This is a genomic window from Bilophila sp., assembly GCF_057864385.1.
This window is the reverse complement of record NZ_DBMAFI010000002.1, coordinates 1-115,343: the sequence shown is the minus strand read 5'-3', so window position 1 is coordinate 115,343 and position 115,343 is coordinate 1. Positions and strand designations below refer to the sequence as shown.

Below are 115,343 nucleotides of genomic sequence, written 5' to 3'. Positions count from 1 at the left end.
CATTTATATGATTTGTTTGATGATCCATACTGTCATACCTCTTATGATGAAACGGAGTGACTGATTTTATACCTCTCAGAATGAGCGTATTGAAGCTCACAACCTCTGTATATGCCTGCCGAAAGCATTGACACTCTCTTGGGAAACGTGTTCTTTTGTTCCCATAAGAACAAGGTCCTTTGAGACACAGGCATCCATAGTCCCCATACAGCCCAACCGTTCAGGCGTCTTCTGAACAAGGGAATGAGGTATGCGATACGCTTCCGAAAGACTCTCGCTTTTCCGCACGGTGTTCGTGCAGGTCGCCGCGTTGCTCCTGTTCGCGGCGGGCGGGGTGTTGTTTGCGGCAGCGGAAAAGGAACTGGATGTACGTTCCGCCCCCCATGCGGAAATGGCCCCCTCCGCCGGGTTGCAGGACATCCGGCTGCCCGCTGTGCTCAAAGACCCGCCGGGCGAGCTCCCCGCGCCTGCCGAGAAATCGCTCCATAAAAAGGCTCGCGGTTCACAGCCGCCCTTTGCCCTGAGCGGACTTTCCCCCATGCTTCAGCCGGAACGTCCTGTCCGGCTCAGTGAAGCCGTCTCGGCCCTTCTCCCCTCATGGCGCGGCCTCGTCGCCTTTCCCCCGCGTCCGCCTAGCGGATCGGGAACGGCCTTTCGTCTCCTCTTGGGGGCCGTTCCCTCCACGCGCCTTGCTTTCCTATGTCGATTCCGGTTCGGATGTACCGCTCCTCCCGACGGGCTTTCCCGCAAAGCCTCCGTCCCTTGGCCTTCGCCCTCGCCTCATCTGGCCTCCTGGCGGAAGGGCCCGGTACGTCCCGGATGCCCCGCATCCACACTGCGACACATTGCGACAGGAAACAGCCATGAAGATAACGTCTCTCCTCGGAACGCTCGCGCTCTCCCTCGGCCTGCTCGCCTCCCCCGCCGCGGCGGAAAAGTTCGTCGTCGGCTTCCAGCCCTACGACACCATCTCCTATCAGGCCATCGTCAACGCCGAACTGGGGCTCTGGAAGAAGTACACCCCCGCCGGTACGGAAATCGAATTCCAGCCCGCCCTGCAAGGCACCGTCGTCGCCAACAACATGCTGGCGAACAAGGCGCTGGTCGGCTACATGAGCGTCATGCCCGCCACCATCCTCTGCTCCAAGCCGAAGCAGGCGGAAATCAAGATGGTCGCCGCCCTCGGCGTAATCAAGGGCGACAAGTTGGCCGACTCCCCCTTCAAGAACTAACCGGTCCCAGCAGTTCCGTTCCCCGCCGGGGCGGAACCGCAACGAAAACCGTGTGCGACGGGCCCTCCCCTAAGGGGCGCGTCTCGGCCCCTGCGCCTCAAACGGGCTTTTCCCAAAGCTGAACCCCACACCAAAGGGGAAACACATGAGCCAAGCCATCATGCAACGCCAGACGACCAAGGGCCCAAGCACCTAGGAAGTGACACTGACGAATACGAAACTCTAGCTGAAGAATCCGACCCCGTACCTGAACGCGCTCGGCCTGGTGGCCTTCGTGCTTTTCTGGTACCTGGCGCTGATACAATCCCCCGTGATCATTATCGCCATGATTACGCTCGGCGCCATCGGCTCGTTGAGCAACTTGCCCATCCGTATGATAGGCAACCGCCTCATGCAGTGGAAGGTAAGGGAGGAAGTACGATGAACAGCGCCGAAATGCCCATGTGTACACATATAAATAATTTCAGTAAAATATATAATACATACAGCACCAAAGTCCTTGCCGTGGACCGCTACACCATGGACATCGCCCCCGGCGAGTTCTGCGTGGTCGTCGGCCCTTCGGGGTGCGGCAAAACAACCCTCCTCAACGCCATAGCGGGCTTCCACAGCATCAGCAACGGGGAAATCCTCCTCGACGGTGAAGAGCTCTGCTCCGCCGACAAGTAGGCGCAGCCCGGCTCCGACCGCATCGTGGGCTTCCAGAGCAGCGCACTGTTCCCGTGGTTCACCGTGCTTGAAGAATCTTTAGGTGTTTTAACTATAAAATTAGTGTGTTGTGATTGGATAGTATGACACCCTTAGACATATATCTGTTGCCAGATTTACAAAAAATCGAACGAAATATTTGAAACAGCAATTTTTTCAATAAAAAATTGAGCGTATTAGCAATATAATGTAGCTATGGTATATCCTCGCAAGAGGAGGACGCCATGGAAGCAAAGCCCACCTGTCCCAAGTGTCATACCGGTACGGTATATCTGAACGGAAAGGTTCTGGAGAAACAAAGGCATCGCTGCAAGCGAGTGTAGATTTCAATTTGCTCGTACCCCCCAAGAGGCCGCCCGGCACATGAAAAAGCTCCGGCTGTTACGCTTTGCACAATAGGACTGTCCCTGCCTGCTATTGCCCGGCTGTTTCATGTCTCACCCCCCGCTGTTTTACGTTGGGTACGAAACGTTGCGGAAAGTACTTATGAAAAGCCTGGGCCCAGTAAAGCGGTCATTGTTGAACTTGATGAAATATGGCATTTTCTCAAGTCAAAAAAACAAACTTTGGATCTGGAAGGCCTGTTGTCGTGATGTCGGTCAACTCATCGACTGAGAATGTAGCGGGCGTACTCAGACTACTCTCCACTGAGTGATGGAGCGTTTGAGGAAGTGGAAAATTTGTTTTTACTGTACGGATAAAAGGAACATTTATCGTCAGTGTCACTGTTTTGCCAAGTTTCGACGAAAAACAGTAGCTATTTCACGGAGTCTGCATATGGTTGATTTAACTATGGCACTTTTTGCCAAGTTCTATGTGAATCGGACACTGGAACACATTAAAACATTATTTAGTTAATACTCTCTGAATGTTGAATACCGCAGGGAAAGGATCACTGCTATCCATACCAGACCACGCTGGCGCTTCTTTGCAAATCTTCTACGCGTACGCGTTCAAAACTATACTGTGGAACTCGTCAAGGCAGAGTACATCGCCGTCAAAAAGGACAAAAAAACAGGTAGGAACATTTATTACCTCCTACCCTCTCCGCCTACGTGTCTTACTCAGGAAGCCGTCATTCCCACCTATGAAACACAGATTTTCGATACCGCTTCCGAGAGTGAAGGCTCACAGGAAACACACGAAACTTTTTTGCCTTATATAAGGGATCAAGATATCCTCTTTCCCCCTTCCGCTCCCAGCAGCGATTTCCCCTCTCCAATCCTCCCGCCGCACTGGATTCTCCTCGTCAGCTCCTACTACCCAGAGGGTACAAGGGAAGAGGGATTTTCATCTTTGTCTCAAACGAATGTGACGATACACGCACCCTGCGTACTACACCGCCCAGTCGTGTCATATAAGTTCGAGCAACTGTGGCTGGCATGACCCCAAACCGCGACCTAGGCCATGCCCCGCAATCGGCAGATTGCTCTACGCATCTCATCCGACGATAGACGCGCAGGGCAACTGCCCCCAATCGAAAAACTGCTCACTACAGTCAAGATCTATAAAGCGTACCGATAGCCGTTGGCTCAACGTCTATCCTCCTAAGTTCTCGAACAGGCTCTACACCCGCCAGTTTGAAAAGGCTCCGCTTGTGCGCCAGAAAAAAACTTCCAAAGTTTCGATAAACCCGCCCTGGACAATCGCTAGATGCCCAAAAGAAAATACATCTAATGTGTACTGCCGCCAGAAACAAGGCTATATTTTTGCATATCGCGTTGCAATGTCACGCCATTGTTTCAATATTTTCCACCAAGCAGTGCGCCTTATAGAGTTCCTTGTCGTATGCCCGTTGCTTTCTACGATTCTTTTTAGGCGAAATAACCGCCGTCATCCCTTATCCTTGTGCCTGATCCGGAATTGCATTGGAATCATTTCCCTGGTCCGCCAACAGGCATTGCGCTGCAAAACCATCAATCAGAGCAGCTTCCTTTTGCAGTCAGCACCTTGTGCAGCAATTGCCCTGAGCGGCATACCATGCGGATCACGGTCAAATGCAGTTTTATGTTGAACCCCATTTTGTGCAGCCCATATCCTGATTGCCGCCTCGTGCTCCCGCCGCATGTGGATGGACCTTACAATGGCTTGCGTCAATCATCAGCTACTCGTAATCAGGTTCATCAATCAAAATTTCGAGGAATTTTTCCCAAATGCCCTTGTCTCGCCGACGGATAAGACGCCGATGTGATTGCCCCATCCGCCGAAGCCAGGCAGGTTGTCATATTTCACCTCTGTATAGAGCAACACGACATAAAATTGGATTCTACACAATCTCGTGACTACACTGTCTAGCATCATCGTGCTCATGGACGAGGATCGGAACAAGATTAAAAAGAATGCCATCCGGATCCAGAAGGCGATCTTCCATCTCTACTTCACGGCTAGGATCGAAACAATCAACTGTATGAATGCCTTTTTCGGTTCCCTGTCTAGGCACGGCTTCGAGAACGTCCACCGTCCTCTCGTGACCACGCAGTCTCTTGCAGACATCATCCCCCAAGCATCACCAGAACCGACTCCAGTGAATCGCCCTGTCCGCACCTGATGAAGCCTCCAACGGCGTTCCCCCCACAGTATCCATTTCTTTAGGGCCACTCTGACCTTTCACTTAGGCGTGCGGCGTCTTCCGAAACTGGGACAACGCAACCACCCCTACGTGTTTCCACAGGCTTACTGCCTTCTTTATACAGGGAGTTGTGGAAACACAGGCCGAACCAATTGCGTGCCATACCTGGACTCTACAGAATAAGAACGCTCTGTAACGCCGTACGGGAGACAAGAGAATGCACCCAATTCCCATTCCGCCCACTTCCTCCCCCGTAAAATCATACCAATTTGGAAACACCACCAGCTTTTTAAGCATATGTATCTTATGGATTATACTCAAAAACACATCAAAAAAATGACGATTAATCTGCCAAATGGTCTTATTTGACATACCATTGTAAGACCATCCATATCTTACGGAGACGAAAAGTGGGAACTTTATTTGGATACTTCCTTACAGATTTTAGGTAACTATAAAACAAAGTATATTGTTTTTCTTATATTATAAAAGAATCAAAAAGTGGTTACGATTGGTGCAAAAATGGTTGACAAGAAAAATACAAACAGACATATTGGACTTACCAATTTATTTTAAAAGGAATGCCTCATGGTCAAGACCGGAGCCGCCACAACCACCGCACGCCCCCTCCGGAGTTACCAGAAGCTCTCGGAGCGCCTCCGGCAGTTCATGGCCGACGGGCACTTCCACGACGGCGATAGGCTCCCCCCGGAGCGCTCACTCGCCGAGTCCTTCGGCGTTTCCCGTAGCAGTGTCCGCGAAGCCATCCGCACACTAGCGGAAAAAGGGCTCCTCGAAAGCCGCCACGGCGACGGCACCTACGTCAGGGTGCCGGATATGGAGCCGCTGCGCAAAGCCATCATCGAAGCCGTGCATTCCGAGGGTGTGCTGTTCGACGAAGTGACTGAATACCGCCGTATCGTGGAACCCGCCATCGCCGAACTCGCCGCCCTGCGGCGTACCCTTAACCAACTCGATCAGCTCAAGATCATCACCTGCGACCAGCAGCGGTGTCTCCTCCTCGGCGAGGATGACGGTGCTCTCGACGCCCGATTCCACCAGCAACTCGCAGAATGCGCGGGCAACCGACTCCTCGCCGAAACCATCACCCAGCTCAACGCCCTGTATGCCGGAGGACGTATGCCCGAACTACGCGATGCGACATGGCGGCAGTTCTCCGTTTCCTCCCACCTACAGATCATTGATGCGCTCGAACGCCAATCCCCTGAAGAGGCCCGCAAGGCCGCCGAAGCCCACATCGATCACGTCGTTTCAAAACACCTTTTCGCCACTGCGAGAGATTAACATGTTGCTTTCCATTCTCGTCTACTGCGTTCTCGGAGCCGTCGCCGGTGCCTTCGCCGGCCTGCTCAGCGTGGTCGGCGTCCGGATGCTCGTCAACGCCCTGTAGGCGGAAACCAAATCAGAGAGGAACGTGTCATGAAGAGCCTTACCGACGTCATCAGTGGAATCATCCTGCTCATCCTATGCGGAATCGGGGCCTGGAGCGTGAGCACCCTTCCCGAATCCGGGATGGAACAGCTCGGCCCCGGCGCTTTTCCCAAAATGATCCTTGTGCCTCTGGTCATTCTGAGCTTCATCCTGATCGTGCAGGGATTCCGCAAGGCCCCGGCGAAGTCCTACTGGCCCGAGGCCAAGGTCTTTAAAAAGATACTCCTCTTCATCGGGCTGTTCTACTTCTATCTCATCACGTTCACCGAACTAGGAGACCTGTTCCTCAACATGGAAAATCCGCCCTTCAACGCCAATGGCGCGTTCAGCATCAGCACCGCGCTCTTCCTGCTCATCGCGCTGCCACTGCTCGGACGGCGCAAGCTCGTGGAAATTGTCGCCGTGGCGGGCATCACCACGGGCGTGCTGGTGGGCGTCTTCGCCGGATTCTTCCAAGTCCTCCTGCCCTGACGCACCGTCCCGCAGGGCGGATTTCCCAACTGGTTACAGCGACACGGCAACGGGTCGCAAGCAGATACAAAAGCCATCTGTTTCGGAGGGGATATGTTCGCGAATATTTTTGACGGCATCATGAACGCCATTTCGATGGGTTCCCTGTTCGCCAACCTCATGGGTGTGGTTCTCGGAATCATCTTTGGCGCGCTGCCCGGCCTGACCGCCGCGATGGGCGTGGCCCTGCTCATCCCGCTAACCTTCGGCATGCCCCCGGTTGAGGCGTTCTCGGCTCTGCTCGGCATGTACGTGGGCGCCATCTACGGCGGGTGCATCACCGCCATCCTCGTCGGCACGCCCGGCACTGTCTCTGCCGCCGCCACCATGCTCGAAGGCCCGGCCCTGACCGCACGCGGCGAGTCCCGGCGAGCGCTGGACATGGCAACGTGGGCGTCCTTCATCGGCGGTTCCGTCAGCGCTCTGGCGCTGGTAAGCGTGGCCCCGCTGCTCGCCAAGGCCGCCATGTCGTTCGGCGCCGCAGAATATTTCGCGGTCGCCGTGTTCGGCCTCACCGTGGTGGCCTCCCTTTCCTCCGGCAAGCTCGTGAAAGGCCTCATCTCTGCACTGGTCGGCCTGTTCCTCGCCACCATCGGCATCGACCCCGTGACCGGCGACATGCGCAATACCTTCGACAACCCCAATTTGTTCAACGGCCTGTCGCTGGTGCCCGTGCTGGTGGGCCTTTTCGCCATGTCTCAGGTACTCGTGACCGTCGAGGACGTCATCCGGGGCGTATCGCTCAAGGAAGGCACCGTATCCAAGCGCGGCCTCTCGCTCAGGGATCTCACCTCCAACACCGTCAACTTCATCCGTTCCTCCGTGATCGGCACACTCATCGGGATCATCCCGGCGACGGGCGTATCGGCGGCTACCTTCCTCGCTTACTCAGAAGCCAAGCGTTTCTCCAAGACCCCGGAAAAGTACGGCAAGGGCTGTCTTGAAGGCATTGCCGCCACCGAATCCTCCAACAACGCGGTGTGTGGCGGTGCGTTGATCCCCTTGCTCACCCTCGGCGTGCCCGGTGACATCATCACTGCCATCATGCTCGGTGCGCTCATGATTCAGGGCCTCACCCCCGGCCCCCTGCTGTTCGTGGAGCATCCGGTGACGGTGTACGGCATTTTTGCCGCCTTCATCATCGCCAACGTCCTGATGCTGGTTTGCGGCCTCATCGCAGTCCGCGGCGCGGGCAAGATCATCGCCATCCCCGGCGCGGTCCTCATGCCCATCGTGATCACCCTGTGTGTGGTCGGCGGCTACGCGGTAAACAGCTCCACCTTTGACCTGCTCGTCGTCGCCATCTTCGGCACGGTTGGTTACCTTATGATTAAGTGCGACTTCCCGCAGCCGCCCTTGCTGCTCGCCATGATCCTCGAACCCATCGCGGAGTCCAATTTCCGCCGCGCCCTGAGCATTTCCCAGAACGACTACAGCATCTTCTACACGAGCCCGGTGGCCTGCATCATCCTCGGCGTCAGCCTGCTCGTACTACTCAAGCCCATCTACGACGACTTCCGCGCCAGCCGCAAGGCCGCCGCGTAACCCAAAGGAGCCCGAAAATGGAACTCGCGCTGTGGAAAGAACGGATTGACGGCTGGTTCGCTGACAAAGAACCAGAAATGCTCGCCCTGCTGGAGCGGCTGGTGAACATGGATTCCTTCACCAGCGACGGCGACGACGTGAACCGCGTCGGTGAAGTGATCAGTGAGTGGATGCGGAATGCCGGATTCCATACGGCGAAGATCGCCAAGGCGCCTATCCCCGCCGACGAACCGTGGATGGCCGCGCTCGGCAACGTGTTCACGGCCCGCACCCATCCCATTGAGGCCGGGCCCGGCATTGCCTTTCTCTCGCACATGGACACCGTGTTCCCCGCCGGGACAGCGGCGGCCCGTCCCTTCCGCCTCGACCGCGCCGCCGACCGTGCCACCGGCCCCGGCGTCACCGACATGAAGGCTGGGCTGGTCCAGAACATGTTCGTAGCCCGCGCCCTCAAGGAACTTGACCTGATCCGCGTGCCCATGACCTTGACCTTCTCGCCGGATGAAGAGCTCGGCTCCCCTTCCACCACGCCTGTCCTCGGCGAACAGCTCAACGGGGCCGTTGCGGCGATCTGTTCCGAACCCGGCTACGCCAACGGCGGCGTGACCCTCGAACGCAAGGGATCGGGGCATATGCTCCTTGAAATCAAAGGCAAGGCCGCCCATGCGGGCCGCTGCTACGAGGATGGCGCGTCCGCCATCCTCGAACTCGCCCATAAGGTGCTCGCCTTCGACCGCTATGTGGATCTACCGAACGAAACCACGGTCAACACCGGCCTCGTCAGCGGCGGCACCTCCGCGAACTCTGTGGCTCCGTGGGCCTCGGCCCGCATCCACATCACCTTCAAGACGCTGGAAACCGGGCGTAGGCTCGCAGACGCCCTACGCACTGAAACGGCAAAGGCCGTCATCCCCGGCACCTCATCGCACCTGAGCGGCGGCGTGCGCTTGCCCCCGCTGGTCCCCACCGCCGATGTGCTGCGCTTCTATGAACTCATCAAGCGCGCGGGCGACCTCATCGGTTACCCTGTCCGCTCCGAACGCTCCAAGGGCACGGCGGAATCCGGCTACACCTCCAGCGTGCTCGGCGTCCCATCCGTATGCAGCATGGGCCCCGAAGGTTCCAACCTGCACTCCGCCGACGAATACATGATTCCCTCCACCTTCGTCCCGCGCTGCAAGCTCGCGGCCCTTGCCGCGCTTCAGGCTGCCGAAACCTTCAGCCCCGCCCCGCGGGTTGAACTCTAGAAGGATGGCGGAAGCCCTTTCCAAAGGCTCATCCTCCGAAGGCCACTCCGCCGTTCCACGCTGGCCCGTTTTCCCGGCCATCCGGGTCAATCGTCAACCCATTACGCTTCAAGGAAACCGTCATGAAGAAGATTCTGACCTGTGCCCTGCTTGCCTGTGCCCTGCTCTTCTCCGGCACGCCCAACGCCTCCGCAGCCTATCCTGACCGTCCTGTCACCATCATCATCCCGTTTGGCCCCGGCGGAGCGGTGGACATCGCCGCGCGTATCCTCGCCGAATACTTCCAGACCAAGCACAACATCACGTTAAACATCGTGTGCAAGGCTGGCGGAGCGGGCGCCCCCGCCATGCTCGATGTAGCCAAGGCCCGCCCGGACGGTTACACCTTCGGCTTTCCGGCCATCGCCACCTTCTCCACCACCCCGCAAATCAAGAACACCGGCTACACCCTGAAGGACTTCCGCGCCGTAGCGCAGGTCACCGTCATGTGGCTGAGCCTCGCCGTCAACGGCGACTCCGGCATCAAGGACATCAAGGGCCTCATGGAAGCCGCCAAGGCCAACCCCGGCAAGGTCAACTTCGCCACCCACGGCGCGCTCTCCACGCAGCGCCTGTTCATGACCCGGCTGCTCAAGGCTTTCCCGGACGTGAGCCTGCCCCACGTCGGCTACACCAGCGGACATGAAGTCTCCACCGCCCTGCTGGGCCGCCACATCACCAGCGCCTTCGGCGTGACCACCAACCAGAAGCCCTATGTGGAATCCGGCGACTTCACCATGATCGGCGTATCCAGCCCGCAGCGTCTGCCCGACTTCCCCGACGTGCCCACCTTCGCGGAACAGATCGGCGATGAATACACCTTCGCTTCCTCCCACGGCCTTGTCGCCCCCAAGCGCGTGCCCAACGACCGCATCGAAACCATGCAGAACCTGCTCAAGGAAGCCCTCGCCGATCCCGACGTGCAGGCCAAGTTCGCCAAGGCCGGGCTGACCACCGACTACCTGCCCGCCGACCAGTTCCAGACCGCCGTCAACGACATGTGGAAGATCATCGGCGACATCATGAAGGAAAACAAGTTCAACTAAACGCGGCGGCCCCCACAAGGGGGCCACGCACCCCGGAGAATCTATGGGATTCACAAGAACTCTCGCAGGCGTCTGTATGGCGGCTCTGCTTTGCGCCTCCGCAGCCGGGGCGGAACCCGTCCCCATGAAGACCGCATGGCTCGGTGAACATGAAACCTTCGCCGTCTGGTACGCAAAGGAAAAGGGCTGGGACAAGGAAGCCGGGCTGGATATCTCCATGCTCCGCTTCGATTCGGGAAAGGCCATCGTTGAGGGCATCCTCGCCTACGACTGGGCCGTGGCCGGATGTGGGGCCGTCCCCACCCTGACCGCCGCCCTGAGCGACCGCATCGACATCATCGCCGTTGCCAACGACGAGTCCGCCGCCAACGCCCTGTACGTGCGTGCCGACAGTCCGATCCTCGCCACGGAGGGGGCCAACCCGGCCTATCCCGCCGTGCACGGCGGCAAGGAAAGCGTCAGGGGCAAGGAAATCCTCTGTCCAAAGGGAACCTCCGCGCACTACATGACCGCCATGTGGCTCAATGCCCTCGGCCTCACCGAACAGGATGTCCACCTCAAAGATATGACAGCCACACAAGCACTCGGCGCATTCGCCGGGGGCCTCGGCGACGCCGTGGCCCTATGGGCCCCGCTCACCTACGACGCCGACGCCAAGGGCTTCAAGCCCGCCGCCCTGTCCCGCGACTGCGGCGTCTCCCAGCCTGTGCTTATTGTCGCCAACCATGACTACGCCGTGAAGCACCCCAACCAGATTGAGGCCTTCCTCAAAATGTACTTGCGTGCCGTTGCCACCCTGCGCGAAACCCCACCGGAAACCCTCGCCCCGGACTACATCCGCTTCTATGAAAGCTGGACAGGCCGCAAGCTCACCCCAGAACTCGCCGTACAAGACCTCCGCAACCATCCCGTATTCACCCTTGATGAACAGCTCGCCCTGTTCGACGACGCGGATGGGAAAGGACAGCTCCGCACATGGCTCGCCGACATTGCCGCCTTCTTTGACGGCATCGGCATGGTGCGGCAGGAAGACCGTCCCCGCCTTGAACGCATGAACGCCGTTACTGACGTCTATCTCAAGGCCCTGCGCTGACCGCCTCCGGGCACATGCCGCCCGCCGACGCCTCAAACACGACGGCTACCGTCCCCTGCGGCCCGTTCCGCAGGGGACGCCGGGCGTCACCGGGAGTTTTCCCCCATTCACCGGCTCCGCGCCGGCTCAAGGAGCATCCCCATGCCGCTGACGGAATGGAAACGCGAACTGGATACGCTGCTGGACGGACAGGAAGCCGACATGCTGGCCTTGCTGGAAACGCTGGTGGGCATCGACTCCCCCACCGCCGACGCAGCGGGCGTAAACCGCGTCGGCGAAACACTCACGGGCTGGCTGGCCCAAGAGGGCTTCGCCACGTTCCGATTACCCAAACCGGCGATCCCCAAAGATGAACCGTGGCAGGCCGACCTCGGCGACGTTTTTATGGCCCGCACCCACGACGCCGCCCATGGGCCGGGCATCGGCTTCATCGGGCACATGGATACGGTCTTCCCCACAGGCACGGCGGCCTCCCGCCCCTTCCGCCTCGACCGAACGGCCGACCGCGTCACCGGGCCGGGCGTTGCGGACATGAAGGCCGGGCTCGTCGCCAGCCTCTTCGCTGCCCGCGCGCTCAAGCGCATGGGCTTCGACTGCCCCATGACCCTGATGTTCTCCGCCGACGAGGAGCTTGGCTCCCCCACTTCCTCCAAGGCCCTCGCTGCGCAGCTTCCGGGGGCACGGGCAGTCATCTGTGCCGAACCCGGCGGGGTTGGGCAAGTCGTCACCGTCTCCCGAAAAGGTTCCGGGCACATGCACCTCAAGATCACGGGCAAGGCCGCCCATGCCGGGCGCTGCTACGCGGACGGCGCTTCCGCCATCCTCGAACTCGCCCACAAGACCCTCGCGATCAACGATTTCCTCGATCTCTCCAGAGGCATAACCGTCAATACCGGGCTGGTCGGCGGCGGCACCTCCGCAAACTCTGTGGCTCCATGGGCCGAATCCCGCATCCACCTGACCTACCGCTCCCTTGAGGACGGCAAACGTGTAGTCACGGGTATCCGGGATCTGGCGGCCCGTTCCTTCGTCCCCGGTACCACGGCGACGGTCAGCGGTGGCCTGCGCCTCTACCCGCTGGAACGCACCCCTGAAGGCGACCGACTATTCGAGCTCGTGCGCGAAGGGGGGCGCGCCCTCGGCATGGACATCACCGGGCAGCACTACGAAAGCGCCGCTGAATCCGGCTTCTGTTCCAGCGAACTCGGCATTCCTACCATCTGCTGCATGGGCCCGGAAGGCGACAACATCCATTCCGTAGACGAATTCATGATCCCCTCTACCCTCGTCCCACGCTGTAAGCTCATTGCCCTGACCGCCCTTCAGGCGGCGCGGGCCTTTGCCCGATAACCATTTCTCCATAGGGATTCCCTTCCGGCACACGCCGGAAGGGGCCTGTTGCGATCCCGCGCCTCCCTTGTGATATTCTCAACATATCCCTCTGAAAGAATAAGATATCTTCCTAAAACAGTTGCGGAAGGAGCGCCCTTCAGCGGACCACCCACGAAACCTCGGCTCTGTGAAGGGAGCATCCCAAGTCCAGAAAGCAGAAATGCATCTGCTGCCTACCCCAGAACACACAGTTCCCCCCCCTGAGCTTCGGGGAACAGGGGGCGGTTCCATCGTCATATCGACCGATGTGCGGTAGTCTCCACCAACGATTTCCTGCTTTGAAAGCCCGAAGCCAAGGCCGATCTCCACGCCGCCGACATAGTGAGCCCTCACTAGACGGCGGGAATGCACCCCTGCTTGACAAGGTAAACCGACCGGAGTCACCTCTCTTCTTTGAAAATATCGTCAACGATATAATATTACGGAACAAACTCCTCGGCCAACTTTGACTTGGGTGATGCACCTCAGATGTTAGCGACGACACCTCAATGGATGTTATTGCATGCATAGCGGAACACATTCACCCGGACAAGGTGCAGGGTAACAGTGTCTGCCGTCCTCCGACAAAATCGTGAGCGCTGCCAGTATCAATATCCCATCTGCTATGCCGTATCGTCAATCAGATACAATATATTAAAATTAATTAATTATTTTCAAATCACAAAAAGATTATTTAAAATAGGGTCTGTCCTAGCTAAGGCTAATGTTTAGATTCTTTTACCCAATACTTTAAATGGGTTAAGAACTCTTTATGGTTGCCGCCGTTGAATCGCCATTCACACTCTTTCAGGAACCAGTAGAAATGTTCTGGCTTGATGCCGTTAAAGCGACGCAAATGCCGTTTTGCCTGGTTCCAAAGATTATCTATCCCATTGATATAATTCCCTCGTTTAGCAAACAGCCTGTTATGATTGATTCGGTGATGATGAAAACAGCTTACGTCCAGCGTATTATACGCCTTGAAAGTGTCTGTGTAGACGATGCTGTCCGGCTCAACCTGCTCCTCAATGATAGGCATCAGCGTTTCTGTACGGGCGTCAGGGATTATGGCCGTGTAAACCTTGCCACTGCGTTTTAACAAGCCAAAAACCGTTATTTTTCCCGCTGCCCCGCGCCCGCGTTTTCCTTTCCTGACCCCGCCCAAATAGCTTTCATCGGCTTCAACCTCTCCTGACAGGCGATAACTGGGCAAATGAGCGGCAACCAGGTGCCTGAGACGCATAAAGTAGGAAACCGCTGTGTTACGGTGAACGCCCGCAAGTTCCCCGGCAGTGCGGGCTGTTGCCCCTGCCACTAATAGTTTTATCAATCCAGACTGTTGACGCAAACTTAATCTGCTTTGCCGTTCACACATGAGCTATCCTAACTATTTTCCCTTAGCTAGGACATCCCCTTAAAATATTTTCAAATAGTTGCATACAAAATGACAACACGACCTAGAACCAATTAACTTTAAAATTTTACATCGTTTAAAGTTAAGACACGCTCGATCCGGCATTAAATGGCACAAATATATTGTGCTTATGCCTTCGCAGCGACCACCTGCTCCCCGCAACCGGAAGAGTATTTTCAACGTGAAAACGCTCTAACGGGAAGGTTTCTTTCCATACAGCCGAAAAAGGCGGGGCATCCCCCGCCTTTTCCATTTCCTGGGGCCGGATACGACAAAACCCGTCCCGCCTATCGGGAACGGGCTGTTCCATTTCCGGCGCACGCCATGCGGCGCTACGCGTCTTTCGGCTGAATGGGGTATTTGGTCATAAACCCGGTGACGGTGGCGACGGCGACCAGCGTCCCGTCCGAATCGGTGATGCGGACGTCATAGGTCCCCAGATTCCTGCCCGAACGGATCTTGCGGGCTTCGCCGCGCAGGGGGCCGATGCGCCCCGGTTCGAGATAGGAAATGTTCGTCTGGGCGTTGACGCAGTAAAGCCCGGCGGCGTTGGAAACCGTGGCGAACGTCATGTCCACCAGCGCAAAAATGGCCCCGCCGTGCGCGTGGCCCATGCCGTTGCGGTGGCGCTCGTCCAGCGGCATGATCGCCACGCCATGCTCAGGCCCGACTTCGAGGAGCTCAATCCCCATGTGCCGGGCGAACGGATCATAATGGTTGAAATGGTAACGGACTTCTTCGTAAGACGGCATCCTGCCCTCCTGATGCGTGTGCGGCGGCCTTCGCGGGGCGCCGGAAAGCGTTGTTCGCAGGGCTGCGGCTCGCCTCTCCGGGCGCATCCGCAACCGTCAGCATACGAACATTTTTTCTTTGAAAACGCCAGCCCCGCGCGCCCCCTTCATTTGCTTCCTGCCCCGCCCCAGGGACGGCGCGCCCCTCCCCAAAGGGGAAAACGCCACGCAAAAAGGCCTCCCGCCAGCATCGGAGGGAAGCCTTCTTGTGCGGCTATTCCGGCCAGCAATGCCTCGCCGGGAGGAATCAGGAATTCCGCACGGTTGGCCGCCTTTCCCCTCATTCCCGGATGAAAAGGGATGTGGGTGCTGCAAACGCCGCGTTGGAAGCCCCCGCAGGGGCCTCCACGCCTTGCCGCGAAACATTCGCGCTTTCAATAAAGTTTGTATTCAACCATATGAAATTTAAAATGATTTTTTATAAAACCATCGAAAAGGCAAATATCCTCTTGCCGCCTACTTGAGCGACCTGAGGAAACTGCCCGTAACGGCCTCAGGCGTGGCGTGGTGGTGCGCCGTGTCCGGGTTCATCTTCTCGGAAAAGGCAGCGATCTCGGCCAGCCATGCCTTCAACGGGCTTTTCCCATCTTCCCCGAACAGAACAAGTTGTTCTTCCAGCGAAAATACGGGGTGATCCCGCAGTTCGGCAACGGCGTCGGCCTCGGAAAACTTTTTGCCCATCCATGCCTCCGCAAAGCGGACATAGGCGGGAGCCAACGTTTCCGGGCCCTGTGCCTTGATCTCATCCACAACCCGCAGGTACACTTTCAAAAACGCACGCACGGCATCCGGGTTCTTTTCCGTGAACGCGCGATCCGCCACGAGGAGCACGGGCTGCGTCGCGCCGCAATCCTGTGAACGCGCCGCAGCCTTGAACCCAAGCGCCTCGGCTTCGCGGGTGAACGGCGACCAGACGGCGAGGATGTCGCCATACCCGCTCTTGAACGCGCCGAGGGCGGGCGTCGGTTCCAGTTCCTCGATCTTGACGTCCTTCTCCTCAAGCCCAAGCGCGGCGAGCCATTTGTCGAGCAGGTAGCGGGCCGATGTTTTTTTGGGGCACAGGATGAGCTTGCCCTTGACGGATTCGGGCGTCCCGAAGACATTCGGAAAATCGGGATTGAATCCCTTCTCCACAAGGATGGGGCTTTCGGGGCGGGTCAGAATCATGTTGGCCGAAGATTCGTCGTTGGCGATGGCAATCACTTCCACCTGATCGCTCATGGTGGCCTGCATGGCGGGGACGGCCCCGCAACCGGCAATGGCCCAGTCATAGGCCCTGACGTTTTCGATGAGGCTCTTGCCGGAATCGAACCGAAGCATGACGATGTCCAATCCGGCTTCCTTGTCCCAGCCTTTTTCCTTTGCGTACCATGTCAGAAACGCCTCGTGCTCGCCGAGCCATGCCGTACGGAGGGTTTCGGACAAGGAGGGCGACGACTGAAACAGGCTGCCGAAAAGCGCGCATACTGCAAACAGTGTCTTGAATCGCATAATAGGTTCCTTTGGGTTGAATGTTGTAAACCGGGCCCCGGCCCGGATGCTGCCCGTCCGTAAGCAAAAAGCGTTCCTGTTCCTTCATTCCCCGACGCCGGGGAACAGCGGCAGGCCGCACGGGGAAAGTACATGCTCCCACAGTATGAATTCCAAATGACGGTTATCGCGCCCTACAAGGGCCTTGATGCACGGGTTTTCAGACAGGTCGCCAAGGATCTGCGCTGCCGCATCAAATTCATCGATCTGGCCTTCGACGATGCCATCGAAGCGGCGGAACGCCTCTCCCCGGATACCTGCGACGTCGTCCTCAGCCGCGGCGTGACCGTGGACGTCGCCAAACAACATTCCTCCATCCCCGTCGTGCCCATCGACTTCTCCGCATGGGATCTCCTGCAGGCGCTCCAGCCCTATGCGGGGCATGTCCGCAACGTCGCGTTCTTCCGCTATTCCACCCCGCTGCCCGGCCTTTCCAGCGTGGAAAAAGCCCTTGGGATGCGCATTACGGAACACCTCTACGGCTCCAAAAACGAGATGCACCTCAGGCTCATCCAGTTGAACCCCGCCGACGTGGAGCTTTTCGTCGCGCGCGGGACGCTCGTGTGCCAATGGGCCACCGCAGCGGGGTTCCCCACGCTTGAGATCATCGACGGAGAAATATCCGCCAGGCGGACGCTCCTCGAAGCGGTCAACGTCGCCCGCGCACACCGGGCCGAGCGCAAGCGCACCGCACGCTTCGGCGCCATCCTCGACGCCATTGACGAGGGGATCGTGGTGTACGATGCGCAGGGCGAGGTGAACCTGATCACCCCATCGGCGGAATCCCTCCTCAACTGTGCGAAAAAAGAAGCCCTCGGCAAACATATCCGAACCGTCATGCCCGGCGTCTTTTCCCCTGATACGCTGGCGGGCGACAAGGCGGAGCACGGGCGCGTCCATGACATCCGGGGGAACACCCTCGTCATCAACCGCGTGCCCATCCTTTTCCAAGGGCAGAACGTGGGGACGGTCTGCTCCATCTCCGACGCTCGGCGCATCTACAAAGCGGAGGCGAAGCTCCGCAACAAACTCAAATCAAAAGGGTTTACCACGCGCTACTCGTTTGGGGACATCCGTACCCGCTCCCCGCACGTGCGGCATCTCAAAGAACTTGGCGTACTCTACGCCTCCACGGACGCCAACCTGCTCATCTGCGGGGAATCCGGCACGGGCAAGGAGCTGTTCGCCCAGAGCATCCACGCCGCCAGCCTGCGCAAGGACAAGCCTTTCGTGGCCGTGAACTGTGCCGCCATCCCCGAAGGGCTGCTGGAAAGCGAGCTTTTCGGCTATGAGGAAGGCGCGTTTACCGGCGCGAGGCGGCAGGGCAAGGCGGGCATGTTCGAGCTCGCCCACACCGGAACCCTGTTCCTCGACGAAATCGGGGATTTGCCGCTCACCCTTCAGGGGCGGCTGCTGCGCGTGCTTCAGGAGCGGGAGCTTGTCCGCGTGGGCGGGACGCAGGTGATCCCCCTCGACGTGCGCGTCCTGTGCGCCACCCATCAGGATCTCCGCCAGCTCGTGGCTCAGGAACGGTTCCGGGCAGACCTCTTTTACCGCCTCAACGTCCTTTCCCTGCGCCTCCCGCCGCTACGGGAACGCCTTGAAGACATTGTGGATCTCGCCGTTTCCCATCTGAGGGGACTCCTCGACGAGCCTCCGGCGGAAAGCCTGCTCGTTTCCCAGCTTGAGCGGCCCCTGCTGCGCCATCCTTGGCCCGGCAACATCCGCGAGCTGCTCAGCCTCATGGAGCGCATGGCCATCGTCGCCAACCACATGGCCGAAGTAACCGACTGGGAACAATTGCTTTTGTCCCTATGGGAAGATCCGCCCCTTGAGGATCGCCCCATGACGCCGGGCCCCGCCGAAGAGCCCGATTCGCCGCCCCCCACCCTCAGGAGCCATATGGCGCGGGAAGAGGCCCGGTTCATCCGTCAGGCCGTCGCCCGGTGCGGGGGGGATATGGCCATAGATTCTCTTGCGGCAGAATTTGATAAGGCCGTCGCCCGGTGCGGGGGGGATATGGGCAAGGCGGCCCATATCCTCGGCATCAGCCGGATGACGTTGTGGCGCAAGCTCCAAGGCATTGCGGAAGCGAATACGGAGGAACGCACCGAGTAACAATATTGATACAAAAAAGACAACAAGGGTGGTATCGCGTAACGCTTTTGTTACGGATGATGCCGCCCTTTTTCCTTTGGCTGTGTTATGGAAAATGGTCGATGCTTTTTTCCCGGAAGCTCCAAAGGGATAACCGGCAAAATGCCTTAGCCGTGGCTCACGCCGACGCCGAGGAGCCCGGAAAGAAGCCCCACAAGCAAAATGCCTTATCCATGGATCCCGCCAAGGGGAAAACATGAGAAAAAGGCTGTATTTTCATAGTATTGCGGATATAAAACAACCGCAAACCATAACAGAGCCTTTCCTTTCCGTCTACCTTTAAACGGCGATTCCCCTTCAAATGGGCTGGCATATTTCTTGATATAATCATCCTAAAAGCCTTTCGGCACGATGCCGTCGGCGCGCTGGAAGGGGCAGCCCGCTGCCCATGCCCCCCTACACAATCAGAAGGATGGAGTTGCCATGAAGAAAAGCATCATCGCCTCGTTGCTCATCGCCTGTTCCCTGTTCATCGGCGGCAACACGGATGCCCGGGCCGAATACCCGTACGACAAGCCCATCAACATCATCGTGCCCTTCGGCCCCGGAGGGGGCGTGGACATCGCGGCCCGCATCCTCGCCGACTACTTCCAGCAGCACTACAACATCACCATCAACGTCGTGAACAAGCCCGGCGGCGCACAGGCCATCGGCATCAACGAAATGCTCCGCGCCCGTCCCGACGGCTACACCCTCGCCTTCCCCGGCTTCAGCGCCCTCGCCACCACCCCCAAGCTGACCAACGTGGGCTATACCCTCAAGAACATCAAGCCCGTCGCCCACATCGCCAGCATGGAATGCGTGCTGAGCACCCACAAGAGCTCCGGCATCGACACGTGGGAAAAATTCCTCCAGACCGCCGAAAAGGATCCTGACGGAACCGTCTACGGAACCACCGGTTCCATCTCCACGCAGCGTCTGTACATGACCAAGCTGACCGACCGCTTCCACGGCGACTTCAAGATCCGCCACACCGCCTATACCAGCGGCCATGAAGTGAGCACCGCCCTGCTCGGCAAGCACATCACCGCCGGTTTCCAGGTTCCGGCCAACATCCTGCCTTATGCCAACTCCGGCGACTTCAACGTCATCGCCATCTCCCGCAAGGAACGCCGCGCCGATCTCCCCAATACGCCCACCTTCCGCGAGCTGTACGCCGACAAGATGACCCCCGCGGACGAAAAGTGGATCGATCTCGGCGCGTGGCATGGCCTCATCGTGTCCAGCAAGGTCAAGGACGATCGCATCGCCGCGCTCGAACCCCTCATCGAAAAGGCCATGAAGGACCCCGACGTCATCGAAAAGTTCAACAAGATCGGCCTTGATGCCGGGTATCTCCCCGCCAAGGAATTCGGAGAGCTCATCCAGTCGTCCTCGGATCTCGCCGACGAAGTGCTGGCCGGGCGCAAGTCGCTTGACTAACGGATACCGGGGCGGAGCGCGGGTGCGCCCCGCCCTTCCTTTTCACGACGAGGGGTCGCTTCATGAAAAACAAGACGGATTTCTTTATCGGCTTGGCGCTGCTCGCCTTCTGCTGCGTCATGGGATACCAGATACACTTGATCCCGGAACCTGCGGCGCTCGACTTCTTTTCGGCGGGTTCGTTCCCGACGGGCGTCACGATCGCCCTGGCCCTGCTCTCGCTTGTCCTCGTGGCAAGGGCGGTCTTGGGCAAGGATGAAAGCGCGGCCTGTTGGCCTGAAAGGAAGCTCGCCGTCAAAATCGGAATGATGGCCGCGTGGATCCTCATCTATGTCATCGGGTTCATTTTCCTTGGGGAATACGCCTACGACGCCGAGTGGCCCGAAGGCACGGGCTTCGTCATCTCCACGCTGGTTTTCCTCTCCGGGGCGCAGGTGCTGACCGGATACCGCAATCCCTTCTACATCCTTCTTATCTCCGCAGGGATATCAGCCTTCCTGTATGCCGTGTTCGCCATCTTCTTTAAAGTCCCCCTTCCCTAAAAAAGGCGGTACCCTATGGATATGTTCATGACAGCCCTCAGTTCGGCCTGTAGTCTGGAAGCCCTCGTCGCCAACTTCATCGGCGTGGCGCTCGGCATCGTCTTCGGCGCGCTGCCCGGCCTCACCGCCGTCATGGGCGTGGCCCTGCTCATCCCCCTGACCTTCGGCTTCTCCCCCGTCATCGCCTTTTCCTCCCTGCTCGGCATGTACTGCGGCGCGATCTACGCGGGCAGCATCACCGCCATCCTCGTCGGCACGCCGGGCACGGCGGCCGCCGCCGCGACCATGCTCGAAGGGCCGCAGTTCACCGCCCGCGGGGAATCGCTCAAGGCGCTCGAAATGACCACCATCGCCTCCTTCATCGGCGGCGTTTTCTCCTGCCTTGTGCTGGCCACGGTCGCCCCCCAGCTCGCCCACTTCGCCCTCGACTTCAGCGCCCCGGAATATTTCTCCCTCGGCATCTTCGGCCTGACCATCGTGGCGACGCTGTCCGAAGGCGCGCTGCTCAAGGGCTGCATCGCGGCGCTGCTCGGCATGCTCATTTCCATGATCGGCATGGATCCGCTTTCCGGCAACCTGCGCATGACCTTCGACTCGCCCGACCTCATCAACGGCGTATCCCTCGTCCCGGCGCTCGTGGGCCTGTACGCCCTGTCGCAGGTGCTGATCACGGTTGAAGACGTGTTTATGGGCCGCAAGCTCTCCACTGCCGAAATCTCGCGCAAGCGCATGCCCCTTTCCGAAATCTGGACAAACCGGGCCGCCCTGCTCCGCGGCTCGATCATCGGCACGTTCATCGGCATCGTCCCGGCCACGGGTTCAGGCACGGCCTCATTCGCGGCCTACAGCGAAACCAAGCGCCATTCAAAGCACCCCGAACTTTTCGGCAAGGGCTCCATTGAGGGCATCGCGGCCACGGAATCCGCCAACAACGCCGTCACCGGCGGCGCGCTCATCCCCCTGCTGACCCTCGGCGTGCCCGGCGACGTGGTCACGGCGATCATGCTCGGCGCGCTCATGATCCAGGGCATGACCCCCGGCCCGCTGCTCTTCCAGGAGCAAGGCACGCTCGTCTACAGCATTTTCATCGCCCTGTTCGTCTCCAACGTCTTCATGCTGCTTCTGGGATATTATGCGGTACGCCTGTTCGCCAAGATCGTGCTCATCCCCGGCGGCATCCTGATGCCCCTCGTCACCACCCTGTGCGTGGTGGGCGGCTACGCCCTGAACAACTCCAACTTCGACCTCGCCGTCATGGCCGGTTTCGGGCTGCTCGGCTACATCATGACCAAGGCGCGCTTCCCGCTCGCCCCCCTGCTCCTCGCCATGATCCTCTCCGGCATCATCGAAACCAACTTCCGCAGGGCGCTCAGCATCTCCAATCAGGATTTCTCCGTGTTCTTCACCCGTCCGGTCTGCGCGGCGTTCCTCGCCATCAGCCTCTTCATCCTGTGTAATCTGCTCTGGAAGGAATGGAAGAAGCACCGCGCCGCCGGCGCAGCCTGATCCCGCAACCCCTCATGAGGCCAGCCATGCAACAAGCGACCCACATCTACAAAAACGGCGCCATCCTGACGATGGATTCCCGCTGCTCCATCGTTTCCTGCCTTGCCGTATCCGGCGAAACCATCCTTGCCGTGGGATCGGAAACTGAAATGGCCCCGTTCCAAGGCCCGGAAACCCGCATCACCGATCTCGGCGGGCGGTTCATGATGCCGGGCTTCTACGACTGCCACAGCCACTTTATGCGCGCGGGCATGTACAACAAATACTATCTTGACGTGAATTCCCACCCCATCGGGGACGTCAGGACGCACGGCGACATCCGCCGCAAGGTGCGGGAGGCCCTTTCCGCAATGCCCGCCGGGGAATGGCTGCTCTGCGCGGGGTATGACGACACCGCCGTTGCCGAAGCGCGGCATTTCACGCTTGCCGAACTGGACGCGATGGCCCCGGATCACCCGCTGTTCCTGCGCCACATCTCCGGGCATCTGGCCCTGTGCAACAGCAAGGCGTTCGAGGCGGCCGGGATCACGGATGAAACGCTGAACCCGTCGGGCGGCGTGTTCCGGCATGACGGGAACGGACACCTCACCGGGCTGGTGGAGGAACCCGCCGCGATGGAGATGGTTCTGGCGGCCTCCCCGCAGATGACCGAGGAAAAATGGCTCGGCGCCGTGGAACGGGCTACCAACGACTACGTCGCCAAGGGCGTGACGACGGCCCACGACGGCGGCGTCACCACGGATATGTGGAAGAACTACATGACCGCCCACAAGCGCGGGATGCTCAAAAACCGCGTCCAACTGCTGCCCAAGCACGGCTGGTTCGACTTCTCGCTGGCCCCCACCGTGAAATGCGGCACGCCCCTGACCAAGGACGGCCTGCTCAGCATGGGCGCGGTGAAACTGTTTCAGGATGGGAGCCTCCAAGGGTACACCGGCTATCTGAGCAACCCCTACCATTCGCTGCCGGACGCCATCTCCGACGGCTCATGGCGCGGATACCCCATCTACAACCCCCGTGAACTCGCCAACATCGTCACCCGCTATCACGAAAAGGGCTGGCAGGTCGCCATCCACGGCAACGGCGACGCGGGCATCGAAGACATCCTCAACGCCTTTGAGGAAGCGCAGAAGGCGTATCCCCGTGCCAACGCGCGGCACATCATCATCCATTGCCAGACAGTCCGCGAGGATCAGCTCGACCGCATCGAACGGCTCGGCGTGGTTCCGTCCTTCTTCACCGTGCACACCTATTACTGGGGCGACCGCCACCGGGACATCTTCCTTGGGGAAGCCCGCGCATCCCGCATCGATCCGCTGCGGAGCGCCTTGAAACGCGGCATCCCCTTCACTTCCCACAACGACACCGCCGTCACGCCTATGGACCCGCTGCTCTCCGTCTGGTCGGCGGTCAACCGGCTCACCGGCAGCGGCAAGGTGCTCGGCGGGGATCAGGCCGTTTCCGTGCTGGACGCCCTGAAAAGCGTCACCATCTGGGGCGCCTACCAGTTCCATGAGGAACGCATGAAGGGAAGCCTCGAACCCGGCAAGCTCGCCGATATGGTCATCCTCGGCGAAAACCCGCTTGAAATCGCGCCCGAACGCATCAGGGACATCCCGGTTCTGGCGACCCTCGTGGGCAACCGGCTCGTCTACGGTTCCCTGTAATTTCCCCATTTCCGGCGCGCCGGGCAAAGGGTGCTCCCTCTTCCCTGCCCGGCGTGCGGTTCCCAAGGCACCCCCCGTTCGCCCATTCCTCCGGGCGACAGCCGAAGGAACCGACCTCCACAGAAGAACGCCCGCTCAGCCAATCCGAGCGGGCGTTCTTCAATCAGATATAATCTCAGGTCGCCATCCACGGCAACGGCGACGCGGGCATTGAAGGCATCCTCAACACCTTTGAGGAAGCGCAGATTGAAACTATTAAACTCTTTTTCAAGCTCAAAATATTATTTTTAATTATTTCAAATACTTACATATCAAGCGACGACACAACCTAGGGCACAGCCTTCTGAAAATACGGCAGGAAAAAATTCAGGCCCTGTCATAGTATTTGGTTGTCTTATCACTACAGTACGGCAAAAATACGGCTTTTTTATCTGGTTTTCCATTGGCGGAATCTATGGCTAAGGCTTTTGTTGGCTATTCCTTTGGAACTTTAAGGAAAAAGCATCAACCATTTTCTATGACACAGCCAACAATTCAGGCCCTGTCGAAAAAGCCGGAAAGCGTTTCCACCCTGACCACGCGGGGAGGCGGAAGCTGTGGAGCAGCTTCGGCAATACGGTGGGCCAGCTCGACGCACAGGCCGGGGGCAAGGGCGGGATCAGGCAGGACATGCAATTCCAGCCGCCCAGCATCGATGAGGCGCAGGCGGAAATCCGGCTCAGGCAATCCCGCTTTCTATGACACAACCAAAAATTCAGGCTCTGTCGAAAACCCCGGAAAGCGTTTCCACCCTGACCACGCGGGGAGGCGGAAGCTGTGGAGCGGCTTCGGCAATGCGGCGGGCCAGCTCGACGCACAAGCCGGGGGCAAGGGCGGGATCTGGCAGGACATGCAATTCCAGCCGCCCCGCATCAACGAGGCGCAGGCGGAAATCCGGCTCAGGCAATCCCACTTTCTATGACACAGCCAACAATTCAGGCCCTGTCGAAAAAGCCGGAAAGCGTTTCCACCCTGACCACGCGGGGAGGCGGAAGCTGTGGAGCGGCTTCGGCAATGCGGCGGGCCAGTTCGACGCACAGGCCGGGGGCAAGGGCGGGATCAGGCAGGACATGCAATTCCAGCCGCCCTGCATCGACGAGGCGCAGGCGGAAATCCGGCTCAGGCAATCCCGCTGAGGTGAACGCCCCATGGACGGCCCGCTCGCCGGCGGCAAGCCCCGCGAGCAGGGGGCGATCCGGCTTCATGCCGTACGGGAGCCGCGTCAGCAGGCAAGGCCGGGCTTTCTGCGCCGGATCTTCCATCCCCGTCAGCGCGGCGCACCGATGGATGTCAGCCTTGGCCAGGCCAGCGGAAGCCAGCGGGGACAAGATGCCGAGCTCCTCGACGGCCCGTATGCCGGGGCGGTACTGCCCCGCATCGGAAGCGTTCGTACCGTCGCACAGAGGAAGATCGGTTCGAGCTTTCAGCAAGGAAAACAAGTTACGCTTGCACGCGTAACAACGGCGGCGATCCCCGGAGGCCACCAGAGGCAAATCCAATGGATCGGCGGGAAGCTCCTCATAGGGGAGGTTCCGGGAGGCCGCCCACCGCCGCGCATAGGCCGTTTCCTCCGGCGGGATGTGCGGCCCGACGATGTGCAGCAGCACGGGCTCGAAGCCGAACCGCCGGGCCGCATGGGCAAGAAAACGGCTGTCCAGCCCCCCTGAGTAGGCCAAGGCAAAACGGTTCCCTGCCGCGAGAGCGCCGAGGACGCTTTCAAGGCGCGACAGGAGCGCGCCTTCATCCGGGGGCACGGCGGCCATACGTGAATCCATCACGGCAATCCCTCATGCAAGACAAAAATACCGAAAACCCCGTCACCGATACGGCGCATCAGCCGTCAAGTTCCGTGCCGCAGGCGAAGATCGCCCCGTTGGGCGCATTGGCGAAGACACGCGAACCGTAAACCAGCGCCCGCTTTTCCACCAGCATGGCGGGCCACGGCCCGAACGCCGCCCCAAGGCTGCGAAGGAGGGCGATGGCGGTGGGCGTCACGGTTTCGCCTTCGCCGGAGAACGGGCGGACGGGAATGCCTTCAAGCAGTTCCAGCACCGCAGGAGCCGGAACGGGGATGACGCCGTGGGCGCAAACGACCTCCCCGTCCGCAATGGGAAGGGGGCTGACCACAAACCGCGCGGGCGAAAGCCGCGTGAACAGGGTACAGGCCATGCAAATGTCCAGAATGCTGTCCAGCGCGCCGACCTCATGGAAATGGACGGCCTCCGGCTTCATGCCGTGTACGGCGGCTTCGGCCTCCGCCAGCAGCGTGAACGTATCCGAGGCCAAGCGCTTTGGCCCTTCGTCCATGCCGCTCCCGGCGATGATTCCGAGAATGTCCTCAAGCGTGCGGTGCTCGTGCTGGCGGGGAAGCGACACTTCCGCGAACCAGCCGCCGATGCGGTTCACCTGACGCCGCTTCAGGCGCACGGTTCCGGCCAGATCGGGGAGCACGGCGGCAAGCAGCCTGTCCGTTTCCGCCTCGTCGGGTTCCGTCATGCGCAACAGCCCGGCAAGGAGCATGTCCCCGGACAGGCCGGAATGTGACCGGATGGTCAGGATGCGGCCTCCCAGCCCTGTATCCCGCCCCTCCCCGTGGGCCGTTTCATGCGTATGGCCGTGCCCATGATGGTGTTCATGGCGGCGGGCATGATCCCCGTGTGCGTGCGCTTCGCTCATAATCCGTTTACCACCCTTGCGGCGGCGCAGGCCGCGCCGTACCCGTTGTCGATATTCATGATCCCCACGCCGGGAGCGCAGCTTGAGAGCATGCTCGCCAGCGCGGCCCGTCCGCCCTGCGCCGCACCGTACCCAACGGACGTCGGCACGCCGAAGATCGGCTTGGGCGTAAGCCCGCCCATCACGCTGACCAGTGCGGCGTCGAGCCCGGCAACCACAATGACGGCATCGAAGGTGTTGATCTCCTCCAGCCGCTCCGCGAGCCGCCACAGCCCGGCAACGCCGCAGTCCTCAAACAGTTTGTGCCCGATGCCCAGATACGCCAGCGTCCGCGCCGCCTCCCATGCCGCAAAGCCGTCCGACGTGCCTGCGGAGATGACCGCAACCCTGCCCTTGCCTTTCGGAGGGAGCGCGTCCCCGAACGCGGTACACGACAGGGGATGGTAGTCATACCCCGCGCGGATCTCGGCGGGAACCCGATCGAATACGTCCGGGGAAAGCCGCGTGAACAGAACAGGATGCCCCGACCCCCTGCCAAAACTGGAGAGCAGCTCCACGAGCGCCTCGAAGGGCTTCCCTTCGCAAAATACCGCTTCCGGCAGCCCGATCCGGGCAGTCCGGGCGTGATCAAACAGAATGCCGTGATCCATATCTTTGCCCATCTTTTGGAAAATCCGAAACGCCATGCAAGAGGCTTTTGCAATGAACGGTGTATCTTAACTATCTGAAATTCAAAATACGTTTTTAGAAAGGCTGTGTTATGAAAATGGTTGATGCTTTTTCCTTGAAACTCCAAAGGGATAACTGGTAAAATGCCTTAGCCGTGGATCCCGCCAAGGGGAAAACTAGAAAGGCTGTGCCCTAGAAAATGGTTGATGCTTTTTTCCTTGAAGCTCCAAAGGATTAACCGATAAAAGGCCTTAGCCCTGTATTCCGCCGAGAGGAAAACCGGAGAAAAAGGCTGTATTTTTCACCGCACTGTGGAGATGAAACAACCACATGCTATAACAGAACCTTGAGAAAGATCACCGAAAAGGCGAATGTCTCCCGCCAGAGTGAAGGCCGGGAAAGCCCCGCCAGCGCGGGCGGCCATGCGCCCGGACGTATCCGCGCCCTGACCGCCCGCAAACGGCGCCTTACACCGTGATCAGTTGATAATCCCGCGAACCCATGCCGATGGATTCGGCATACTCGATCTGGTGCCAGCCCCGCGTATTCGGGTGCAGCGCCGAGAACTTGTCGTAGCCGCAGGAATGCGCGCCGTGCCCGCCCAGCGGAATGAGGCTATGCGCTTCCTTCACCAGATCGAAACAGGCCGTGTCCAGCGCCACGGGGTCCTCCGAAGCAAGGATACCCAGATCCGGGACAATCGCCGGTTCCGACCATCCGGCACAGTCACACTGCGGCGTTACGTTAAGCAGGAAGTTCAGGTAACAAATGCGGCCTTCCTTCCCCTTCACCGCGCCATAGGCGTATTCCGCCATGCGCTCGGCGAAATCGGCATACTCGTTGGGCGTGTCGACGCCGATAGCCCCTTGCTTGCATGCCGTTACGCATTCGTAACAACCGATGCAGCGCTCCTTGTCGATGACGGCATGGCGGCCTTTCTCGGCTTTTTCCAATGAGAGCGCGTTTCTGGGGCACAGCGGCACGCACTGCCCGCAGCCGATGCATTTCGGGTAGATCACGACGTTTCTGCCGTGCTGATCGATTTTCCCGGCCTGCGGGGCGCAGCCCATGGCGAGGTTCTTGATCGCGCCGCCGAAACCGCCCATCGCGTGCCCCTTGAAGTGGGACAGCACGACCATCGCGTTGGCGGAAAGGAACGCCTGCGCGATCTTGACCGAAGCGAAATGTTTCAGGTTGACGGGAACTTCCTCGTAGCATTTGCTGGTCACGCCGTCGGCCATGATCACCGGGGCGTCCACGACATAGGGCGTAAAGCCGTGGCGATACGCGGTTTCCAGATGATCCACGGCGTTGTGGCGGGTGGACTTGTAGAGCGTACAGGTATCCGTCAGGAACGGGCGGGCCCCCGCCGCCTTCACGCAGTCCACGACCTGCCGCACGAACGTCGGATGCAGGTAGGTATCGTTGCCCGCTTCGCCGAAGTGCAGCTTGATGGCAACGACCTCATCCTCGCCGACCGTGCCGAGCGGCTTCACCTTGTCCGCAAGCCCCACGGCGTCGCAGAGCCGCTTGATCTTGGCGAGCCGGTGATCGGAAGGATTTTTTACAGCAAGTTTTGCCAGATAAACGGGTACAGACATACTTTCTCCTTGTTTTCAAACTGGCCCCGCCGGGTACGGCGGAACCCAAAACGCCCGGTGCGCGGCTCACGGATGAGCCCCACGCACACCGGGACATTCCCAGTAAGGAAACCACGCCTCCCGGATGGGAACGCGGGCTGGCCCCGCTACTTTTCCGGGATGACCGCGTTGACGCACCCGAGCGCGTTCAGGGTCCGGGGGAACCCGATATACGGCAGGCAGCACGTCAGCGCGTCGATCAGGTTTTCTTTCGTGTTCCCCACATTCACGTTGCCCTGCACATGGCTCTTGACCTGGCTCTCGCACCCGCCCAAGGAACTGATGATGCAGAAGGTCAGGAGCTCACGGGCCCGCAGATCCAGCCCCTTCCGCGTATATACGTCCCCAAAGCAGAATGCCGAGAGCATGTCGCGGAGGAGGTGGCGCTGATTCTGCGGCGCGCCCTTGTGCATGGCGTCTATCGCCGCTCCGAAAATGGACTTCTGCACCCTGACGCCCTGCGTGAAGCGGTCGTCTTCCGTTACCGTCTTCTGCGAGGCCACGGGCAGCGGGATGCGCTTTTCCCTGAAGACCTCATTGACCAGCCGAAGCGCTTTTTCGGTCTTGGGGAACCCGATATACGGAGCGCACTGGTACATCGCTTCCTTGATTTCCTCAGGCTTCGCCCCGGCCTGCAAGGCCGCGCCCACATGCGGGGCGAAGCCGTCCAAGGTCTGGCTCGCCGTCAGGACGACCAGCGTGATCAGCTCCTGCATTTTGGCGTCGAGCGATCCGTGCCACGCGACTTCGCCCCAGATGAGGCGATCCCGCATCTCGGCAAAATCCGGATCGGTCGCCTCCAAAGGGGATCGGACGTTTCCGAAGCGCTCCAACTGTTTCCTTTCGGCTAAAGCGGCCCTGCTCATGTTCTTGCCTCCGTTTGGGACTTGCTGCATAGGGGAAGGGGCCGCGGTTGCCGCACCGGACAATAGCAGACAAAACAATGCGGCGAAAAGCCCCAAAAAGGTTTTCCTTTTTTCGTGTGCGGGCATATGCGGCCTCCCTCATGGAAATACGGTGAAAGCGGCCCGAATCCGAAGCCGGAAACGCTGCGGGCATGGCCTGCTTTCCCTATGGATGCACCATACGCTCCCTAACGGAGAACAGAAGATACGATCCTCTCTTATTCTTGCCTGATTCTCTCGCCGTGCTACCCAAAAAGGCCGGAGTATGATATCAAAAAACGAAAGCCTGAAAAGGGGCTTCCTTTATTCCATGCAAAACCAGAGGATTATGCCATATGATGGAAACAGGAAATGGAGAGGCGGCGAGAACAGCCGGCCTGTTGAAAGAGAAATTGCTCCAGTGGGCACCCGAACATGGGAAATATCCGATGGACATCGAAGGGCTGGTCATCAAGCGGCAGCATGAGGCCAACAGGATTGAAACCTGCTTCTCCAAGCCTTCCGTCAGCGTGATCATTCAGGGCTCCAAGCGGACTATGCTGGGTTCCGAGGAGTACTGCTACGGCGAAAACCAATGCCTCGTGACCGGGGTGGACATGCCGAGCTCCTTTTACGTCACGGATGCCAGCCCGGAACGGCCTTTTCTGGCACTGTGCCTTGATCTGGACAAGTACCTGATCACCCGGCTCGCGGCGGAAGTCCCGCCGCCCTGCCCGGCCGGAACCTGTTCCTATAAGGGGCTCTCTGTTGCGGACGTCGATCCCGACATCCTGAATGCGTTCCTGCGCCTCATCGCCCTCCTCGAAAAGCCGGAGCAGATCCCCATACTGGGGCCGCTCATCATCCGCGAAATCCATTATCGCCTGCTCATCGGCCCCCAAGGAGAATTTCTGCGGCGGCTGAACACCCTCGGCACCCAGAGCAATCAGATCGCCCAAGCCATCACATGGTTGCGCGACAACTATAGGGAACCGTTGCAAGTCGACAAGCTGGCTCAGAAGGTAAACATGGCCACCTCCACGTTCCACCGCCATTTTAAAGAGGTGACGACGCTCAGCCCGCTGCAGTTCCACAAACGGCTGCGCCTGTACGAAGCCAAGCGCCTCATGCTCACGGAAAACAAGGATGCCGCCGGCGCGGGCTTGGCTGTCGGCTATGAGAGCCCTACGCAGTTCAGCCGGGAGTATAAACGGCTGTTTGGCGAACCGCCGCACAGGGATGTGATGAGGATGCGCTGAGCATGGCGGCACAGGCCCCCCCTTCCCCCTGAATAGCCAAGGGGTGGATCGCTCAAAAAGTAAGGCTTCGTTCAAGGTTACGGTTGATAAAGAGAAGTATGCTCCTTTAACCGCCGGAGGCACGGACGCCAGCGAGCTTTGAGGACATCCCCCGCCGCATGGCAATGCGGCATGGAGGGGCGAGGAGCGGCCAAATGTCCCGCGAAGCGCAATCGAGAGCGGCGAAGCCGCGCGAGACGAAGCGCCGTCAGCCGTTGCCGGAGGGTGCCTTTCACCGCGCTGGAAGTGCGTCCGCCTTCACGGCAGCGAATGTTCCGCTGAAACAGGGGCAGATGAACGACCTCTGATTGCTGTATCAGCCGGAAACCTTAACACAGCCAAAAGGAAAAGGCTCTGTCAGAATGAGGTTGTTTCATCTTCACAATACGGTAAAAATACAGACTTTTTATCCAGTTTTCCCCTTGGCGGAATCCTTGGCTAAAACATTTTGCTGGTTATTCCTTTGGAACTTCAAGGAAAAAGCATCAACCATTTTCTATGACAGGCCAAGTAAAAAGCCCCTTCCGAAACGCCCGGAAGGGGCTTTTTTACGGGTATGGCGCCTCCCCCTCGCCCTGAGGGGATCTGCATTGGCTGCGCAGAGGCGTTTCTTTCCGGCGGCAGGCGGCCCTCCCGGTTCACTGACGGCTTATGCCACGGTGCTTGACCTTTCCGGCGGCGGCCTCCCGGTTCAATCCGCATGGGGCATAGGGGGATAACTTCTTTATTATACATATGGATACATACTTTTTAGGGAAATATTTCCTTCCGTTATTGCTTTTATAGACAGAACAGTCTAAAAATCATCCATGCAAAACCACATGCAAGACGCCAAAGGCCGTGGCCGCCCGCCCAAACAGCGCGGCGACAAACTGCTGACCCGGGAAATGCTGGTTCACGTCGGGACGGAAGTGCTGACGGAAAAAGGCTATTCCGCAGTGGGGGTCGACGAGATATTGCAGCGCACGGGCATTTCAAGGTGTTCTTTCTACTATTATTTTAAGACAAAGGAAGGGTTCGGCGCGGAACTCATAGACCGCTACAGGCTCTCCATCACACAAAAGCTGGAACGCTGCCTCTGCGACCCGTCCCTATCCCCGCTGGACGGCCTCCGGGCTTTCGTCGGCGGAGTGCGGGACGAGATGGCGCGGACCGGCTGCCGTTCCGGCTGCCTGATCGGAAAGCTGGCGCAGGAGGTCAACACGCTGCCGGAAAACTTCCGCGAGCAGCTTTCCGCCGCCTTCGCGGAGTGGCAGGATGTTTTCGCGCGCGGCCTCAGTCGCGCCCAAGAGGACGGAGAAATCTCCCCGGAACTCGACTGTTTCTCTACGGCGGCCTTCTTCTGGTACGGCTGGGAAGGGGCCTTGCAGAGGGCCAATCTGGAATTGGACATCAAACCCGTCGACATCTTTATCGACAATTTCTTTTCCCGGCTAACGGGATAAGCCTACCGCCCCCATGAATCGGCAAGCGGCCGAACAGTTTCCGGCGTCCGTCAAAAACGCCGGGGTCTTCGTCTTTTGCCTGTATCCGGCCGCTCGCACAGCCCGGCGCCCCGCCGCCGGCAACGCTTCAAAGGAGATGCCTCATGGATCACGCGGACACCGCCGGCGAACTGGCGACAAAGCCCCTCGGCAGGCTTCTTTTACGCTTCGCCATACCGAGCATTTTGGCGCAGATCGTCAACCTCTGCTACAACATCGTTGACCGCATTTTCGTCGGCAGGATACCTGAGGTCGGCCCGCTGGCGCTTGCCGGGCTCGGCGTCGCCTTCCCCATCATCCTGATCATCTCGTCCTTCTCCTTCCTCGCGGGCATGGGCGGCGCGCCGCTCGCCTCCATCGCCATGGGACGCGGCGACAACGCAAAAGCCGAGCGCATCCTCGGCAGCGCCTGCGTATTCCTCCTCGTCATGTCGCTCGTGCTCACCGTGTTGTGCTTTTGGGCCATGCGCCCGATGCTGCTCATGTTCGGGGCGAGCGAACAGACCATCGGGTACGCGGTCGACTATTTTTCGCTCTACCTGCTCGGTACTCCGGCTGTACAGCTCTCGCTGGGCCTGAACTACTATATTTCCTGCCAAGGCTTTGCCAAGACGAGCATGATGACCGTCCTCATCGGGGCGATCCTCAACATTATCCTTGATCCCATTTTTATTTACGGCCTCGATATGGGCTGCAAGGGCGCGGCCCTCGCCACGATTTGCAGCCAAGCCGTCAGCGCCGTCTGGATCTTCGCCTTCTTCTTCGGCAAGCGCACGATTTTGCGTTTCCGCAGGCAATACCTGCGGCTGAACTTCAAGGAGCTTGTGCCCGTCATCCTGCTCGGCCTTTCCCCGTTCTTCGTCCAAGTGACGGACTGCTTCGTCCCCTTGGTCATGAACGCCGGGATGCAGCAGTACGGCAACGACTATTATGTCGGCACCTTGACCGTCATGTTCAGCATCGAGCAGCTTCTGCGCCTCCCTGTGGACGGCTTGTGCCAAGGCGCCGTGCCCATCATGAGCTATAACTTCGGCGCGGGCAAACCCGAACGCGTAAAAAAGGTCTTCTTCCTCATTCTGGCCTTTTCTTTCGGCTTTACCACCATTGCAAGCTGGCTCATCATGCTCTTCCCCAAGACCTTCATCATGCCGTTCACCGATTCCCAGCGGCTCATCGAAATCACCATCCCCGCCATACGCATATACTTCGGGGGCATGATGTTCATCGGCATCCTCTATGCCTGCCAGCGGACGTTCATGGCGCTGGGGCGCACCAAGCTCTCCCTCATCGGAGCCATGATGCGCAAACTCGTCATCCTGCTTCCGCTCTGCTTCATCCTCCCCCGGTTCGGCTACGGGACTGACGGCCTGCTCTATGCGGAATGCATTGCCGACGTTTTGGGCTCTGCCATCGTCTTTACGATTTTTATTTGGAATTTCAAATCCATGCTCAAAACCGCCTGACGGTACATCCTTATACATAAGAAACGCATGTGGGAGGGGCTTTCGGGCATCACGCTTAAGGCATGGAAAAAACGAATTGATGCCGTTCATTCGTTTCATGACGCCCCCTGCCCCGCCGCAACGCCTCGCCTCCCATAGGTTATAAAAAAGGAAACGCTGCCGACTCAGTCCGCCCTCAGAGAGGACAGGACTGTCTGGACACACCCGGCTTTCACATATCACCATGTACGCCTCCACCTGATTGGGCTTCCAAATCATCCAACCACAGAGAATAGTGGAGCCTGCCCGCCGGTGGTTCAGATTCCGAAGAAGGCTGGCCCCGATAAAAGGAAAGGCTGTGCCATAGAAAATGGCTGATGCCTTTTTCCTTGAAATTCCAATGGAATAACCGGAAAAATGCCTCAGCCATAAAGTCCGCCAAGGGGAAAGCCGGAGAAAAAGGCCGTATTTTCACCATGCTGTGGAGATGAAGCAACCACACACTCGAACAGGGCCAAAGGAAACAACGGAGAAACAACAGGCGGCATCCTGAAGATCAGCCTGTGCAGATGGTGCCCGGCAGGTTCTTTTGCCGTGCCCCATCAGGCCGCTTATCTTGAGCGCCGGTGCCCGATACCATAGGATTCATGAAAACCAGGCTTGAAGAAGGAGGCTGTTTGGATGGAAACCCGAAAAACGAAAGTCATATTCACTAAAGCCGGAGGCAACGCCAACGGAAGCCCTTCCGCCTGTAGAATATCCCTTCCCAAAGCATGGGTGAATCGTATGGGGCTGACTCCTGAGCGGCGGGAAGTGGAACTGACCTTTGACGGAGACAAAGTCTCAATACAAAATTTGAAAGAATCCCCCGCAAAACGCCGGATGTTGGCAGATAAAAAGAAAATCCGCCGCTTTGCCCTGGTTTGGGGACAGATGTATAAAAACCATGCCGCGGTTCCGCAAAGATATTTTGAACTTGCTGAACTTGTTGGTGATGGAATGGCAGATCTGGGGTTTGAAATGGACGCCGGAGAATCCATGCGGCGAGCTTTTCCCGAAGCAGATGCTTTCCATGACAATGAAGCCCTGAAGGGCATCAGCAGCAAGGTTGACCTGCAAACCTTGGGCAATGCCATTTTCTCACGATGGCGCTATTGGAATCATTGGGCTATGGGACCCATGCAGGAAGCAGACTTTGAATGGTTTGTGATTGCCTTTTCCCGACTGGCAGAACTTGCCGAGGATTTGTAATGGAGGCCGCCTGCGCAAACAAACCCCATACCGGTATGCTTCCCCTTTTTGAGGAATTCCTCGGAAAATTTTTGCTGAAACCGGCAGACCAAAGGCAAAGATTCCTCTCACATATCCGCATGACACTTCCTGTCTGTGCAGCCAACTTCCAGAAAGGCAATAAAAAAAGCTGGGCCATAGGAAAGGGCTGATGCTTTTTTCCTTGAAGTTCCAAAGGAATAACCGACAAAATGCCTTAGCCAGAAATTCCGCCAAGAGGAAAGCTGGAGAAACAGGCTGTATGTCCGGGGAAAACTGAAAAAAAGCTGTATATCCACTGTGCTGTGGATATGAAACAACCACATGCCACGACAGAGCCTAAAAAAAGTGTTTCGCGCACATATCAGCGGCCTGCAAGAGGAAACGCCCACCTTCACATCCGCATTGCTCCATACCGCCCAGACCGCCCCGCACGAAATGCTGCCCGCTTTTTGAATAGGCTGTGTCATAGAAAATGGTTGATGCCTTTTTCCTTGAAGTTGCAAGGGAATAACCAATAAAATGCCTCAGCCATGAACTCCACCAAGGGGAAAGCTGGGGAAAAAGGCTGTATGTTCACAGTGCTGTGGAGATGAAAATACAGATTGTTATCCGTTTTTCCCATTGACGGAATCCACAGCTAAAATATTTTGTCGCTTATCCCTTTGGAACTTCAAGGGAAAAAGCATCAGCCATTTTCTATGACGCAGCCTTGAATAAAAATTGGCCCCTCGAAGGCAACACTTCAAAAAGCATGAAATATTGCATGGATACCTTTATCCTCCACGCCGTTGCAAGCGGTACTTCCAGCCGCCCACACCGCCGTTCTTCAGACATCCCTTTGTTGACAACCCATACCCCTATAGGCTTAATATCCCCATACAGGTATCGGCTATAAACAAAGGAGGAATCCGACATGGACATCATCCACAGGCTGGAAACGCTGCTTGCGTGGGGCGGCACGCGGCGGGACATCGCATTTCTCGGCATTTCCGGCGTCTTTTTGGCCGTCAGCTTTTTTGGCCTGCACCCTTTTCCTTTTGATGCCGCATGGATAACCATCGTTCTCTGCGGCCTGCCCATTATTCTGGAGGCAATCATCGGCCTAGTGACGGACTTTGACATCAAGGCCGACGTATTGGTGTCGCTGGCGCTCGTTGCCTCGGTCATCATCGGGGAAGACTTCGCCGCCGGGGAGGTGGCCTTCATCATGCAGATTGGCGCACTGCTCGAAGACCTCACCGTAGCCAAGGCGCGGGCCGGCATAGAAAAACTGGTGCGCCTCACCCCCCAGACGGCCCGTGTCGTGCGGGGACAGGCTGAAAGCATCATCCCCGCGGAACAGGTGGCCGTAGGCGACACGCTGCGCGTTCTGCCGGGCGAGGCCGTGCCCGTGGACGGCATCATCCGCACGGGCCAGACCTCCATCAATCAGGCCGTCATGACGGGCGAATCCCTGCCCGTGGATAAGACCGTGGGCGACGAGGTCGCCTCAGGCACGGTCAACCAGTTCGGCGCCTTTGACATGGAAGCCACACGCGTGGGGGAAGACAGCTCCATCCAGCGTATGGTGCGGCTCGTCCGTTCGGCTGATGCCGGAAAGGCGAAAATTGTGCGCATGGCTGACCGCTGGGCCACATGGATTGTGGTCATCGCCCTGACCTCTGCCGCTCTGACATGGTTCGTGACGGGCGAAGCCATCCGCGCCGTCACCATCCTCGTGGTCTTCTGCCCCTGCGCTCTGGTACTCGCCACCCCCACGGCCATCATGGCCGCCATCGGCAACGCCACACGGCACGGTTTTCTTGTGCGCGAGGGCGATGCCTTGGAACGGCTGGCCCAAGTGGACAGATGCGCCTTTGACAAGACAGGCACGTTGACCTTGGGTACGCCGCGCGTAGTGGCTGTAAAAAGCATCATGGACAGCCTTGAGGATGATGAGCTATACCGCCTCGCCGCCGGAGCCGAACAGCTCTCGGAACATCCCCTCGGCAAAGCCGTCGTCATGTCCCTCAGGGAAAGCGGAAAAGCCGCGCCTAAGGACATTGAGGATTTCCGCATGCTCCCCGGCAGGGGCGTCACCGCGCGCGTGGAAGGGCATACGGTCATGGCCGGAAATCTGGAATTATTACGGGAACAGGGTATCCTAGACACAGGGGGTCTGGCTGACGCCGCCGCGTCATACCTTGAAGGCGGGCGCACCGTGATTTGCTGCGCCGTGGACGGCAGGCCTGCCGGATGCATCGCCCTGGCGGATACGCTGCGGGAGGACGCCCCGTGCATGGTCGGGCGTCTGCGCCGACTGGCGGTAACGCCCGTACTGCTCACCGGCGATCACGAAACCGCTGCCGGCCAGATTGCAGGACAGGCAGGGATTGACCTTGTACGCGCCGGCTGCCTGCCTGAAGACAAGCTCGACTACATTGACGCAAGCCAGAAAGACGGTGCCAAGGTCTGCATGATTGGTGACGGCATCAACGACGCCCCCGCATTGAAAAAAGCCCACGTAGGCATCGCGATGGGCGGCGTGGGCAGCGACATCGCCGTGGACGCCGCCGACATCGCCCTTGTGCATGACGAAATTCGTGAGATTCCCCATCTTGTCGCGCTGGCGCGGCGCACCATGCTTACCATTAAATGCAACCTGGCGTTTTCCATGGGGCTGAATTTTATCGCCATCATTCTTGCCATGACCGGGGTGCTCAATCCCGTGGTCGGCGCGTTGGTGCATAATGCCGGATCCGTGTTTGTCATCATCAATTCGGCTCTGCTGCTCCACTGGCATAAACAGGGCATCACCGTAAGAACACCTGCCGCAAAATAACCAGCGCATGGGGATGCGTCATAAAAATCATATCGCTCCTTGATGCTTTCCAAATTCTGGAGGCTGGCGGCAACACATCCCGAAACCGACGGCAAAGCACGCTGCCCCTTTCCGGCAGGGGCCTCCCCTTGCCGGATATTTGCGCTCATGCCCATTCGGCTGTAGAAAACCAAAGAAATACACCAGAGAGAGGAAACCATGCGCCAATGTACGAACGCCAATGCCGCCAGCATGCACGCACGTCTGAAAAAAATCATCGGTCAAGTACAGGCTGTGGATCGCATGATTGATGAGGACATTCCCTGTGAGGACGTACTCGCACAAATCAACGCCTGCAAGTCGGCCCTGCACCGCGTGGGCCAGATGGTGCTGGAAGGACACATCCAGCACTGCGTGCGCGACGGCATCCAGCACGGGGACGCCGATGCCACCATCAAAAAGTTCACCAAGGCCGTTGAGCGCTTCGCCAACATGAAATAACAGGACGGCGGACAGCGCCATGACGCCTGCTCCAGTAAGTCATTTCAGTAGGCTACGGTTCCCCTATGCTCCTCCGAAGGAAATCCGGGATGCCGCCAACAACTGAAACCAGTTCCATAAACAGGAATATTAAAAAGTCCATCGGAATGTAAATCTATTCCGATGGACTTTCATCTTATGCGTAGAAAAGAGTGCTGGGTTGTGAGACTTTTTTGATGTGCGGCACTGTTTCAGGCAGGGATTTTTCCAATCACCCATACGTTTTTGTGTTTAATGCTTTACAGCACCAGAAAATACATTGATTATAATGACTCCCGCAACAATAAAACCAAGGCCAATATACGCTGGCAAATCAAGATGCTGCTTGAAATATACAACACCTATAATTGATATGAGCACAATGCCCAATGCACACCAAATGGCATAGGCAATCCCTACAGGCATGGATTTTAATACATGAGAAAGAGTATAAAACGATACCAAATAGCCGGCAATCGCCCCCAGAGTGGGCAGAAGCCGAGTAAATTGCTTTGAAGCATTGAGGCTGGATGTGGCAAGCGTTTCAGCTATAATGGCCACGAGAAGAAGGGCATAGGTTTTTACGAAGCTGTTCATTTGTCTTTCCCGCAAAGAAAACGGATTTCTGAGATAAATTCAAAGGCAAGGAAAAAACATCAACCATTTTCTATAACACAGCCAATTCAAAAAGTAAAAAGGGATAACGGCTTTTAAGAAATACATGGCTTCAGCCTGATTGTCAAAAATCAGGATAACCTGTTTGAATGACAAAATAACCGTAAATTTCAGACTTGTGTAGTGAAAAAGAAAGGCTCTGTCATGGCATGTGGTTGTTTCATCTCCACGGCACGGTGGACATACAGCTTTTTCTCCAGCTTTCCCCTTGGCGGAATTTCTGGCTAAGGCATTTTTTCGGTTATTCCTTTGGAACTTCAAGGAAAAATCTTCAGCCGTTTTCTATGATACAGCCAAAAGCAAAATATATCTTTAGGCCGTGTCGTCATTTTGCATATAACTATTTTAAATTATTAAAAACAATCTTTTGCAATTTGAAAAATAGTTACATAGTTTCAATAGATTATATCTAATTGGCGACACGACCTAGATATAAAAAACATAAAGAGAGCTTTGACTATACAAATTCTCTGGGCCCTCATAAAGCCATCATCTGAGCGAAAAATTAAACGGAATCAACACCACAGTATTGACGGGACGCCCCTGTATTTTCCCCGGAATGAACCGCATGCCGCGGGCGGCGGAGAGCGCGGCCTCCTCAAAGTGGCCGGTGGGCTCCGCGCTCCTGATCTTGCAGGACTGGGGCTTTCCCTCCGTATCGACGACAAGCTGGACGACGACCCTTCCTGAAAGGCCAAGCCGCCTTGCTTTCCGCGGGTATTCGACCCGTGCGTTTTTGACCACGGACGGACGTTGATCGACGTCATCCGTTTCGTAGGCCATGAGCCCACCTATGCGGCTGGGACGGGGCGTTCCCGATGCGTGTCCTGAAGCCGGGGCCTCCGAGACGGCCTGCGGCAGGGCGGCTGGCCTCGGTGCGGCGGGGGGAGGCGGGGGCGTTTTGGCCTTCCGGGGCGCAGCCGTTTCCTTTTTCTTGCGCGGGCTGATCTTGGGCGTTTTGGGCGGTTCCTTTTTGGGCTCCGGCTTTACCTCCGGTTCGGGGGTGGGCGGCACGGGTTCCGGCTCGGAGGCTGGGGGCGGCACCGGCTCGGCGGCGGGAGCAGGCGGGGCGGCAGGGGCGGGAGCGGGAACAGCCAGTTCCGCCAACGCGACATGGTAGACCTGTTCTTCCGGCACCGTGTCCCCTTGAGCCGAAAAGCAGTACAGCCCTCCGAAAAGCGCGGCGTGAAAACCTACCGAAAACAAGAAGGTGGAGGTACGGACGGCATGCCGCATGATCACTCGCCCTTCCCCGCCGCCAGTGGGAGAGGCGCCCCTCCGGGCTCCGGCTGCCCTTCGGCGGAGAGCGTCACCAACCCCACGTCCTTGATGCCCGCCTTGCGTATCTTGCCCATGACGCTCATCACGATGCCGTAAGGGACGTTCTGATCCGCGCGGACGAACAGTTGCCGCTGCGGGAGGCGCACGTTGGTTTCAAGGACCGAAGGCAAGTCCGGCAGGGTCGTTTCGTACTCGTCCAAGAACACGGCCCCGTTATCCTTGATGGTCAGCATGACGTGATCATTTTCCGTGGGCAGCGTCTCCGAGGCTTCGACCTTGGGCAGTTCGACGTCCAGACCCTCGGTCATCATGGGGGCCGTCACCATGAAAATGATCAGCAGGACGAGCATCACGTCCACGAACGGCGTGACGTTGATTTCGGAAACAAAATCGTCGGATGTCGAGACGCCCGCCATGCTACTTCCCTCCGGCGAACGGCAGGCCGTCCGGGTGGCTGCCCGCCTCGTGCTGCATCCTGTTGAGAAGCTGCCCCGCGAACGTGATGCACTGGCTTTCAATGGCCGTCAGCTTCGCGCGGAAGACGTTGTAGCCGCATGTTGCAGGAATGGCCACGAACAGGCCCACGGCCGTGGCGATGAGCGCCTCGGCTATGCCGGGGGCCACCGTCGCCAGCGAGACGCTTTTCATCCTGGCGATGGCCTGGAACGAATACATGATCCCCCACACCGTACCGAACAAGCCGATGAACGGGGCCGTGTTGGCGGCGGTCGCAAGCAGGGCGAGGGACGACTTCAGGCTGCCCATCTCCTCGGCTATGCCGAAATGCAGGGCGCGGCGCACATTGTCGTTGAGGAGCTTCTCGGCGTCTCCCGTCCTGTTAATGCGGTTGAACTCCCGCACGCCTCTCCGGGTAATCCCGAACAGGGGGGAACGGGCGTTCCGCTCCAGCGCGGGGAGGGCCGACATAAGATCGTCGGCGTCAATCGTCTCTAGGCCGTGCGCGACATCCTTCTGCGCCGTCCGCAGGCAAACCCATTTGCCCAACATATAGGCCCAACTGACCACAGACATGAGCAGCAGCAGGGCGAGAACAGCCTTAGAAACAATGGATGCCTGCAAAATGGCGTGGATTATCGTGTCCACAACAAGACTCCCTTTCTGGAAATGCCGTTTGGGGCCGGGGCGATTCCGAACGACTGCGGAATCCGGCGGAAACAATGGAGAGAAAAAGGCAGCACGCCTTCCGGCACGCCGCCTTTTCTCTGGAATCACATGGGAAATCAGAACCGGTAGGTTACGCCGCCGCCGAAGCCGATGCCCTCGGTCGCGACCCAATAGGCCCCGCCGAAGCTCCCGACGTAATCGTACCGCTTGTCAAACATATTGTTGACGTATCCATAGATGTCGAAGTCGCCGATTTCATAGCCGATACGGGCGTTCACCAGCGTATGGGACGGGATGTGCCCGCTGTTGTCCGTGTTCAGATAGGCCTTGGTCGCGCCGGTCACGTCCCAGCGGGTATAGAAACCGGACTCGTGGCGATAGGAAAGGCCCGCGCTGTACGTCCATTCGGGGACGTACGGAACGTGGTTGTTGTTGAGATCGCCGTAGAATTCATCGACGATGTTGTCGAAGCGCAGATGGGTGTAGCCGGCGGAAGCGAAAAGTTCCAGATTCGGCAGGAGGGCGTACGTGGCTTCGACTTCGGCGCCAAGAGCCCACGGGTTGCCGGCGTTCTGGATGAAGCCGCTCATTCCGGCAGTGTACATTTCAACCTGCATCCCGTTGTACTTGTTCGCGAACAAGGCTGCATTCAGGCGAAGGCGATCTTGCAGGAAAAGGTTCTTGGAGCCGATTTCAAAGGCATAGACGTGTTCTTCGTCATACTTCTCGTGCCCCGCCGTGGCGTAGGCCGCGTCAAAGCCGCCGGCTTTGTAGCCTTCGGAGAAGCTGGCGTAGACCATGTTCTTGTCAGTGAGCGCGTATTCAAGGGCCACCTTGGGGGAGAAGTTCGTCCACGAATCGCTGCCGCGGTAGCTCGTGGCGCCGCCCATGTTTACCAGATCGGAATGGGTGGTCGTGTTGTAGTAGTCGAAGCGCCCGCCGAGCGTCAACGCCCAGCGTTCCGCGAAGGGCAGCTTCACTTGGCCGAACAGGGCGTAGGAATTGGTGATGTCACGCGCATCAACCTTCGGGAATCCCGCCATATAATAGTCGTACCGGATGCGGCGATCCGTATTGGCATAGGCCAGACCCATTACCGCATTCATGCCGTCCTTGTCATAGGCGAGCCGGAATTCCTGCCCGAAATCGTAGAACCCGCTCTTGTTGTGGTCTTCCATCCCGTAGGAGTCGCCTATGAGATTCGGCGTGAAGTCGTAGTCGATGTCAAAGTCGATGTCGTATTCGCTGCGCGTCGTGACGGAGGTAAACGTCCAGTTGGGGGAAATGTCGTATTTGACGCTCAGGGCCTGCTCGTTGTGGGCCGACTTGTTGAAGCCGGGATCGTTGGAATTGACGTGCCGTTTCTGCGTCGTGCCGCCGGCAGCCTCAAACATGCCCTGCGTCATGCCGGGCATCATCGCCTCGTACTGCGAGAACGAATTGGGCGAGTACATGCCGAACGTGCCCTCATCGTACTTCGTCATGCCCACCTGAAAATTGATGTCCAGATCGTCCGTGGGCGTCAGGCGGAAACCCAACCGCCCGGTGTAGTTCTTCTTGTCGTCGATGTACTGCCCGTTATAGTCGTTCATGACCTCGCCGCGCTGCGAGAAGAACTGGAAGGAACCGTTCGCGAACAGAACGTCCTTCACAACCGGGCCGGACAGGGCCACCGTCGTCTTGACGTGCTGTTTGTTGCCGTACTCAAACCCAATCTCGCCGTGCGGATCATTGGAGGGCTTCTTGGTCGTGATCTTGATGACGCCGCCGCTGGCGTTGCGGCCGTACAGCGTCCCCTGCGGCCCGCGCAGCACTTCGATGGACTCGATGTTGTAGAGCTGCGCGTCGTACCCGGAGGTGTTCGTCAGCGGGACGTCATCAATATAGGTGATGACGGACGGAACATAGCTGTGGGCGATGGACGCCGACCCCCGAAGCGTGGGGAACTGCATGATGGAAAGGCCGCCGGTGGGGATCGTCAGGTTCGGGATGCGCGAGGAAAGATCGCCGAGCGTGCTCACCCCCGACTCGCGCACTTCGTCCTCGTTCATGACGGAAACGCTGGAAGGAACCTTTTGCAGATCCTCCCTGACCTTGTTCGCCGTAACGGTAACCTCAGGCAGCACGAGCTCATCGTCAGCCTGCGCCCCGCCTGCCCAGCACCCCGCCGCCATGCACAGGCCGCACAGGGCGGTTGCAACCACTTTCCTCTTCTTTCTTGCCATGATGTCAACTCCTCAAACGAAAATATACAAGCACAGTAGGGTAGGATTCCACGCAATACAGTACCTGAACGGGCCAAAAACAGACCCTATCGGGCCATTCCTTTCCAGAGAGCCCGGCCCCGGTATGGACGCATCAAAAGAACACCTCACAGGGCCGCGGTTTTCAGCCGTCGCGCCGGAGGCGTTTCACGCCGCGCGGCGGCCCTCCCGGTGGAAGAAGTGGGGCGGGATCACGGCCGGGCGTTTCATGCCGCGCGGCGGCCTTCCCCTAGCGGCACTCCTTGGGAGGAACGCCGAAATAGCGCGAGAAGGCCCGGCTGAAATGGCTGGGATTCGCATAGCCGACCCGGTAGGCCACTTCGGCCACGTTGTACTTGCTTTCCTCAAGCAGTTTGCGGGCCTCGCTCATCCGGTGCCGTTGGAACGACGAAAAGATCGAAGCCCCATACATGGATCGGAACGTCCTCTTGAGGCTGCTCTCGCTCATGCCGACGGACTTGGCGAGCTGGCTGATGGAGAAAGGCTGCTCAAGGTTGTCGCGCATCATCTGCCACGCGCGGGCGACCTTGCTGTGAAGGGCGCACGCCTCGCAGCAGCATTCGTTCTGGACGAAATACAGGGACAGGTATTCGAGGGTCAGCTCCATCCCCTTCAGCTCCAGATACGTCTGGCGCATGGGCCCCTTGAACGGGCAGCTCAGGATCTGTCCCGAAAGCAATTGGGCCGTCACGCTGGCCGGGGCCGCATACAGGAAGGGTTCGGGCTTTTTCCTCAGCAGGCACTTGGCCTTGCGGTTGAGCGTGATCTTCTCGTTGTCGAGCAGGCCGAGCACATTCATGTGCGAAACGGTCAGGCCGAGAAAGCATGTGGGGCAATGGCGGCACCCTCTGACGCAATACCCCATCTCTCCTCCGAAAACGCAGGTCGTATGCTGCGGAAACCGTTCGGAACGCGACTCCGTATCGGCGGACAGCTCCCCTTCGATCACATAGCCGAACCCGACATGCTCATTGAGCTTTTCGGGCTCGTACAACGTCAGCGGTTCGAGGCTCGGTTTTACGATTGCGATGTTGATGCCAAAACGATTGTTCCCATCCAGAATCGTCGTAACAGTGGACATAGTTCGCCTAATTTGAAAAAGAATTTTATTATCAATATTGATGAATTCGTTACCTCGAATATCCGTTTTCTCCGGCCGGCCCGGCATCCCTCCCCAGATGCCGGGCCGCAGTCGCCCGGTTATGCCTTTTGGCGCCTACGCCGTCAGCTTCCACGACTTGACGGAGGATTCCCTTTCCCAAAGCTGCCTGTACAGGCCGCCCTTCGCCAGCAGCGCGTCGTGCGTCCCCCGCTCGACGGGCTTGCCCGCATCCATGACAAGGATCTGATCGGCATGGCGGATATGGTTCAGCGTATGCGCCACCATGATGACCGTCTTGCGGCGGGTCAGCACGGAAAGCCCCTGCTGGATGGCCCATGCGTTTTCAGGGTCGACGCTCGAAAACGCCTCGTCGAGCAGGACGACCGAGGCATCCTTCAAAATGGCCCGCGCGATGGACACGCGCTGCCGTTCCCCCCCGGACAGCGTGCACCCGCCCTCGCCCACAAGGGTGTCGTACCCTTCCGGCAAGGCCATGATGAAGTCATGGCATCCGGCGGCCTTCGCCGCTTCGGTGATCGCTTCGGGCGACGCGTCCGGCCTCCCCATGCGGATGTTTTCCCTGATGGTGCCCGCGAACAGGTACACGTCCTGAAACACCACGGAAAACGCGGCCATCAAATCCTTCTGCGGGATGTCCCGGACGTCGATCCCGCCCAGCGACACCGCGCCGCCCTGCACGTCCCAGAACCGGGCCAGCAGCATGAGAAGCGTGGTCTTGCCGCTCCCTGAGTGGCCCACCACCGCCGTCAGCGTGCCGGGGCGGAACTCGGCGGTCACGCCATCGACGGCGGGAGCCTGCCCGTCTTTGTAGGCGAAGGTGGCCAGCTCCATGCCGGGGCCGCCTTCTCCGGGCTTGGAGCGGCCCTCGTCCGCCATCACCGGCAGGGAATGCAGGCTTTCGATATGGTCGAGGCTCAGCGAGATGATGTTCAAGATGCCGAACTCGCCGAGAAGGGCCTCCACCGGCTGGTAATAGGTGCCGCTGATGATGGCGAAGAACAGGAAGACCGGCAGCGAGATCAGCCCGTTCAGGTAGAAGATCAGGCCGCACAGGAAGATCAGCCCCATCCCGATTCGGATAAAGAGCTGATACAGCACCATCGGCCGCATGGCCTTGAGTTCGTACGCTGCGGCAGCATCCCGGTACCGTTCCAGATGGCCCGATATCTCCTTGAAGACATGCTCGCCCATCCGGTAGGAGCGGATCGTCTCCATGCCCGAAACGTATTCCAAAACCGCACCGATGAGGCCCTGCTCCATTTCCTGCCGCTTTTCCCCGGCGGTTTTGAAGGCCCGCTTCGTCGAGTTGTACACGAACCACGCCGGGACAAACCCGACCATCGCGATGATCGCCAGCCGGAAATCCATGAAGAGCATGATGATGGAAAGGCAGGCCACGGACGTCATGCCCGCGATGAAGTTCGCGGCGGTGGCCATGCAGCGCATCTCCACGAAGCTCATGTCGTTCGTGAAAATCGAGGTCAGGCCCCCCAGCCGTTCCGCCTGAAAAGCGCCCAGCGGCAGCTTGACCAGCCGCCCGCTCTCCCTGATCCGCACGTCCCGCATGATTTCGTACCCGGCGGCGGCCTGAAGCCTGGTCACCTGATATTCAAGGGCGTAGCGCAGCACGAGGAGCCCCGCCATGCACAGGCTGCATTGCAGCAGCGTGCCCATGCCGAAGGTTCCGTCCACAAGGCTGACGATCGCCGCCATGACGAACAGGTACATGCCGCCCGTGCAGCAGTTCTGAAGGATATTCAGCACCACCGCGGTGAGCAGCGTCTTCCGCCTGTCCCCCGCCAGCACGAAGATACGGCGAATCATCTCAATCATGTTCCGCGCCTCCTGCAAGCCAATTTTCGGAACGCTCAAAGGCTTCCCACATCTTCCGATAGACGGGAGACGCGGCGAGCAGCCCGGCATGGCTGCCGGAAGCCGCCAGTTCGCCGTCCCGGATCACCAGAATCGCATCCGCGTCCGCAATGCTCCGCAGCCGATGGGCGATCACCACCACGGTCTTGCCCCGCGCCAGTGCGGAAAGCGCCTTTTGCAGCTCGTCCTCATTGTCGGGATCGCAATACGCCGTGGCCTCGTCCAAAATGAGCACGGGGGCGTTCTTCAGCAGCGCCCGCGCAATGGCGATGCGCTGGCGTTCGCCGCCCGAAAGGGAGCACCCGCAACCGAGCATGGTTTCATAGCCCTGCGGGAGCGACATGATGAAGTCGTGGCAGCGCGCGGCCTTCGCCGCCTCCGTCACTTCCTCGAAGGTGGCGTCCGGCTTGCCCAGACGGATGTTGTCGAGCACGCTCTGCTCAAAGACCGTATTGTTCTGGGTCACAAAGGCGATGGTCGAGGCGAGCTGTTCCGCCGTCATGGAACGGATGTCCACGCCGCCGATGCGGATGCTGCCGCCCTGCACGTCCCAGAACCGGGCGATCAGCTTGGCTATGGTGCTCTTGCCGCCGCCTGAAGGCCCGACCAGCGCGGTCACCTTGCCCGCCTCGGCGGTGAAGGAAAGCCCTTCAAAGACCTTCTTGTCGCCGTAACCGAACGAAACGCCGTCGAAAACGACGTCAAACCGATCGGGCACGGCGGGGGCGCCTTCCTGCGGCAGTTCGTCCATGTCGAGCAATGAGGCGATGCGCCCGGCGATCTGCATGCAGATGTTCATCTCGTCGCCGTAACGCCCGATCTTGGTCAGCGGGGCGGCGTAGCACAGGGACGCGAACACGTAAAACAGCATCGAAGGCGCATCAATGCTCCCGGCGGCGTACAAGTAGCCCACCGCCGGAAAGACGAAGACGACCCCGGAACCCATGATCACGGAGTTGACCGTCATCGAATGGCGGCATTCCGCGAACCATTGGGTCATGAAGCCGCAATAGCTTTCGGCGGACTCCTCGAAGCGCGACCACGACTTCCCTTCGGCAGCGAAGATGCGGATTTCCTTCATCCCGTGGACGTACTCCACAAGGCTGCTGTTCAGCTTCTGCGTGGCGGCCTCCATGATGGGAAAGTTCTTCATGGCCAGCTTGCCCATGATGCCGAGGCACATCATATAGATGACGATGGGCAGCAGCATGACGAGGCCCACGCGCCAGTCCATGCATAGGACGATTATGATCATGCTGAGCGGGACGATGAGGTTGCCGATGATTTCCGGGTAATGGTGCCCGTAAAACATTTCGAGCTTTTCCACATCGTCGAAAATCCGGCTTTTCAGCTTGCCCGCCGAGTTTTCGTCAAGGAACCCCTGCGGGACGCGGGAGAGCTTCCGCAGCAGGTCGCTGCGGATCGCGTGGAGCGTCTCGAAGGCCGTCAAATGCGAGAGCCGCGTCGACAGGAAATGGAACACCACCTGAAGGAAAATCCCCATGACGGCCAGCCCGGCCCCGGCATAAGCCCGGGAAACATTCCGGGGAGCGGAAAGCAGCGCGTCCAAAATCACATACAGCCCCAGCATCGGCAGCAGGCTGCACAGGGCCGAAAGGACGGCAAGCCCCCCGGCGACCAGCAGCCGCCTGCGGTTCGCCTTGTTGGGGAGCCCGCACAGTGTCCGCATTCCATTACTCATGGGAACCTCCAAGCCGCGCGGCCATCGGGGCCACGGCGTTATAACGGGCCCTCGCGGCGAGAAGATAGACGGCGGCCGATGCCGACGCCGAAAAAAGCCGCTTCTCCTCAAGGCTCCGCTCTACGTAGTCCTGCAGGTCGCGGACAGTCCGCAGGGCATCGACGCTCCTGTCGTCGAGCATGATGTCGAACGCCTCTTCCACTTCCATCGCCAGTTCGGGCATATCGAGCGCATCCGCCTCCAGATCGGAATGAAAATCGGTGTCCGGCCGAATGGATTCAACCGGAACCTTGAATTGGGCCGCGACGATTTCGTTCAACCGCCTTGCAATAGACATGCTTCCGCCTCCTTTGCCGATCCGTGCGGACGCCGCGCCCGCACGGATGCGGCGTCCTCACTGCTTCTCTTCGCCGAACACCTTCAGGCGAACGATCAGGTTGGGGGTGATGAAATAGTCGCACAGGACCGCGACGATGACGCCTATGGCCACCAGAACGCCCATATGCACGAAGATGACCATCTTGGAGAAGATGTAAGCCACAAAGCTGAGGCTCAGGATGCACGAGGTCAGCAGCATGGCCTTCCCGGTGCTCAGGAAGGTGCGCCGCACGCTCTCGCGGTAGTTGCCCGTGCGGATGAACTCAAGCTGGCAATGGTTGATGAAATGGATGGTGTCGTCCACCGCCAGCCCGAGCAGCATGGGAATGACCGTCACCGTCATCATGTCGAGCGGGATGTTGAAGAACCCCATGATGGCGCATACGAAGAACGCCGGGAGCAGGTTGGGGATCATGGCGATCAGCCCGATCCGCAGGCTGGCGAAAGCCAGGGCCATGATCAGGGAGATGGTGAGCATCGACGTAAAGACCGACTGCACCTGCCCCCAGCTGACGTAGTCCTGAATCTGCGTGAACTGGCACAGCGTGCCGGTCAGGATAACCTTGGCGTCGGGGAACAGCTCGGCCCCCCACTCCTTGATGGCGTTGAGCTCCCGCACGGCCTCGCCCGAATTGTAGTCGTCGATTTCGATCATGATGCGCAGCCGCTTGTACTCGTAGTCTACCCAGCGTTCGGCTTCCGTGCCTCCGGCGTTCTCATACAGCAGCAAAATCTGCGCTATCTGCTCCCGGCTGTCGGGGATGGCGTAGTACGCGGGCTCATTGGCGTTGAGCACCAGATTGAGATCCTTGACCACGTCGAGGACGCTGTGCACCTTCTTGGTCAGCGGGAACTCCTTGATGCGTTCGGTCAGCGTCTCAAGCTTCTTGAGGTTTTCCGGCAGACGGGCCTCATCCTCGTTCGGGAACTCTATCCCGACGCCGAAAGAGTACAGCGAGCCGAGGGGCGTTTCGCTGATGCGGCAGATGCGGTCGACGTAGGGCACCTCCGTGCCGAAGGAACGGCGCAGGTCGAAGGCCACCTCGACCCTAAACAGGCCGATGACGGACGCGATGACCGCCAGCGCGGCGACGGCGAAGATGCTCTTCGGATAGTCCAGCACCCGGTTGCCCATGCGCTTCATGAGCGCGTCCAGCCAGCCGTCCTTCCTCTCCCGCTCCACGGCGGGCTTGTCCTTGCCGTAGGAAAGAAGAACCGGCAGCAGCACGATGGTCAGCACATACAGCAGCATGGTCAGGATGGCTGACGTGGCCCCCACCCAGCGGATGGGCCGGAGGTTCACGAAGCAGAACGACAGCAGCGAAACCGCCGTGGTAAACGCGCTGAAGAAGATGGGCCAGCCCGTTTCGCCGGTCGCATGTTCCAGCGACCAGCGCCGCAGCCCCGTCCGCTGGAACTCCCATCTGAAAAAGTTGATGAAGTACAGCGAGTAGCATATCGCCATGGACAGGCTGAGGAAGATGGGCATCAACATGACCATCGGGTCGGTGCTGATGCCGAGCAGCCCCTGCATGCCGAGGACGATGGTCAGCCCAGCCCCTCCCAGAAACAGCGGGAAAACGACGCCGCGCACGCTGCGCAGGACGATGGTGAGCACAACCGCGACGAAGAGCAGCGACAGCCCGATCAGGCGCGGCATCTCCTTGGCCATGAAGTTGCGCTTCTCCAGATTGATGACCGGCCAGCCGGTCGTCTGGGGATGCATGTAGGCGTATTTTTCCTGTCCGGCGATTTCATTCACCTTCCGGCCGATGACCATTTCGATGAACTCGCCGTGCTCGTCCACCGTCCCGTCGGGGATGTTTTTCAGGCGCAGCATGATCCACGCGTAGCGCCCGTCTTCCGAGACGAGGCGATCCTTCAGGGAAGGCTTGGCCATGATGGCGCTGCGGATTTTTTCCAGCGCCTCCGGCGATTCGGGGATCACGGAGGGAACGATGTCGGAAACGTCGAGCCCCTCTTCCGTGCCCTGCGTGAATTCCATGTCGGTGACGGAAACCACGTCGTCGGCATAGGGCACGCCGTCAAGCAGCTCCTTGCCCATTTCCCGGATGCCTTTCAGCACCTTGGGGGTAAAGACATTGTCCGTCTCCACCAATACGGCGCAGAAGTTGTCGTTCCCGAAAATGGACGCCATATAGTCCTTGGCGACCAGCAGGGCGTCACCCTCGTCAAAGTAGTGGGAGTCGTCCGTGTCTGTCTTCAACTGCTTCAGGCCGTACACGGAGAACGCCAGAACCAGAACCATGAGCACGAGAAACAGGTTTCTGCGTTTCAGGATGGCCTTGCTCAGGCCCACAAAACGCTCGTTGATTGCCTCAATGTTCAGCATAGAATCCTCGCTGCGGTCGCATCGCCACGCGGAGCGGCCTCTTTAGAAACTGTAGCGTATCTTTCCCCACACTTGGGAATTGCGCTTGTAGACGCCGTATGAGCCGTCGTCCCCCTGAAACTTGTCCCAGCCCACGGTCAGTTCCAGCCCTTCCCCCAGCTCATAGGAAAACTGGAGGCGGTTGAAGTATTCCCCATCGTTCATCGAGTAGTAGATCATGTCGGAAACGGTCAGCAGCTCGTTGAAGAATGTCTTGGACACGTTCAGCGTCGCCTGCGGGGTGTGTTCCTCGCAGGTGAGGTTCCGCCTGTAGTCCACGACCCAGTCGTCGAGCACCTGCGCCGTGATCGTCCAGTTCCCGCCGGGTGACCAGTCCACCCCAAGCAGGGACTTGAGGACGTCGTGCTTCGCGGGCTGCCCGTCGTCCACGGAAAGGCGGCGCCCCTGAAAGTACGCCGCCTCGCCCCGGAACACGAAGTCCGACCACGGCTTGGCGAAATCAAGGCCGTAAATCATGATCCGGTGGTACTCAGGCTCCAAAACCATCTCCATGCCCGTATCCCCCGCCCGCATCGAATAATAATTGGCGGCGTTGTCGTCCCACGTGTAAAAGGCGGAAAGGGATACGTCGAACCCCGCCATGTAGGAAGACACCTTAGCGGCGAACTCGCTGTCCTTCAGCGAATAGGAAGACGGCTCCTTGGCCCCCCTCCAGCGCACGGGCATGGGAAATGCGGCGGTGTAGTCCACGGCCCACGGATTGTCCCCCGATGCCAGCTTGGCGGGCTTGAATTCGGGGATCCAGATCAGCTCCGTGATCAGCGTATCGCTCATGATGCGCAGCTTCGCCGCCGTAACCGGGATGCGCATTTCATCAATTTCCCGGTTCAGGTACTCGGTGAAGTCCGTGGGGCAGATGTTGTCGGTGATGCGCACGCCGTCGGCCTTGCCCCAGATGATGAGCTGCCTGCCCAGCCGGAGATCCCAGCCGTCGCCCACATGCTCAAGCCATGCCTCGCGCACGGAGAAACCGTCCTCTGACGGGATCGTCCAGTTCTTTTCGGCGTCCATGGAAAGGAAGCCGTACAGCCAGTTGAAATCCCCCTTCATTTCCAGACGCCCATGCGCCCGGGACGTCACCTCATCGTGCGGAGCATGGGTGCGCACGGACTGCAACAGTTCGATCCAGCCCGTCACGTCGATGCGTTCGCTCCAAAAGCCCACGACCTTATCCGCCGCCGTGGGCTCGGCCTCCCGCTCTTCGAGACGGCTCCACGCCTCCATTCCGGCGCCCTGCCCGCCCGCATGGGCGCGGCAGGGCAGGCAGAAGGCCGCCAGCAGCAGCCAGACGAAAAAGCGTTTGCCGGACATGGAACTAACGCGATCCTCGCTGCAGAACCGCCACTTGGAAGAGCGAATCCTCCAGCCCCTGATCATAGGTGAACGGGCCAAATTCCATGAGCGTCTTGTGCTCGTCGGCGATATTGTTCATCTGCGCGCTCTGCACCGACCAGAACCCCTGCTGCTCCTGCAGCTTCAGCACATCGTACACGCGGGTAAGCCCCTTCTTTTCATAGTATTCCAGATGCACCACAAGGAGGGTCTTCTTGTCGATCCACACGACCCTGCGAACCACCGGATCGTCCTTGTCCACGGGAATGGACTCGACCTTCCAGCAATCGTACTCCCCGTGCTTCTCCTCGCCCAGCAGGGTATGGGTATCCTTGCTGATGTTGCGTCGGCCCATGTCGATGTCGTCGTATGTGAAGTCGCTGCCCATGAAGAAATCGTTGTTCGCCGCCCCGCTGATCCGGCGCACCTTCTTCATGGAGGGCACGTACAGCCATTTGTCGTCGTCCTTGCCGGGCTCGTCGTAAGTCCATGAAAGGAAGCGCGTTCCCTCCACGTCCGCGGGGCTGCGGAACGTGATGAGGGATTTCCGATCCATCCCGTAATCCTTCGCAACCTGCTCGAGGACGCGGACGCGCTGGGAGCCGCGCCTGTTGACCAGGGTCATGGTCAGCGTCCCCTGCCGGTCGTTGCCGTCAGGCCGCTCGCGCATCATGCTGATGACCTGCGTTCCGGTCAGCTCTTCAGCCACGGCGGGAACGGCGGACAAGACGCCGCACATGGCCAGCAGGGCCAACAGGCCCCTCAAAATACGATCCATGTCTACTCCTTTGCGTTTGCTCTGTGACATGGGGCCCACTCTGGGGCCCTCCGACAGCGACAAAATGTACTCTTGTTGAATTTAAATTTCAATATCAAATATAGGCCAAAAAGAATTTCATATCAGGCGGTTTTCCGTTCCTGCCGGAACATATTGATCCGTGATTCGCCAAGGCGTTCCCGCAGCGCGTAGTCGCGGATCCCCATGTTCTCCTCCGGTGCGATGTTCAGGAAGCCGAGCTTCCCCACATGCGTGCCCTGATGGAGCATGTGGAAGGCCTCAGCCCCGTCCCGCAGCGGGAACACCCGCGAAAGCGTGGGATACAGGAAGCCCTTGCAGATGAGCCGCGCCGTCTGCACGGCCTCGTAGTAGTTCGCGGCGTGCGATCCGATGATGTGCTTGACGGTCTGCCACAGGTAGCGATTGTCGAACACATGGTCATAGCCGGACGTGGAGCCGCAGGTGACGACCTTGCCCCCGGCGCGGGCGATGGCCACGCTCGCCGCGAACGTCGAACGCCCCGTATGCTCGAAGACGATGTCGGGGTCTTCGCCGCCCGTGAGCTTCCGTATCTGCGCCTTCAGCCGCAGTATCTGCCGATTCTTAGTCCGCCCGCGCTCGTCGAGGAAGCGTTCCTCGCCGGGCGTCCGCGGAAGCACGATCACGCGTTCGCACCCCATTTTCCGTACCATTTCGGCCTTCTCCTCATTGGAGACGATGCCGATGGGGATGCCGCCGCCGTTCAGCACGAACTGGATGGCGAACGTTCCGAGCCCGCCGGACGCGCCCCAGATCAGCACGTTGTCCCCCTGCATCATCTGGGCTCCGTTCTTGGAAACGAGCATGCGGTAGGTCGTGGTCGCCACAAGGGTCATGGACGCGGCCTCAACCCATGTCAGGTGTTCCGGCTTGGGGAGAAGCTGATGCTCGCGCACCAGCGTGAAGTCCGCGAACGATCCGAAATTCGTCTCGAAGCCGTAGGCCATCAGATGGGGGTCCCGGATCTCGTCGTCGAAGACTTCCGGCGAAGCCACGTCGCATGTGGGGCCGAAGATCATGACCCTGTCTCCGGGTTTCCAGCGCGTGACGGCCGACCCCGTCCGCACGATCACCCCCGCCCCATCCGTGCCGAGGACATGGTGATCCAAATTGTGCTTGGCGTTGTCCGGGGAATATTTGGCGTATTCCCCAATATAGTTGAAGCCGGGGGAAGGCTCGAACAGGGACGACCATACGTTGTTGAAATTCAGGGCGGAGGCCATGACGGCCACAAGCACCTCGTGGGGGCCGACTTCCGGGAGAGGCACCTCTTCAAAATGCAGCGAGCGGCGCGGATCCTTCTCCGTAAAGCTCAGGCCCTGAAACAAGCCCGTTTCATCGCGATGGACGGTCAGCGCCCGCATCGCATCGGGCAGGGGGGCATTGGCGAAGTCGTCTGGAACGCTGCGCTCCGACTCCGCAAGGTCGAGGATGTGCTTCAATTCTGGTTTCATCGTCAAATCCTGTTGAAGGGTCATATCGCCTCAAAACAAAGGGGGGACGCCCCTATCAAAGGGCGTACATCAGAAGGGACTGGGCAATTTGCCCGATCACCTCTCCGCGCCACTTCCGCAGATAAAAATGCCCGCCGGGATAGGTCGCCATGCTGCACACGCCCGTCGTGAACAGCCTCCAGAGCCGGACGCGATCGAGGGGGACGAGGATGTCCTTCTCCCCCGCGAACACGGAAATGGGAATGTCCAGCGCCTCCCGCGTACCGTCGATCATGGTGAGCAGCAAAGCGTGATCCTGAAGGAGCGTCCGCTTCACCACCTCCAGGCTGTCCGCGTCGAGGAGGATCGATTCGGGAACGGCGTTCGACTGGAGCACCCTGTTGAGGAAGGCCTCGTCACCGACGGCCTCCGGGGGCAGCTCCTCCGGCGGGATGGGCGTCGGAGCCGCCGAGATGAACAGATGCACCGGAGCCGCCATCCCTTCCCGCACGAGATGCAGCGCCAGCCGGAAGGCCAAAAGCCCTCCCATGCTGTGCCCGAAGAACGCCGTCTTCGGCGTGAAATAGGGGCACAGAGCCTCGGCGAGCCGTTTGCACAGCTCATCTATGTCCGTCACGGCCTGTTCCCCGTAGCGTTCCTCATGGCCGGGGAGCTGCACGGGGAACAGGCTTATGTAATCGGGGAGCAGGGGCTTCCACGGAAGGAATGAGGAAGCCCCGCCTCCCGCGTACGGAAAGCAGAAGAGGCGCACCTGTTCATCCGCCGCGACGTTTTCAAAACGAATCCAGCGGGACTGCCGCCGCACGTTGTCCGACACGTTTCGTTCCTCCGCTCCCGCCTACTTCACCGATCCGATGGCGTCCGCGATGTTGCGGGCGTTGTCCCCCAGAATGCAATCGAAATGGTTTCCGGGAACATCAAAGATCGTCACTTCCGAAGCGGGCATGGTTCTCCAGAAGGGCCGGGGATCGGGGATTCCCTGCAGGAGATCGGTTGCGAAGAAGTACTTGAGCGTTCCCTTGTACGGGGACGGCCTGTACGTCTTCGCCGAGCCCACGGTGGCCTCGAACAGTTTGTATTGGTGCGCGAAGTCCTCCAGCGTCACATCTTCAAGGAGCTTTTTCGCGGTCACGTAGCGGTAGATCGTCTCCACGCACTCATCCAGGCTCATCGCCATCAGATCGGCCAGCGGAATGGCGTCCGGCACGACGTCGGGCTGCTTCAGGACGTGGAGGATGGGATCGTCCTCCAGCCCCGAATAGATGTTCATCGGCAGGAAGTAGGTGCCGAGATACATGAACAGAAGGCTGAGCTTATGCGAGAAGGCCGCGCCGGGCGCGCCGGTATCGACGGCCGCGAGGTGCTTCACCTCCACGCCGCGCCGCTGGAGCTGGACGGCCATTTCATAGCCGATCATGCCGCCCACGCAGAAGCCGACGATGGTCAGCTTCGCCTTCGGACGCACGCGCAGGATTTCCTCGACGAAATACGCCGCGATGTCCTCCACGGTACGCAGGGGCTCCTCCTTGCCGTCCTTGCCGCGCAGGATGCAGCCGTAAAAATCGGCTTCATCCTTGTAGAGCCGGGCGAAGTCCGCGAACAGTTCAACACGGCTGCGGCCTTCGGCGATGCCGATGATCACGCTGTCCTTGCCCGATTCCTGAAGCGGCAGCAGGATCTTGTTCTGGTGGCGGGGCCTGTCGATGTATTCGGCCATCTCCAACAGGGTGTTGAGCGTATAGAGCTCCTGCACGCCAAGTTCCACCTTGAACGCTTCGTGGATCCGGGTGATGAGGACGGTCGCCAGCAGCGAGTCGCCTCCCAGCTCAAAGAAGCTGTCGTCGAGGCCGGGGGCCTCGATTTGAAGGATGGAGGCCCACAGATCCGCGAGGCGCTTCTGCGTCTCCGTTTCCGGGGCGCGGGCGGGCTTGCCGGATCCGGCCTCCACTTCCGGCAGGGGCAGCGCCTGCCGGTCGATCTTGCCGGAGCGGTTGCGCGGCATCACGTCCAGCTCCACGAATACGGACGGCACCATGTAGCCGGGCACGCGTTCCCGCAGGAAGGCTTCGAGGAGCGACGGCTCGAACTGCCATGCCTCCAGAGGGGCACGGGCGAGTATGACGTTCTGCTCCGCGCCGTCGACGGTATGGCATTGATGGACGCCGTCGAAACCGGCGAGCTTGAGCTGCTCCTCCCACTGGTCGCCGCTGAGCAGGGGGTGCAGGGGGCGCAGATCCGTATCCTCAAATACGTCGAAGCCCTGTTGGAGCCCCATGGTCAGGTCGTGTGCCTTGAAGAACAGCGTCTGCTCGATGATGAACAGCACGCCTCCGGGCTTGAGCAGGGAACGCAGCCGGGCGAGGCTGGGGGCGATCCGCTTCACGTCGTGCAGCACGCTGGCGGCGATGATGACGTCATAGGCGTGCGGCGCGAATCCTTGGCTCACGATCTCCTCGTCCAGATCGAAGAGGCGGCACGAGAAGAAGGGGGCGTCCTTGAACTTCTCTCCAGCGTTCTGAAGGAAATAGCGCGAGATGTCCGTAAAGCAGAAGCTGGAGGTGTTCTCCGGCAACGCCTGCATCACCGCCGTCGTCGCCCCGCCGTGCCCGCCGCCGACTTCCAGAATGTCCAGCGGATGATCCTGCGCCATGATGGCGACGGCGTCACGGATGATCTGGTAGGAGTAGTGGAAGACCGCGCCGTAAAGCCCCTTGACCTTGCCGGAGGCGTAGACCTCGGCGGAGTGCTTGCGCTCCAGCAACAGATCGACCATGCTTTTCGCCTCGGAGGCGAGGAAGCCGAGGCCCTGCCCGGCGAAACGCGCCTGTACCTCGCCTGCCTCCGTGAACGCGAACGGCTTCACGAGGCGGAACGCCTCCCCGTCGCGGGCGAGGAACCCGGCTTCTTCAAGGCTGAGCAGCGCCCGTTTCAGCCAGCGTTCGTACCGGGGGCGGATGCCGGTGATGCGCAGGATTTCGTCGGGGGTATGGCTTTCCCCTTCCCGCCTGTATACGCCGAGCTCGTACAGCGAAGCTTGGACGCTGGCTTCGTAAAGCTCACCACCCAGCCCGATATTCTTTTCAAGCCCCTGAAGGCGCGTGTTCTCGGAGATGCCCGCAATGCCGGCGTCCACCGCAGCCACCCGCTTCCACAGGCCGTCGGCATCCCGCCATTCGACGGGCTTGCGGGTATGCAGGCCGTCGTTGCCCTTGGCCGTGAAATAGGCGGCAAGGCGGGGGTTCTTCTTGTCCCCAAGCGGCTGGACGACGGCTTCGCGGATGTCGGGATGCTGGAGCATGGCGTGCTCGATCTCACCGAGTTCCACGCGGAACCCGTTGATCTTGAGCTGGTTGTCCTCACGCCCGAGCAACACGATGTAGCCTTCGGGATGGAAGTATCCCATGTCGCCGGTACGGTAGAGACGTTCCCCAGTGACGGGGTGGACGATGAAGGACTTCTCCGTGTTTTCGGGGTCGTGCCAATACCCGTCGGACAGCCCTACCCCACCGATGTACAGGTTGCCGGACACGTAGTCCGGGCACGGCCTGAGCTCGTCGTTGAGGACATAGAACCGCTGGTTCAGCATGGGATAGCCGTAGGGGATGCTCTCCCATTTCGGCTCGACCGAGCCGATCGGGTACAGGATTGACCAGATGGAAGCTTCCGTCGCACCACCCAGACTGACGACCTCGGCGTCGTAATGCGCGCGGATCTGATCCGGCAGATCCAGCGGCAGCCAGTCGCCGGAAAGCAGGGCCAGCCGCAGCGTCCCCTTCTCCGTTCCCTGAAGGGCGCCCTTGTACTCGACGAGCATCTTCATCATGGCCGGAACGGTGTTCCAGACGGTCACCCGTTCGCTCTGGACGAGATCGAGCCAGTGCCCCGGCTCCTTGATCTGCGCGGCGTCGGGGAACACGATGGTGCCGCCTGCGGCCAGTGTCCCGAAAATGTCCCACACGGACAGGTCAAACCCCAGATTGGCGAGTGCGATGGCCCGATCTTCCGGCCCGATATGGAAACGGCTGTTGATGTCGACAATCGTGTTGACGGCGGCACGATGGCTGATCATGACGCCCTTGGGCGTGCCCGTGGAGCCGGACGTGTAGATGACGTAGGCCAGATCGGTCTGCGCCTGTACCGGCTTGCGATCCCACAGCCCGGCCCCATTGCCTTCGGGCAGCGCGTCCACGGCGATCAGGGACATTCCCTCCATCCATTCAAAGTCCCGCATCAGGCGGAACTGCGTCAGGACGAAGCGCACCCCGGCGTCACGGAGGATGAATTCCATGCGCTGGCGGGGCATGGAGGGATCAAGGGGCAGATAGGCCGCTCCCGCGTACTGGACGCCAAGCACGGCGACGGCCTGCTCCCATCCCTTTTCCATGACCACGGCCACCAGCTCGTTGGGCTTCACCTGCCCGTCCAGCTCCTGCGCAAGCGTTGCGACACGCCCGGCAAGCTCCGCATAGGTCAGGCTCATGCCCGGAGCGGCCACCGCCATATGCTCCGGGGCGCTGCGCGCGCTGCGGGCGAACAGCGTATGCAGGTACTCGGAAGAAACCTCTCCCTCCGTGCGGTTGTAGGCTTCACGCTTTTCGATCTGCTCCGCGGGCAGAAGCACGACGTCCTTGCGGTTCCAGAGCGATTCGTCGTCCGCCAGACGCTCCAGCAGATCGACGTACGCGCCGAGCATGCTTTCCAGATAGCCATCGTAGAAATATTCCGCGCGCACGTCCCAGTGGATGCGCAGCCACCCGGCGGACTCATAGACCTGATGGTCAAGAAGCAACTGGGGCGTCTGGCTGGAGGTGAACACCTTCTTGACCGGATGCCCGTCGAACAGCATCCCTTCGAGGCTGTCCCCGTAGTCGCCGATGAGGAAGGTGCTGGTGAACACCACGGGCAGGTACTGCTGTTCGTTGGCGGAACGGAAGCGGTTGAGTTCGCGCAGGACGTCCACGCCGCCGAACTGCCGGTTGTCGAGGTCGTTCCACAGGCGGTCGCGGAGGGCGATGGCCCGCTGCTCAAAGGTCGCGCCGGGATCGTCGCACACCTCAAGGAGCAGCGTGTCGGTAAAGTCGCCGATGACTTCATCGATCTGCGGATGCAGCGGCAGCCGGTTGAACAGGGTGAGGTTCAGGCAAAAATCCTTTTCCGAGTTCCAGCGGCGCAGCACCTCGGAGAAGGCGGCGAGCAGGATGCTCGTGGGCGAAAGGCCGATTTTTGTCCCGTAATCCTTGAGCCTCTTCCATTTTTCCGGGCAAAGCTGGCCGTCCATGGGCTTGCTCACGGGGGCGCCCACGGCGTTCTCGCCCAGCACGGGCATACGGGGACCGGGAGCCAGCGTAGGAATACGTTCCCGCCAGTAGGCCTGAGCCTGCTTGTAGGACTCCATATTGCGGCGTTCCGTCAACGAAAGCACATAATCGCGGAAGGTCAGCTCCAGCGGCGGCAGTTCCAGATCCGGGTTGTTGTAAAAGTTCTGCACCTGCACCATCATGGTCTGGAAACTCAGCACGTCGGCGTTCAGCCCTTCCAGACTGACGTGCATGCGGTACGTGTGCTCGTCGATCCGGGACAGGTAGATGTCATACATGGGCCAGACGTCCACGGGCTTGATCTTCTGGCGCAGCTCCTCGCGGATTTCGCCGAGAATTTCCTGTTTCCGCTCCTCGGTTTCGCCGCGCAGGTCGAAATACCTGACCTCGAAGGGCGGCGTGTGCTCCAGAACCATCTGCTGGCCGGTCTTGAAGATGACGCTGCGCATCATGTCGTGGCGTTCGACGAACTTGCGCCATGCGTTCTGGTAGCGCTCAAAGTCGAGATCCACCGTGTCCATCTCAAAATAGACGTGGCTCGATACGTTGCTCGCCCCCAGCGAGGCGTTGTCGCGGCCGATCATGTAGGCGAGCTGGATGTCCGTCAGTGGAAACGGTTTGTATCGATCCTCTGGCCGCAGCGTGATGACAGGCTTTTTCTCCACGTTCCTGTCGATGGCGAAATCATCCTTCTCCAGAAACAGTGCCAGGAGGGATTCCTGCTCTTCGGAGAGGCTGCCGCCTCCGGGGAGCAATGAGGCGTCGTGCAACATGCTTTTTTTCCTTACCTCGTTGATGCGTTGGTTAAACGAACGGCCTTGACGATCCGGCGGCTATCCCTTCCGGGAAAGCATGGCCTTGATCTCATCGGCGGACATCATCTTGATTTTGATGAACAGCTCGGCGATTCGGGCCGTCTGTCCGGGCTTCTTTTCCGTGGCGATCAGGAACGCCGCCAGTTTGCCCACCGTGTTCTCCGTCACCAGCGTGCGGATGGGAACCTTGGTATGGAAGATGCTTTCCAGACGGCTCACCATCGGGATGGCGTGCAGGGAGTCGCCTCCGAGTTCGATGAACGCGTCGTCCACGCCCACGGAGTCGAAGCCGAGGATTTCCTGCCATACGGCGGCGATCACCCGCTCTACGTCCGTTTCCGGGGCCCGGTAGGGGGTGGCGAGCCGGGGCCGCTTGGCGACCTTGGCCTTGGCCTGAAACGCCGCGTAATTCTTCAGGACGTTCTTGGCGTTCCGCCGCAGCTCCTCCACGAGGGCGGGGTAATCGGAGGTCGAAACCATGACCTGCGCGTCGGGGAGCGCGAGGATGCGGCTGATGCACTCCATGCCCTCGGCGGCGAGGATGCCGTGCGCGGCCACGTCTTCGCCCACGGTTTCCATCATCTTCGGCAGAAGCACCGTCCCGATGCCGATGCCTTCCCAGTAGCCCCAGCCGACCGACACGATCCGGTACGGAAGCCGCCCGTTCATGGCCTGCGCATGGAGATCCATGAAGCAGCACGCCGCCGCGTAGTCCGTAAAGCCGAGCGGGGCCGTATAGGAGCACAATGAGGAGAACAGCATGAGGAAATCGGGGGCCGTCGCTTCGAGCATCTTTTCCAGCACCAGCGTGCCGTGCACCTTGGTGCGGATCACGGCCTGTGCCCGTTCGTCGGTCTGCACCTGGATCATGCTGGAGGAAACCGTCGAGGCCGCGTGGAACACGCCGTTGATCTCACCGAACCGTTCAAGCACGGCGTCACGGACGGCGAGCATCCGATCCATATCGGCGACATCCGCCGCGAACACGAGGCATTCCGCGCCCATCGCCTCCAGCGCCCGCACCTTGGCGATGCGTTCCGACACGGCGTCGTCTTCGGGATGGCTTTCCAGCCACGCGTCCCAGCCTTCGCGGGGCGGGAGCGGCGTCCTTCCGACCAGTACAAGCCGAACGCCCCACCCTTCCACAAGATAGCGGGCAAGCTCGAACGCCACGCCTCCGAAACCGCCGGTAATCAGGTAGACCCCGCCCCGCCGGATCGCCGCCTTTTCCGCCTCCGGGGCGGCGGGCAGCGGCACATGCGCAAACCGCTGCTCCCAGCGGCTCCGCCCGCGGTAAGCGACCGTATCCGCGAAGCCCGCCGCATCGATCCTGCCTTCCAGCACGTCGCGCAGGGCGGTCACGTCCCGGATCACGGCATCCAACAGCTCAGGGTACGGCGGAATGCCCGGCTTCGGGGCATCGATGTCGATGTTGCGCGACTGGATATTCAGATATTCGTTGGGAATGACGCGGCATGGGCCGAGTACGGGGGCTTTTTCGGGCACGAGCGTTTCGTCGCCCGTCACGCCATGCAGACCGCTGGACAGTACGGCGAGGCCCAGCGGACGGCCATCCAGCCCAAGGGACGACAAGGCGCGCACCAGATAGACAACGCTCTGGTAGCCGTGCGCGTTCAAGCTGTCGTAGGCTTCGAGCCCGGAACCGTCGCCGCCTCCGGTGAGGCTCCACGCGTGGATGACGAAATCCGGCTCAAAGCCCTGCGCGCTCAAGTCCTGCAGGAGCCGCTTATAGTCCCCCTCTTCTCCGGGGCGGATGAAAAACGTTTCGGCATCCTCCTTCCGATAGGCATCCCCGGCCCCGGCCAGCACCGCCTCGTGGCCGATCCCGCGCAGCCGCCGGGCCAACGCCCCGGATACGCCGCAGTGATCCGCCAGCAGGAGGAAACGCCGCTTCTCGGCGGGCTGCGCCTCAAGCCTCCGCAGATCGAAAGAGCGCCTCCACTGGGGCAGGACGAACCAGCTTCCGATGTCCTCCCGCTTTTCCATCAGCTTGCCCATCATGGAAGCGAGAGCGCCGCCCTGTGCGGCCTGCGCGCGAACGTCGGCCCGCTTAGCCCAATGGCTCTGCCTCTGGAATGGATAGGTCGGAAGGGGAATCCGCCTCCCGCCGTCCCGTTCGCCCGCGTACCAGTCCAGATTCACCCTGTGGAGGAACAGCGCGCCGTAGGCGGCGCTCAGCGCCTTGCCGTCCTTAATGTCCTGATCCGCGTCGCGCATGGAAAAGACGATGCCCTGCCCGTCCATATCGGCGTGCCGTTTCGCCAGCGTGCCGAGCACCTTGCCGGGGCCGACCTCAAGCAACACGGCGTTCTTGTCCTTCAGAATCGCGGCGATGTTCTCGCAAAACCGCACCGGCCTGCGGATATGGGCCGTCCAATAGTCGGGGCTGGTCGCGTCCTCTTCCGTAATCCACGAACCGGACACGTTGGACAGGAAGGGGATTTGCGGCGCATGCAGCTCGATGGAGGAAAGAACCGCCCGGAATTCGTCGAGAATGGGCTCCATGAGGGCGCTGTGCCCGGCCCGCGTCGCAGCGACCTTCCGGTAATGGATACGGCGGCCCGCCAGTTCGCCTTCCAGCGCCGCAATGTCTCCGGGCCTCCCGGAAACCGTGCACAGCTTTTCGGCGTTGACCGCCGCGACGGACAGGCTTCCCCGCAACAGCGGGACAACCTTCTCTTCAGGCGCATACAGCAGGAGCATGGCCCCCTCTTCGACCCTATCCATCAACTGCCCGCGCCTTACGGCAACGGCGAGGGCGTCCTTCAGGGAGAACACGCCCGCGACGACGGCGGCCAGATACTGCCCGAAACTGTGCCCGACGCATCCGGCGGGCCGCACGCCCCAATGCATCCAAAGCCGGGCCAGCGCGTATTCCGTCGCGAACAGCGAAGCGAAGGCGTAGGTCGGCCCGGCGATCTTCCGTTCCGCCTCGGCCCGCCCCGCTTCGGAAGGATACAGGACGTCGCGGATGTCTTCCGAAAGCAGCGGCAGGAGCTGCCCCGCGCATTCGTCAACGGCGGCGCGGTAGACGGGTTCGGTTTCGTAAAGCTCCCGGCCCATGCCCACATGCTGCGAACCCGCACCGGGGAACATGAAGTACACATTGCCCGCGGCGGGCGGCTCCCCCGGATCGGCAAGGCGTTCCGTCCAGCGGTGATTCCTCAGCGAATCAACGAGTTCCGCCGTCGTCCCTGCAATCACGACGCGCCGGGAACCGAACGCCTTCCGTCCCTTTTGCAGGGTATGGGCGACATCCTCCAACGCGGTTTCGGGATGCTTTTCCAAAAACGCCGCCAGCCGCTCCGCCATATCGTCGAGGGCCCCCTCGGTGCGTGCGGAAAGGGGGACAGGATGCCAGCGGCGGCGCGACCCCGCCTCCCCACGCACCGGGGCCTCTTCGAGAACCATGTGGCAGTTCGTCCCCCCAAGGCCGAACGAGCTGACGCCCGCCCGGCGCGGCGAGGCTTCCCACGGCCTCAGTTCCGTATTGACGTAGAACCGGCTGCCTTCAAAGGGAATTTCTGGGTTCGGCCTTTCAAAGTGCAGAATCGGGGTCAGCATTTTCCGGTCGAGGGAAAGCATGGCGCGGATAAACCCAGCGACGCCTGCGGCGGAATTGAGATGCCCCACGTTGGTCTTGACCGAGCCCAACGCGCACGGCGTCGCCGCCAAACCGTAAATGCTTTCGAGGGCGCGGAATTCCATCGGATCGCCCATCGGTGTTCCCGTGCCGTGCGTCTCGATGAACGTCACCGTCTCTGGGCCGACGCCGGACAGCTCCAACGCCTCACCCAAAACGGCCTCCTGCCCGCGCACGCTCGGGGCCGTGAACCCGACCTTGTCCGCCCCATCGTTGTTCACGGCAAAGCCGCGAACCACACCGTAAATATGATCGCCGTCCGCAACGGCATCCTCAAGGCGCTTGAGCAGGACGACGCCCGCGCCGTTGCCGTACATCATCCCCGACGCCCGGTGGTCAAAGGCGTGGCAGCAGGCGTCGCGCGAGAGCGCACCGTCCTGGCCGGCCAGATAGCCGAGCTTCTCCGGCAGGGAAATGGAAACGCCCCCGGCGAGGGCCATGTCGCAATGGTAGTCCTGCAACGCCTGGCACGCCGTCGCCACGCCCACCAGCGAACTGGAGCACGCGCTCTGGATGCTGAAGGCGGGCCCTTTCAGATCGAGCTTGTAGGCGACGCGGGCGGCCGCATAGTCCTTATCGTTGCCGATCAGCTCGTCGAAGAACGGCATCGGATGTTCCGGGAACAGCATGTTGTCCGGCTTGAGGTAGCTGCTCGGCGTGATGCTGGCGTAGACCCCGATCGTCAGCCGGGGATCGCCGGGGACATACCCCGCGTCCTCAAGCGCCTCCCACGCGCATTCCAGAAAGAGGCGCTGCTGGGGATCGATGTTCTCGGCCTCCTTCGGCGTGTAGCCGAAAAACGCCGCGTCGAACTGATCCGCGTTGCCCAGCACATACCCCTTCTTCACATAGTCTTCCTTGCTCAGAAGCCGTTCGGGGATATGTCCGGCAAGCTCCTCGTCGGTAAACGTCGTGCGGACGTCGGCCCCCGAAACGAGGTTCTCCCAAAACCGCTCCAGCGTTTCCGCGCCGGGAAAACGCCCGGCCATGCCGATGACGGCGATGTGACCACTTTCCATATCTTCTGCCATGACAACCTCTATTCAGGTTCAGCTTTGTGTTCAGCCTTGACGCGCACGGCGCTTCTTCCGCATCTCGACGCGCCGGGACGTTCCGGCGGCGGGCGCAGCGCGGCGCGTCCCCTCGTCGAGGAAGGCGGCCAGCGTCCGTATGCTCGGATATTCAAAAACGCTCACTAGGGGGAATTCGCGCCCAAAACGCCTTGCCAGCTCCCTGTGCAGCCGCACGGCGAGGACTGAAGTGCCGCCCACATCGAAAAAATTGTCGTCGATGTTCAGCACCGCGCGCCCAAGAACGTCTTCCCACGCCTGCCCCACGGCCTTCTCAGCCTCGGACGAGGCCGGAGCAGCCGCACTCTCCTGAAAGGCCGCTTCCCCAGCCGTCTGAAGGAGCCGTTTCCTGTCCACCTTCCCATTGCCCGACAACGGCAGGGCCTCCAGCGTCACGAGGGCCGAGGGCACCATGTAGTCGGGCAGGCGTTCGCGGACGGTTCCGAGAACGGCCCGCTCCTCGACCGCCCCTTCGGGGACGATGAAGGCGATCAGCTTCTTGGCGGCGGCGTTTTCGCCCGCCACCGCCACGACAGCCTCCCGGACATCGGGACGGGACAACAGCACGGCCTCGATTTCGCCAAGCTCGATCCGGTGGCCCCGGATCTTCACCTGAAAGTCCTTTCGGCCCAGAAACTCGATATTTCCGTCTCGCAGCATCCGGCCCACGTCGCCGGTGCGGTACAGCCGTTCGCCGGTTTCCGGGTGCACAATGAAACTCTCGGCCGTTCGGGCGGCGTCGCGCCAGTATTCGCGCGCCAGCCCCACGCCGCCGATGTACAGATCGCCGGGGACACCGTCGGGGCATGCCTCCAGCCGGGCGTTCAGCACATGGAAACGCTGATTGCGCATGGGACGCCCGTACGGGATGCTCTTCCATTCCGGGAGCACGTCCCCAATGGGGTACAGAATGGACCAGATGGAAGCCTCCGTAGCCCCGCCGAGGCTGAACAGCTTCGCCTCGGGAGCGACGGCGCGGATCCGCCGGGGCAAGTCCAGCGGAATCCAGTCGCCGCTCATCAGGACAAGGCGCAGGGGGACGTCGCCCGCCTTCCCCGCGAATTCCATATATTCCACCAGCATCTGCACCAGCATGGGCACGGAGTTCCAGATCGTGACGCCGTGCCGCGAGGCCAGTTCCAGCCAGTGGGAGGGATCTTTCAGCCTGTCGGCGTCGGGCAGCACGACGGCGGCCCCGGAGAGCAGCGCGCCCCAGATGTCGTAGACGGACAGGTCAAAATGCAGCGCGGAAAGGCCGAACAGCCGATCCCCAGCCCCCACCCCAAAACGCCCGTTGACATCAAGAAGGGTATTCACGGCCCCACGGTGGTCGATGGCGACCCCCTTGGGCCGTCCCGTGGAGCCAGACGTGTAGATGATGTAGGCCAACTCATCAGGCTCCACAGGCACGGCCTCCGGAAGCCCTTCTTCTGGGGGGAGGCCGTCCACGGCGACGACCAGCGCGCCTTCGGGCCAGCGCAGCGCCTCCGCGTACTTCGCCTGCGTCAGAATGGTGCGGAAGCCCGCGCCGTCCGCAATCTGCTCAAGCCGGGCGTAAGGGACATGGGCGTCCACGGGGACGTAGACGGCCCCCGCCAGCGCGATGCCCGCAACGGCGACGACCTGTTCCCAGCCCTTTTCCATCACCACCCCGACAAGATCCCCGCGGCTGACGCCTTGGTGCGCCAGAGTATGCGCGACGGCACCCGCACGGCGGAGAACCTCTTCATACGACAACGTCCGTGCGGAGGTTATGACGGCCGGGGCGTCGGGCGTCGCCTGAGCCTGCCGGAGGAAAAGGGAGGCCAGCGTTTCCCCGGAAAGTGGGCCTTCGGTGGCGTTGTAGCCGATCCGGGACTGCCGCTGGGCTTCGGGAAGCGTGAGCGGCGAGGCCTCCAGCCACGCGGCGTCGTCCGCGGCCAGCCGATTGAGCAACCTCACGTAGGCGTCGAACATGGCTTCCACGAGCCCCTCCGGGAACAGCCCCTCGACGGCGTCCCAGTTGAGCATGAGGCGGCCCTCCTGCTCATAGGTCTGGTGGTCGAGCCATACCTGCGGGGTCTGGGTGATGCTCGTGACGAGCGTTCCCATGCCGGAGAACCCCGACGCATCGCGGCCTGCCTTTCCAAGGCTGACCGCCCCGGTGAACACGATGGGCATGCGCGCCGGTTTGCCGCGCAGCGCAAGCTCGCGCAACACCTGCACGCCGCTCACAAGCCGATGGCTCATGTCTTCCCAGAGCTGCCGCTGGACGCCGAGGGCGCGCTCCCTGAAGGATGCGCCGGAAACGGCGTCCACGGCGAGCAGGTTGAGGGAGGAGAAATCCCCGACGACATCGTTGACCTGATCGTGCAGCGGAAGCCGGTTGAACAACGTCAGGTTCAGGGTAAAGCGGGGGCCGGCACTCCAGCGAGCCAGCGTTTCGGCATAGGCGGCTACGAGCAGGCCGGACGGCGTCAGCCCGTTCCGACGGATGCGGGCCTTGAAGCCCTCCCAGACGGGGGCCTCCAGAACCGCGCTCAAGCGTACCGTCCGGGGCGCGTCAAGTTCCGAAGGCTGCTTCGCCAGCGGAAGTTCCGGCGCGGGAGGCAGGTCGTCCAAGCGTTTTTTCCAATATTCAAAATCACTGCGCCAGAGGGGGGTATCGACGATCTTCCGCTCCGCAAGCACATAGTCGCGGAAGGACAGGCGCAGTTCGGGGAGCCGCTCGCCGGGCGAGCGGTACAGCCGCAGCCATTCGTCGACAAGCAGGAAGATGCTCCATGCGTCGGCGATCATGGCATCGAAGTCGAGGAACAGGCGAAGGCGCTCTTCCCCGTCCCGCAGGTACCGGGCCACGCGGATATCGAACAACGGCCATGTATCCGCCGGGAGCAACTGCCCGGACATGGCCCGGCGGACATTCCCGATGGCCCCTTCCGGGGCCGCATCATCCCTCAGATCATAAACCGGGAAACGGTACTCGCCCACGGAAGGCAGGATCGCCTGCGTGCCGTCCGGCAGGAACACGGCGCGCAGCATCTCGTGGCGTTCGATCAGCCGGTTCCAGGCACCGTTGAGCCGTTCGATGTCCATGCCCGCATTGTCGAATTCAAAATAGACGTGGCTCGAAACCTTTCCCAATTCGTAGGCCCCGATGCGGCCGATCCAGTAGGCGTATTGCACGTCCGTCAGCGGGAACGGCTCGGAGCGTTCCCCTTCCCGCGGCTCCACGGCGGGCAGGGACGCCGCATCCGGGAGGGCAGGCCCGTTTTCCCGCGCCTCCGCCTCAAGGCTCTCTGCGAGACGCGCGATGTCGGGGAACCGGAAAAGCCGATCAAGGGTCAGTTCCGCGCCGAGCTCCTTCCGCACTTCCGCGACAAGGTGGGTCGCCACGAGCGAGTCCCCGCCGAGCTCAAAGAAATTGTCCCGCACGCCGACCTGCGGCACCTGCAAAATGCGCTCCCATATGCGGGCGAGCGCGTTTTCCAGCTCCGTCGCGGGCCGGGCTTCCTCGCATGCCTTTTCCTCAAACGGGGGGAGGGCCTTGCGATCCAGTTTCCCGTTGGCGGACAGGGGCAAGGCGTCGAGCGCCATGAACGCGGAGGGCACCATGTATTCGGGGACGCGATCACGAAGGAACGCCTCCAGCGCGCGGAACAGGTCCTCTTCGTCCGCCGCGGGTTCCCGCAGCACCAGATAGGCCCCCAGCCGCCGGATGCCCCGCGCACCGGAAACCGGCATCGCCACAACGTCCTTTACCAGCGGGTGCTCTTTCAGGGCTGCTTCGATTTCGCCCAGCTCAATGCGGTGCCCGCGGATCTTCACCTGACTGTCGGCGCGGCCAAGGAATTCGATGGTGCCGTCCGGCCAGAAACGTCCGAGGTCGCCCGTCCGATACCAGCGCATCCCGTCAATATTGCGGAAACGCTGGGCCGTCAGTTCGGGATCGCCCAGATAGCAGCGGGCGACGCCAGCCCCGCCGATCCACAGCTCGCCGTCCACCAGATCCGGGCAGTCGCGGCCCTTGGCGTCCACCACCCGGTAGGACTGCCGGGACAAGGGGCGTCCGTAGGGAATGGACTTCCACTCGGCGGGGATCGGCGCCTCAACCTCCATGATGTTCGACCAGATCGAGGCTTCCGTGGCCCCGCCCATCGCGATGAGCCTTGCTCCGGGGGCCGCGTCCTTCAGCCGCTGCGGTAGATCAAGCCCGATCCAGTCCCCTGAAAGCATGGCCAGACGCAGCGGGAGCCTGCTTCCGTGCGCTTCGGCATCCACCAGCAGCATGTCGAGCAGGATGGGCACTGTGTTCCAGACCGTGACGCCGTATTCGAGGACGATCCGGCGCCAGTCCCCTGCGCTGCGGCGTATCGCCTCGCCGATGGCGACGATGGCCGCGCCGGACGAGAGCATCCCGAAAATATCGTATACGGAAAGGTCGAAATCGAGCGAGGACACGGCAAGGCATGCGTCACCCTCGCCTACATGGAACCGCCCGTTGATGTCCGCAATCGTGTTCCGCGCGCTGCGGTGCTCAATGGCCACGCCTTTGGGCTCGCCCGTGGAGCCGGAGGTAAAGATGACGTAGGCGAGATCATCGGGAGCGACAGCCGCCGGCTCCACAAGCGGCTCCACGGCATGGCGTTCCGCGATGTCAATCAGTTCAGCTCCAGATGGGAGCGAGGCCGCGTCCAGCACATCCGTACGGCTCAGGACAAAACGGACGCCGATTTTCCGATGGATGCGCTCACGCCGCGCCAACGGCTGGGAAGGGCTTACCGGCACATAGAATCCGCCCGCCGCGAGGACGCCCAGCACGGCGACAATCTGTTCCCTGCCGCGCGGCAAGGTCACCGCCACCGGCGTCCCGCGTTCCACGCCGCGCCGACGCAGCAAGGCCGCCGTCCGCAGCGCCTCCCCCGCCAGCTCCCCATAGGTGATCCGCTCACCGCTCAGCCCGTCGATGACCGCGACCGTATCCGCCGCCTCGGCAGCGCGGGCGAAAAACGGCCCGTGCATCGTCTCTTCAGGCGCGGGGAGGGCCAAAGCCCTGTCACGCCCGCGCCGTTCGCGCTGCCGCTCCGGCAGCACGTCGGGGACGCATTCCCAATGGGCTGCGTCAGCGGCGAGCCATTCCAAAAGCCGTCCGTAGGCGTGCAGCATCTCATCAATCAGCCCTTCGGCAAAAAGTTCCTCCGCCGTATCCCACGCAAGGGCGAGTCCGCCGTCTTCGGTTTCGTACATCTGGAAGTCAAGCCAGACCTGCGGCGTTTGGGACAGCATGTAGTGGAGCCTGCCGAGCGTTTCCCGGCATTCCTGCGTCAGCAGGGGGTTCCCCAGATTGCACGCAAAGACCACGGGCGCGATGAACCGCTCGTCGGGGCGCATTCTGGCAATGTCCCGCTGAATCCGCACGCCGGAGTAGGAGGAATGGGCCACGTTCTCGTAAAAACGGGACTGGACGTCGCGCAGGCGTCCGAGGAAAGGCTTCTCCTCGGTGCAGTCCACATCGACGAGCAGCAGGTTGGTGAAGTCCGCCACCACGTCCTCCAGCCCTTCCTCGCCCGTTTCCCGATCGAACAGCGGCAGGTTGATGAAAAAGCGGGGCACGGAACTCCAGCGATCGAGGATTTCGGCGTAGGCCGTCAGCAGCGCCATCGCCGCCGTCGCCTCATGGGCCGCCGCCTCGGCCTTGAGCGCGCGCCACGTCCCGGCGGACAAAAAATACAGCCTGCGGCGGTACGAAGCCCGAAGCACCTCTTCGGGGTTCCTCTTCAGCGGAAGCGCGGGCGCGCCGGGGAGTTCGGGCAGGCGCCCGGCCCAATAGGCGGCGTCGCGCTCCCTGTTCGCCACGTCCCGCGCGTCCTTGCGGGCCAAATAGTCGGAGAAGCGCCACGCCTCCGGCGCGGGCGGCACGACGCCGCGGGCGTAAGCCGCCGAAAGGTCGCGCAGCACGATGCAGAAGCTCTGCACGTCGGCCACCAGCAGATCGATGTCGAAGAACAGGCGGGTGCGCCCGTCCGGGAGCAGGCACAGCTCCAGACCGGCAAGCCTGCCCTGCTCTACCGCGAAACGGCGGTGTGAAAGTTCCTCGCGGAGCCGTTCCAGACGGTCGGCCACGGTTCCCGCGTCGGCCTCCCGGAGATCGTGGACGATCAGCTCTTCCGAGGCGGGTTCCGGCAGGACGAGCTGCCTGCCGTCTTCGAGGAACGCGGCGCGCAGCAGGCTGTGGTGCGCAAGCACCGTCCGCCACGCCCCAGCCAACCTGTCCGGCTCGACCCCTTCGCCGTCCAGCTCAAGGTAGGCATGGCAGCCGACGCCGCCGAGCGGCTGTCCGTCACGCCGCCCGATCCAATAGGCATACTGCACGTCCGTCAGAGGGAAAGGCTCGTCCTGCGTCCGCTGCGGAAGGGGCGAGGCGGGGACGGCCCGCTCCGCGCCGATCCCGGCCTTCCGGCGGAGGATCTCCATCCAGCTCGACAGCGTAGGTTCGGCGATCATTTCTGCGAACGTGACCTTGACCCCGGCCTTGCGCCACCTGCTGACCAGACGCATGATCTTCAGGGAGTCCAGCCCGAGGCCGACAAGGTTGTCGCCATCGGAAAAACCGGGCTCCGCGATCAGCCCCCCTATGGTTTCGCGGACGGAATCGTATTCAATGACCGCAGGATCCTTCATTGCCATCGCTTCCTCTTTTTCCTTGAAGTGTGCTGGTGTCCATGAAAAACACCGGGAAAGGCGACCTCTCCCGGTGGGGAAACAGGCTGCGCCTCAGACCTTGCGCCCGGCGTACCGCTCCTCAGCCATGGCCGAGAGCTTCCGCTTGTCGACCTTGCCGACGCTGGTCACGGGCCACACGTCGAGCTGTTCCAACTGATCCGGGTATTTGAAGCGGGCGACGCCGCTCGCCTCGAAGAAGGCGTAGACGGCGGCAAGGCTCACTTCGGCCCCGTCCGTCATGATCCAAGCGCAGATGCGCTCGCCGAGGTCGTCGTCCTTCACGCCGACTACGGCGGCGTCCGTGATCAGCGGATGCGTCCGCAGCACGGTTTCGACCTCCACCGGGGCGATCTTTTCCCCGGCGCGGTTGATCTGTTCCTTGATGCGCCCGCAGACCTGAATCCGATCGCCGCAGACGATGCGGGCGATGTCCCCGGTGCGGTAATACCCGTCCTCGGTCACGGCGTGCCTGTTCGCCTCCGGCGCGCGGTAATAGCCCTGAATCGTGTAGGGGCCGCGGACGATCAGTTCGCCCGCCTCGCCGCGCGGCACGTCCCGGTCGTCCGCATCGACGATGCGGATTTCGTCGGCGGGCGAGATCGGGCGCCCCTGCGTATTGCAGATCACGCTCTCTTCGTCGTCCAGCGAAGTCGTGCAGATAAGCCCCTCCGCCGTGCCGAACACGTTGACCATCTTGCAGCCGAGCACCGGCTCCACGCGCGCCGCCATGCCGGGATCGACCGCCGCGCCGCCAGCCTCGATGAACACAAGGCTGGACAGATCCGCCTCTTCCCACTCCCTAGCTTCCAGCCAGAGGTTGAGGAGCGCGGGCACCAGCGCGGTGAACGTCACCTTTTCGCGTTCGATCAGCTCAAAGGCCTCGTCGCTGCCCACGCTTTCGGCCAGAACCACCTTGCCGCCGTTGATCAGCGTCCCGATGATTCCCGGAGACGACAACGAGAAGTTGTGCGCGACGGGGAGAACCACCAGATACGCGCTGTCCTCGTTGAGGCCGCAACGCTCGGACGCGGCGCGGGCGTTATAGGCGTAGTCGGTATGGCGGCGGGGGATCAGCTTGGGCGTGCCGGTCGTGCCCCCGGACAGCAGCAGAACCGCCGTTTCCGTAAACCGGGGCGGAGCCCAACTGATGACGGGGTTGGGCTTGCGCAGCGTTTCCAGAGGGATGGTGCCCTCGATCCCGCCGTTGTCGGTGATGAGGTATTTCAGGTACGGATGGCCGTGGGAAAGGCTTTCGACGATGGAACGGTATTCGGTGGAGCCGTATTTGTCCGTCGTGATATAGGCCACCGGCTCGGCCAGCCTGCACAATGCGGCGATGTCCGCCTCACGGCTCGCCGGAAGCCCCATGATGGGGATGCCTCCGAAGCGGAACAGCGCGAAAGCCGCCAGCACGAACTCCAGCCGATTGGGAAGCTGGAGCAGAACACGGTCGCCGGGGCGGATGCCCAGCTCGATCATGCCCGCGGCATACTCGTCCACGAGCCGATCAAGCTCGCGGTACGTGACCCTTCTCCCGCCGGAGACGACGGCGATGCGCTCCGCATGCCGTTCCGCACTCCGGTGCAGTTCTTCGCCAAGCGAATACGGCTGCCAATACCCTTTGGCGATATACTTCTCCTCAGGCACGATATACACTGCTGACTCCTTGTCGGATCACGGTTTGCAAAGTGGGGGAATGGATTCCGCCAATCTTGAATATGAATTTTATTATCATTAAATGACGACAAAAAAACGGCTGCCGCCTTTCCCCTCCCCCTATGGAGGGGATAAGGAACGCCGCGAGGTCCTGAATCCACATCGAAGGAGAAGGGCCAGCTCCCTGTGCATGAACACCCGCCCTCTTGCCCCCGCTTCGCGGCGGTTCCTGTTGAGGGACTATAACGGCCCGGAATGCACATGGACATACCCGATGTGGTCAAAACCGTACCACTCTTTTCTCCCTTCATTCCATCATGTTGGGAAGCCAGAGGCTCAACATGGGAAAGGCGAACAACAGGCAGAGATGGATGATGTCGGCAATCAGGAAGGGAAAAATGCCGCGAAAGACCGTCGTCAGCGGGACGTCGGGCACGACGGCCTTGATGACGAACACGTTGAGGCCCACCGGCGGCGTAATCTGCGCGATCTCAAAGATGCGCACCACGATGACCCCGAACCAGATCGGATCATAGCCCAGAGAGGTGAGCAGCGGGAACACGATGGGCATGGTCAGCACGATCATGGCGATGGGGATCATCACGCAGCCGAGAAGGACGTACATGGATACCAGAATGATCATGACCAGCGTGGGGCTGAGCTGGAGGGCCCCGACGGTCGAGGCCAGCGTGAACGGAATCCGTGTCACGGAGAAGAAGTATCCGAGCAGCATGGCCCCGATCATCACCAGCATGATCATGGCCGTGGACTTGACCGCATCCATGCACGACCGCCCAAGCGCGCGGGCCGTCAGACGGCGGCGGAGCAGCGCCAGCGCGAATGCGCCCGATACCCCGACGGCCGCCGCCTCCGACGGGCTGAACCAGCCCTTGTAGATGCCGCCGATCACGAGCAGAAACAGGGCGAAGACGGGCCACGTCCCCTTCAGCGACCGTACCCGCTCGCGCAGGGGGAAAGGTGCGCAGGCGGGCCCCAGCGCGGGATTGATCCGGCACATGATCCCGACGACCACCGCATAGAACAGCGCCTGAAGCAGGCCGGGGATGACGCCTGCCATAAACAGCTTGGCGATGTTCTGCTCCGTGAGGATGCCGTAGATCACCATCACCGTGGACGGCGGGATAAGCACGCCGAGCGTCCCCCCGGCGGCGACCACGCCCGTGCTGAGCGCGGGATCGTACTTGAGTTTCTTCATTTCCGGCAGGGCCACGGCCCCCATGGTGACGGCGGTCGCCAGCGTGGTGCCGCTGAGCGCGGCGAACCCGGCGCAAGCCCCCACGGTCGCGAGCGCCAGGCCGCCCCGGAAATGCCCCACCCAGCGGTGCAGCATACGGAAGAGATCTTCGGAAATGCCGCTGTGGAAGCACAGGTTTCCCATCAGCATGAACAACGGGATCACGGCGTAGTCGTACGAGGCCACGCTCGTCCACGGGGCCGTCCGCAATAGGTTGAGCCCCGCCCCGATCCCCAGCAGCGACACCATGCCGACGACGCCGACCACGCCCATGGACACCGCCACAGGCACGCGGAGAAACAGCAGCGCCAGCAACGCAAAAAAGCCCAGCAGGCCGATGCACTCAGGCGTCATGGCGCCTCCTCTCCCGGAGGTGTTCCCGCACATGGATCAGGGAAACCACCGCCAGCAGGAAAAAGCCCGTACCGAGCAGGCCGATGAACGGCCATGTCTGAAGGCTGGTCGTCGGCGTGCACTCCCCGTTGGCGAAGGCGTCAACGGCATAGTCCGACGTCTTCCAGCCCACGGCGGCGCAGAAGGCGCATCCCAGCAGGGCGCCCAATGCGCCCAGAGCGTGCCGAACCCGCCGCGGCATCATGTCCGTGAGGATTTCTACCTCCAGATGGCTGTGCGTCACGCCCGTATAGGCGAGCCCGCACCCGACCAACGCCCCCATGAGGACTTCCACCACCTCGAAGACGCCGGAAAGGGACGCCCCGAAACCGCGCATCACAACATCCGCCGTAACGAGCAGGGCCATGCCCCCCAGCAGGACGCACCCGAGCACGTTGCCCCACAGGGCCGCCCTGCCGACGGCCGCACATCCTTTTTCCATCCACTCCATGCGAACAAACCCTTTGCGGCCGTGCGGCGTTCCCGCCCGCACGGCCGCGAGTGCGCGTCACTGCGCTTCGTAGTGTTTCATCAATTCCAGAAAATCCGCCACATACCGGCGGGCATCCGGCACGCCTTCCTTCTCGATCCGGCTCAGTTCCTCTTCCCGGACTTCGGCGCACACTTTGTCGATCTTCTCACGTTCAGGCCCTGTGAAGCTCAGGACGGCCTTGCCGCCCTCCCGCACGGACTTGCGCATCTCTCTGGCGATATCCGCCTCCGTCCCGCCGCCCAGCGCGGCGAAGCGTGCCCCGCTGGCGTCCTCCAGCACTTTTTGGAGATCGGGCGGCAGCGAGTTCCACTTGTTTTCGTTGATCACCAGATAAAAATAGATGGGCGGCAGGAAGTCGCCTTCGGTGAAGAAACCGCACACGTTCGTCAGCCCGAACCCGCGGTGCCCCTCCCACGCGGCGACGGCGGCCTCGACGATCTTCTTCTGGAGGTTCATAAAGATGTCCGGCCCCGGCACCGTCATGACCGTGGCCCCCATGCGCTTGGCGAGCAGCGCCGTGCTCTTGCCGTTCGTACGCAGCCGCAGCCCCTCGAAGTCCTCAACGGAGGCCACGGGTTTGTCCACGCTCCCGATGACCATCGGGGAGACGTGCACCCCAAGGATCTTGACGCCCTTCGCCTCGTCGTGAAACGCGGGAGTCCTTGCGATCAGATCCCATACGGCGAGCGAGGCGGCGCGCGGATCGGTGATGTTCAGCCCCGGCACGTACAGCGCCTCAAGCGCCTTGAGCCGGTCGGTGAAAAAGAAGGAATGGAGATAGGCGATGTCCACCAGACCATCCTGGCAGGCCATCAGATTGACGTTCGGCTTGGCCAGCGAACCGTTGGGGTACAGGTGTATCTTGATCCGGCCCTTGGAAGCCTCCTCCACGGAGGTGCTCCACGCCTGCAGCGTCCGCACCTGCTGCACCGACTGCGAACCGAGCCCGGTCTCAAAGTTCAGGACGATTGCGTCGTCGGCGTGCGCATGGTTTCCGACGCCCCACCCCATCAGTACGAGGCCGCACAGCAAACTCACTACTTTTTTCATCTCTGCTCCATTACAGTTGATTGCATTCCCGCCTCCCGCCGGGGCCTTCCTCCGGCGGGAGGCGGCCGAAACGTTCCGCATCGGCGGCAAAGCAGCTTTCCGCCATTTCCCGTAGCTTGTACTTCTGAACCTTGCCGCTGGCGGTCTGGGGGAAAGCCTCCACCACGGCGAGATGGCGCGGTATCTTGTACCAAGCGATGCGCCCCCGGCAGAACGCCCGGACGGCCTCCGGGGAGATGTCCGCCCCCTCCCTGACGATGAGGAAGGCCCCCACCTCCTCGCCGTAGCGCACGCTGGGCACGCCGATCACCTGAACGTCGAGAACCCCCTCCATCGTGCGGAGGTAATCCTCCACCTCGCGCGGGGAAATGTTTTCCCCACCCCGAATGATCATGTCCTTGATCCGGCCCCGGATGCTGACATAGCCGTCCGCATCCATGCAGCCGAGATCCCCCGTGTGCAGCCAGCCATCCGCGTCGATGGCCTCCGCCGTGGCTTCCGGCATGGCGTAATACCCCCGCATGACGTTGTAGCCCCGGCAGCAGACCTCCCCTTCGCAGCCGCGGGGAACCTCCTTGCCGTCCCGGCCGCGGATGGAAACCTCGATGCCGGGGAGGGGACGCCCCACCGTCGCGACGCGGCGTTCCACGGGGTCATCCATCCGGGTTTGGGTCAGCACCGGGGCCCCTTCCGTCAGCCCATAGCAGATCGTGATGCCCTCCAAGCCCATGCGCCCCATGACTGCGCGCATGAGCGCCTCAGGGCATACCGCGCCCGCCATGATGCCCGTGCGGAGCGTGCCGCACTCGAAACGCGGAAAAAGCCGGTGGTGCAGCACGGACTGGAAAAAGCTCGGCACCCCATACAGCGCGGTGCAGCGTTCCCGCCCCACGGCGTCCATAACCGGCACGGGGGAGAACGTGTCGAGGAGAACCATCGTGGCCCCGTAATACACGCAGGCCAGCGCGCCGAGCACGCACCCCACGCAATGGAACAGCGGCACCGGCAGGCAAACCCTGTCGGATTCGGTCAGGTTCAGGTTGCCGCCGACGCAGCGGGCGTTGTTCACGATGCCCACGTGTTCGAGCATCACGCCCTTGGGGAAGCCGGTCGTCCCGGACGTGTACTGCATGTTGACGACGTCATAGGGTGTTGCGGCCTCCCTGCGGGAAAGGTAGTCCGACTCAGGGACGGCCTTTCCCAGCGCTTCCAGTTCGGGCAGGGAATACGCCCCTTCCGCCGGGCCTTCTCCGAGCGACACGATCCGGCGCAATCCCGGCGCGTGGGATGAACGCAGTTCCCCACGGGGCATCTCCAGCGCTTCGGGGACGGCGGCATAGAGGGAGGCCGCGAGATCCCGCCCATGCGTTCCCTGAAAGAATACGAGCGTCTCACAGCCGGACTGCCGCAGCAGGTAGCGCAGTTCCGTTTCCTGATAGTTCGTATTTACCGTGATCAGAACCGCTCCTATCTTCGCCGCGGCGAACATGAACACGATCCACTGCGGGCAGTTGGGAGCCCACAGCGCTATCTTCTCCCCCTCACCCACGCCGATCGCCATCAGCCCCCGGGCGGCGGCATCGACCCGCTCCGAAAGCTCACGCCACGTCCAGCGCACCCCGGTACCGGGATGGACGACGGCCTCCCGCAGGGGGAACGCCTCGACGGAGGCATCGAAAACCTGACCAAGCGTCAGTTCCCGCACAGCAAACTCTTTCATGGCAACTCCACGCGGCCTTGGAACGCCGAGAAGCCCCCGGCGGAAGGCCCCCCAGACGGATCATCGGGACGTTCCCCGTTCCCGCGACGCTCCTCCGCGCCTGACGGCGAGGCCCTTCACGCCCGTATGTTGTTCCGAATGGTTTCAGCCATGATTCGCATGGCGTCGGGGGAGCCGTAGGCCTCCTGCTTCCACGGCGCGAAGCCGTCGTCGGGAAAGCGGGGGATCAGATGCCAATGCACATGATCCACCTGCTGCCAAGCGGCCCGCCCGTTATTCTGGATGACGTTCAGCCCGGCCGCCCCCGTCGCTTCCATCACCGCCGCGCCCACACACCGCATCGTCAGGAGCAGTTCGTCCCCGATCGGCTCGTCGAGCGTGAAAAGCGTTTCCGCATGCCGTTTGGGAATGATGAGGGTATGCCCCGGAAAGGCCGGGTTGATGTCCAGAAAAGCCAGCAGGCGATCCGTTTCGTACACCTTCGCGCAGGGCAGCGTGCCCTCCGCGATCCGGCAAAAAAGACACTCGTCCGTCATAACAACTCCTGTTCATAAACCGTAAACGGACGTCCCCGCACCGCGAGGGCGCCCGCGAACCCTTCGGCGGGACGCCATTCCGTCAGCCCGACATCGTGCACGCCGCCGTCCTTCAGAAAAATGGAAACGCCGCCCCCGCAATCGAGCGGCATACGGACGCGGAACCGATCCAGCGAAAAGGAAAGCCCCTCGCCCAACGCCTTCACAAAGGCCTCCCGAAGTACCCAGCACCGGAAAAAACGTCCTTCAGGCGGAATGCCTTCGGCTATCCACGACCGCTCATGAGGGGAGAAGAACTGTTCCACGATGTCCGCCATGCCCGGAAACGGCTTCACCCGCTCAATGTCCACCCCGACCTCGTGATCGGGGACAATCGCCACGGCGGCCAGCCCTTCCGCATGGGAAAGGCTGAAGTGCGGCCCGCCCTCCACAAAGGGCTTGCCGCAGGCGTTCCGAAAAAAGCGAACCTCTCGCGGGCCGCAGCCCAGCCAGCGCCCGAGGAGCAACCGCAACGCGCCGTGCGCGGCGACATACCGATCGGCCAGCGTGGAAGAAACGAAACGCCGTCCCGCAGCCTCCTCTTCGGGAGGAAGCGCAGCGCGTCCCAGCGCGAGCACACGGGGATCATCAAGCGGGATCGTCCAGACCTCAGGGCCGCCGCACGGCGTCCGGTTCCAGCCTTCCGGCCCAAAGGCCCGCCGGACGAACGCCGCCGCGCTCATACGCCGAGCACCCGCCTGATGTGCGACAGCAGCAACGGAGAGGAGTGCGTCAGGTAGAAATGCCCTCCGGGGATTTCGTGCAGAGAGAAGCCCCCGGACGTATGCCGTTCCCATCCCTCCGTCTCGCCGCGGGTCGCCTCGGGGTCATCAGACCCGTAAAAGGCCGTGATCGGGACGGGAAGCGGTTCTTCTTCCTGATATTCATACGTTTCATCCACGGTAAAGTCCGCCCGCAGCAACGGGAGAAAGAGCTTCATCAGCTCCTTGTTGTCCAGCAGGCTCTGCGGCGTGCCCCCGTACCGGGACAGCGCGGCGAGAAAGGCGTCCTCCTCCAGCTCGTGCAGGGGGGAGGGTTCGGGGATCTCCGGGGCGCGGCTTCCCGACACGAACAGGTGCGCGGGAAGGGGCTGCCCCTTCCCGCGCATGTACCGGGCCAGCTCAAAGGCGACGCGCGCCCCGAGGCTGTGCCCGAACAGGGCATACCGCTGCCCGGCGTAGGGCCGGATCGCTTCCGCCGCCTGCTCGACGATCGCCCTCATGGAGAGGAGGGGCGTTTCGCGCATCCGGTTTTCGCGCCCCGGCAACTGGACGGGAACGGCCCCCAGCGCGGATTCCTTCGTCCACGCGCGGTAGGCCGACGCCCCGCCGCCCGCATGGGGAAAACAGAAAAGCCGAACCGGAGCGTATGGAACCCTCTCCGGCATGAACCAACCTGCCATCGTTCTTCTTCCTTTTTATCTTGAGCGCAGGACCGCCCCACCGCCGCACCGGGCGGCAGCCCCGCCTACTTGTTGCCGGAGACGATCCGCGCCCGTTCCGGCACGTCCTCCGTTACCCACATATTGGCCCCAATGATGGCCCCCGAACCGATCGTAATGTTGCCCAGAACCGTGGCCCCGGCGTAGATGGTGACGCCGTCACCAAGATGCGGGTGGCGGGGAAGGCCCTTGATCAGCACGCCTGAGGCGTCCTTGCGGAAGGACAGCGCTCCGAGGGTGACGCCCTGATACAAACGGCAGTTTTTGCCAATGACGCACGTTTCCCCAATGACCACCCCCGTGCCGTGATCGATGAAGAAGCCCTCTCCGATACGGGCGCCGGGGTGGATGTCGATCCCCGTGGACGCATGGGCCATCTCGGTGAGGATGCGCGGCAGAAGCGGCACTTCAAGCTCGCTGAGTTCGTGGGCGATGCGGTAATGGGTCATCGCCAGAATCGAGGGGTAACAAAAGATGGTTTCACCAAGGCTTGTCGCTGCCGGATCGCCCTCATAAGCGGCCCGCACGTCCGAGGCGAGAAGCCTCCGCAGAACGGGCAGCCGTTCAATGAAGCACACAGCCTTTTCATAGGAAAGCTTCTGGCACTCCGTACACGCGCCGCATTCCTTGGCATACCGTGCATGTGAGAAGCACGCCCCGGAATATATCTGGCCAGACATCCGCTGTAACACGGAATCGATGGATGCGGCGATATGATAATGGTGGGACTCCGAGAGTACGGGAGTTCCGAAGTAGCCGGGAAACAAGATTGTTTTGAGAATATAAACAATCTCCCGGACGCACTCCAAAGAAGGCATCGGAGCATTGTGCAATGGGGAATGGGCGATATCACGCATGGCCTCTGGCGAGCACAACTGGCCTATGACGTGATCGAGCCGGCTTGCGGGAAGCGTACCGATGCCGGACGAAGAGAACATATTGCAAAACCTCTCCTGTTGAAGTCATGCCGCTGCAAAACGCAACACGTTTCCATTTTCCTTAGGGACTGCCGAGCCCGTTTCCCGACCGTCCTTAAACAAACGCAGCATATGGCTTCCAGGAATAAAGGCCATACCTATTCAGGTCAAAAATATGTCACAGCTAGATCAATAAATTTACTATGTTATATTGAAATAATGAATTTAATTTTCATTTATTCCACAAAACCGACCGCTTCTTCCATACGTTTTCTCCTACTCAGGAGCCCCTTCCATAGCTGTAGAAAAACGCCCAGAAATGATTATGGGGCAATCTGACGTGCCTCCTCTGAAATCAAGCCTAGGCCGTGTCGTCATTTTACATATAACTATTTGAAACTATTGAAGACAATCATTTTTGAAATATAAAATAGTCAAATAATTTCAATATATTATATATAATTAACGACACAACCTAAAACTTGGTTCATCGAAGCTCTCAGTGCAAGCTCCCTTACACCCGCTAATCTGCCCATAGCTACGAAAAAGTATCAAAAATAGAAAAAGCTAATGTTGCCCAAACAATCCACAGGGTTCGGAATGCAGTCGATTACGTAAAAGCCCATATAACGGAATAGCCACAGTCAGAAACGCTGCAATGTAAATAAAGATAAATCCATTTCACCTTTGCGTATCAGTTGTTTTTTCGTCATCGCCTCAACCCGGATGCCTTTTATATTTCTCTATTTATATTATTAATTAAACATCATACATAATTATATATTCATCGTGTATAATAGTAATAGCAAATTACCATCTTTGTTGATATCAATAACGACACTCAAAACATATATCGTCAACTTCATACTCTTGTATGAGAAATCAATATCATTATTGAATTTTTATATACCTATATATAATATAAGATATTAAATAGTATAATAAAAATATAATTTTTTATCAAAATAAACATCTCTTTTACTTTGAATATACTTTTTACTTTCAGTATTATATATTTAATGGTAAAGATACATTTTCTCTCCCACGTATCTAATACATTCTGCTGCATTTAATAGAAAAAGAGAAATAGAGGAGGTGCTTGTCATCCAGTTTATGGTGCTTTTCTGCCTGATTTTGCAGTAAATTGCCGACTTAGGCAAAAACGAAGCCCCGCAGCAGTTGCAACCGCTGCGGGGCTTCGCTATAAGAACTAAAAGTCTAAGCAAGTTAGGAGAAGAGATAGTATGTCATGGTCTAAAAAAATGAATTGGTCGATTTATTATAACATACCCCACGAGTTGCAGCCTATTTATTTGGATAGACTAGAATTAAAAAAGAAAGAACCGTCTAAAAAATATTTAGATGAACTAACACGAACACACCAAATTAAAATTCCTTTTGAAAATTTAGATGCAACTGATTTTTTACGTCCTATAAGCATAGAACCACAAAATTTAATAAATAAAATACTTAAAAATAAACGTGGCGGATATTGCTTTGAATTAAATGGTCTTTTCTTCTTACTACTGCTATCTCTTGGCTTTGATGCGTGGATGTGTCCTTGCCGTCAACTCCGTCATCCTGAACCATATCCGGTTCCAGCAACACATTGCGGCATTTTAGTGTATTGTGAAAATAAAACGCTATTTTGTGATGTGGGATATGGTGGGCCGGCACCACAAGAAAGTTTAGAGTTTAAAATTGGAGAACAACAATATATTGATAAAGAAATATTTTGCTTCTATCGTAGCGGTATTGTTCCAAATGACACTCGTTCACGCCCACAAGATTCAGGATGGTATACCTTAGTCCGTAAAACGGATAAAAAATACGATATTGAAATGCCATTAATGCAGATGACGCCATTACAATATTATCTATCCGACTTTCATGGACAAAATATGCTGCGTTCGCTCGGAGATACGGCATATAGCGTAAGGCATGTTTCCAGAAATACAAAATATGGATATATTGATATTACAGGAAACAAGCTTACGATAAATGAAAACGGCATAAAAGATATTATAGAGTTTAAAGATTCCGATTTGAAAAATTTATTATTAAAATATTTTAATATTGATATAGCATAATATTTTATTATAAAAATACAGCAAACTCTGTTTTTCTGACTTCCCAGAAATAAGAGAGAGAGAGAGAGAGAGAGAGAGAGAAAGAAGATGTACCCCAGAGCGAAATATTTGACCGCCCGATTCTGGTTGCGCTTCGTGTCGCCCGGAACCAGAAAAGGCCCTGCAACTTTCGTTGCAAGGCCTTGTACTTTCTGGCTCCCCGGGACGGACTTGAACCGCCAACCTAGTGATTAACAGTCACCCGCTCTGCCGATTGAGCCACCGGGGAATGAGGCACTCGTTGGTGCGAAAAGAGGTCTATCGAAATGCCCTCCTTCCGTCAAGCGTTTTCTTCATTTTTTTTGAAAAAACTTTTTGACCCGCGGCACGTCCTTGACTGTACAGCACAATTGGACTACGGCTTTGCGGATACAAACTGTGCGATCAGATCCACAGGGCGCCACGGCCGGAGGGGGGGTCCCGCCGCCGCGGGCGGGAAGGCAATGCGAGAACGGAGGAACGCTCCCGCTGTCTCTAACCCGTTGGAACATTGTACGGCTTTCGTGTAACATCGACCACGCGCCGCAACAGGAAGCCTGTCCGCCAAAGCCCCGTTCTCGCCGCCGGATATGACCGCGTTTCTTGCCGTCCGTAAGCGCGGAAAATGATCATCGGTCGCCAATCGCTATTTTAATTGATGGAGAGATTCCCTTGAGCAGCCCGGAAACTACGCACCACAAGCCCGTCAAGCTTGCTACCAAATCAGTCCACGCATCCTATTTCATGCCCATGCTTCAAAGCCTCGCCGATAAAGACGAGCTCAACGAAGTCGTCAAAAACTGCGTGGTCAAATCCTGCGAACTCATGGATGCCGGGATCCCTCTTCATCTCAATGGGTTCGTGAAGACGCATGACGCTGGGGCCATCCGGGCCGAATACGAAGCCTGTTCCGCCACCGAGCTCGAAGAACTGAACGAGACGTTCACCTGTGCCGGGCGCATCATCTCCCACCGCTCTTTCGGCAAGGTCGCGTTCTTCCATCTCATGGATCGCAGCGGCCGTATCCAGTGCTACGCGTCCAAAGATCTTATGGGTGAGGAAGCCTACAAGAATTTCAAAAAGTTCGACATCGGCGACATCGTGGGCGTGCACGGGAAGCTTTTCCGCACCAAGACCGACGAGCTGACCCTCGCCTGTGATCAGGTGACCCTGCTTACCAAGTCGTTCCGCTCCCTGCCCGAAAAGCACAAGGGCCTCACCAACGTCGAAATTCGCTACCGCCAGCGGTATGTGGACCTCATCACCAACCCGAAAGTCCGCGACATCTTCCGCAAGCGCAGCAAAATCATCCGCACCTTCCGCTCTTTCCTTGAAGAGCGCGGCTTTGTGGAAGTGGAAACCCCCATGCTTCATCCCGTGGCGGGCGGCGCGGCGGCGCGTCCGTTCATCACCCACCACAACGCGCTGGACATGGAACTGTACATGCGCATCGCGCCCGAACTGTACCTCAAGCGCCTCCTCGTGGGCGGCTTTGAGAAGGTCTTCGAGCTGAACCGCAACTTCCGCAATGAAGGCATCTCCATCCGTCACAACCCCGAATTCACCATGTGCGAATTCTACTGGGCTTATGCGACGTTTTATGATCTGATGGATCTGACCGAGGAACTGTTCTCCACCATCGCCACGGAAGTCTGCGGCAGCCCGATCATCACTTATCAGGGTACGGAGCTCGACCTGACCCCCGGCAAGTGGCAGCGCCTCACCTTCCACGAATCGCTGGAGAAGATCGGCGGGCACTCCCCCGAATTCTACAACGACTTCGACAAGGTACTTGCCTACGTCCGCGAACGCGGGGAAAAGATCCTCAAGACGGACAAGCTCGGCAAGCTGCAGGCCAAGCTCTTTGACCTCGACGTCGAGCCCAAGCTCGTCGCCCCCACGTTCATCTACCACTACCCCACGGAGATCTCCCCGCTGGCGCGCCGCAACAAGGACAACCCGGAGATTACGGATCGTTTCGAGCTCTTCATCATGGGCCGCGAATACGGCAACGCGTTCTCGGAACTCAACGATCCCATCGACCAGCGCATGCGTTTTGAACAGCAGGTTCGGGAAAAGGCCGCCGGCGACGACGAAGCCTGTGCGATGGACGAAGATTACCTGCGCGCGCTGGAATACGGCATGCCCCCGGCCGCGGGCGAAGGCATCGGCATCGACCGGCTGGTCATGCTCCTGACCGACTCCCCGTCCATTCGTGAAGTGATCTTCTTCCCGCTGCTGAAGCAGGAATCCTAACCCCTATGCGTTTTGAACTCTTCGTAGCCTTGCGCTACCTCTTTGCCCGGCGCAAGCAGGCCTTCATTTATATCATTTCAGCCATGTCCGTGCTTGGCGTGGCCATAGGCGTCGCCGCGCTGGTCGTGGTTCTCGGCGTCTACAACGGCTTTACGACGGACATCCGGGATAAAATCCTCGGCGCGAACGCGCACATCATCGTTTCCGGCCCGTTGGCGGCGCTCACCGCGCCGCCTTCGGACGCGGACTTCCAAAAAATGCGCGGCGGCGAAGCCCCCGAACTCTCCGGCATGGCGGCCGTGCTCCGGCGCATCGACGCCACCCCCGGCGTCGTCGGCTCCACCCCCTTCCTTTACGCGGAAGGCATGCTGTCCTCCCCAAGGGGCGTCAAAGGCGTCGTCCTGCGGGGCATCGATCCCAAGACCGCGCCGGACGTCCTCACCATGCTGGACAGCCTGAGCAGCGGCAGCGTCGCAAACCTGAACGCGTCCGTGGAGGGCGCGCCGCCCGGCGTGCTCATCGGCAAGGAACTGGCGCAGCGCCTCGGCCTGGTCGTGGGCAGCCGCGTCAACCTCCTTTCCCCTTCCGGGCAAAAGACCACCGCCGGTTTCCAGCCCCGTATCCGCCCTTACAAGGTTGCGGGCATTTTCCAGACCGGCATGTTTGAATACGATTCGTCGCTTGGGTTCATCTCCCTTGCGGCGGCGCGCGATCTGCTGGGCTTGCCTTCCGATCAGATTTCCGGCATCGAAGTCACCGTCAAGGACGTATATAAGGCCGATGCCGTCGCCGCCGCCCTCCAGAAGGAGCTTGGCCCGCTGGCTTCCGTCCGCACATGGATGGACATGAACGCGAATCTCTTTGCCGCGTTGAAGCTCGAAAAAATCGGCATGTTCATCCTGCTGGCGATGGTCGTCCTCATCGGCTCCTTCTCCATCGTCACCACGCTGGTCATGCTGGTCATGGAAAAGACGCACGACATCGCCATCCTGATGTCCATGGGCGCGACCAAGGGGATGATCCGCCGGATATTCATGCTTCAGGGCACGATCATCGGCGTGGTGGGCACCCTGCTCGGCTATGTGCTCGGCATAGGGCTGGCGCTCCTCCTCCAGCGGTATCAGTTCATCAAGCTCCCGCCGGGGGTTTATACGCTGGATCACCTGCCCATCCTGCTCGACTGGGTCGATATCGTTGTGGTCGGCGTGTCCGCCATGACCCTGTGTTTCCTCGCCACGATCTATCCGGCGCGGCAGGCTTCGAGCCTTGAGCCCGCCGAAGCCCTGCGGTTTGAATGATGGAACAGACAGCATACGCGACCGCGCCCCCGGTACTCTACGAGCTTTCCGGCGTCGGGAAGTCCTGCGAGGGCCCTGCGGAGCGCATCACCATTCTGAAAAATATAGACCTGACCGTCCGGGCCGGCGAATCCCTCGCCATCGTCGGGGCGTCGGGATCGGGCAAGTCCACCCTCCTCCACCTGCTCGGCGCGCTGGACACGCCGACCGCGGGCAAGGTACTCTTCGAGGGCAAAAGCCTGCCGGACATGACGCCTAAGGAAAAAGCCCATTTCCGCAACAGGAAGCTAGGGTTCGTTTTCCAGTTCCACCACCTGCTGCCCGAATTTTCCGCCGAGGAAAACGTGGCTATGCAGGCGCTCATCGCCGGGATGAACCGGTCGAAGGCGCTGGAACTGGCACGGCAGGCCCTCGGACGCGTCGGGCTTTCCGACAGGAAGGATCACAGGGTAACCACCCTTTCCGGCGGCGAGCGTCAGCGCGCCGCCATCGCGCGGGCCATCCTGCTGGAGCCCCGTGTGCTGCTGGCCGACGAGCCCACCGGCAACTTGGATCAGCGGACAGGCGATTCCGTCGCCGAATTGCTTCTGGAACTGAACCGCACACTCGGCATGACCCTCGTCATTGTCACCCATAACCGTGAAATGGCGGGAACCCTCGGGCGCTGCCTCGAATTACGATCTGGAGAACTGTATGAAGAGATGCGTACTCGCGCTGCTGGCGCTGGCGCTGTGTAATCTGTTGTTCCACGGTACGGCTCAGGCGGCGCCCAAACAGGCGGCCTCGGATGCCGTCCGTGTGGCCGTTCTCCCCTTCCAGATCAATGGAGGGGCGGATCTCAACTACCTGAACGACGAACTGCCCAAGCTGTTTGAACAGCGGCTGGCCCAAAAGGGCTTTAAGGTCATCCCGGCCAAGGATACGCTGCGCCTGCTCAAGAACCAGCGGATCAGCCAGCTCAATCTGGCGGCCGCGCGTTCCATCGCCAAGCAGACCGGGGCGAACTACGCCGTATACGGCAGCTTCAGCAAGACCGGCGACGCGTTCAGCATCGACGCCCGCATGGTCGATGCCGCAGGGCAGCGGGGGGCACAGCCCTACTTCGTCCAGAAGCAGAACATGATCGAGCTGCTCCCCGCCGTTGACGAGCTCGTCGAGAAGATGGGCGGCGGCGCGGTCAAGGGCGACGCCATCACGGACATCCAGATCCGCGGCGTCAAGGTTCTTGATCCCGATGTGGTGCTGATGCGCCTGTCCACACGGAAGGGTGACGTGGTCGATCCCGCCACGCTCAATGAAGAAATCAAGCGTATCTGGGATCTCGGCTACTTCAGCGACGTGAACGCCGACATCGAACAGGGCGGGCAGGGCCGCGTGCTCGTGTTCACGGTCAAGGAAAAGCCCCGCATTGACGACGTGATCGTCAACGGCTCCGACGAGGTCAAAAAAGAAGACATCCTGGCGGCCATGAGCTCCAAGACGGGCTCCGTCCTCAACGATCGCCTGCTTGCCGAAGACATCCAGAAGGTCACCGAGCTGTACCGCAAGGAAGGTTTCTACCTCGCCGAAGTCAACTACCGCATCGAACAGAAGGCCAACAGCGCCTCGGCCGTGCTGGTCTTCGACGTGAAGGAAGGCAAGAAGCTCTACATCAAGGAAATCAAGCTCGAAGGGCTCCAGAGCATCGACGCCGACGACCTCAAGAAGGAACTCGCGCTCCAAGAGCACGGCATCCTGTCATGGGTTACCGGCACGGGCGTGCTCCGCGAAGAGTACCTTGAGCGCGACTCCGCCGCGATCACGGCCTACGCCATGAACCACGGCTACGTGGACATTCAGGTCGCCGCGCCGCAGGTGGACTACTCCGAAGACGGCATCACCGTCACGTTCACCATCAATGAAGGCATACGCTATAAACTCGGCGAAATCGGCTTCAAGGGCGATCTCATCGACAACGACGAACGCCTGAAAGAAGTGATCAAGCTTGACGACTATAAGGATTCCAACGGGTATTTCTCCCTCACCGTCCTGCAGGACGACATCAAAGCCCTCACCGACTTCTACGGCAACTACGGCTACGCCTTCGCCGAGGTCGACGTGGACACCCCGAAAAGTGCCGAGGAGGGCGTCATTGACGTCTTCTATGTGCCGCACAAGAAGCAGAAGGTGCATATCCGCCGCGTGGTCACGCAGGGCAACACCCGCACCCGCGACAACGTCATCTTCCGCGAACTGCGCCTTGCCGACGGCGACCAGTTCGACGGCTCCAAGCTGCGCCGTTCCAACGAACGCCTGAACCGCCTCCGCTACTTTACGCAGGCCGATACGACCATCGTCCCGACCGACAAGGACGATGAAGTCGATCTCCGCGTCAACCTGAAGGAAGACCGCACCGGCGCCATTATGGGCGGCGTGGGCTACTCGACCTTCTATCAGTTCGGCGTGAGCGGCAGCATTCAGGAGCGCAACCTGTTCGGCCGCGGTTACTCGCTCGCCCTGCAGGGGTTCGTGTCCGGCAAGTCCTCGTATCTGGACTTGTCTTTCGTCAACCCGCGCATCTACGATACCGATTTCGGCTTCAGCAACAACAGCTACGCCATCTGGGAAGAATGGGACGACTTCAAGAAGAAGACCATAGGCAACACCATTCGCCTCTTCCACCCCATCGGCGAATACACCTCGGTATCCGTGGGCTACCGTCTCGACCGCTACACCCTGTTCGACATCCCCGATTCGGCATCCCGCGCCTACAAGGAATACGAAGGCAAGAACCTGTCGAGCGTCGTGAGCACCAGCATCACCTACGACTCCACCGACTCGCGCGAACGTCCCACGTCCGGCGTGGTGGGCCGCGTCTCCATGGAATACGGCGGCGGCGGTATCGGCGGCAACGACAACTTCTTCAAGCCCATCGGTGAATTGCAGTCGTTCCATACGCTGTTCCGCAACCCGAACCACATCTTCCACTGGCGTGGGCGCGTCGGCGGCGTGTTTGAAAACTCCGACAAGCCGGTACCCGTGTTCGACCGCTTCTTCATCGGCGGCATCGACTCCATCCGTGGTTATGACTCGGAAGACCTTGCCCCGCGCGATCCCAAGTACCATGACGAAATCGGCGGCGACCGCATGGGCTTCCTGAACTTTGAATATATCTGGACGTTCCACCCGGAAATGGGCATCGCCCTCGTGCCGTTCTTCGACATCGGCTACAACATCGACTCCAGCCAGACTTCCGATCCCTTCAGCGAACTGAAGAAGTCGGTCGGCCTTGAACTGCGCTGGCGTTCGCCCATGGGCGATCTGCGCTTCGCCTACGGCTTCCCGCTGGACAAGAACGTCAAGGGCGACCGCCCCGGCGGACGTTTCGAGTTCTCCATGGGCCAGTTCTTCTAAAAACAAGGGTGCGGGAAGGGTTCCCTTTCCCGCACCCCTTCCGCTTTGCCCGTTTCCGCACGGGCGGGCTTCTTCGACGCGGCGCAGCCGCCCATCAGGACAGCTTCCCCTTCATGATTCGTACCGGCTCCCAGACTCCGCACAGCCCATCCGCCGCCATTGCGCGCCTGTTCAGGCTCCTTTTGGCCGCCTTTGCCCTCGCCCTGTTCGCGGCCGCGTTTTCCGGAGCGCACGCGGCCCCCTCCTTTGAGCAGAAATACGAAAAGGCCAAGCAGGATATGGCGCTGCTGAAGAACGACTCCAAACGCGGCGGCTGGCGTGAGCCGTGGGAAGCCCTCGCCCAGTCGTTTTTTGACATCTATGAGAAGCACCCGCGCTGGCGCAACCGCCCTGCGGCGCTCTTCCGTTCGGCGTTGGCGATGGAGGAACTCGCCAAGCGTTCCATGCTGCGGCAGGACGCGCAAGCCGCCGTCGGGCGGTATGGGATGTTCCTCAAGGATTACGCCAACCATGTGCTGGCTGATGACGTGCTGTTCGGCATTGCGCGCCTCAAGGCGGAACGACTCAACGATTTTTCCGGGGCGCAGGAAGCGCTGGACGCCATCCAGAGGCAATACCCCAAGGGCGATATCGCGCCGGAAGCCAAGCTGTACGCACAGCGCCTCAAGGCGGCGCTGGAAGCGGCCAAGAGCGGCACGCCGGGCAAGAAGGCGGCGGCGCTCCTGACCGACATGAAATGGGAAAACCGGAAAAATCTGGCCGTAGTCACGCTGGAATTCGATCGCCCCATCATCTGGTCCATTGATACGCAGCGCGGCGGCAAGAAAAACGCCGCCCCAAACAGGATGGTCGTGGATCTCATGGGCGTCAATCCGGCCTCGACGATCCGCCCCGGCATCAAAGTGCAGGGCAGTTCCCTCCGCCGTATGCGCCTTGACCTGTCCGCACCCGACAAGACGCGGCTTTTGCTTGATTTCAGGCAGATCAAACGCTTCATGGTCAAAACGGAATCCTCGCCGTTCCGCATCGTCATCACGACCTCGGCGGCGGATGCGGCCATGCCCCGCGGCATCCCATTCGGCCAAGGGCTTCAGTCGAGCGATCCGATCTTCCGGTTCGCCACCCGTTCCGTCGTGATCGATCCCGGCCACGGCGGCAAAGATCCCGGAACCGTGCACAACGGCGTCGTCGAGCGCGAAGTGACGCTGGACATCGCCAAGCGCGTAGGCGCTATCCTCGCGGGCAAAGGCATCCAGGTGCGATATACCCGCACGGACAATACATGGGTTTCGTTGTCCACCCGTTCGTACATAGCCAACCAAGCCCGCGCCGATGTGCTGCTGTCCATCCACGTCAACGCCAGCCCGAATGAAAACGCCTGCGGCTTGGAAACGTATTTCCCTGGTACCGCCTCAAGCAGTGCGGATGCGGGCAAAATCGCCGGGCGGGAAAACGCCAACGGCGGCCATAAGGGGGATGCGGGCTCCCCTGCCGCCGCGTCGTCGGTGCGCAACCAAGAATCCCGGCGGCTCGCCGACACCATCCAAAAATGTACTCTTTCCGTCATGAAGGAAAAAACATTCACCGTCCGAAACGGAGGGGTCAAGTCCGCCCCCTTCAAGGTTCTGCTCGGTGCGAATATGCCGGGTGTCCTCGTGGAGGTCGGCTATTGCTCAAACGAACAGGAAGCCGCGAACCTTCTCATCCCCACGTATCGGCAGGCGTTGGCGGAGGGGATCGCTTCCGGCATCCTTGCCCACTTGGGAAGTCTGGACGGAGCCAAACGCTGATTCCGCCTCCCTTGAGCCTCCGTCTGGCGGCATTTCCTTTCCAAGCCTTATCCTCCGCGTTGCCTTTTGAGCGGGCCTCCCCAAAGGAGGCATTCACTTTTTCAATGGATTTCTAACAGGCTGTATTTTCACCGCACTGTGGAGATGAAACAACCACATACTATACAGAGCCTTCTAAAAGAATTCATTTTGAGCCTCAGATAGTTGAATACAAGATTTATTAAAAACGTGAATGTCTCCCCCAAAGCTCGCCCTTTTGCCGGGCTCTTTTGCTTGGGAAAGTTCCCACAGCAAGGGCTCCCCAAAAGGGGACTTTCTGCCCACTAGGTTCTCTTTAAACGCAATACTGCGGCAGTATGGCCCCCGCTGAAAGAAAAGGCTCTGCCATAGCATATGGCTGTTTTAGGCTGCATCATAGAAAATGGCTGATGCTTTTTCCTCAAAGTTTCAAAGGATTACCCGACAAAAGGCCTTAGACATGGATTCCGCCAATGGGAAAACTGGAGAAAAAGGCGGTATTTTCATCGTGCTGTGGAGATGAAACAACCATATACTCTGTGACAGAGCCCTGTTTTCTCTTTACACTATGCTGGGAATACAGGCGTTTTTTCCAGCTTTTCCGCCTACGGGCTCCATGCTTGGGGCCTTTTACTGGTTATTCCTTTGGGATTTCAAGGAAAAAAGCATCAAACATTTCCTATGGCACGGCCAAAGAAAAAACACGGCCGTCCCTGCATCAGGCGCATCCATAAAGGCCCCTCAGTTTCTTTATGTTCTGGAATAACTGGATATAAAAACCTTTTCGGAACGATGGGCTCTCCCCCCGTCTTTATGCCATATTGGAACATGTCTTGACGACTCACGCGTTGAAGGCTATCCATTTCGATCTGCGGGCAGGGTTCCCGCTAGTGTCCGTACATTCAAGGAGAAGAATATGTTCAGAGTATTGTCCCTCGCTCTTGTGGCTTGTGTGCTGATGGCGGGTTCCGCTTTCGCCGATATGAAAATCGGCGTGTTCAACTCTCAGGCCGTTGCTATGGACAGCGACGCTGCCAAGGCCGCCCAGCAGAAGCTGCAGTCGCAGTTCGGCGCCGAAAAGACGCAGCTTGAAAAGCAGGCGAAGGATCTGCAGGCCAAGGGTGAAGCCCTTCAGGCTCAGGTCGCCAAGATGTCCGCCAAGGAACGCGAAGACAAGCAGATGGAATTCCTCCGCCTGCGCCGCGCTTTTGAGGAAAAGTCCCGCAACTTCGCCCGTAAGGTGGAAAACACCGAAAACCAGATCCGCCAGAGCATGGCTCAGCAGATCTACGACGCCGCCACCACGATCGCCAAGCAGCAGAAGCTCGATCTCATCCTCGACGCCGCTGCCGGCAGCGTGATGTACGCCACCCCCACCCTTGACATCACCAAGCCCGTCCTCGCTGAAGTCAACCGTCTGTGGAAGGCCGGCGGCAGCAAGTTCCCGGAACCCAAGACCGGTAAGAAGTAAATGGCTGCCCGTAAACTCTCCGAAATCGCGGCCCGGCTTGGCTTGACCCTGCAGGGAGACGATGCCGAAGTCATCGGCGTCAACACCTTGGAGGGGGCAGGGCCCGATGAAGTGAGCTTTCTGGCAAATCCCAAATACGCTGACCAGCTCGCGGAAACGCGGGCTGGCGCCGTCATCGTCCGTCCCGAACACGCCGGGGATGTCAGACGCGCCCTGATCAGCGAAAATCCCTACCAAGATTTCGGCCGTGTTCTGGAGCTGTTTGCCGCGCCGCAGGGCAGCTTTTCCGGAATCAGCCCCTTGGCCTTCATCCACCCCGATGCCGAGCTTGGTGAAGGGGTGACCGTTTATCCCTTCGTCTACATCGGGCCCCATGCCAAAGTGGGAAGCGGCGCCAAGCTCTTCCCCGGCGTCTATGTGGGCGAGAACGTCAGCATAGGCAAGGGCACCACCATCTATCCGAACGCAGTGCTTATGGCCGGGACGCACGTCGGCGAAGGCTGCATCCTCCATCCGGGTTCCGTGCTCGGCGCGGACGGTTTCGGCTTCGCCCGGACTCCCGCGGGTATCCAGAAAATCCCGCAGGTCGGCAAGGTCGCCATCGGCAACGCCGTCGAGGTGGGGGCCAACGCCGCCATCGACCGGGCCGTGCTCGACGTCACCCGCATCGGCGACGGCACCAAAATCGACAATCTCGCGCAGATCGGGCATAATGTGCAGATAGGCCGCAACGGTTTCATCGTCTCTCAAGTGGGCATTTCCGGCTCCACCACGGTCGGGGACAACTGCACGTTCGCCGGACAGGTCGGCATCGCCGGGCACCTGCACATCGGCGACAACGTCACCATCGGGCCCCAGTCGGGGGTTGCCAAAGATATCCCCAGCGACGTCGTGGTGGGCGGCACGCCCACCGTGGATCAGCGTACCTATATGCGCACGCTGGCCCTCATGCCCCGCTTCCCCGAACTCTTCAAGCGGCTGTCCAAGCTTGAAAAGGAACTGGAAGACCTCAAGGGCGGCAAGCCGGGCGCCTAGCCCTTTGCAATTCAGACTCAAGGAATACACAGCATGGACCAGCCTACCTCGTTTGACATCCGCAAGATTCTGGAGCTCCTCCCCCACCGTTACCCCTTCCTGCTCGTGGACAGGGTCAACGAAATCGTGGATGGGGAACACATCAAGGCACATAAGTGCGTCAGCTTCAATGAGCCGTTCTTTCAGGGGCATTTTCCCGGCGTCCCGGTGATGCCCGGCGTGCTCATCATTGAAGCCCTGGCGCAGGCTGGCGGCCTGCTGGTGCTGCATGGTTTCGATCCGAGCGAAACAGTCGGGAAGCTCTTCCTCTTCTCCGGGCTCGAAAAGGTTCGCTTCCGCCGTCCGGTCTTCCCCGGCGATCGCCTGGATCTGGAATGCCGCCTTATCCGCCACAAGCTGAAGCTGTGGAAGATGGAGGGCCAGGCTTACGTTGACGGCGTGCTTGCCGCCGAAGCGGAACTCACCGCCGCCGTGACCGATCGTGGGGACGTGTAGTATGGGCAACAACATGCCTTCCCAACGAGTCCACCCCACCGCTATCGTGCACGCCGGGGCGCAGATCGGCAAGGATGTGGAAATAGGCCCTTATGCGATCATCGAAGAGCATGTCATCATCGGGGATCGCTGCCGCATCGACGCGCATGCCGTCATCAAAGACTACACGAAAATGGGTACGGGCAACCATATCCATTCCCACGCCCTGGTTGGCGGCGTGCCGCAGGATCTCAAGTTCCAAGGCGAAGTGACGTGGCTGGAACTCGGCGACGATAACCGCATCCGTGAATTCGCCACGCTCCACCGGGGCACGGAAGGCGGGGGCGGCTTGACCCGCATCGGCAGCCGCAACCTGTGTATGGCCTACACGCACATCGCCCATGACTGCCAGCTCGGCAACGACATCGTCATGTCCAACGGGGCCACCCTCGGCGGGCATGTGCGCGTGGACGATTTTGCGATCATCGGCGGCCTTTCCGCAGTGCACCAGTTCGGGCATATCGGCACCCACGCTTTCGTCGGCGGCATGACGGGGGTTGCGCAGGATCTCCCCCCGTGGATGCTGGCGGCGGGCAGCCGTGCGCTCGTGCATGGCCCCAACCTCGTGGGGCTGCGCCGCGCCGGAGCTTCCCGCGAGACCATTTCCGCCTTCAAACAGGCTTTCCGCCTGATTTGGCGCAGTGAGATGCCCCGCTCCGAAGCCTTGGATCTGCTTGCGAAAGACTACGTGAACATTCCTCAACTTATGGAATTTGTGGACTTTGTCCGCAGCAGCGAACGGGGCCTCTGCCCCGCCGAAAAAAATATTGAAAAAAAACTTGACGGCGACGCAGTATAAAGCTAAAAGCTTCTTCGTCGACAGCGACAAGCACGACACAGAGACGCCTTTGTAGCTCAGTTGGTAGAGCGCATCCTTGGTAAGGATGAGGTCAGCAGTTCAATTCTGCTCAAAGGCTCCACGAGAAATCAAGCCCTTATGGTGAACAACCATAAGGGCTTTTTCGTTGTGGCCGCTCACATCTCTTTCCCGCTTTTTCATCTGAAAAAACGTTATGGAGACTCTCCCCCTCAAATCTTGAACGATGCAATGAGCTTAGCCTGCGCTCGACGACATGGCCGTGCCACGGCAAGCGGTTGATGCTTTATTCTTGAAGTTCCCAAAAGAGAACCAACAAAATATCTCAGCCGTGAAATCCGCCAACAAAAAACGGAGAAAAAGGCCGTATCCCAACAACATACTGGGGAGGCAAACAATCACATTCGACAGGGCCATCCCTGTCCTTCCTACGCATGAACCGCCTTACAGCCGCCGCATCGCAACCGCCATGCCCTTTGCCTTCCGCTGGCTCCATTGCCTCCACCCTGCATGGGCCGGGGCTTTTGTTGACGGCTGCACGGCTTCCCGGCAAAGCTCACCATCGTCAAAGCGCTCCATCACGGGAGCTTTTCCCCTATGGCATCAATGGAAAGCACCTCAAGCGCAGAACCGCTGACCCGGAACCTGACATTGCGCCCGGCAAAGGCAAATCCATAAACCCGTTCGGGATCATTCTGATAGGACGGGCGGGGATCAAGGGACAGCACCTCATGCAGCGTCGCCCATTTGCCTGCCGGGAGCCCTTGCAGGATTTCCGGATCGGCGTTCACCTCAAGCCGGGGCTCTGGTTTCGTCCCTGCAAAACCGCCTGTCGCCTGCGGGATGCAATCCGCGTAGGGAAGGTAGGGCTTTATGTCAAAAATCGGCGTCCCATGCAGCAGATCGGCTCCAGAAACCCGCAACAACGGCCCTTCCGGGGACTGGAGCACAATATCCTCCAGCTTCACCGCCGACAGCCCCAGCGGATTCGGACGGAACGGGGAACGCGAGGCAAAAACCCCGACCCGCGCATTGCCGCCTAAACGCGGAGGCCGAACCGTAGGCGACCAGCCTTTGCCTGCGGATGCGGAAAACGCCCAGATCAGCCAGATATGGGAAAAACCTTCCAACCCGCGCAATGCCTCCGCACTCCGGTAGTCAGGCTCAAACACAATCTCTGACAGAGCCGTCCCCACAACCCCGCTTTGCCGGGGAATGCCAAATTTTTCCTGAAAATCATTATGGATATATGCAATTACATTCATGGCAGCATCACCTTTTCGAGCATCGCTGTGCATCATCCGGCGCTCATCGGAATCATGAAAACGCTGTGGAAAAAAGAACCGCCCGCCTCCACCTAATGGCGAAAGACACTAGGTTATGTTGTCAGTTAAATATAACTATTTGAAATCATTAAAAACAATCCTTTCATGACGTTAAAAACAGTTACATAATCTCAATAAATTATATCTAATTGACGAAACAACCTGGCGCATTGGCCCAGCATCCCGAATAGGGGGCAACATTGTCCAGAAAAAGGACGCTGACTTCCAAAACACAGAGGCTTGCCGGATAGCCCTCGAAATATCACGAAAGCAACTGGCCCCTTCGCTACCATCGGTTCCACCACCATGAACCAACATATAAAACAGGTCAGTACAGCCTTTGCCGCCCCTCCATCCAAATGGACCCCATGTTTTCCACCCGTAACCGCAGTTGGGCAGGCGTCCATCATATTAGGCCGGAGACCGGCGCACAAGGCTCCTCATCATGAAGCCCTCCTTTGGTGCGGAATATCCGCCGCACCATCCCTCGAAAAGCACCTACGCAAAAATGGCGGTGGGAAGGCAGTGCGGCCTGCTATTTTCCATCCATATGGAAGGGATTCCCCTCCTTATACGCTACATTAAAGCACCGTCGCCTATTATTTGTTGATCCACCCTTATCCTTATGGCTGTGCCATAGAAAATGGTTGATACTTTATTTCCTGAAACTCTGAAGGAATAACCGAAATGCTCTGCCATACATATGGTTGTTTCATCTCTACAGCGCGGCGAAAATACAGCCTTTTTCTCCAGCTTTCCCATCGGCGGAATCCACAGTTAAGGCATGTTGTTGGTTATTCCTTTGGAACTTCAAGGAAAAAACAACCATTTTCTATGGCACAGCCACCGATAAAATATTCCATACATGAAGCCCGCCAACAGAAAAACTGGATAAAAAGGTTGTATTTTCAACATACTGTGGGGACAAAATAATCACATGCCATGACAAAACCATTCTTATAGGCCATGTAAAAATCAGCATATGCCTCCGTATCTGCATGTCCCCACAAAATACTCATTCGGCTCAAACAATCCATAGTTGCCAACTCATTTCTTGATATGCCTATATGACGGAAAAGACGCTCCCGTGAGGTGTATCATGTCCATCCGTTCCTTTCTCTTATGCTGTGTCCTTTTGTTTCCAAGTGTCGCTTCGGCGTCTCCGTTTTCCATCCAGCCTTCCGTAAGTACCCTTGGGGTTGGAGTTGACGTCAGCTATCGTCAAAACAGTTTCATAGCCTATAGGTTAAGTGCCTTTACTCAACCATTCGATACAAAAATAAAACTAAAGGGCATTCAGTATAAGACCGAAGACTCCAGTCACAGCATCGGTTTATTATTGGATATCTTTCCCTTTGAAAATGCTTTTCGGGTATCCGCCGGAGCTTATTACTTCAAATTGGATACAACGCTTTCCACTTCGGTAAATGCAATAAATCCCATTTACAAGGAACTCATCAATCAAACGAACGGAACGGCTACATGGGAAAGGCTCGCACCTTATATTGGCATTGGTTGGGAAAGTACCCAACAATCAGAATCCTCTTTAGGGTGGCATGCCTCACTTGGGGCCTTATATATGGGAAAGGCCCGTGTTTCCTTCCAACTTCCTGATGTTCCTATTCCTGAACACTATATTGCGAGAATACAAGCAGAGGAAGACAATATTAAAAACAAAGTGCATAAATATACGTGGTATCCCGTTTTATCACTTGGATTTGCATATCGTTTTTAATCTATTGAAATAATAATGGCATCAACCAATCATTCCCCTATGCTCTCCACATAAATGCGCCTTGCCGATCATTCCGTTTTATTGGGGCATAAAGATGTTCATCAAGTGGCTCTTGCGCGTAACGGGCCTAAGGCGCTGGCTTGGCAGGCCGGATCGGGAATGGAAGAGAACCCTTTAGGCTGAGAGGGCCTCTTGCCTTTTTCTGGGCACAATACCACCTAATATAGTAAATGTTCAAAATAAATTCTTTTCTTACTATTATCTTTTCCATGATTTTTGAGGTGAAAGCACGGCAGCCATCTTGACAGCCAGTGTACCCGGCTTTATTTGTGAATAAAAGAATAATTTGTTTGATTGTTCAATCTAACATATTTCCCATCAAGGAGCCCGCCATGTGGGATACTCGATTCAATGAGCATGATGTCAAGGAAATCCGTACCAAGACAACAGCCTATCTTGGAGTCGGGGCCATCGCCAAGATGGATGCTATTGCCGCCGAGCTGAAGGCCAGAGGCATCGACTCCGTCCTTTGCGTGACCGGTGGGCATTCCTACAAGCTCACCGGCGCATGGGATTACGTTACCGCAGCCTGCGCCAAGCACGGCATACGCATCGCCCTGTACGACAAGGTAACCCCCAACCCCACGACCGACTCCATAGACGAGGCGGCGGCCCTCGGCAGATCTGCCGATGCCAAGGCCGTCATCTGCATTGGCGGCGGCAGCCCCATCGATGCGGGCAAGAGCGCGGCGATTATCCTCGCCAATCCCGACAAGACGGCGGAAGAACTGTATACTTTCGCGTTCACGCCGACAAAGGCTGTCCCCATCGTTGTCGTCAACCTGACCCACGGTACGGGCAGCGAAGTCAACCGCTTCGCCGTGGCCAGCATTACGAAGCGCAACCACAAGCCCGCCATCGCCTATGACTGCCTCTATCCCCTGTTCTCCATCGACGATCCGGGCTTGATGACCAAGCTCTCGCCCAAGCAGACCCGCTATGTCTCCATTGATGCCGTAAACCACGTCATCGAAGCCGCCACCGCCGTTACTGCCAACCCGTTGTCCATCCTGCTGGCTGGGGAGACCATCCGCCTTGTGGCGGAATACCTGCCCAAGGCGCTCGCCAACCCCGAAGACCTCAAGGCCCGTTACTGCCTGTCTTACGCTTCCATGATCGCGGGAACCGCCTTTGACAACGGGCTGCTCCACTTCACACATGCACTGGAACACCCACTCAGCGGCGTCAAGCCGGAACTCGCACACGGCCTTGGCCTTTCCATGATCCTTCCTGCCATCATCGAAGAGTGCTATCCCGCCTGTGCCGCCACGCTGGGCACGATTTTACGGCCGCTGACGCCTGACCTCAAAGGAACCCCGGACGAGGCCCATAAGGCCGCCGGATGCGTTGAAGCGTGGCTCGCCGACATGGGCGTACCGCAGAAGCTGGAGGATGAGGGGTTCACTGAGAACGACATCCAGCGCCTGTGCGAACTCACCCAGACAACACCGTCCCTTGGGCTGCTTCTCTCCGTCGCCCCCGTCCCGGCAACTCCTGAGCGCATTGAAAGGATTTACAGGAACTCATTAAAGAAAATGCATGGGTAAGCGACTGAAAAAGGGAAGAGGGCCTTACGGCATAGCGGTTCATCCGCGGAACGCTTCCGGCCCTATGGCCGCTCCAGAAGCGGCTTGGACGGTTTGCCCCAATCCGAGCTTCCCCAAGGGGAAAAGGCAGATCAGGCGCAAAAGAACCCAGCCTGTGCAACAGCCATACCCTCCTATCATAATCCCCCGCATAGCGGGTAGTTCCTTGTTTCGGACGCTCAGTATCCTCAACAGGCTGTGAAGCCCATAAAATGAAAACGCCCCGAACCATTGATTCGGGGCGTTTTCATACTCATATAACCGATCCGTTCGTTCAGGCGGGCCTGATTGAAACCGTGAACGGTTACGAATAGGGGTTTAGAGGATACGGAAAGAGAAAAAGCCTTCAGAAAAAGCTGCTCCTTCCTCTCCGCGTTCCCGCCATTCCTTATTCCTCGTCATCATGCGGTTTCAGATGATCGGGGACGATCATCATATCGATGATGAGGGGCTTGAGGAAGCTCCACTTGATGTCGTGCACATGGTACACCTCCATCATATCACGGATGGCGTCCCAGCAGTTGTGGCAGGGCGAAATGACCAGCTTGGCGCCGGTTTCGCGGATCTGCTGCAACTTCATGTACAGGCCCTTGTCACGCTGCGGGCGGAACTTGCCGATGCCGTTGAAGCCGCCGCCGCCACCGCAGCAGAAGTTGTCTTCGCGGTTGCACGTCATTTCACGGAAGTCATCCGCGATCTGGCTCATGATGTAGCGGGTGTGCTCGGCAAGGCCGTGGTTACGGATGTAGTTGCACGAATCCTGCAAGGTCACGGGCATCTTGAGGCGCTTGGCGGGGTCGATCTTGATCTTGCCCTTGCGCAGCGCATCGGCCAGCCATTCCACATAGTGCAGGAACGGAACCGGCGGCTTGCCGTCTTCGCGTCCGGCCCAATAGGGGCCTTCCACGACCGTGGCACGGTGCGCATGGCCGCATTCCGTGCCCACGACCATCTTGGGGCGCAGACGGTCAACCGCGCCATAGATCCGCTTCACGTTATCGGCGCACGCTTCCCAGTCACCGGCAAACATGGACAGGGACGTGTTTTCCCAACCCACGGAAGGAACGGTCCACTTTTCCCCGGCCACATGGAAGAGGATGGCGGCCTGCGCCACGTCTTCAGGATAGTGCTTGGGTTCGCGGGCGTTCAGGATGTACATGACATCGCAGTCTTCCTTGTCGATCGGAATCTCAAGGCCCGGCCACTCTTCCGAGTTTTCATCGGCCATCCATTCGCAGGTGTCCACCCAGTCCTCGGTGGTCACGTCCATCTGGGCGCCGTATACACGGTGCATGCCCGCGCCGATCTTGAGTTCCCACGGCACGAAGCCCTGAGAATACAGTATGCCGCGCAGATAGCTGAACATGACGCCCATGTCGATGCCGTGCGGACAGTACGTGCCGCAACGGTTGCAGCAGGTGCATTTCGCCCACGCCACTTCCATCGTATCGATCATGAACTGGGTATCGACCTGCCCCTTACGGCGAAGCATTTCGCCGAGCGTGGACTGGATCTTATAAGACGGAACCTGCTTGGGATCGCGGTTGTTCGCCGTATAGAGGAAGCAGCTGTTCGCGCACAGGCCGCAGTGGGCGCAAATTTCGAGCCACGTGCGGGTGCGGGACTTGCAGGTCTTCTGCAGGGTATCCCACAGAGCGACCGTGTCCACTTCCAATGTTTCCATTTCTTTATAATACTGCTGCCCACCCTTGTCGCCGAGAAGCGCTTTCAGCTCTTCCTCGGTCTTGATGGGCCGTCTGTTGCAAAACTTGCCTTCAGGCATGTTGTCCTCCAATATGCTGACAATCCCGGAGGATTACCAGGGGAAAGCGGGGCCGCGCGACGCGCCGCCACGCTTGATGGCGTAGTCCATGCCAAGCTGACCGCGCGACATGAAGTACAGCACGATGTGGGAAAGCTTGGTGAACGGCGCCAAAATGAGCACCAGCTCGGCCGAGAAGATGTGCCACAGGAGCCAGCTTTCATAGCCGGGGGCCTGCATCCGGGCGAGGAAACCGGCGACGAGCACGAACAGCACCAGCAGCAGGATGCCCCAGTCGCCCCAGTTCGTCAGGAAGCGGACTTCCGGCAGCGCGATGCGGCGCAGAACCATCATAAACGCACCGACGATGGCGAGCACCGTAAAGGCGTCGGAGAACCACATGGGCAGCGCGGGCAGGCTGAAGCCGAAACGCTCCTGCATAATGACCATGTGACCGGCAAGGAACAGAGGCACGATCACCACGCCGATATGGAACAGGAAGAAGGCGATGGTGAAATAGGGCTGCTTGCGCCAACTGTGCGTCCCAAAAGGAACCAGCCACTGAAAGACGGAAGAAATCGCGCCCTTCATACCGATTTTACGGCCGGGGCCGTAGGCGACACGTTCAAGCCGCCAATCCAGCCCCCGGATATACAGGACCACACGGCGGGCAAGGCCAATCACAAAGATGAGAAAGGCAGCCCACAACATGGGACCAGTGAGGAATTCGTACATAGAACAGCTCCTTGCGGATTACTCGGGTCTGCCGGTTCGCTCGTCGCGACCAAAAAGGAAGCGCCAGTATCCGAGGAACCCCACGAGCGCGACGCCCATGAGGACATACGTCCAGCCCTTGGTGAAAATCATAAACGAGTAGAGCGTGGGGAAATCTTCCATATTTCGCTCCCGGCGCCCTAGTGGGCGTCCTTGAAATCAGGGTGTTCGTACAGGACCGGCATCTTCGAGCACACGAAGCGGTACGCCGTCACGATCAGGGTTACGATAAAGATGGACAGGAACACTTCCGAAATGCTCGGGAAGTAGCGATCCGCGCTGTCCAACTGCCAGTTGAAGGCCACAAGGCACACGTTGAAGCGGTTGACGACGATGCCGAGCACGCCGAACACCGACGCCACACGGATGAGCGTGATATTCTTTTCGCGCACGCCGAGGGCATACAGGAAGGCGGGCAGAAGCACGAAGCCGACCATTTCGACGGCAAACCACGCACCGTAACCGGAAGCGAGGTAGTGCCAATCGTTGTCCATGGTGGTGTCCAGCACCTTGATGAAGAAGTAGCCGATCAGCACGAAGGAAGCCGCGCGGCCGAAGCCGAACACGACGCCGTCAGCTTCGCGCAGGTGGGTTTCGTCCATCTTGTTATGCAGTGCCTTGTGAGACAGCGTGCCCTCGAAAATGACCATCGAAAGGCCGGCCACCATCGAGGAGATGAAGAAGAACACCGGCATGAACGGCGAGTACCACAGGGGGTGCATCTTGCTCGGGGCGATGAGGAACAGCGCGCCCAGCGAGGACTGGTGCATCGTGGACAACACCACACCAAGAATGGTCAGCGGGATGGTAGCGCACAGCACGGCCTTGCGGATGGTGTGCATACGGGGGCGCAGGCGGACGAGCCAGCAGGGGGCGTCCTTCATGCCGAGGAGCCATTCAAGGCCCACGGGGGACCATTCGATGAACAGCACGGTCAGATAGATGCCCACGCACAGGCCTACTTCAAACAGCAGGGACGTAGTCCCCTGCGACACGACCAAGGGATAGGGCAGACGCCACGGCTGGCCCACGTCGTACAACAGGGCGACGACCACAAAGGCATAACCGAGGAAGGCCGTCAGGATGGCGGGGCGCACGGCCGAATGATACCGCTTCATACCGAAGAGGTAGCAGGCCGAAGAGGTCACATAGCCGCCAGCCGCCAGCGCAACGCCGCACAGCAGGTCAAAGGCGATCCAAATGCCCCAAGGGTTGTTGTCATCCAAGTTGGTCACCGCGCCGAGCCCGAACCCGAAGCGGCCGATGGTGATCAGCAGCCCGATGGCGAGGATGACAGCCGTGATCAGGTTGCCGGGCGTGCGAGGGATGGAGAGCAGCGTCTTGCCCACGCAGCCTTGCATGCACGGCTTGGCGGCCATGGCGTCAGCCACGGCATCAAGACGATTCGAGAGGTTCTTCCAGAGTTTCATTGCTTACGCCTCCCCGCCGTTGGTGTCGTGCTTGCCCTTCTTGCCCTTTTCAGGCTTGGAAGGCTTAGCGGCCTTGGCGGCGGCTTGTTCGGCCGCCTTCGCAGCGGCCTCTTCAGCGGCCTTCGCGGCAGCCTCTTCCGCAGCCTTCGCCACGGCTTCGGCCTTCTCGGCCTCAAGCTGCGCCCGGAGAGCTTCCTCGGCTTCGGCCACGGCCTTCTTCACTTCATCAGCGACGGCGCGATCCTTTTCCTTGGCGGCTTCCTTCGCAGCCTTATCGAGGCTGGCCTGCAGCTTCTTCGCGGCCTCTTCCTCGGTACGGGCGACGGCGGCCTTCACAGCCTCGTTCTGCTCTTCCTTGGCGATCTGTTCCTTACGCTTGGTGATCGCGTACGCGCCGCCGAGCAGGACAGGCCAAATGCCCACCACCATAGGCACGGCGCCGAGCGCCCCAGCCGTATATTCGCCGGCGGCCTTGGTGCCGAGATCCTCGTTGAGGCCCACTTCCTTGAACTCAGCGCCGGAAATGGTCATCCACGCAGTACCGCCCATTTCATGCTCGCCGTACACATGGTTCTGATAGCGTTCGGGATGCGCGGTGATGCGATCCCACGCAATCTTGATCAGATCCTTGCGCTTGCCGAACACCAGCGCACCGGTGGGGCAGGCTTCCACGCAGCCGGGGAGCTTGCCTTCCTGCAGGCGGGGATGGCACAGCGTGCACTTCTGGACCAGCGGATTGAGGGCGCGGTCATAGGTGTAGCCGGGGATGTTGAACGGGCACGCGACCATGCAGTAACGGCAGCCCACGCAGAGGGTGGGATCATAGGTCACGGAACCGTCGGGGTTCTTGGTAAACGCCTTCACGAAGCACGCGCTGGCGCAGGCGGGTTCCTCGCAGTGCATGCACTGGCTCTTGCGGAACACGTCCTTGTCGAGGCTCGCGGGACGGTACTTGTTCACCACAGTCCACTCTTTGGCGGACGTGCGGCGCTTTTCGTTGAGCACGTTGAGATCGGTGAAAGGCTTCTCCGGCTTGGGGAGATCGTTGACCTTGTTGCAGGCCTGTTCGCACCTGCGGCAGCCGATGCACAGCGTGGTGTCGTGAAGCACACCCTTGCTGTCGGGGTAGCCGTGGAAGGTCCCGCCCGCAGCGGACGCGGATTTCGCGCCGCCCAGAGCCGAACCGATACCCAGCCCACCCATCAGAGTCAGAAATGATCTACGGTTCATATCTTCTCCTCCGCCTATTTCACGCGCGGGGTATGGCAACCCGCGCAATCGGTGGCGGCAGGCTTCTCGATCTTCATCCGATCGTGGCAGGCCATGCACTGTTGATGATACGCAGCCTTGAGCGAAGGCTTGTTGACGCTCACAGCCATCTTGTCAGCCTCAATCCCGTGGCAGCTGGCGCACTTCGGCGGCGTCTTCAGATCCGCGATGGGGCTGTTGTGGTGGCACGCGGCACACATGGCCGTCGGCGACGTATGGAACGCGGAGGCAAGCCCGCTGTCGGCGGCACCCTTCACAAGGGCTTCGTAGATCTTGCGGTGCGGGAACACGCTCGGTTCAAAATCATTGGACAGCGCGCCGATGGTCACGGTCTCAGGCACTTCGACGGCGGGGAAAGGCTTCACCGGAGCGGGCTGGGCGGCCAGATCCTTGGCGGCGATGTCGGCAAGCTGTTCCTTCGTGAGATCGAAGGCGGAGCCGTCGGCGATCTGGGCGGAGGTGATGCCCTTCACGTCCTTATGGCAGGTGGCGCAGGAGTCGGCGGGCATGACCGGAACAGCCCCGTGGCAACCGGCGCATTCCTTCTTCTGCATCACGGTCTGCTGATGGCAGCCCACACAGCTGCTGTCCGAGGTCTTCGAATGCATGGCGTCGGCCAGCTTCACGAAGTTGCCGTCCTTGTTGCCGTCGACGGTGTGGCAGACGGTGCAGGACTCAATGCGGACATGGTGGCAGGTGCGGCAGCTGTCCACGGAAGCCTCATGCGCCTTGTGGTTGAACACCACGGGCTTCATGCCGGCTTCAGGCGCGCCCACGGGACGCTTGGCGTTGTTGACGGGCAGCAACACGGTGGCGTCGGGCTGACCGCGCATCAGGCGGGGAACCGGGCTTACCTGCTTGAACTTGGACTGGGCCTCTTCGGTATGGCAGCCGGCGCAGGTGGTGGGGCCGGTTACGATCGCGGCCTCAATGGCGGCTGCTTCGGCGGCGGCTTCAGCCTGCACTTCCTTGGCGGAAAGCTTCTTCGTGCTCTTGGGCTCGGCGGCCTTCTTGGCTTCCACCTGAGCGGTCAGATACGCACGGGAGGACTGGGCCACGTTTTCATGACACCACACGCACTTGGTATGTACGGCAGTCTGGAGGGAGGGCGTGGAGCCGACGGCCTTTTCGCCGTGGCAGGCGGCGCAGGCGTCTTCCTGTCCCTTCTTCCATACGAGCTTGTTCAGCTTTTCGTCATACACATGGTGGCAAACGCCGCAGTTTTCTTCAGAGTTGGCCGGGTTGACGATGGCTTTGGAGCTGACGTGCAGATAGTGAAGCGACTTGCTGCCCATCTTGACGGGCTTCTGTTCGGCCTTGAACGGAAGCTTCGTGTCATGACAGGCGCGGCATTCGCCGTCGAGCGGGCCCGTCTTCTGGTTGTTGGAAGCCATGTTCTCATGGCAGCCGATACAACCATTATGATAGATGCTTTCCAGCTTCTTGGCGTCGGCGCCGTCTTCCTCGCGCTGGAATTTGGCAGTGTGCCCGTTCGCGGTGGGCGTATGACAAACGGAACAGTCCTGACCCGTGGCAGCAAGGGCCTTGGTGTGTTCGTCATGCAAAAACACGGCGGGAGGCATTTCCAGCTTTTTGAGCTGGCCTATGGCATCGATGCGGATCACGTCGGGACGGGTTTGGGCGGCCAGCGACGGTGAAGCAAACAACGCAATCCCACCCAAACCGATCACGGCAATCGCCGCCAGCGCAATCCCACGCAGCAGTTTTCGACCGTTTTCCATGGTGGCAGTCCTTTGCAAATAGAAAAAGAAACATTTCCCCTGACAACAAAACCAGTCTGATTGCAGTATGATGTCATATGCTCTTAGACAGGTGCCTAGCTTCTCAAGCTGGTATCGTGAAAAAAAGTCTCCGTCAAGGGGGAAGTGCCTGATCCGACGCCCCCTAGCAGGTGCCAACACCCCCATTTTCGTGAAAAAACAAACGAATATCTCTTCCCTTTGCCTGCTTGAACGCTCAATGAATGCCCATATATCCTTATTGTGATGCAACTCCCTTTTAAAAAAGGATTTCATCGCTCAGAGCATACTCCACGAACAAGCCGCACGGCTCAAACCCTTGCCGCCTGTATACGGGTTCCCCCTCGTCCGAAGCCTGCAACACCGCTAAAGAGGCTCCCGCAGCTTGTGCAGCCCGCAAAAGCGCAGCCGTCATAGCCCCGCCGAACCCCCTTCTGCGAAAGGCTTCACGAGTGCTGATCATATGCAATCCCGCCGTATTACCTTTTTCACTCAGGAAGAGTTCCCCGCTGGCCGCAGGCACCTCCCCGGCAAAGCCCACAAACAGGCGCATAGGCGCAACGGCTTGAAACAATGCCTGTTCCGCAGCCTTGTAGAACCTTTTCACATCTTCGTCCGGCGGGTTCCAGTTGGCGGCGAGAACCTCCGCATAAGCGGCGAGTTCCGAGGCCGTCCTGACCTGCACGATCCGCAGCCCCTCCGGCGCCTCCCCTTCCGGCGACCAGCGGCCCAAGGGCAAAGCCATGCCCGTTTCACGCTCCCCTATCCCGTATCCCGCCCGTTCAAACACCGTCCGCTGACGGTTCAGCGCGCCTTCGTCCTCGGCGCTGGCCCACACGGTAAAGGGGCGCTCAGTCGCGGGAGGCAGCGCCGCCCCCGGCAACGCCAGCAGATCACGGGGGCGTTTGCCCGCGAACCAGTCCGCGGCGGCGCTCAGCAGGCTTTTTTCCGTCCCCTGTGCAACCCGGCAAGGCAGGCCGTCTCCCCCGCATTCCCAGAGCACCTTATTGAAGGTATCCGATCCCAAGCCCGAATCAACAAGCAGCGCCCCGCCCAGATCCCGCAGCATCATGCCGGGTGTCCGGCCCTGCAGGAACGCCACATGCCCAAACAAGTTTTCCAAAGCAGCCTGATAGTAGGGTGTCATAAGTAAATCCTTTGGAGAGTGGAGAGAAAGAGGAATCGGGGAGGGGGAAGGGCCCCTTTTGAAAAAGGGCTCCCTTCCCCCTCCCCGAACCCCTCCCCCATCCCCCTAAAACTTTTGTGTGCGGACGGAAATTTTCCCTCTATGAGACAAAGGGCCGCACCGAGGCTTATCAGCCATCAAAACAGTATCCCAGAGATGGATGCGGTTTCTCCGATCCCTTCAACACACTGATCGCGTTGACAATATCCCAGACGCATGGATGCGGCAGCCTTATAACATTTAAGGCTCTGTCAGAATATACGGTTGTTTTATTTCCACAATATGGTGAAATTATAGATTTTTTATCCAACCCTTTTCCGCTTACGGGCTCCATGGCTGGGGCATTTTATCCGTTATTCCTTTGAAATTTCAAGAAATAAAATATCAACCGCTTCCTATGGCACAGCCACATTGAATAATTATTCATGGGCTCCGGCATAAGGAATCTGGGGGAAGGGCCCCTTTTGAAAAAGGGCTCCCTTCCCCCTCCCCGAACCCCTCCCCCATCCCCCTAAAACTTTTGTGTGCGGACGGAAGTTTTCCCTCTATGAAGCAAAGGGCCGCACCGAGGCTTGCCAGCCATCAAAACCGTATCCCTGAGTATGGGTGCGGTTTCCCCGATCCCTTCAACACGCTGATCGCGTTGACAATATCCCAGACGCATGGATGCGGCAGCCTTATAGCATTTAAGGCTCTGTCAGAATATACAGTTGTTTTATTTTCACAATATGATGAAACTATAGACTTTTTATCCAACCTTTTCCGCTGACGACTCCATGGCTGGGGTATTTTATCTGTTATTCCTTTGAAATTTCAAGAAATAAAACATCAACCGTTTCCTATGGCACAGCCACATTGAATAATGATTCATGGGCTCCGGCATAAGGAATCGGGGAGGGGAAGGGGCCCCTTTTGAAAAAGGGCTCCCTTCCCCCTCCCCGAACCCCTCCCCTATCCCCCTAAAACTTTTGTGTGCGGACGGAAGTTTTCCCTTGATGAACAAAGGGCCGCACCGAGGCTTATCAGCCATCAAAACAGTATCCCAGAGATGGATGCGGTTTCTCCGATCCCTTCAACACGCTGATCGCGTTGACAATATCCCAGACGCATGGATGCGGCAGCCTTATAACATTTAAGGCCCTGTCAGAATATACGGTTGTTTTATTTCCACAATATGGTGAAATTATAGACTTTTTACCCAACCTTTTCCGCTGACGGACTTCATGGCTGGGGCATTTTATCCGTTATTCCTTTGAAATTTCAAGAAATAAAATATCAACCGCTTCCTATGGCACAGCCACATTGAATAATGATTCATGGGCTCCGGCATTAGAATGCAGTTGTTTTATCTCCATAGTATGGTGAAAATACGGCCTGTTTCTCCATTTTTCCCGTTGGCGGGTTTCATGGGGATACCTTTTATCGATTATCTGTTTGGAATTTCAAGACTAAAGCATCAACCATTTCTATGACGCAACCCTCAAATAAAAAAGGCTCTGTTATAGTTTGTGGTTGTTTCATCTCCACAGTGCTGTGAAAATACAGCCTTTCTTTCCGGTTTTCCTCTTGGCGGAATACAGGGCTAAAGCATTTTGTCGGTTATCCCTGTGGAATTTTCAAGGAAAAAAGTATCAACCATTTTCTATAACACAGCTATAAAAAAGGGAAAGCCGTTGCACGGCCTCCCCACCGGTCGAAAATCTTGGGAAGGTGAGAGGAGGGGGTTCGGGGGAGGGGAGAGGAAACCTTTCTAGAGAAAGGTTTCCTCTCCCCTCCCCCGATTATCCCCTAACACTATGCGAAATCAGGATCCAAAGCGGCGCGGCCGTTGGCAAGCATGATCTTGACGTAGTGCACGGTGCGCTCATCCACCGGCATGACGGGGAAAGGCTCCCCGCAGGACTCACAGCGGGTCATGGAAGGCTGCGTCGGCGCGATTAACGGATTGCGGCGCCCGCAGCCGGGGCAGCGATAGAAAAAGACGAGCTCCATGCTCTCCGGCGGCACGGGCTGTACTGGACGACTGGAAAGGCTCATCCCCTCACTCCTTCGACAAGGCTTTCGCCGCTCATGACGCCCGGCTTGGCAAGGCCCCACAAATCCAGCAGCGTGGGCGCAATGTCCCCAAGCTTGCCGCCGGAACGCAACGGAACGGCCTGTTCGCCGTCCGCGCCCCGCTCCACCACAACCAGCGGAACCTGATTGCAGGTGTGGGCCGTCTGGGGATGCCCGGTTTCGTCCAGCATCACCTCGACGTTGCCGTGATCCGCCGTCATCAGCACACGGCCGCCGGAACCCAGCACGGCTTCCACCAGCCGGGCCACACAGCCGTCCACATACTCAAGCGCCTTCACCGCCGCCTCGATGACGCCGGTGTGCCCCACCATGTCGGGGTTCGCCAGATTGCAGACCGCCAGCGTATACGGCACGCCGTCCTTTTCCGGCCCGGCGGCCCACGCTTCGAGGAAGCGATCCGTCACCTCAAGTACGCTCATCTGCGGCTTGAGATCGTAGGTCGCCACATCCTTCGGCGAATTGACGAGGATGCGATCCTCAAGGGGGAAGGGCTCCTCACGCCCGCCGCTGAAAAAGTAGGTCACATGGGCGTACTTCTCGGTTTCGGCGATACGGAGCTGATGCGCGCCCGCGTCCGCCACGACTTCACCGAGCGTCTGCACCAGATTTTCCTTGGGAAACGCTACCGGCACATGCAGCGAACTGTCGTAGGAAGTCATGGTCACAAGGCCCGCCAGTGCCGGGACGCCGCCGCGATCGAACCCGTCAAAATCAGGGAAATGGAAGGCGCTCACCAGCTCGCGCCCACGGTCGGCGCGGAAATTGATGAAGAAGATGCCGTCGCCGTTCCTGACGCACACGTCGGCGGGATCGCCGAACACCTGCGGCTTGAGGAATTCGTCGGTTTCCCCGGCGGCATACAGGGCTTCAACGGCCGCCACAGGATCGGAGGCGCGCCGGCCTTCGCCGTGGACCATCATGTCCCACGCAACCTTTACCCGCTCCCAGCGCTTGTCGCGATCCATCGCGTAAAACCGCCCCACGAGGGAAGCCTGTTCCACCGACACGCCGGAATGCGCCGCCCGCGTCCGCGCCATCATATCCCCAAGCTGCCTGAGGAACCCCGCGCCGCTGGTGGGGCTGGTGTCGCGCCCGTCCATAAACGCATGGACGCGCACGTCCACGCCGTGGGCCGCGGCGATGTCCATGAGCGCGCCGAGGTGGTTGATGTGGCTGTGGACGCCGCCGTCGGACAGCAGGCCCGCGAAATGCAGCCGCCCGCCCGTCCGCTTCACGCCCGCCAACAGCTCAAGCAGGGCGGCGTTGGAGGCGAGTTCGCCCGTCTCCATCGCCACGTCGATGCGGGTCATATCCTGATACACGATGCGCCCGGCCCCGATATTGAGGTGCCCCACTTCGGAATTGCCCATATATCCGGCGGGCAGCCCCACCGCGCGCCCGGATGCGTCGATGCGCGTCGCGCCCGGCAGGGAGATGAGCCGATCGATGTTGGGCGTCCGGGCAAGGCCGGCGGCATTGCCCGGCCCGGCGGGAGCCAATCCGTAGCCGTCAAGAATGAGGAGCAGGGTTGGGGTGAGGGACATGATGCACTTCCTTGGGGCTGGGGCTTACTCTTCGTCCCCGGCGGGTTCTGCGCGACGGGGGGACACCGTGGGCATTTCGCCATACAATGCGGGGGATTCCTTCCAAAGGGATTCGATGCGGAAAAGCTCGCGCACGTCCTGCTGGAAAATATGCACGACGATGTCATTGAGGTCGGCCAGAATCCACTGCCCGGTCTGATAGCCTTCCATGCGCAGGAATTCATAGTTGTTCTTGGTGCACTGTTCCATCAGGCCGTCGGCGAGGCTCTTGGCATGGCGGAGTGAAGACGCCGTGACCACGATGACCACGTCCATGCACGGGCTCTTGCCCGCCACGTCGAGGGCCACGATATCGCGGGCCTTGCTTTCTTCGAGCCACTTCACAAGAACGGCCGTCTTTTCGGAAGCCGACGCCGTGGAAAATTTGCGGGCCGCCTGTGCTTTGGGGGCGGGGATGTTAGCGGGGGTTGCCTGAGACGCCGTAGATGTAGAATTATGTTGTTCCATCGCCGAGGCATACTCCATTTTCGGGTTGATCGCAACGAAAGCCCTGCCCCTTCCGGGCCCGGAAACCACTGATGGACAGGGTAAAAATCCCCTTTTTCGGCTCTTGACCGCTCCGGGCAAATGGGGCAATCCTCGTGTGTCTCGACTTTACGCATTCCGTTTGGAGGACTGTATGATTTTCAACATAGACAAGGAAACGATGCCGCGGGAGAAGATTCGGGAAATCCAACTGAGTCGCCTTCAAGACCTGTGCCGTCGCGTTTACGCTAATGTCCCCTTCTATCGCCGCAGTTTCGACGAAAAGGGCATCAAGCCTGCCGACGTGCAGTCGCTGGACGATCTGAAATTCCTTCCCTTCACCCTGAAGCAGGACATGCGGAACAACTACCCTTACGGGCTGTTCGCCGTCCCGATGGAAATGATCCAGCGCATCCATGCCTCCAGCGGAACCACCGGCAAGGCCACCGTGGTCGGGTATACCAAGCGCGATATTGAAATGTGGGCCGAATGCGCCGCCCGCTCATTGGCCGCGGCCGGAGCCACCGCCAATGACATCGTGCAGGTTTCCTACGGCTACGGCCTGTTCACCGGCGGCCTCGGCGCCCACTACGGCGCGGAACGCCTCGGCGCGACCGTCATCCCCATGTCCGGCGGCTCGACCAAGCGCCAAGTCCAGCTTATGCGCGACTTCGGCGCGACCGTGCTCTGCTGTACGCCGTCCTACGCCCTGCATCTCTATGACGCGGGCCTCGAAATAGGGATCAACATCAAGGATCTGCCCCTCCGCCTCGGCGTCTTCGGGGCCGAACCGTGGACTGAGGAAATGCGCCGCGAAATCGAGGACAAGCTCGGCATCACCGCGACGAACATCTACGGCCTTTCCGAAATCATGGGCCCCGGCGTTTCCCAGTCCTGCGCCAAAGAACAGCACGGAATGCACATTTGGGAAGACCATTTCCTGCCCGAAATCATCGACCCCGCCACCGGCGAAGTCCTGCCCGAAGGCAGCACCGGCGAGCTGGTCATCACCACGCTGACCAAGCAGGGCATCCCGCTGGTCCGTTACCGCACCCGCGACATCACCTCGCTGAACTATACGCCCTGCTCCTGCGGCCGCACCCACGTGCGCATGAACCGCATCACGGGCCGCAGCGACGACATGCTGATCATCCGCGGCGTGAACGTCTTCCCCTCGCAGATCGAAAGCCTGCTCCTCGAAGTGCAGGGCGTTTCCCCGCACTATCAGCTCATCCTCACCCGCGAGAACAACCTCGACTACGTTGAGGTACAGGTCGAGCTCGACGGCGCGATGTTCTCCGACGCGATCAAGGATCTCCAGCAGCGCGAGCAGCGCATCCAGAAGGGCATCAAGGAATTCCTCGGCGTCACCACCAAGGTTCGCCTTGTGGAGCCGCACTCCATCCCGCGCTCAGAAGGCAAGGCCGTCCGCGTCATCGACAAGCGCGTGATGCAGTGATTCATATTGGGGTTGGAAGCAGCTTTGGTTCGTATCCAGAACAAGACCTATGGTATTGACCGC

89 protein-coding genes, 2 tRNA genes and 1 pseudogene are annotated in these 115,343 nt (G+C 59.6%); 39 read left to right on the top strand and 53 right to left on the bottom strand.

The genetic code is table 11. From position 1 onward, the window contains the following. Nucleotides 1-220: 220 nt before the first annotated feature. The gene (locus ACZM8Y_RS01155) at nt 221-487 is read right to left on the bottom strand and encodes a hypothetical protein (RefSeq protein WP_479858243.1); all 267 of its coding nucleotides are present in this window, start codon (nt 485-487) and stop codon (nt 221-223) included. A 376-nt stretch (nt 488-863) separates the two neighbouring features. Between ACZM8Y_RS01155 and ACZM8Y_RS01150 the strand changes: the two genes are divergently transcribed. The 4 genes from ACZM8Y_RS01150 (at nt 864) to ACZM8Y_RS01135 (ending at nt 2,533) form a co-directional block, all read left to right on the top strand. Further along, nucleotides 864-1,232: a hypothetical protein gene (locus ACZM8Y_RS01150; protein ID WP_479858242.1), complete on the top strand. Its 369-nt coding sequence runs from the start codon at nt 864-866 to the stop codon at nt 1,230-1,232. A 274-nt stretch (nt 1,233-1,506) separates the two neighbouring features. After that, nucleotides 1,507-1,656, top strand: coding sequence for a hypothetical protein (locus tag ACZM8Y_RS01145; RefSeq protein WP_337430334.1), 150 nt, complete (start codon nt 1,507-1,509; stop codon nt 1,654-1,656). Beyond that, the gene (locus tag ACZM8Y_RS01140) at nt 1,653-1,901 is read left to right on the top strand and encodes an ATP-binding cassette domain-containing protein (protein ID WP_337430333.1); all 249 of its coding nucleotides are present in this window, start codon (nt 1,653-1,655) and stop codon (nt 1,899-1,901) included. The genes ACZM8Y_RS01145 and ACZM8Y_RS01140 overlap by 4 nt, the downstream gene beginning before the upstream one ends. Nucleotides 1,902-2,263: 362 nt before the next feature. Further along, nucleotides 2,264-2,533 (top strand): helix-turn-helix domain-containing protein, encoded by a 270-nt coding sequence (locus ACZM8Y_RS01135; RefSeq protein WP_479858259.1) that lies wholly within the window; start codon nt 2,264-2,266, stop codon nt 2,531-2,533. A 1,058-nt stretch (nt 2,534-3,591) separates the two neighbouring features. Here the strand turns inward: ACZM8Y_RS01135 and ACZM8Y_RS01130 are convergent. Beyond that, nucleotides 3,592-4,154: pseudogene (locus ACZM8Y_RS01130) on the bottom strand (IS5 family transposase); the annotation flags it as partial. 64 nt (nt 4,155-4,218) lie between these two features. Between ACZM8Y_RS01130 and ACZM8Y_RS01125 the strand changes: the two are divergent. The 7 genes from ACZM8Y_RS01125 to ACZM8Y_RS01095 all read left to right on the top strand — a co-directional run bounded on the left by ACZM8Y_RS01125 (nt 4,219) and on the right by ACZM8Y_RS01095 (nt 11,441). Then, nucleotides 4,219-4,488 carry a VirB4 family type IV secretion/conjugal transfer ATPase gene (locus ACZM8Y_RS01125; protein ID WP_479858241.1) on the top strand — a complete coding sequence of 90 codons (270 nt, stop codon included), beginning with the start codon at nt 4,219-4,221 and terminating at the stop codon, nt 4,486-4,488. 609 nt (nt 4,489-5,097) lie between these two features. After that, nucleotides 5,098-5,814, top strand: a complete 717-nt coding sequence (locus ACZM8Y_RS01120) for a FadR/GntR family transcriptional regulator (protein ID WP_479858240.1) — start codon at nt 5,098-5,100, stop codon at nt 5,812-5,814. A 135-nt stretch (nt 5,815-5,949) separates the two neighbouring features. Beyond that, complete coding sequence (locus tag ACZM8Y_RS01115; RefSeq protein ID WP_302553063.1) at nt 5,950-6,432, top strand: tripartite tricarboxylate transporter TctB family protein; 483 nt, start codon at nt 5,950-5,952, stop codon at nt 6,430-6,432. Nucleotides 6,433-6,525: 93 nt separating this feature from the next. Next, nucleotides 6,526-8,016, top strand: a complete 1,491-nt coding sequence (locus ACZM8Y_RS01110) for a tripartite tricarboxylate transporter permease (protein WP_337432062.1) — start codon at nt 6,526-6,528, stop codon at nt 8,014-8,016. 17 nt (nt 8,017-8,033) lie between these two features. After that, nucleotides 8,034-9,263 carry a M20/M25/M40 family metallo-hydrolase gene (locus tag ACZM8Y_RS01105; protein ID WP_302553065.1) on the top strand — a complete coding sequence of 410 codons (1,230 nt, stop codon included), beginning with the start codon at nt 8,034-8,036 and terminating at the stop codon, nt 9,261-9,263. Between the two features lie 122 nt (nt 9,264-9,385). Next, complete coding sequence (locus ACZM8Y_RS01100; RefSeq protein WP_302553066.1) at nt 9,386-10,348, top strand: Bug family tripartite tricarboxylate transporter substrate binding protein; 963 nt, start codon at nt 9,386-9,388, stop codon at nt 10,346-10,348. 43 nt (nt 10,349-10,391) lie between these two features. After that, entirely contained in the window at nt 10,392-11,441 is a 1,050-nt protein-coding gene (locus tag ACZM8Y_RS01095; protein WP_482330468.1) for an ABC transporter substrate-binding protein, read from the top strand. Here ACZM8Y_RS01095 and ACZM8Y_RS01090 read toward each other — a convergent pair. Beyond that, entirely contained in the window at nt 11,425-11,571 is a 147-nt protein-coding gene (locus ACZM8Y_RS01090; RefSeq protein WP_337432060.1) for a hypothetical protein, read from the bottom strand. The two genes, ACZM8Y_RS01095 and ACZM8Y_RS01090, sit on opposite strands and share 17 nt — an antisense overlap. Before the next feature lie 11 nt (nt 11,572-11,582). Between ACZM8Y_RS01090 and ACZM8Y_RS01085 the strand changes: the two genes are divergently transcribed. After that, nucleotides 11,583-12,791, top strand: coding sequence for a M20 family metallopeptidase (locus ACZM8Y_RS01085; protein ID WP_302553068.1), 1,209 nt, complete (start codon nt 11,583-11,585; stop codon nt 12,789-12,791). 742 nt (nt 12,792-13,533) lie between these two features. Here the strand turns inward: ACZM8Y_RS01085 and ACZM8Y_RS01080 are convergent. The 3 genes from ACZM8Y_RS01080 to ACZM8Y_RS01070 form a co-directional block, all read right to left on the bottom strand. Continuing rightward, nucleotides 13,534-14,187, bottom strand: coding sequence for an IS1595 family transposase (locus ACZM8Y_RS01080; protein ID WP_482330467.1), 654 nt, complete (start codon nt 14,185-14,187; stop codon nt 13,534-13,536). A gap of 371 nt (nt 14,188-14,558) precedes the next feature. Further along, a complete protein-coding gene (locus tag ACZM8Y_RS01075) occupies nt 14,559-14,978 on the bottom strand; it encodes a PaaI family thioesterase (protein ID WP_302553070.1) in 420 nt (139 codons plus the stop codon). 495 nt (nt 14,979-15,473) lie between these two features. Beyond that, nucleotides 15,474-16,508 carry an ABC transporter substrate-binding protein gene (locus ACZM8Y_RS01070; protein WP_482330466.1) on the bottom strand — a complete coding sequence of 345 codons (1,035 nt, stop codon included), beginning with the start codon at nt 16,506-16,508 and terminating at the stop codon, nt 15,474-15,476. A 132-nt stretch (nt 16,509-16,640) separates the two neighbouring features. On the opposite strand from ACZM8Y_RS01070, the gene ACZM8Y_RS01065 reads away from it, so the two are divergent. From ACZM8Y_RS01065 to ACZM8Y_RS01045, 5 genes are all read left to right on the top strand, one after another. After that, complete coding sequence (locus ACZM8Y_RS01065) at nt 16,641-18,665, top strand: sigma 54-interacting transcriptional regulator (RefSeq protein WP_487479872.1); 2,025 nt, start codon at nt 16,641-16,643, stop codon at nt 18,663-18,665. 462 nt (nt 18,666-19,127) lie between these two features. Next, a complete protein-coding gene (locus tag ACZM8Y_RS01060; protein WP_308770449.1) occupies nt 19,128-20,126 on the top strand; it encodes a tripartite tricarboxylate transporter substrate binding protein in 999 nt (332 codons plus the stop codon). A 62-nt stretch (nt 20,127-20,188) separates the two neighbouring features. Then, nucleotides 20,189-20,668 (top strand): tripartite tricarboxylate transporter TctB family protein, encoded by a 480-nt coding sequence (locus ACZM8Y_RS01055; RefSeq protein WP_302553074.1) that lies wholly within the window; start codon nt 20,189-20,191, stop codon nt 20,666-20,668. A 15-nt stretch (nt 20,669-20,683) separates the two neighbouring features. After that, nucleotides 20,684-22,174 (top strand): tripartite tricarboxylate transporter permease, encoded by a 1,491-nt coding sequence (locus tag ACZM8Y_RS01050; protein ID WP_302553075.1) that lies wholly within the window; start codon nt 20,684-20,686, stop codon nt 22,172-22,174. 26 nt (nt 22,175-22,200) lie between these two features. Beyond that, the gene (locus tag ACZM8Y_RS01045) at nt 22,201-23,841 is read left to right on the top strand and encodes an amidohydrolase (protein WP_482330464.1); all 1,641 of its coding nucleotides are present in this window, start codon (nt 22,201-22,203) and stop codon (nt 23,839-23,841) included. A 534-nt stretch (nt 23,842-24,375) separates the two neighbouring features. On the opposite strand, the gene ACZM8Y_RS01040 is transcribed toward ACZM8Y_RS01045, so the two are convergent. Genes ACZM8Y_RS01040 through larB form a run of 5 tightly spaced genes read right to left on the bottom strand, consistent with a single transcriptional unit; the run spans nt 24,376 to nt 27,206 of the window. Then, the gene (locus tag ACZM8Y_RS01040) at nt 24,376-24,567 is read right to left on the bottom strand and encodes a hypothetical protein (protein ID WP_482330463.1); all 192 of its coding nucleotides are present in this window, start codon (nt 24,565-24,567) and stop codon (nt 24,376-24,378) included. 28 nt (nt 24,568-24,595) lie between these two features. Further along, a complete protein-coding gene (locus ACZM8Y_RS01035; RefSeq protein WP_489501499.1) occupies nt 24,596-24,787 on the bottom strand; it encodes a hypothetical protein in 192 nt (63 codons plus the stop codon). Between the two features lie 28 nt (nt 24,788-24,815). Beyond that, on the bottom strand, nt 24,816-25,655 hold the full coding sequence (locus ACZM8Y_RS01030) for an adenine nucleotide alpha-hydrolase family protein (RefSeq protein ID WP_302551567.1): 840 nt from the start codon (nt 25,653-25,655) through the stop codon (nt 24,816-24,818). A 58-nt stretch (nt 25,656-25,713) separates the two neighbouring features. Next, nucleotides 25,714-26,556, bottom strand: a complete 843-nt coding sequence (gene larC, locus ACZM8Y_RS01025; protein WP_482330508.1) for a nickel pincer cofactor biosynthesis protein LarC — start codon at nt 26,554-26,556, stop codon at nt 25,714-25,716. Then, on the bottom strand, nt 26,553-27,206 hold the full coding sequence (gene larB / locus ACZM8Y_RS01020) for a nickel pincer cofactor biosynthesis protein LarB (RefSeq protein WP_489501497.1): 654 nt from the start codon (nt 27,204-27,206) through the stop codon (nt 26,553-26,555). Before larB ends, larC begins: the two co-directional genes overlap by 4 nt. Nucleotides 27,207-27,571: 365 nt before the next feature. On the opposite strand from larB, the gene ACZM8Y_RS01015 reads away from it, so the two are divergent. After that, nucleotides 27,572-27,703 carry a hypothetical protein gene (locus ACZM8Y_RS01015; RefSeq protein ID WP_302551564.1) on the top strand — a complete coding sequence of 44 codons (132 nt, stop codon included), beginning with the start codon at nt 27,572-27,574 and terminating at the stop codon, nt 27,701-27,703. Here ACZM8Y_RS01015 and ACZM8Y_RS01010 read toward each other — a convergent pair. Then, nucleotides 27,693-28,826, bottom strand: a complete 1,134-nt coding sequence (locus ACZM8Y_RS01010; protein WP_302551563.1) for a DUF362 domain-containing protein — start codon at nt 28,824-28,826, stop codon at nt 27,693-27,695. The two genes, ACZM8Y_RS01015 and ACZM8Y_RS01010, sit on opposite strands and share 11 nt — an antisense overlap. Before the next feature lie 146 nt (nt 28,827-28,972). Continuing rightward, complete coding sequence (locus tag ACZM8Y_RS01005) at nt 28,973-29,731, bottom strand: carboxymuconolactone decarboxylase family protein (RefSeq protein ID WP_337431637.1); 759 nt, start codon at nt 29,729-29,731, stop codon at nt 28,973-28,975. Nucleotides 29,732-30,105: 374 nt separating this feature from the next. Between ACZM8Y_RS01005 and ACZM8Y_RS01000 the strand changes: the two genes are divergently transcribed. From ACZM8Y_RS01000 to ACZM8Y_RS00985, 4 genes are all read left to right on the top strand, one after another. Further along, complete coding sequence (locus tag ACZM8Y_RS01000) at nt 30,106-31,008, top strand: AraC family transcriptional regulator (RefSeq protein WP_482330504.1); 903 nt, start codon at nt 30,106-30,108, stop codon at nt 31,006-31,008. Nucleotides 31,009-31,355: 347 nt separating this feature from the next. Further along, the gene (locus ACZM8Y_RS00995) at nt 31,356-31,766 is read left to right on the top strand and encodes a hypothetical protein (RefSeq protein ID WP_482330503.1); all 411 of its coding nucleotides are present in this window, start codon (nt 31,356-31,358) and stop codon (nt 31,764-31,766) included. Nucleotides 31,767-31,868: 102 nt separating this feature from the next. Then, entirely contained in the window at nt 31,869-32,492 is a 624-nt protein-coding gene (locus tag ACZM8Y_RS00990; protein ID WP_482330502.1) for a TetR/AcrR family transcriptional regulator, read from the top strand. 143 nt (nt 32,493-32,635) lie between these two features. Beyond that, nucleotides 32,636-33,994, top strand: coding sequence for an MATE family efflux transporter (locus ACZM8Y_RS00985; protein WP_302551559.1), 1,359 nt, complete (start codon nt 32,636-32,638; stop codon nt 33,992-33,994). 211 nt (nt 33,995-34,205) lie between these two features. Here the strand turns inward: ACZM8Y_RS00985 and ACZM8Y_RS00980 are convergent, their stop codons facing one another. Then, nucleotides 34,206-34,451 (bottom strand): hypothetical protein, encoded by a 246-nt coding sequence (locus ACZM8Y_RS00980; RefSeq protein WP_487479837.1) that lies wholly within the window; start codon nt 34,449-34,451, stop codon nt 34,206-34,208. Between the two features lie 203 nt (nt 34,452-34,654). On the opposite strand from ACZM8Y_RS00980, the gene ACZM8Y_RS00975 reads away from it, so the two are divergent. Beyond that, nucleotides 34,655-35,224 (top strand): AbrB/MazE/SpoVT family DNA-binding domain-containing protein, encoded by a 570-nt coding sequence (locus ACZM8Y_RS00975; protein ID WP_482330501.1) that lies wholly within the window; start codon nt 34,655-34,657, stop codon nt 35,222-35,224. A 107-nt stretch (nt 35,225-35,331) separates the two neighbouring features. Here the strand turns inward: ACZM8Y_RS00975 and ACZM8Y_RS00970 are convergent, their stop codons facing one another. Further along, the gene (locus ACZM8Y_RS00970) at nt 35,332-35,712 is read right to left on the bottom strand and encodes a hypothetical protein (protein ID WP_487479836.1); all 381 of its coding nucleotides are present in this window, start codon (nt 35,710-35,712) and stop codon (nt 35,332-35,334) included. 446 nt (nt 35,713-36,158) lie between these two features. Between ACZM8Y_RS00970 and ACZM8Y_RS00965 the strand changes: the two genes are divergently transcribed. Both ACZM8Y_RS00965 and ACZM8Y_RS00960 read left to right on the top strand, forming a co-directional pair. Next, nucleotides 36,159-38,066 carry a heavy metal translocating P-type ATPase gene (locus tag ACZM8Y_RS00965; protein ID WP_482330499.1) on the top strand — a complete coding sequence of 636 codons (1,908 nt, stop codon included), beginning with the start codon at nt 36,159-36,161 and terminating at the stop codon, nt 38,064-38,066. A 198-nt stretch (nt 38,067-38,264) separates the two neighbouring features. Next, nucleotides 38,265-38,546, top strand: a complete 282-nt coding sequence (locus tag ACZM8Y_RS00960; protein ID WP_178640387.1) for a metal-sensing transcriptional repressor — start codon at nt 38,265-38,267, stop codon at nt 38,544-38,546. Nucleotides 38,547-38,816: 270 nt separating this feature from the next. On the opposite strand, the gene ACZM8Y_RS00955 is transcribed toward ACZM8Y_RS00960, so the two are convergent. From ACZM8Y_RS00955 to epsC, 26 genes are all read right to left on the bottom strand, one after another. Continuing rightward, entirely contained in the window at nt 38,817-39,161 is a 345-nt protein-coding gene (locus ACZM8Y_RS00955) for a DMT family transporter (RefSeq protein ID WP_302551554.1), read from the bottom strand. A 567-nt stretch (nt 39,162-39,728) separates the two neighbouring features. Beyond that, a complete protein-coding gene (locus ACZM8Y_RS00950; RefSeq protein WP_337431000.1) occupies nt 39,729-40,475 on the bottom strand; it encodes an energy transducer TonB in 747 nt (248 codons plus the stop codon). A 2-nt stretch (nt 40,476-40,477) separates the two neighbouring features. Next, a complete protein-coding gene (gene tolR, locus ACZM8Y_RS00945; protein WP_288714694.1) occupies nt 40,478-40,936 on the bottom strand; it encodes a protein TolR in 459 nt (152 codons plus the stop codon). A 1-nt stretch (nt 40,937) separates the two neighbouring features. Beyond that, nucleotides 40,938-41,624, bottom strand: a complete 687-nt coding sequence (locus tag ACZM8Y_RS00940) for a MotA/TolQ/ExbB proton channel family protein (RefSeq protein WP_479858342.1) — start codon at nt 41,622-41,624, stop codon at nt 40,938-40,940. A 137-nt stretch (nt 41,625-41,761) separates the two neighbouring features. Then, nucleotides 41,762-43,870 carry a TonB-dependent receptor gene (locus ACZM8Y_RS00935; RefSeq protein WP_308770487.1) on the bottom strand — a complete coding sequence of 703 codons (2,109 nt, stop codon included), beginning with the start codon at nt 43,868-43,870 and terminating at the stop codon, nt 41,762-41,764. A 268-nt stretch (nt 43,871-44,138) separates the two neighbouring features. Beyond that, nucleotides 44,139-44,990 carry a helix-turn-helix domain-containing protein gene (locus tag ACZM8Y_RS00930; RefSeq protein WP_302551549.1) on the bottom strand — a complete coding sequence of 284 codons (852 nt, stop codon included), beginning with the start codon at nt 44,988-44,990 and terminating at the stop codon, nt 44,139-44,141. A gap of 135 nt (nt 44,991-45,125) precedes the next feature. Beyond that, on the bottom strand, nt 45,126-46,865 hold the full coding sequence (locus ACZM8Y_RS00925) for an ABC transporter ATP-binding protein (RefSeq protein ID WP_482330498.1): 1,740 nt from the start codon (nt 46,863-46,865) through the stop codon (nt 45,126-45,128). Beyond that, nucleotides 46,858-48,606 (bottom strand): ABC transporter ATP-binding protein, encoded by a 1,749-nt coding sequence (locus ACZM8Y_RS00920; RefSeq protein ID WP_482330497.1) that lies wholly within the window; start codon nt 48,604-48,606, stop codon nt 46,858-46,860. The genes ACZM8Y_RS00925 and ACZM8Y_RS00920 overlap by 8 nt, the downstream gene beginning before the upstream one ends. Continuing rightward, nucleotides 48,599-48,943: an acyl carrier protein gene (locus tag ACZM8Y_RS00915; RefSeq protein WP_302551546.1), complete on the bottom strand. Its 345-nt coding sequence runs from the start codon at nt 48,941-48,943 to the stop codon at nt 48,599-48,601. Before ACZM8Y_RS00915 ends, ACZM8Y_RS00920 begins: the two co-directional genes overlap by 8 nt. A 57-nt stretch (nt 48,944-49,000) precedes the next feature. Beyond that, a complete protein-coding gene (locus tag ACZM8Y_RS00910) occupies nt 49,001-51,337 on the bottom strand; it encodes an efflux RND transporter permease subunit (protein ID WP_482330495.1) in 2,337 nt (778 codons plus the stop codon). A gap of 42 nt (nt 51,338-51,379) precedes the next feature. After that, nucleotides 51,380-52,708 (bottom strand): DUF1302 family protein, encoded by a 1,329-nt coding sequence (locus tag ACZM8Y_RS00905; RefSeq protein WP_302551544.1) that lies wholly within the window; start codon nt 52,706-52,708, stop codon nt 51,380-51,382. Nucleotides 52,709-52,712: 4 nt separating this feature from the next. Continuing rightward, the gene (locus ACZM8Y_RS00900; protein WP_302551543.1) at nt 52,713-53,507 is read right to left on the bottom strand and encodes an outer membrane lipoprotein-sorting protein; all 795 of its coding nucleotides are present in this window, start codon (nt 53,505-53,507) and stop codon (nt 52,713-52,715) included. A 122-nt stretch (nt 53,508-53,629) separates the two neighbouring features. Beyond that, entirely contained in the window at nt 53,630-55,000 is a 1,371-nt protein-coding gene (ccrA, locus tag ACZM8Y_RS00895) for a crotonyl-CoA carboxylase/reductase (protein ID WP_308770492.1), read from the bottom strand. Between the two features lie 55 nt (nt 55,001-55,055). Further along, nucleotides 55,056-55,817, bottom strand: a complete 762-nt coding sequence (locus ACZM8Y_RS00890; RefSeq protein WP_303237283.1) for a thioesterase II family protein — start codon at nt 55,815-55,817, stop codon at nt 55,056-55,058. A 21-nt stretch (nt 55,818-55,838) separates the two neighbouring features. Beyond that, a complete protein-coding gene (locus ACZM8Y_RS00885) occupies nt 55,839-61,091 on the bottom strand; it encodes an amino acid adenylation domain-containing protein (protein ID WP_482330494.1) in 5,253 nt (1,750 codons plus the stop codon). Nucleotides 61,092-61,151: 60 nt separating this feature from the next. Then, nucleotides 61,152-65,828, bottom strand: a complete 4,677-nt coding sequence (locus ACZM8Y_RS00880; protein WP_482330493.1) for a type I polyketide synthase — start codon at nt 65,826-65,828, stop codon at nt 61,152-61,154. A 30-nt stretch (nt 65,829-65,858) separates the two neighbouring features. Then, nucleotides 65,859-72,527: an amino acid adenylation domain-containing protein gene (locus ACZM8Y_RS00875; RefSeq protein ID WP_482330492.1), complete on the bottom strand. Its 6,669-nt coding sequence runs from the start codon at nt 72,525-72,527 to the stop codon at nt 65,859-65,861. 93 nt (nt 72,528-72,620) lie between these two features. Continuing rightward, the gene (locus ACZM8Y_RS00870; RefSeq protein WP_308770368.1) at nt 72,621-74,225 is read right to left on the bottom strand and encodes a (2,3-dihydroxybenzoyl)adenylate synthase; all 1,605 of its coding nucleotides are present in this window, start codon (nt 74,223-74,225) and stop codon (nt 72,621-72,623) included. A 307-nt stretch (nt 74,226-74,532) separates the two neighbouring features. After that, nucleotides 74,533-75,834 carry a TRAP transporter large permease gene (locus tag ACZM8Y_RS00865; RefSeq protein ID WP_302551536.1) on the bottom strand — a complete coding sequence of 434 codons (1,302 nt, stop codon included), beginning with the start codon at nt 75,832-75,834 and terminating at the stop codon, nt 74,533-74,535. Continuing rightward, nucleotides 75,824-76,324, bottom strand: coding sequence for a TRAP transporter small permease (locus ACZM8Y_RS00860; protein ID WP_486853531.1), 501 nt, complete (start codon nt 76,322-76,324; stop codon nt 75,824-75,826). Before ACZM8Y_RS00860 ends, ACZM8Y_RS00865 begins: the two co-directional genes overlap by 11 nt. Nucleotides 76,325-76,381: 57 nt before the next feature. After that, the gene (dctP, locus tag ACZM8Y_RS00855) at nt 76,382-77,416 is read right to left on the bottom strand and encodes a TRAP transporter substrate-binding protein DctP (protein ID WP_302551534.1); all 1,035 of its coding nucleotides are present in this window, start codon (nt 77,414-77,416) and stop codon (nt 76,382-76,384) included. A gap of 10 nt (nt 77,417-77,426) precedes the next feature. Beyond that, on the bottom strand, nt 77,427-79,136 hold the full coding sequence (locus ACZM8Y_RS00850) for an AMP-binding protein (protein WP_482331342.1): 1,710 nt from the start codon (nt 79,134-79,136) through the stop codon (nt 77,427-77,429). 116 nt (nt 79,137-79,252) lie between these two features. Beyond that, entirely contained in the window at nt 79,253-79,672 is a 420-nt protein-coding gene (locus ACZM8Y_RS00845; protein WP_482331338.1) for an HIT family protein, read from the bottom strand. Beyond that, nucleotides 79,669-80,394 (bottom strand): 4'-phosphopantetheinyl transferase family protein, encoded by a 726-nt coding sequence (locus tag ACZM8Y_RS00840; protein WP_337432237.1) that lies wholly within the window; start codon nt 80,392-80,394, stop codon nt 79,669-79,671. Before ACZM8Y_RS00840 ends, ACZM8Y_RS00845 begins: the two co-directional genes overlap by 4 nt. Next, nucleotides 80,391-81,113 (bottom strand): thioesterase II family protein, encoded by a 723-nt coding sequence (locus ACZM8Y_RS00835; protein WP_482331336.1) that lies wholly within the window; start codon nt 81,111-81,113, stop codon nt 80,391-80,393. The genes ACZM8Y_RS00840 and ACZM8Y_RS00835 overlap by 4 nt, the downstream gene beginning before the upstream one ends. A gap of 65 nt (nt 81,114-81,178) precedes the next feature. Further along, nucleotides 81,179-82,090 (bottom strand): serine O-acetyltransferase EpsC, encoded by a 912-nt coding sequence (epsC, locus tag ACZM8Y_RS00830; protein ID WP_302551529.1) that lies wholly within the window; start codon nt 82,088-82,090, stop codon nt 81,179-81,181. A 1,223-nt stretch (nt 82,091-83,313) separates the two neighbouring features. Between epsC and ACZM8Y_RS00825 the strand changes: the two genes are divergently transcribed. Continuing rightward, nucleotides 83,314-84,159 (top strand): arylamine N-acetyltransferase, encoded by an 846-nt coding sequence (locus ACZM8Y_RS00825; protein ID WP_479859010.1) that lies wholly within the window; start codon nt 83,314-83,316, stop codon nt 84,157-84,159. A 192-nt stretch (nt 84,160-84,351) separates the two neighbouring features. On the opposite strand, the gene ACZM8Y_RS00820 is transcribed toward ACZM8Y_RS00825, so the two are convergent. Further along, a tRNA-Asn gene (locus ACZM8Y_RS00820) sits at nt 84,352-84,427 on the bottom strand. A gap of 500 nt (nt 84,428-84,927) precedes the next feature. Between ACZM8Y_RS00820 and lysS the strand changes: the two genes are divergently transcribed. From lysS to ACZM8Y_RS00770, 10 genes are all read left to right on the top strand, one after another. Continuing rightward, nucleotides 84,928-86,433, top strand: coding sequence for a lysine--tRNA ligase (gene lysS, locus ACZM8Y_RS00815; protein WP_302552201.1), 1,506 nt, complete (start codon nt 84,928-84,930; stop codon nt 86,431-86,433). Between the two features lie 5 nt (nt 86,434-86,438). Further along, on the top strand, nt 86,439-87,731 hold the full coding sequence (locus ACZM8Y_RS00810; RefSeq protein WP_302552172.1) for a lipoprotein-releasing ABC transporter permease subunit: 1,293 nt from the start codon (nt 86,439-86,441) through the stop codon (nt 87,729-87,731). Beyond that, the gene (locus tag ACZM8Y_RS00805) at nt 87,728-88,468 is read left to right on the top strand and encodes an ABC transporter ATP-binding protein (protein ID WP_482331332.1); all 741 of its coding nucleotides are present in this window, start codon (nt 87,728-87,730) and stop codon (nt 88,466-88,468) included. Before ACZM8Y_RS00810 ends, ACZM8Y_RS00805 begins: the two co-directional genes overlap by 4 nt. Next, a complete protein-coding gene (bamA, locus tag ACZM8Y_RS00800; protein ID WP_302552174.1) occupies nt 88,425-91,124 on the top strand; it encodes an outer membrane protein assembly factor BamA in 2,700 nt (899 codons plus the stop codon). Before ACZM8Y_RS00805 ends, bamA begins: the two co-directional genes overlap by 44 nt. 8 nt (nt 91,125-91,132) lie before the next feature. Then, entirely contained in the window at nt 91,133-92,914 is a 1,782-nt protein-coding gene (locus tag ACZM8Y_RS00795; protein ID WP_487479834.1) for an N-acetylmuramoyl-L-alanine amidase, read from the top strand. A gap of 934 nt (nt 92,915-93,848) precedes the next feature. Then, nucleotides 93,849-94,403: an OmpH/Skp family outer membrane protein gene (locus ACZM8Y_RS00790; protein ID WP_302552176.1), complete on the top strand. Its 555-nt coding sequence runs from the start codon at nt 93,849-93,851 to the stop codon at nt 94,401-94,403. Next, on the top strand, nt 94,404-95,438 hold the full coding sequence (gene lpxD, locus ACZM8Y_RS00785) for a UDP-3-O-(3-hydroxymyristoyl)glucosamine N-acyltransferase (protein ID WP_308770380.1): 1,035 nt from the start codon (nt 94,404-94,406) through the stop codon (nt 95,436-95,438). Nucleotides 95,439-95,471: 33 nt separating this feature from the next. Then, nucleotides 95,472-95,933, top strand: a complete 462-nt coding sequence (gene fabZ / locus ACZM8Y_RS00780) for a 3-hydroxyacyl-ACP dehydratase FabZ (protein WP_482331326.1) — start codon at nt 95,472-95,474, stop codon at nt 95,931-95,933. A 1-nt stretch (nt 95,934) separates the two neighbouring features. Next, nucleotides 95,935-96,771: an acyl-ACP--UDP-N-acetylglucosamine O-acyltransferase gene (gene lpxA, locus ACZM8Y_RS00775; protein ID WP_302552179.1), complete on the top strand. Its 837-nt coding sequence runs from the start codon at nt 95,935-95,937 to the stop codon at nt 96,769-96,771. Nucleotides 96,772-96,816: 45 nt separating this feature from the next. Next, nucleotides 96,817-96,892, top strand: a tRNA-Thr gene (locus tag ACZM8Y_RS00770). A 475-nt stretch (nt 96,893-97,367) separates the two neighbouring features. On the opposite strand, the gene tsaA is transcribed toward ACZM8Y_RS00770, so the two are convergent. Further along, on the bottom strand, nt 97,368-98,054 hold the full coding sequence (gene tsaA, locus ACZM8Y_RS00765; RefSeq protein ID WP_482331324.1) for a tRNA (N6-threonylcarbamoyladenosine(37)-N6)-methyltransferase TrmO: 687 nt from the start codon (nt 98,052-98,054) through the stop codon (nt 97,368-97,370). 1,159 nt (nt 98,055-99,213) lie between these two features. Between tsaA and ACZM8Y_RS00760 the strand changes: the two genes are divergently transcribed. Together ACZM8Y_RS00760 and ACZM8Y_RS00755 are read left to right on the top strand one after the other, a co-directional pair. After that, a complete protein-coding gene (locus ACZM8Y_RS00760) occupies nt 99,214-99,849 on the top strand; it encodes a hypothetical protein (protein ID WP_482331320.1) in 636 nt (211 codons plus the stop codon). A gap of 392 nt (nt 99,850-100,241) precedes the next feature. Then, nucleotides 100,242-101,456 carry an iron-containing alcohol dehydrogenase gene (locus tag ACZM8Y_RS00755; protein WP_482331316.1) on the top strand — a complete coding sequence of 405 codons (1,215 nt, stop codon included), beginning with the start codon at nt 100,242-100,244 and terminating at the stop codon, nt 101,454-101,456. A 427-nt stretch (nt 101,457-101,883) separates the two neighbouring features. Here ACZM8Y_RS00755 and hmcF read toward each other — a convergent pair whose 3' ends face one another. From hmcF to rsfS, 10 genes are all read right to left on the bottom strand, one after another. After that, nucleotides 101,884-103,278, bottom strand: coding sequence for a sulfate respiration complex iron-sulfur protein HmcF (gene hmcF, locus ACZM8Y_RS00750; protein ID WP_337431900.1), 1,395 nt, complete (start codon nt 103,276-103,278; stop codon nt 101,884-101,886). A 33-nt stretch (nt 103,279-103,311) separates the two neighbouring features. Beyond that, nucleotides 103,312-103,992, bottom strand: a complete 681-nt coding sequence (gene hmcE, locus ACZM8Y_RS00745) for a sulfate respiration complex protein HmcE (protein ID WP_302552184.1) — start codon at nt 103,990-103,992, stop codon at nt 103,312-103,314. A gap of 18 nt (nt 103,993-104,010) precedes the next feature. Then, on the bottom strand, nt 104,011-104,154 hold the full coding sequence (gene hmcD / locus ACZM8Y_RS00740) for a sulfate respiration complex protein HmcD (protein ID WP_005028864.1): 144 nt from the start codon (nt 104,152-104,154) through the stop codon (nt 104,011-104,013). Nucleotides 104,155-104,171: 17 nt separating this feature from the next. After that, entirely contained in the window at nt 104,172-105,392 is a 1,221-nt protein-coding gene (gene hmcC, locus ACZM8Y_RS00735) for a sulfate respiration complex protein HmcC (RefSeq protein WP_302552202.1), read from the bottom strand. A 72-nt stretch (nt 105,393-105,464) separates the two neighbouring features. Further along, nucleotides 105,465-106,691: a sulfate respiration complex iron-sulfur protein HmcB gene (hmcB, locus tag ACZM8Y_RS00730; RefSeq protein WP_302552185.1), complete on the bottom strand. Its 1,227-nt coding sequence runs from the start codon at nt 106,689-106,691 to the stop codon at nt 105,465-105,467. Nucleotides 106,692-106,705: 14 nt separating this feature from the next. After that, on the bottom strand, nt 106,706-108,472 hold the full coding sequence (gene hmcA, locus ACZM8Y_RS00725) for a sulfate respiration complex hexadecaheme cytochrome HmcA (RefSeq protein ID WP_482331306.1): 1,767 nt from the start codon (nt 108,470-108,472) through the stop codon (nt 106,706-106,708). 277 nt (nt 108,473-108,749) lie between these two features. Beyond that, complete coding sequence (locus ACZM8Y_RS00720) at nt 108,750-109,637, bottom strand: GNAT family N-acetyltransferase (protein WP_482331303.1); 888 nt, start codon at nt 109,635-109,637, stop codon at nt 108,750-108,752. A 1,833-nt stretch (nt 109,638-111,470) separates the two neighbouring features. Beyond that, complete coding sequence (locus tag ACZM8Y_RS00715; RefSeq protein WP_005028848.1) at nt 111,471-111,713, bottom strand: hypothetical protein; 243 nt, start codon at nt 111,711-111,713, stop codon at nt 111,471-111,473. Next, complete coding sequence (gene gpmI / locus ACZM8Y_RS00710) at nt 111,710-113,296, bottom strand: 2,3-bisphosphoglycerate-independent phosphoglycerate mutase (protein WP_482331992.1); 1,587 nt, start codon at nt 113,294-113,296, stop codon at nt 111,710-111,712. The genes ACZM8Y_RS00715 and gpmI overlap by 4 nt, the downstream gene beginning before the upstream one ends. Nucleotides 113,297-113,320: 24 nt before the next feature. Further along, nucleotides 113,321-113,752 carry a ribosome silencing factor gene (rsfS, locus tag ACZM8Y_RS00705; protein WP_487474828.1) on the bottom strand — a complete coding sequence of 144 codons (432 nt, stop codon included), beginning with the start codon at nt 113,750-113,752 and terminating at the stop codon, nt 113,321-113,323. A gap of 223 nt (nt 113,753-113,975) precedes the next feature. Between rsfS and ACZM8Y_RS00700 the strand changes: the two genes are divergently transcribed. Next, nucleotides 113,976-115,280, top strand: a complete 1,305-nt coding sequence (locus ACZM8Y_RS00700) for a phenylacetate--CoA ligase family protein (protein WP_479859830.1) — start codon at nt 113,976-113,978, stop codon at nt 115,278-115,280. Nucleotides 115,281-115,343 lie beyond the last annotated feature (63 nt).

Bases quoted from the DNA above. Each gene is read 5' to 3' on its own strand.
- ACZM8Y_RS01155 (WP_479858243.1), bottom strand. From the start codon at position 487: ATGGAGCGATTTCTCGGCAGGCGCGGGGAGCTCGCCCGGCGGGTCTTT.
- ACZM8Y_RS01150 (WP_479858242.1), top strand. From the start codon at position 864: ATGAAGATAACGTCTCTCCTCGGAACGCTCGCGCTCTCCCTCGGCCTG.
- ACZM8Y_RS01140 (WP_337430333.1), top strand. From the start codon at position 1,653: ATGAACAGCGCCGAAATGCCCATGTGTACACATATAAATAATTTCAGT.
- ACZM8Y_RS01120 (WP_479858240.1), top strand. From the start codon at position 5,098: ATGGTCAAGACCGGAGCCGCCACAACCACCGCACGCCCCCTCCGGAGT.
- ACZM8Y_RS01115 (WP_302553063.1), top strand. From the start codon at position 5,950: ATGAAGAGCCTTACCGACGTCATCAGTGGAATCATCCTGCTCATCCTA.
- ACZM8Y_RS01110 (WP_337432062.1), top strand. From the start codon at position 6,526: ATGTTCGCGAATATTTTTGACGGCATCATGAACGCCATTTCGATGGGT.
- ACZM8Y_RS01105 (WP_302553065.1), top strand. From the start codon at position 8,034: ATGGAACTCGCGCTGTGGAAAGAACGGATTGACGGCTGGTTCGCTGAC.
- ACZM8Y_RS01100 (WP_302553066.1), top strand. From the start codon at position 9,386: ATGAAGAAGATTCTGACCTGTGCCCTGCTTGCCTGTGCCCTGCTCTTC.
- ACZM8Y_RS01095 (WP_482330468.1), top strand. From the start codon at position 10,392: ATGGGATTCACAAGAACTCTCGCAGGCGTCTGTATGGCGGCTCTGCTT.
- ACZM8Y_RS01085 (WP_302553068.1), top strand. From the start codon at position 11,583: ATGCCGCTGACGGAATGGAAACGCGAACTGGATACGCTGCTGGACGGA.
- ACZM8Y_RS01080 (WP_482330467.1), bottom strand. From the start codon at position 14,187: ATGTGTGAACGGCAAAGCAGATTAAGTTTGCGTCAACAGTCTGGATTG.
- ACZM8Y_RS01075 (WP_302553070.1), bottom strand. From the start codon at position 14,978: ATGCCGTCTTACGAAGAAGTCCGTTACCATTTCAACCATTATGATCCG.
- ACZM8Y_RS01070 (WP_482330466.1), bottom strand. From the start codon at position 16,508: ATGCGATTCAAGACACTGTTTGCAGTATGCGCGCTTTTCGGCAGCCTG.
- ACZM8Y_RS01065 (WP_487479872.1), top strand. From the start codon at position 16,641: ATGCTCCCACAGTATGAATTCCAAATGACGGTTATCGCGCCCTACAAG.
- ACZM8Y_RS01060 (WP_308770449.1), top strand. From the start codon at position 19,128: ATGAAGAAAAGCATCATCGCCTCGTTGCTCATCGCCTGTTCCCTGTTC.
- ACZM8Y_RS01055 (WP_302553074.1), top strand. From the start codon at position 20,189: ATGAAAAACAAGACGGATTTCTTTATCGGCTTGGCGCTGCTCGCCTTC.
- ACZM8Y_RS01050 (WP_302553075.1), top strand. From the start codon at position 20,684: ATGGATATGTTCATGACAGCCCTCAGTTCGGCCTGTAGTCTGGAAGCC.
- ACZM8Y_RS01045 (WP_482330464.1), top strand. From the start codon at position 22,201: ATGCAACAAGCGACCCACATCTACAAAAACGGCGCCATCCTGACGATG.
- ACZM8Y_RS01030 (WP_302551567.1), bottom strand. From the start codon at position 25,655: ATGGATTCACGTATGGCCGCCGTGCCCCCGGATGAAGGCGCGCTCCTG.
- larC (WP_482330508.1), bottom strand. From the start codon at position 26,556: ATGAGCGAAGCGCACGCACACGGGGATCATGCCCGCCGCCATGAACAC.
- larB (WP_489501497.1), bottom strand. From the start codon at position 27,206: ATGGATCACGGCATTCTGTTTGATCACGCCCGGACTGCCCGGATCGGG.
- ACZM8Y_RS01010 (WP_302551563.1), bottom strand. From the start codon at position 28,826: ATGTCTGTACCCGTTTATCTGGCAAAACTTGCTGTAAAAAATCCTTCC.
- ACZM8Y_RS01005 (WP_337431637.1), bottom strand. From the start codon at position 29,731: ATGAGCAGGGCCGCTTTAGCCGAAAGGAAACAGTTGGAGCGCTTCGGA.
- ACZM8Y_RS01000 (WP_482330504.1), top strand. From the start codon at position 30,106: ATGATGGAAACAGGAAATGGAGAGGCGGCGAGAACAGCCGGCCTGTTG.
- ACZM8Y_RS00990 (WP_482330502.1), top strand. From the start codon at position 31,869: ATGCAAGACGCCAAAGGCCGTGGCCGCCCGCCCAAACAGCGCGGCGAC.
- ACZM8Y_RS00985 (WP_302551559.1), top strand. From the start codon at position 32,636: ATGGATCACGCGGACACCGCCGGCGAACTGGCGACAAAGCCCCTCGGC.
- ACZM8Y_RS00980 (WP_487479837.1), bottom strand. From the start codon at position 34,451: ATGGTGAAAATACGGCCTTTTTCTCCGGCTTTCCCCTTGGCGGACTTT.
- ACZM8Y_RS00975 (WP_482330501.1), top strand. From the start codon at position 34,655: ATGGAAACCCGAAAAACGAAAGTCATATTCACTAAAGCCGGAGGCAAC.
- ACZM8Y_RS00970 (WP_487479836.1), bottom strand. From the start codon at position 35,712: ATGACACAGCCTATTCAAAAAGCGGGCAGCATTTCGTGCGGGGCGGTC.
- ACZM8Y_RS00965 (WP_482330499.1), top strand. From the start codon at position 36,159: ATGGACATCATCCACAGGCTGGAAACGCTGCTTGCGTGGGGCGGCACG.
- ACZM8Y_RS00960 (WP_178640387.1), top strand. From the start codon at position 38,265: ATGCGCCAATGTACGAACGCCAATGCCGCCAGCATGCACGCACGTCTG.
- ACZM8Y_RS00955 (WP_302551554.1), bottom strand. From the start codon at position 39,161: ATGAACAGCTTCGTAAAAACCTATGCCCTTCTTCTCGTGGCCATTATA.
- ACZM8Y_RS00950 (WP_337431000.1), bottom strand. From the start codon at position 40,475: ATGCGGCATGCCGTCCGTACCTCCACCTTCTTGTTTTCGGTAGGTTTT.
- tolR (WP_288714694.1), bottom strand. From the start codon at position 40,936: ATGGCGGGCGTCTCGACATCCGACGATTTTGTTTCCGAAATCAACGTC.
- ACZM8Y_RS00935 (WP_308770487.1), bottom strand. From the start codon at position 43,870: ATGGCAAGAAAGAAGAGGAAAGTGGTTGCAACCGCCCTGTGCGGCCTG.
- ACZM8Y_RS00930 (WP_302551549.1), bottom strand. From the start codon at position 44,990: ATGTCCACTGTTACGACGATTCTGGATGGGAACAATCGTTTTGGCATC.
- ACZM8Y_RS00925 (WP_482330498.1), bottom strand. From the start codon at position 46,865: ATGATTGAGATGATTCGCCGTATCTTCGTGCTGGCGGGGGACAGGCGG.
- ACZM8Y_RS00920 (WP_482330497.1), bottom strand. From the start codon at position 48,606: ATGAGTAATGGAATGCGGACACTGTGCGGGCTCCCCAACAAGGCGAAC.
- ACZM8Y_RS00915 (WP_302551546.1), bottom strand. From the start codon at position 48,943: ATGTCTATTGCAAGGCGGTTGAACGAAATCGTCGCGGCCCAATTCAAG.
- ACZM8Y_RS00910 (WP_482330495.1), bottom strand. From the start codon at position 51,337: ATGCTGAACATTGAGGCAATCAACGAGCGTTTTGTGGGCCTGAGCAAG.
- ACZM8Y_RS00905 (WP_302551544.1), bottom strand. From the start codon at position 52,708: ATGTCCGGCAAACGCTTTTTCGTCTGGCTGCTGCTGGCGGCCTTCTGC.
- ACZM8Y_RS00900 (WP_302551543.1), bottom strand. From the start codon at position 53,507: ATGGATCGTATTTTGAGGGGCCTGTTGGCCCTGCTGGCCATGTGCGGC.
- ccrA (WP_308770492.1), bottom strand. From the start codon at position 55,000: ATGAAACCAGAATTGAAGCACATCCTCGACCTTGCGGAGTCGGAGCGC.
- ACZM8Y_RS00885 (WP_482330494.1), bottom strand. From the start codon at position 61,091: ATGTTGCACGACGCCTCATTGCTCCCCGGAGGCGGCAGCCTCTCCGAA.
- ACZM8Y_RS00880 (WP_482330493.1), bottom strand. From the start codon at position 65,828: ATGGCAGAAGATATGGAAAGTGGTCACATCGCCGTCATCGGCATGGCC.
- ACZM8Y_RS00875 (WP_482330492.1), bottom strand. From the start codon at position 72,527: ATGAAGGATCCTGCGGTCATTGAATACGATTCCGTCCGCGAAACCATA.
- ACZM8Y_RS00865 (WP_302551536.1), bottom strand. From the start codon at position 75,834: ATGACGCCTGAGTGCATCGGCCTGCTGGGCTTTTTTGCGTTGCTGGCG.
- ACZM8Y_RS00860 (WP_486853531.1), bottom strand. From the start codon at position 76,324: ATGGAGTGGATGGAAAAAGGATGTGCGGCCGTCGGCAGGGCGGCCCTG.
- dctP (WP_302551534.1), bottom strand. From the start codon at position 77,416: ATGAAAAAAGTAGTGAGTTTGCTGTGCGGCCTCGTACTGATGGGGTGG.
- ACZM8Y_RS00850 (WP_482331342.1), bottom strand. From the start codon at position 79,136: ATGAAAGAGTTTGCTGTGCGGGAACTGACGCTTGGTCAGGTTTTCGAT.
- ACZM8Y_RS00845 (WP_482331338.1), bottom strand. From the start codon at position 79,672: ATGACGGACGAGTGTCTTTTTTGCCGGATCGCGGAGGGCACGCTGCCC.
- ACZM8Y_RS00840 (WP_337432237.1), bottom strand. From the start codon at position 80,394: ATGAGCGCGGCGGCGTTCGTCCGGCGGGCCTTTGGGCCGGAAGGCTGG.
- ACZM8Y_RS00835 (WP_482331336.1), bottom strand. From the start codon at position 81,113: ATGGCAGGTTGGTTCATGCCGGAGAGGGTTCCATACGCTCCGGTTCGG.
- epsC (WP_302551529.1), bottom strand. From the start codon at position 82,090: ATGTTCTCTTCGTCCGGCATCGGTACGCTTCCCGCAAGCCGGCTCGAT.
- ACZM8Y_RS00825 (WP_479859010.1), top strand. From the start codon at position 83,314: ATGTCATGGTCTAAAAAAATGAATTGGTCGATTTATTATAACATACCC.
- lysS (WP_302552201.1), top strand. From the start codon at position 84,928: ATGCTTCAAAGCCTCGCCGATAAAGACGAGCTCAACGAAGTCGTCAAA.
- ACZM8Y_RS00810 (WP_302552172.1), top strand. From the start codon at position 86,439: ATGCGTTTTGAACTCTTCGTAGCCTTGCGCTACCTCTTTGCCCGGCGC.
- ACZM8Y_RS00805 (WP_482331332.1), top strand. From the start codon at position 87,728: ATGATGGAACAGACAGCATACGCGACCGCGCCCCCGGTACTCTACGAG.
- bamA (WP_302552174.1), top strand. From the start codon at position 88,425: ATGAAGAGATGCGTACTCGCGCTGCTGGCGCTGGCGCTGTGTAATCTG.
- ACZM8Y_RS00790 (WP_302552176.1), top strand. From the start codon at position 93,849: ATGTTCAGAGTATTGTCCCTCGCTCTTGTGGCTTGTGTGCTGATGGCG.
- lpxD (WP_308770380.1), top strand. From the start codon at position 94,404: ATGGCTGCCCGTAAACTCTCCGAAATCGCGGCCCGGCTTGGCTTGACC.
- fabZ (WP_482331326.1), top strand. From the start codon at position 95,472: ATGGACCAGCCTACCTCGTTTGACATCCGCAAGATTCTGGAGCTCCTC.
- lpxA (WP_302552179.1), top strand. From the start codon at position 95,935: ATGGGCAACAACATGCCTTCCCAACGAGTCCACCCCACCGCTATCGTG.
- tsaA (WP_482331324.1), bottom strand. From the start codon at position 98,054: ATGAATGTAATTGCATATATCCATAATGATTTTCAGGAAAAATTTGGC.
- ACZM8Y_RS00760 (WP_482331320.1), top strand. From the start codon at position 99,214: ATGTCCATCCGTTCCTTTCTCTTATGCTGTGTCCTTTTGTTTCCAAGT.
- ACZM8Y_RS00755 (WP_482331316.1), top strand. From the start codon at position 100,242: ATGTGGGATACTCGATTCAATGAGCATGATGTCAAGGAAATCCGTACC.
- hmcF (WP_337431900.1), bottom strand. From the start codon at position 103,278: ATGCCTGAAGGCAAGTTTTGCAACAGACGGCCCATCAAGACCGAGGAA.
- hmcE (WP_302552184.1), bottom strand. From the start codon at position 103,992: ATGTACGAATTCCTCACTGGTCCCATGTTGTGGGCTGCCTTTCTCATC.
- hmcD (WP_005028864.1), bottom strand. From the start codon at position 104,154: ATGGAAGATTTCCCCACGCTCTACTCGTTTATGATTTTCACCAAGGGC.
- hmcC (WP_302552202.1), bottom strand. From the start codon at position 105,392: ATGCAAGGCTGCGTGGGCAAGACGCTGCTCTCCATCCCTCGCACGCCC.
- hmcB (WP_302552185.1), bottom strand. From the start codon at position 106,691: ATGAACCGTAGATCATTTCTGACTCTGATGGGTGGGCTGGGTATCGGT.
- hmcA (WP_482331306.1), bottom strand. From the start codon at position 108,472: ATGGAAAACGGTCGAAAACTGCTGCGTGGGATTGCGCTGGCGGCGATT.
- ACZM8Y_RS00720 (WP_482331303.1), bottom strand. From the start codon at position 109,637: ATGACACCCTACTATCAGGCTGCTTTGGAAAACTTGTTTGGGCATGTG.
- ACZM8Y_RS00715 (WP_005028848.1), bottom strand. From the start codon at position 111,713: ATGAGCCTTTCCAGTCGTCCAGTACAGCCCGTGCCGCCGGAGAGCATG.
- gpmI (WP_482331992.1), bottom strand. From the start codon at position 113,296: ATGTCCCTCACCCCAACCCTGCTCCTCATTCTTGACGGCTACGGATTG.
- ACZM8Y_RS00700 (WP_479859830.1), top strand. From the start codon at position 113,976: ATGATTTTCAACATAGACAAGGAAACGATGCCGCGGGAGAAGATTCGG.